The sequence below is a fragment of the Pseudomonas sp. CP-1 genome (assembly GCF_021213715.1).
GTDB lineage: Bacteria > Pseudomonadota > Gammaproteobacteria > Pseudomonadales > Pseudomonadaceae > Pseudomonas > Pseudomonas aeruginosa.
The window spans coordinates 57,026-155,310 of record NZ_JAJQKY010000014.1 but is presented as its reverse complement, the minus strand read 5'-3'; the positions used below and the strand labels follow the sequence as shown (position 1 = coordinate 155,310).

At 67.7% G+C, this 98,285-nt stretch carries 96 protein-coding genes and 1 pseudogene (1 of these 97 cut by a window edge); 54 read left to right on the top strand and 43 right to left on the bottom strand.

Annotated features, from left to right (window positions below; genetic code table 11):
- Window positions 1-234, bottom strand: a pseudogene (locus LT948_RS24270) (hypothetical protein); the annotation flags it as partial.
- A gap of 638 nt (window positions 235-872) precedes the next feature.
- On the opposite strand from LT948_RS24270, the gene LT948_RS24265 reads away from it, so the two are divergent.
- Both LT948_RS24265 and LT948_RS24260 read left to right on the top strand, forming a co-directional pair.
- Window positions 873-1,583: an AzlC family ABC transporter permease gene (locus LT948_RS24265; protein WP_003162262.1), complete on the top strand. Its 711-nt coding sequence runs from the start codon at window positions 873-875 to the stop codon at window positions 1,581-1,583.
- Window positions 1,568-1,882: an AzlD domain-containing protein gene (locus LT948_RS24260; protein WP_016263543.1), complete on the top strand. Its 315-nt coding sequence runs from the start codon at window positions 1,568-1,570 to the stop codon at window positions 1,880-1,882. Before LT948_RS24265 ends, LT948_RS24260 begins: the two co-directional genes overlap by 16 nt.
- Before the next feature lie 234 nt (window positions 1,883-2,116).
- Here the strand turns inward: LT948_RS24260 and LT948_RS24255 are convergent, their stop codons facing one another.
- The gene (locus LT948_RS24255) at window positions 2,117-2,638 is read right to left on the bottom strand and encodes a class I SAM-dependent methyltransferase (protein WP_031670850.1); all 522 of its coding nucleotides are present in this window, start codon (window positions 2,636-2,638) and stop codon (window positions 2,117-2,119) included.
- A 734-nt stretch (window positions 2,639-3,372) separates the two neighbouring features.
- On the opposite strand from LT948_RS24255, the gene LT948_RS24250 reads away from it, so the two are divergent.
- On the top strand, window positions 3,373-5,031 hold the full coding sequence (locus LT948_RS24250; RefSeq protein ID WP_209364736.1) for a thiamine pyrophosphate-binding protein: 1,659 nt from the start codon (window positions 3,373-3,375) through the stop codon (window positions 5,029-5,031).
- A gap of 7 nt (window positions 5,032-5,038) precedes the next feature.
- On the opposite strand, the gene LT948_RS24245 is transcribed toward LT948_RS24250, so the two are convergent.
- The 3 genes from LT948_RS24245 to LT948_RS24235 form a co-directional block, all read right to left on the bottom strand.
- A complete protein-coding gene (locus LT948_RS24245; protein WP_003100350.1) occupies window positions 5,039-5,713 on the bottom strand; it encodes a class I SAM-dependent methyltransferase in 675 nt (224 codons plus the stop codon).
- Window positions 5,713-6,621, bottom strand: a complete 909-nt coding sequence (locus tag LT948_RS24240) for a siderophore-interacting protein (RefSeq protein ID WP_003139694.1) — start codon at window positions 6,619-6,621, stop codon at window positions 5,713-5,715. The genes LT948_RS24245 and LT948_RS24240 overlap by 1 nt, the downstream gene beginning before the upstream one ends.
- 134 nt (window positions 6,622-6,755) lie before the next feature.
- On the bottom strand, window positions 6,756-8,180 hold the full coding sequence (locus LT948_RS24235) for an aminotransferase-like domain-containing protein (protein WP_003100354.1): 1,425 nt from the start codon (window positions 8,178-8,180) through the stop codon (window positions 6,756-6,758).
- A 179-nt stretch (window positions 8,181-8,359) separates the two neighbouring features.
- On the opposite strand from LT948_RS24235, the gene LT948_RS24230 reads away from it, so the two are divergent.
- The gene (locus LT948_RS24230; protein WP_003100355.1) at window positions 8,360-8,614 is read left to right on the top strand and encodes a DUF1127 domain-containing protein; all 255 of its coding nucleotides are present in this window, start codon (window positions 8,360-8,362) and stop codon (window positions 8,612-8,614) included.
- Window positions 8,611-8,868: a hypothetical protein gene (locus LT948_RS24225; protein ID WP_003128788.1), complete on the top strand. Its 258-nt coding sequence runs from the start codon at window positions 8,611-8,613 to the stop codon at window positions 8,866-8,868. The genes LT948_RS24230 and LT948_RS24225 overlap by 4 nt, the downstream gene beginning before the upstream one ends.
- A gap of 74 nt (window positions 8,869-8,942) precedes the next feature.
- Here LT948_RS24225 and LT948_RS24220 read toward each other — a convergent pair whose 3' ends face one another.
- A complete protein-coding gene (locus tag LT948_RS24220; protein ID WP_003118549.1) occupies window positions 8,943-9,242 on the bottom strand; it encodes a winged helix-turn-helix domain-containing protein in 300 nt (99 codons plus the stop codon).
- Between the two features lie 23 nt (window positions 9,243-9,265).
- Window positions 9,266-9,739 (bottom strand): Lrp/AsnC family transcriptional regulator, encoded by a 474-nt coding sequence (locus tag LT948_RS24215; RefSeq protein WP_003088649.1) that lies wholly within the window; start codon window positions 9,737-9,739, stop codon window positions 9,266-9,268.
- Between the two features lie 132 nt (window positions 9,740-9,871).
- On the opposite strand from LT948_RS24215, the gene LT948_RS24210 reads away from it, so the two are divergent.
- Complete coding sequence (locus tag LT948_RS24210; protein WP_003088646.1) at window positions 9,872-10,264, top strand: hypothetical protein; 393 nt, start codon at window positions 9,872-9,874, stop codon at window positions 10,262-10,264.
- Between the two features lie 152 nt (window positions 10,265-10,416).
- The gene (locus LT948_RS24205) at window positions 10,417-11,418 is read left to right on the top strand and encodes a bile acid:sodium symporter family protein (protein ID WP_003128792.1); all 1,002 of its coding nucleotides are present in this window, start codon (window positions 10,417-10,419) and stop codon (window positions 11,416-11,418) included.
- Window positions 11,419-11,472: 54 nt separating this feature from the next.
- On the opposite strand, the gene gorA is transcribed toward LT948_RS24205, so the two are convergent.
- The gene (gorA, locus tag LT948_RS24200) at window positions 11,473-12,828 is read right to left on the bottom strand and encodes a glutathione-disulfide reductase (protein ID WP_003128794.1); all 1,356 of its coding nucleotides are present in this window, start codon (window positions 12,826-12,828) and stop codon (window positions 11,473-11,475) included.
- Between the two features lie 144 nt (window positions 12,829-12,972).
- On the opposite strand from gorA, the gene LT948_RS24195 reads away from it, so the two are divergent.
- Window positions 12,973-13,395, top strand: a complete 423-nt coding sequence (locus LT948_RS24195) for a VOC family protein (RefSeq protein WP_003100368.1) — start codon at window positions 12,973-12,975, stop codon at window positions 13,393-13,395.
- 178 nt (window positions 13,396-13,573) lie between these two features.
- Here the strand turns inward: LT948_RS24195 and galU are convergent, their stop codons facing one another.
- Entirely contained in the window at window positions 13,574-14,413 is an 840-nt protein-coding gene (gene galU / locus LT948_RS24190; RefSeq protein ID WP_003088639.1) for a UTP--glucose-1-phosphate uridylyltransferase GalU, read from the bottom strand.
- Between the two features lie 47 nt (window positions 14,414-14,460).
- A complete protein-coding gene (locus tag LT948_RS24185; protein ID WP_003088636.1) occupies window positions 14,461-15,822 on the bottom strand; it encodes a UDP-glucose 6-dehydrogenase in 1,362 nt (453 codons plus the stop codon).
- A gap of 151 nt (window positions 15,823-15,973) precedes the next feature.
- On the opposite strand from LT948_RS24185, the gene LT948_RS24180 reads away from it, so the two are divergent.
- On the top strand, window positions 15,974-16,198 hold the full coding sequence (locus LT948_RS24180) for a DUF3203 family protein (RefSeq protein ID WP_003088627.1): 225 nt from the start codon (window positions 15,974-15,976) through the stop codon (window positions 16,196-16,198).
- A 5-nt stretch (window positions 16,199-16,203) separates the two neighbouring features.
- On the opposite strand, the gene mexZ is transcribed toward LT948_RS24180, so the two are convergent.
- Window positions 16,204-16,836 carry an efflux pump transcriptional repressor MexZ gene (mexZ, locus tag LT948_RS24175; protein ID WP_003121711.1) on the bottom strand — a complete coding sequence of 211 codons (633 nt, stop codon included), beginning with the start codon at window positions 16,834-16,836 and terminating at the stop codon, window positions 16,204-16,206.
- 164 nt (window positions 16,837-17,000) lie between these two features.
- Between mexZ and mexX the strand changes: the two genes are divergently transcribed.
- Genes mexX through LT948_RS24160 form a run of 3 tightly spaced genes read left to right on the top strand, consistent with a single transcriptional unit; the run spans window position 17,001 to window position 21,562 of the window.
- Window positions 17,001-18,191 carry a multidrug efflux RND transporter periplasmic adaptor subunit MexX gene (gene mexX, locus LT948_RS24170; protein ID WP_003088624.1) on the top strand — a complete coding sequence of 397 codons (1,191 nt, stop codon included), beginning with the start codon at window positions 17,001-17,003 and terminating at the stop codon, window positions 18,189-18,191.
- Between the two features lie 15 nt (window positions 18,192-18,206).
- Window positions 18,207-21,344 carry a multidrug efflux RND transporter permease subunit MexY gene (gene mexY / locus LT948_RS24165; protein ID WP_023103818.1) on the top strand — a complete coding sequence of 1,046 codons (3,138 nt, stop codon included), beginning with the start codon at window positions 18,207-18,209 and terminating at the stop codon, window positions 21,342-21,344.
- Window positions 21,344-21,562, top strand: a complete 219-nt coding sequence (locus LT948_RS24160; protein WP_003110687.1) for a hypothetical protein — start codon at window positions 21,344-21,346, stop codon at window positions 21,560-21,562. Before mexY ends, LT948_RS24160 begins: the two co-directional genes overlap by 1 nt.
- A gap of 22 nt (window positions 21,563-21,584) precedes the next feature.
- Here LT948_RS24160 and LT948_RS24155 read toward each other — a convergent pair whose 3' ends face one another.
- Complete coding sequence (locus LT948_RS24155; RefSeq protein ID WP_003088602.1) at window positions 21,585-22,514, bottom strand: SdiA-regulated domain-containing protein; 930 nt, start codon at window positions 22,512-22,514, stop codon at window positions 21,585-21,587.
- A gap of 192 nt (window positions 22,515-22,706) precedes the next feature.
- On the opposite strand from LT948_RS24155, the gene liuR reads away from it, so the two are divergent.
- The 6 genes from liuR to liuE all read left to right on the top strand — a co-directional run bounded on the left by liuR (window position 22,707) and on the right by liuE (window position 29,751).
- Complete coding sequence (gene liuR, locus LT948_RS24150; protein ID WP_003088601.1) at window positions 22,707-23,111, top strand: liu genes transcriptional regulator LiuR; 405 nt, start codon at window positions 22,707-22,709, stop codon at window positions 23,109-23,111.
- 48 nt (window positions 23,112-23,159) lie between these two features.
- Window positions 23,160-24,323, top strand: a complete 1,164-nt coding sequence (liuA, locus tag LT948_RS24145; protein ID WP_003088600.1) for an isovaleryl-CoA dehydrogenase — start codon at window positions 23,160-23,162, stop codon at window positions 24,321-24,323.
- Between the two features lie 122 nt (window positions 24,324-24,445).
- Window positions 24,446-26,053 carry a methylcrotonyl-CoA carboxylase subunit beta gene (gene liuB / locus LT948_RS24140; protein ID WP_033995574.1) on the top strand — a complete coding sequence of 536 codons (1,608 nt, stop codon included), beginning with the start codon at window positions 24,446-24,448 and terminating at the stop codon, window positions 26,051-26,053.
- 13 nt (window positions 26,054-26,066) lie between these two features.
- The gene (locus LT948_RS24135; RefSeq protein WP_003088598.1) at window positions 26,067-26,864 is read left to right on the top strand and encodes a gamma-carboxygeranoyl-CoA hydratase; all 798 of its coding nucleotides are present in this window, start codon (window positions 26,067-26,069) and stop codon (window positions 26,862-26,864) included.
- Window positions 26,861-28,828 (top strand): methylcrotonyl-CoA carboxylase subunit alpha, encoded by a 1,968-nt coding sequence (gene liuD / locus LT948_RS24130; RefSeq protein WP_003113506.1) that lies wholly within the window; start codon window positions 26,861-26,863, stop codon window positions 28,826-28,828. Before LT948_RS24135 ends, liuD begins: the two co-directional genes overlap by 4 nt.
- 20 nt (window positions 28,829-28,848) lie before the next feature.
- Window positions 28,849-29,751, top strand: a complete 903-nt coding sequence (liuE, locus tag LT948_RS24125) for a bifunctional 3-hydroxy-3-isohexenylglutaryl-CoA lyase/hydroxymethylglutaryl-CoA lyase (RefSeq protein ID WP_003088593.1) — start codon at window positions 28,849-28,851, stop codon at window positions 29,749-29,751.
- Between the two features lie 67 nt (window positions 29,752-29,818).
- On the opposite strand, the gene LT948_RS24120 is transcribed toward liuE, so the two are convergent.
- Window positions 29,819-30,622, bottom strand: a complete 804-nt coding sequence (locus LT948_RS24120) for an IclR family transcriptional regulator (RefSeq protein WP_033995576.1) — start codon at window positions 30,620-30,622, stop codon at window positions 29,819-29,821.
- 160 nt (window positions 30,623-30,782) lie between these two features.
- On the opposite strand from LT948_RS24120, the gene hmgA reads away from it, so the two are divergent.
- From hmgA to bdhA, 7 genes are all read left to right on the top strand, one after another.
- Window positions 30,783-32,081 (top strand): homogentisate 1,2-dioxygenase, encoded by a 1,299-nt coding sequence (gene hmgA, locus LT948_RS24115; RefSeq protein ID WP_003088587.1) that lies wholly within the window; start codon window positions 30,783-30,785, stop codon window positions 32,079-32,081.
- 4 nt (window positions 32,082-32,085) lie between these two features.
- Entirely contained in the window at window positions 32,086-33,384 is a 1,299-nt protein-coding gene (gene fahA, locus LT948_RS24110) for a fumarylacetoacetase (RefSeq protein ID WP_003111363.1), read from the top strand.
- The gene (maiA, locus tag LT948_RS24105; RefSeq protein WP_003128823.1) at window positions 33,381-34,019 is read left to right on the top strand and encodes a maleylacetoacetate isomerase; all 639 of its coding nucleotides are present in this window, start codon (window positions 33,381-33,383) and stop codon (window positions 34,017-34,019) included. Before fahA ends, maiA begins: the two co-directional genes overlap by 4 nt.
- Before the next feature lie 84 nt (window positions 34,020-34,103).
- Window positions 34,104-35,456 (top strand): MFS transporter, encoded by a 1,353-nt coding sequence (locus tag LT948_RS24100; RefSeq protein ID WP_003088580.1) that lies wholly within the window; start codon window positions 34,104-34,106, stop codon window positions 35,454-35,456.
- Between the two features lie 68 nt (window positions 35,457-35,524).
- Window positions 35,525-36,955: a sigma-54-dependent transcriptional regulator HbcR gene (gene hbcR / locus LT948_RS24095; RefSeq protein WP_003139728.1), complete on the top strand. Its 1,431-nt coding sequence runs from the start codon at window positions 35,525-35,527 to the stop codon at window positions 36,953-36,955.
- A 276-nt stretch (window positions 36,956-37,231) separates the two neighbouring features.
- Window positions 37,232-38,623 carry a GntP family permease gene (locus LT948_RS24090; RefSeq protein WP_003088575.1) on the top strand — a complete coding sequence of 464 codons (1,392 nt, stop codon included), beginning with the start codon at window positions 37,232-37,234 and terminating at the stop codon, window positions 38,621-38,623.
- Window positions 38,624-38,656: 33 nt separating this feature from the next.
- Window positions 38,657-39,427 carry a 3-hydroxybutyrate dehydrogenase gene (gene bdhA / locus LT948_RS24085; protein WP_023097704.1) on the top strand — a complete coding sequence of 257 codons (771 nt, stop codon included), beginning with the start codon at window positions 38,657-38,659 and terminating at the stop codon, window positions 39,425-39,427.
- A gap of 190 nt (window positions 39,428-39,617) precedes the next feature.
- Here the strand turns inward: bdhA and LT948_RS24080 are convergent, their stop codons facing one another.
- From LT948_RS24080 to LT948_RS24065, 4 genes are all read right to left on the bottom strand, one after another.
- Window positions 39,618-41,042: a short-chain fatty acid transporter gene (locus tag LT948_RS24080; RefSeq protein ID WP_003088572.1), complete on the bottom strand. Its 1,425-nt coding sequence runs from the start codon at window positions 41,040-41,042 to the stop codon at window positions 39,618-39,620.
- Window positions 41,043-41,254: 212 nt separating this feature from the next.
- The gene (locus LT948_RS24075; RefSeq protein ID WP_033995578.1) at window positions 41,255-42,436 is read right to left on the bottom strand and encodes an acetyl-CoA C-acetyltransferase; all 1,182 of its coding nucleotides are present in this window, start codon (window positions 42,434-42,436) and stop codon (window positions 41,255-41,257) included.
- A 149-nt stretch (window positions 42,437-42,585) separates the two neighbouring features.
- Complete coding sequence (locus LT948_RS24070) at window positions 42,586-43,242, bottom strand: CoA transferase subunit B (RefSeq protein ID WP_003088567.1); 657 nt, start codon at window positions 43,240-43,242, stop codon at window positions 42,586-42,588.
- A 34-nt stretch (window positions 43,243-43,276) separates the two neighbouring features.
- Window positions 43,277-43,975: a CoA transferase subunit A gene (locus LT948_RS24065; RefSeq protein ID WP_003088566.1), complete on the bottom strand. Its 699-nt coding sequence runs from the start codon at window positions 43,973-43,975 to the stop codon at window positions 43,277-43,279.
- 131 nt (window positions 43,976-44,106) lie between these two features.
- Between LT948_RS24065 and LT948_RS24060 the strand changes: the two genes are divergently transcribed.
- The 6 genes from LT948_RS24060 to LT948_RS24035 all read left to right on the top strand — a co-directional run bounded on the left by LT948_RS24060 (window position 44,107) and on the right by LT948_RS24035 (window position 49,654).
- Window positions 44,107-45,027 (top strand): LysR family transcriptional regulator, encoded by a 921-nt coding sequence (locus tag LT948_RS24060; protein ID WP_003120214.1) that lies wholly within the window; start codon window positions 44,107-44,109, stop codon window positions 45,025-45,027.
- A gap of 67 nt (window positions 45,028-45,094) precedes the next feature.
- Window positions 45,095-47,050: an acetoacetate--CoA ligase gene (locus tag LT948_RS24055; protein ID WP_023095752.1), complete on the top strand. Its 1,956-nt coding sequence runs from the start codon at window positions 45,095-45,097 to the stop codon at window positions 47,048-47,050.
- Between the two features lie 57 nt (window positions 47,051-47,107).
- A complete protein-coding gene (locus tag LT948_RS24050; RefSeq protein ID WP_023099661.1) occupies window positions 47,108-47,386 on the top strand; it encodes a peptidylprolyl isomerase in 279 nt (92 codons plus the stop codon).
- 18 nt (window positions 47,387-47,404) lie between these two features.
- On the top strand, window positions 47,405-47,761 hold the full coding sequence (locus LT948_RS24045; RefSeq protein WP_003111913.1) for an MmcQ/YjbR family DNA-binding protein: 357 nt from the start codon (window positions 47,405-47,407) through the stop codon (window positions 47,759-47,761).
- Entirely contained in the window at window positions 47,758-48,321 is a 564-nt protein-coding gene (locus LT948_RS24040) for a putative glycolipid-binding domain-containing protein (RefSeq protein WP_003088555.1), read from the top strand. Before LT948_RS24045 ends, LT948_RS24040 begins: the two co-directional genes overlap by 4 nt.
- A 124-nt stretch (window positions 48,322-48,445) precedes the next feature.
- A complete protein-coding gene (locus LT948_RS24035) occupies window positions 48,446-49,654 on the top strand; it encodes an MFS transporter (RefSeq protein ID WP_033995580.1) in 1,209 nt (402 codons plus the stop codon).
- Here LT948_RS24035 and LT948_RS24030 read toward each other — a convergent pair.
- The 9 genes from LT948_RS24030 to exaC all read right to left on the bottom strand — a co-directional run bounded on the left by LT948_RS24030 (window position 49,599) and on the right by exaC (window position 59,517).
- Window positions 49,599-51,383: a PAS domain-containing hybrid sensor histidine kinase/response regulator gene (locus LT948_RS24030; RefSeq protein WP_003139741.1), complete on the bottom strand. Its 1,785-nt coding sequence runs from the start codon at window positions 51,381-51,383 to the stop codon at window positions 49,599-49,601. The two genes, LT948_RS24035 and LT948_RS24030, sit on opposite strands and share 56 nt — an antisense overlap.
- Entirely contained in the window at window positions 51,367-52,530 is a 1,164-nt protein-coding gene (gene ercA / locus LT948_RS24025; protein WP_003088548.1) for an alcohol dehydrogenase-like regulatory protein ErcA, read from the bottom strand. The genes LT948_RS24030 and ercA overlap by 17 nt, the downstream gene beginning before the upstream one ends.
- Window positions 52,531-52,615: 85 nt before the next feature.
- Complete coding sequence (locus LT948_RS24020; RefSeq protein ID WP_033939484.1) at window positions 52,616-54,442, bottom strand: alpha/beta hydrolase family protein; 1,827 nt, start codon at window positions 54,440-54,442, stop codon at window positions 52,616-52,618.
- A gap of 4 nt (window positions 54,443-54,446) precedes the next feature.
- Entirely contained in the window at window positions 54,447-55,592 is a 1,146-nt protein-coding gene (gene pqqE / locus LT948_RS24015) for a pyrroloquinoline quinone biosynthesis protein PqqE (RefSeq protein WP_003119136.1), read from the bottom strand.
- Window positions 55,564-55,842, bottom strand: a complete 279-nt coding sequence (gene pqqD, locus LT948_RS24010; RefSeq protein ID WP_003088542.1) for a pyrroloquinoline quinone biosynthesis peptide chaperone PqqD — start codon at window positions 55,840-55,842, stop codon at window positions 55,564-55,566. The genes pqqE and pqqD overlap by 29 nt, the downstream gene beginning before the upstream one ends.
- Window positions 55,839-56,591: a pyrroloquinoline-quinone synthase PqqC gene (gene pqqC / locus LT948_RS24005; protein WP_003111679.1), complete on the bottom strand. Its 753-nt coding sequence runs from the start codon at window positions 56,589-56,591 to the stop codon at window positions 55,839-55,841. Before pqqC ends, pqqD begins: the two co-directional genes overlap by 4 nt.
- Before the next feature lie 9 nt (window positions 56,592-56,600).
- Entirely contained in the window at window positions 56,601-57,515 is a 915-nt protein-coding gene (gene pqqB / locus LT948_RS24000; protein WP_003113495.1) for a pyrroloquinoline quinone biosynthesis protein PqqB, read from the bottom strand.
- 52 nt (window positions 57,516-57,567) lie between these two features.
- Window positions 57,568-57,639, bottom strand: a complete 72-nt coding sequence (gene pqqA / locus LT948_RS23995; RefSeq protein ID WP_003106462.1) for a pyrroloquinoline quinone precursor peptide PqqA — start codon at window positions 57,637-57,639, stop codon at window positions 57,568-57,570.
- A gap of 357 nt (window positions 57,640-57,996) precedes the next feature.
- Entirely contained in the window at window positions 57,997-59,517 is a 1,521-nt protein-coding gene (exaC, locus tag LT948_RS23990) for an acetaldehyde dehydrogenase ExaC (RefSeq protein WP_232197124.1), read from the bottom strand.
- Between the two features lie 338 nt (window positions 59,518-59,855).
- On the opposite strand from exaC, the gene eatR reads away from it, so the two are divergent.
- From eatR to LT948_RS23970, 4 genes are all read left to right on the top strand, one after another.
- Window positions 59,856-61,787, top strand: a complete 1,932-nt coding sequence (gene eatR, locus LT948_RS23985; protein WP_009313360.1) for a sigma-54-dependent transcriptional regulator EatR — start codon at window positions 59,856-59,858, stop codon at window positions 61,785-61,787.
- A gap of 157 nt (window positions 61,788-61,944) precedes the next feature.
- On the top strand, window positions 61,945-63,300 hold the full coding sequence (gene mpl, locus LT948_RS23980) for a UDP-N-acetylmuramate:L-alanyl-gamma-D-glutamyl-meso-diaminopimelate ligase (protein WP_003093229.1): 1,356 nt from the start codon (window positions 61,945-61,947) through the stop codon (window positions 63,298-63,300).
- Between the two features lie 8 nt (window positions 63,301-63,308).
- Entirely contained in the window at window positions 63,309-63,938 is a 630-nt protein-coding gene (ubiX, locus tag LT948_RS23975; RefSeq protein WP_003093227.1) for a flavin prenyltransferase UbiX, read from the top strand.
- Window positions 63,922-64,215 (top strand): YceK/YidQ family lipoprotein, encoded by a 294-nt coding sequence (locus LT948_RS23970; protein ID WP_023094415.1) that lies wholly within the window; start codon window positions 63,922-63,924, stop codon window positions 64,213-64,215. Before ubiX ends, LT948_RS23970 begins: the two co-directional genes overlap by 17 nt.
- Window positions 64,216-64,234: 19 nt before the next feature.
- Here LT948_RS23970 and LT948_RS23965 read toward each other — a convergent pair whose 3' ends face one another.
- From LT948_RS23965 to LT948_RS23955, 3 genes are all read right to left on the bottom strand, one after another.
- Window positions 64,235-64,876, bottom strand: coding sequence for an oxidoreductase (locus LT948_RS23965; protein WP_003093223.1), 642 nt, complete (start codon window positions 64,874-64,876; stop codon window positions 64,235-64,237).
- Window positions 64,877-64,922: 46 nt separating this feature from the next.
- Window positions 64,923-66,662, bottom strand: a complete 1,740-nt coding sequence (locus LT948_RS23960) for a C13 family peptidase (protein WP_003118249.1) — start codon at window positions 66,660-66,662, stop codon at window positions 64,923-64,925.
- A 188-nt stretch (window positions 66,663-66,850) separates the two neighbouring features.
- Window positions 66,851-67,306 carry a MaoC family dehydratase gene (locus LT948_RS23955; protein WP_003093220.1) on the bottom strand — a complete coding sequence of 152 codons (456 nt, stop codon included), beginning with the start codon at window positions 67,304-67,306 and terminating at the stop codon, window positions 66,851-66,853.
- A 193-nt stretch (window positions 67,307-67,499) separates the two neighbouring features.
- Here LT948_RS23955 and LT948_RS23950 point away from each other — a divergent pair, with 193 nt between their 5' ends.
- Genes LT948_RS23950 through LT948_RS23940 form a run of 3 tightly spaced genes read left to right on the top strand, consistent with a single transcriptional unit; the run spans window position 67,500 to window position 69,185 of the window.
- A complete protein-coding gene (locus LT948_RS23950) occupies window positions 67,500-67,862 on the top strand; it encodes a CidA/LrgA family protein (protein ID WP_003100294.1) in 363 nt (120 codons plus the stop codon).
- Window positions 67,862-68,572, top strand: a complete 711-nt coding sequence (locus LT948_RS23945; RefSeq protein ID WP_003093214.1) for an LrgB family protein — start codon at window positions 67,862-67,864, stop codon at window positions 68,570-68,572. The genes LT948_RS23950 and LT948_RS23945 overlap by 1 nt, the downstream gene beginning before the upstream one ends.
- 19 nt (window positions 68,573-68,591) lie before the next feature.
- Window positions 68,592-69,185, top strand: a complete 594-nt coding sequence (locus tag LT948_RS23940) for an LON peptidase substrate-binding domain-containing protein (protein WP_003093212.1) — start codon at window positions 68,592-68,594, stop codon at window positions 69,183-69,185.
- Window positions 69,186-69,195: 10 nt separating this feature from the next.
- Here LT948_RS23940 and LT948_RS23935 read toward each other — a convergent pair whose 3' ends face one another.
- Window positions 69,196-70,509 carry a bifunctional DedA family/phosphatase PAP2 family protein gene (locus tag LT948_RS23935; protein WP_009313361.1) on the bottom strand — a complete coding sequence of 438 codons (1,314 nt, stop codon included), beginning with the start codon at window positions 70,507-70,509 and terminating at the stop codon, window positions 69,196-69,198.
- A complete protein-coding gene (locus LT948_RS23930) occupies window positions 70,506-71,225 on the bottom strand; it encodes a DNA-3-methyladenine glycosylase (RefSeq protein ID WP_003110373.1) in 720 nt (239 codons plus the stop codon). The genes LT948_RS23935 and LT948_RS23930 overlap by 4 nt, the downstream gene beginning before the upstream one ends.
- Window positions 71,226-71,288: 63 nt before the next feature.
- Between LT948_RS23930 and LT948_RS23925 the strand changes: the two genes are divergently transcribed.
- Window positions 71,289-72,146, top strand: a complete 858-nt coding sequence (locus LT948_RS23925; protein ID WP_003132493.1) for a class I SAM-dependent methyltransferase — start codon at window positions 71,289-71,291, stop codon at window positions 72,144-72,146.
- A 7-nt stretch (window positions 72,147-72,153) separates the two neighbouring features.
- On the opposite strand, the gene LT948_RS23920 is transcribed toward LT948_RS23925, so the two are convergent.
- Window positions 72,154-73,377, bottom strand: coding sequence for an alpha/beta fold hydrolase (locus LT948_RS23920; RefSeq protein ID WP_003132495.1), 1,224 nt, complete (start codon window positions 73,375-73,377; stop codon window positions 72,154-72,156).
- A gap of 297 nt (window positions 73,378-73,674) precedes the next feature.
- Between LT948_RS23920 and LT948_RS23915 the strand changes: the two genes are divergently transcribed.
- The 12 genes from LT948_RS23915 to lipA all read left to right on the top strand — a co-directional run bounded on the left by LT948_RS23915 (window position 73,675) and on the right by lipA (window position 84,790).
- Window positions 73,675-74,940 (top strand): glutamate-5-semialdehyde dehydrogenase, encoded by a 1,266-nt coding sequence (locus tag LT948_RS23915; protein ID WP_003132497.1) that lies wholly within the window; start codon window positions 73,675-73,677, stop codon window positions 74,938-74,940.
- Window positions 74,940-75,584 carry a nicotinate-nucleotide adenylyltransferase gene (gene nadD / locus LT948_RS23910; protein ID WP_003110376.1) on the top strand — a complete coding sequence of 215 codons (645 nt, stop codon included), beginning with the start codon at window positions 74,940-74,942 and terminating at the stop codon, window positions 75,582-75,584. Before LT948_RS23915 ends, nadD begins: the two co-directional genes overlap by 1 nt.
- Before the next feature lie 22 nt (window positions 75,585-75,606).
- Window positions 75,607-75,963: a ribosome silencing factor gene (gene rsfS / locus LT948_RS23905; protein ID WP_003100305.1), complete on the top strand. Its 357-nt coding sequence runs from the start codon at window positions 75,607-75,609 to the stop codon at window positions 75,961-75,963.
- A gap of 7 nt (window positions 75,964-75,970) precedes the next feature.
- Entirely contained in the window at window positions 75,971-76,438 is a 468-nt protein-coding gene (gene rlmH / locus LT948_RS23900) for a 23S rRNA (pseudouridine(1915)-N(3))-methyltransferase RlmH (protein WP_003093193.1), read from the top strand.
- 12 nt (window positions 76,439-76,450) lie between these two features.
- Window positions 76,451-78,391 (top strand): penicillin-binding protein 2, encoded by a 1,941-nt coding sequence (gene mrdA / locus LT948_RS23895; protein ID WP_003093191.1) that lies wholly within the window; start codon window positions 76,451-76,453, stop codon window positions 78,389-78,391.
- A gap of 31 nt (window positions 78,392-78,422) precedes the next feature.
- A complete protein-coding gene (rodA, locus tag LT948_RS23890) occupies window positions 78,423-79,526 on the top strand; it encodes a rod shape-determining protein RodA (RefSeq protein ID WP_003114090.1) in 1,104 nt (367 codons plus the stop codon).
- Between the two features lie 8 nt (window positions 79,527-79,534).
- Window positions 79,535-80,557 carry a lytic murein transglycosylase B gene (mltB, locus tag LT948_RS23885; protein ID WP_003132500.1) on the top strand — a complete coding sequence of 341 codons (1,023 nt, stop codon included), beginning with the start codon at window positions 79,535-79,537 and terminating at the stop codon, window positions 80,555-80,557.
- Window positions 80,554-81,579 carry a septal ring lytic transglycosylase RlpA gene (gene rlpA, locus LT948_RS23880; protein ID WP_003093184.1) on the top strand — a complete coding sequence of 342 codons (1,026 nt, stop codon included), beginning with the start codon at window positions 80,554-80,556 and terminating at the stop codon, window positions 81,577-81,579. Before mltB ends, rlpA begins: the two co-directional genes overlap by 4 nt.
- Before the next feature lie 65 nt (window positions 81,580-81,644).
- Window positions 81,645-82,805 (top strand): D-alanyl-D-alanine carboxypeptidase family protein, encoded by a 1,161-nt coding sequence (locus tag LT948_RS23875; protein WP_003093182.1) that lies wholly within the window; start codon window positions 81,645-81,647, stop codon window positions 82,803-82,805.
- Window positions 82,806-82,875: 70 nt separating this feature from the next.
- Complete coding sequence (locus LT948_RS23870) at window positions 82,876-83,157, top strand: DUF493 domain-containing protein (protein WP_003100311.1); 282 nt, start codon at window positions 82,876-82,878, stop codon at window positions 83,155-83,157.
- On the top strand, window positions 83,157-83,810 hold the full coding sequence (gene lipB, locus LT948_RS23865) for a lipoyl(octanoyl) transferase LipB (RefSeq protein ID WP_003093177.1): 654 nt from the start codon (window positions 83,157-83,159) through the stop codon (window positions 83,808-83,810). Before LT948_RS23870 ends, lipB begins: the two co-directional genes overlap by 1 nt.
- Complete coding sequence (lipA, locus tag LT948_RS23860; RefSeq protein ID WP_003119196.1) at window positions 83,807-84,790, top strand: lipoyl synthase; 984 nt, start codon at window positions 83,807-83,809, stop codon at window positions 84,788-84,790. Before lipB ends, lipA begins: the two co-directional genes overlap by 4 nt.
- A 145-nt stretch (window positions 84,791-84,935) precedes the next feature.
- Here lipA and LT948_RS23855 read toward each other — a convergent pair whose 3' ends face one another.
- Window positions 84,936-85,829: a LysR family transcriptional regulator gene (locus LT948_RS23855; RefSeq protein ID WP_003132503.1), complete on the bottom strand. Its 894-nt coding sequence runs from the start codon at window positions 85,827-85,829 to the stop codon at window positions 84,936-84,938.
- Between the two features lie 107 nt (window positions 85,830-85,936).
- Between LT948_RS23855 and LT948_RS23850 the strand changes: the two genes are divergently transcribed.
- Entirely contained in the window at window positions 85,937-86,827 is an 891-nt protein-coding gene (locus LT948_RS23850) for an alpha/beta fold hydrolase (protein ID WP_003132505.1), read from the top strand.
- 109 nt (window positions 86,828-86,936) lie between these two features.
- Here the strand turns inward: LT948_RS23850 and LT948_RS23845 are convergent, their stop codons facing one another.
- The 6 genes from LT948_RS23845 to leuS form a co-directional block, all read right to left on the bottom strand.
- Window positions 86,937-88,283 (bottom strand): lytic murein transglycosylase, encoded by a 1,347-nt coding sequence (locus tag LT948_RS23845; RefSeq protein ID WP_003132508.1) that lies wholly within the window; start codon window positions 88,281-88,283, stop codon window positions 86,937-86,939.
- The gene (locus LT948_RS23840; RefSeq protein ID WP_021265261.1) at window positions 88,276-88,680 is read right to left on the bottom strand and encodes a hypothetical protein; all 405 of its coding nucleotides are present in this window, start codon (window positions 88,678-88,680) and stop codon (window positions 88,276-88,278) included. The genes LT948_RS23845 and LT948_RS23840 overlap by 8 nt, the downstream gene beginning before the upstream one ends.
- 178 nt (window positions 88,681-88,858) lie before the next feature.
- Complete coding sequence (gene arfA, locus LT948_RS23835) at window positions 88,859-89,011, bottom strand: alternative ribosome-rescue factor A (protein ID WP_003093169.1); 153 nt, start codon at window positions 89,009-89,011, stop codon at window positions 88,859-88,861.
- A 91-nt stretch (window positions 89,012-89,102) separates the two neighbouring features.
- Complete coding sequence (gene holA / locus LT948_RS23830; RefSeq protein WP_003132512.1) at window positions 89,103-90,140, bottom strand: DNA polymerase III subunit delta; 1,038 nt, start codon at window positions 90,138-90,140, stop codon at window positions 89,103-89,105.
- 37 nt (window positions 90,141-90,177) lie between these two features.
- The gene (locus LT948_RS23825; RefSeq protein ID WP_003110380.1) at window positions 90,178-90,801 is read right to left on the bottom strand and encodes an LPS-assembly lipoprotein LptE; all 624 of its coding nucleotides are present in this window, start codon (window positions 90,799-90,801) and stop codon (window positions 90,178-90,180) included.
- A 66-nt stretch (window positions 90,802-90,867) separates the two neighbouring features.
- Window positions 90,868-93,489 carry a leucine--tRNA ligase gene (gene leuS, locus LT948_RS23820; protein ID WP_003110381.1) on the bottom strand — a complete coding sequence of 874 codons (2,622 nt, stop codon included), beginning with the start codon at window positions 93,487-93,489 and terminating at the stop codon, window positions 90,868-90,870.
- Between the two features lie 170 nt (window positions 93,490-93,659).
- On the opposite strand from leuS, the gene LT948_RS23815 reads away from it, so the two are divergent.
- Together LT948_RS23815 and LT948_RS23810 are read left to right on the top strand one after the other, a co-directional pair.
- Entirely contained in the window at window positions 93,660-94,091 is a 432-nt protein-coding gene (locus LT948_RS23815; protein ID WP_003137702.1) for a hypothetical protein, read from the top strand.
- A 72-nt stretch (window positions 94,092-94,163) separates the two neighbouring features.
- Window positions 94,164-94,925 (top strand): YdcF family protein, encoded by a 762-nt coding sequence (locus LT948_RS23810; protein WP_003093163.1) that lies wholly within the window; start codon window positions 94,164-94,166, stop codon window positions 94,923-94,925.
- A 49-nt stretch (window positions 94,926-94,974) separates the two neighbouring features.
- On the opposite strand, the gene lnt is transcribed toward LT948_RS23810, so the two are convergent.
- From lnt to LT948_RS23790, 4 genes are all read right to left on the bottom strand, one after another.
- A complete protein-coding gene (gene lnt, locus LT948_RS23805) occupies window positions 94,975-96,510 on the bottom strand; it encodes an apolipoprotein N-acyltransferase (protein WP_003119200.1) in 1,536 nt (511 codons plus the stop codon).
- A gap of 185 nt (window positions 96,511-96,695) precedes the next feature.
- The gene (locus tag LT948_RS23800; RefSeq protein ID WP_003093161.1) at window positions 96,696-97,535 is read right to left on the bottom strand and encodes an HlyC/CorC family transporter; all 840 of its coding nucleotides are present in this window, start codon (window positions 97,533-97,535) and stop codon (window positions 96,696-96,698) included.
- The gene (gene ybeY / locus LT948_RS23795) at window positions 97,532-98,014 is read right to left on the bottom strand and encodes an rRNA maturation RNase YbeY (protein ID WP_003093160.1); all 483 of its coding nucleotides are present in this window, start codon (window positions 98,012-98,014) and stop codon (window positions 97,532-97,534) included. Before ybeY ends, LT948_RS23800 begins: the two co-directional genes overlap by 4 nt.
- Window positions 98,004-98,285: the final stretch of a PhoH family protein gene (locus LT948_RS23790; protein ID WP_016253013.1), read on the bottom strand. Its footprint extends 741 nt past the window's final position; the window shows 282 of its 1,023 coding nt (coding positions 742-1,023); its start codon lies beyond the right edge, outside the window; it ends in the stop codon at window positions 98,004-98,006. The genes ybeY and LT948_RS23790 overlap by 11 nt, the downstream gene beginning before the upstream one ends.

The window sequence follows — 98,285 nt, the reverse complement described above, 5'->3', positions numbered from 1 at the left end:
CTCTACGGTGGAGCCGGTGATATCGAGGGCGAACAGGGAAGCGGGAAGGTTGATACCTTTTTCGAAGACTTTGGGCAGACTGTTGCGTTCGATTCGCTTGCCGCGAACCACGCCATTCATGTCTGAAATCAGAAGGTCGACGAACTGGACCTCGGGATGTTCCTGAAGGAACAGGCTCGGCTCAGTGAGCTGAACGGCACGCANGATTCGCTTGCCGCGAACCACGCCATTCATGTCTGAAATCAGAAGGTCGACGAACTGGACCTCGGGATGTTCCTGAAGGAACAGGCTCGGCTCAGTGAGCTGAACGGCACGCAGGGGTACCGACATGATGCAACACCTTTTTTGTTAAAAATTTCAATCATGCGGGGGCTGGAGCCAGAGTCAATCGGAAAGCCAATTTGTTGTCAATAGCCCTCTCGTCGCCCTCGCGGACGGCGAAATGGCCGTAGACAGGGCCTTCCAGAGCATCGCGAAAGCGGCCAAAGCCAGGCCAGGCAAGGTGTTCAACCTGGTGCAGCAGATATTTTACAGGCTCCGTTGTACGAAAAATTGAACAAGGCTAAGCTGTGCCAACCCTACAACAGCAATAAACCGGGTGTTCCATGTCCTACCAGCCGTCCCTCGGCGCCAAGTTCCGCGGCCACAAGATCGGTCAGCATCCGCGTTAGCTCTTCTCTCCCTCGATTCTTCGCAGCGCCCTCGAGCGGCCCTCGCTCGTCCGCCGCCTGCCCTGCCCGTCCTCCTTATATAAGGAAGGACACCGGCCGCTTTCGCCTGCGTGGATAACGGATACGAAGAGCAAGATCGTTCAAGCCAGCCCGATGCGCCTGCTGGCATGCTGGACCGACGTTCACCACCGCCATGCCCCCATGACTGCCCACGACCTGCCCCGCCAAGCCTTTCTCCGCGGCGCCGTCGCCATCCTCCCATTGTCCCTGGCCGTCGCGCCCTGGGGGCTGCTGGCGGGATCGATGGCCATCGAAGCCAACCTCACCCCGGCCGAGGGCCAGGGCCTGTCCGCCATCGTCTTCGCCGGCGCCGCCCAGTTGGTGGCGATCGGCATGCTCAAGGGCGGTGCCGGGTTCTTTTCGATCATCTTCACCACCCTCCTCCTGACCTCGCAGCACCTGCTCTACGGCATGAGCTTGCGGCCGGTCCTGTCGCCTCTGCCGGGACGCTGGCGGATCGGCCTGGGCTTCCTGCTCACCGACGAGTTCTTCGCCCTCGCCAGTCAGCACGACCGGCGCAACTTCAACCGCTGGTACGCCCTCGGCGTCGGTCTGACCTTCTATATCGCCTGGAACCTGTTCACCCTCGCCGGCATCCTGCTTGGCCGCAGCATTCCCGGTCTCGAACACCTGGGCCTGGATTTCTCCATCGCCGCCACCTTCATCGCCCTGGTCGCGCCGCTGGTGCGCAACGTACCGACGCTGGTCTGCGTGGCCACCTCGCTGTTCTGCTCGGTGCTGTTCAGCCACTGGCAATGGAGTTCGGCGCTGGTCCTCGCCGGCCTCGCCGGGATGGCCGCCGGTTTCATCTGCAACAAGCTGTATCGGGAGGCGCCATGGTCTGGGCAGTGATCTTCGGGATGGGCGCGATCGTCTTCCTCAACCGCTACCTGTTCCTCGAACCGCGCCTGCCGATCCGTCTCGGCAGCAACCTGCGGCAGTTCCTCGGTTTCGCCGTGCCGGGAATGCTCACGGCGATCTGCGGCCCCATCGTGTTCATGCCCGAGGGCCGCATCGACCTCAGCTACGACAATCCCTACCTGGTCAGCGGCGCAGTCACCGTGGCGCTGGTGCTCTATACCCGTAATACTCTGGCGAGCATGCTGCTGGGCATGGCGTTCTTCTTCCTGTTCAAGTGGTGGCTGATTTGATCGATGTCAGTCGCTGACGGCATGACCTCTGCATGCAGCCCCTTGCAGGGTTCATACAAACTCGCGGCGGGCGGCTATATGGCCCACCAGATGCTCCGGAGCAGCCGCTATCCGGCTGACAGCCAGGCTACTATCGATGCAGTACCTGATAGCAACCATCTCCCTTCTATCTAGCCTGGATAAACACGCGTAAACCTGGCGCCCGCCCAGGCAAAGCAATTGACGGGGAGCACTTTAGAAAATCACCCGAAAATAATGACGATAGTCACAGTGACCGCCATCCTCCCGCTCGACGGCTTTCACCTTGAACTGCTTTGCCCCCAGCAACTCCAAGACACGAACCAGTTGATCATGGCTGAATATCTGTGTATGCCCGATTGCTGGAACTCCGCGAGAGTCAGTCACCAACAGTAGCTCACCGCCCGTCCTCAACCTGCCCACACAGTCAATCAGGAACTGGATCCAGTCGGCCGTATGGTCAAGCACATTTGAGCAAACGACGAAATCGAAAGCACTCTCTATATCGGCAACACCATCCCTTATATAACAAGAAGAACCTCTTTCCCCGAGAATCGAGAATGGAAGGTTCTCTGCATACAGCCCCATCAATGAGTCCTGGGCAGTCACTGTCACGCCTTCGACCTTCTCGAAAAAGCCGATCGGCCCACTGCCTACTTCCAATACCTTACCTTCAAAACCTTCGTAGCGATAATGCGAGGAGCCGTACGTGAACCCCATCTTCCCAAGAAACCACATTGCATCCTTATGCCGGGCCTCTTGTAGTTCCTCGACAGACAGATGGCGATAGGGCCATTTATCCTTCCAGAAAGAAAGCTCGTACTCCTGGGAATGTAACCACTGCTCCGGATCTGCAGACGCAACGCTACGTACGTCAGGAGCAGTTTCAACCCTACGGGACACCGACGAGAATTCGCCTGCACCACTGCCACGCTCTTCGATACACACTAGAGGAGTGCCATTCGCACGACGGCGCTCCCAGAAACCGGATAAAAATTTCACCCTAAAAACCTCCCTGCTCATTGGTACCCTTGCCCATCGGACTAAAAGACAAAAAGCCGAAACTTACCAACGACCAAACAACAACTCGTCCTCTATCTCAGCGCCCCAGCAAAAATCTTCCCCTCAGGAAGCCGCCAAACAGCACTGCTCGAGGAAAAACTAACAAAGAAAATTTATAAATAATGTAAGAACAATCCTTTTTGCTAGAGGAAATAGTTACATAGACATAATTGAGGAGAAGATGGAGAAACGAGCGGAAAACCGCGCTCTCCGATCCGCCTAGAGGAGACCCGTTGCGATGACGCTCCAGTCCCCTTCTCGTCCAGATGAAGCGCTGAAAGGGGCCTCCCCCGGAACGAAGAACGAGGGTTCATGCGCCACGGGAATGAACTCGCGAAGAAAGGTCGCTTGGCGCTGGCGCGCTTTGGGCCGAAGATCGGGGCAACCACAACGTGCGCAGCGAGGCCCTCATGTCCGACTCCCTTCCCCAGCGCAACGGCGGGCAAATCCTGGTAGAGGCATTGCGGCGCAATGCCGTCGATACCGTCTACTGCATCCCCGGGGAAAGCTACCTGCCGGTGCTCGACGCGCTGTACGACGCCGACGGCATCCGCACCATCGTCACCCGCCACGAGGGTGCCGCCTCGAACATGGCCGATGCCTACGGCAAGCTGACCGGCCGACCAGGCATCTGCTTCGTCACCCGCGGCCCCGGTGCCACCCATGCGGCGAATGGCGTGCACACGGCGCAGCAGGACTCGACGCCGATGATCCTGTTCGTCGGCCAGGTGGAAAGCGCCTTCAAGGGCCGCGAGGCGTTCCAGGAAGTCGACTACGTGCAGATGTTCTCGGGACTGGCGAAGTGGGCCGTGGAAATCGACCGTATCGAACGCATCCCGGAGCTCGTCGGCCGCGCCTTCAGCGTCGCCACCTCGGGCCGACCGGGGCCGGTCGTGGTCGCCCTGCCCGAGGAAATCCTCTTCGGTTCCGCGCAGGTCGCCGATGCGCCGGAGCCAAGGGTGCTTCCGGGGCGGCCGGGCGCCACGGCGATGGCGGAACTGCGCGAACTGCTGGCGAACGCCAGGCGCCCCCTGCTGGTACTTGGCGGCAGCGGCTGGGACAGTGCCGCCAGGAAACGGCTAGGCGCCTTCGTCGAGGCCAATGGCCTGCCGGTGGCCACCTCGTTCCGTCGCCAGGACCTGTTCGACAACCGTGACCCGCACTACGCCGGACAACTGGGCTTCGGCGCGGCGCCGGCGCTATTGGAGCGGCTGCGCCAGGCCGACCTGCTGCTGGTGGTCGGGGCGCGCCTGGGCGAAACGCCGAGCGCTGGCTACAGCCTGGTGCGTAGTCCGGCCCCCACGCAGACGCTGATCCACGTGCATCCGGACAGCGCGGAACTGAACCGCGTCTACCTGGCGCGACTGCCGATCCAGGCCACCCCGTGTGCCTTCGCCGAGGCCCTGGCCGACCTCGCGCCGTTGCCCTCGAGCACTTGGCAGGACTGGCGCGAAGCCGCCCATGCCGACTACCTGGCCTACTCGACCCCGGCCGCGAGCGACCCCGCCATCCAGGGCGTCGACCTGGCGTCCGTGGTCGCGTACCTCAGCGAAAACCTGCCGGACGACGCGGTGATCGCCAACGGTGCCGGCAACTATGCCGTCTGGGTGCATCGCTTCTACCGCTATCGCCAGGCCCGCACGCAGTTGGCGCCGACCAACGGCGCCATGGGCTACGGCCTGCCCGCCGCGATCGCCGCCAGCCTGCGCGATCCGCAGCGCAGCGTGGTGTGCTTCGCCGGCGACGGCTGTTTCATGATGTATCCGCAGGAGCTGGCGACCGCCGCGCAGTTCGGCGCGACGCCGGTGGTGATCGTGGTCAACAACGGCATGCTCGGCACCATCCGCATGCATCAGGAACGCGAATATCCCGGGCGGGTATCCGCCACCCGCCTGGACAACCCCGACTTCGTCGCCCTGGCGCGAGCCTTCGGCGCCCACGCCGAACGAGTGGAGTGCAGCGCCGACTTCCCCGCCGCGTTCCGGCGCGCCCGCGAAAGCGGACGCCCGGCGCTGCTGGAGCTGCTGACCGACCCACGCCAGATCACGCCGCAGGCGCGCCTCGCCTGAGGCATCCTCAGCCGGCGCGGAAGGCGATCCAGGCCTGGTAGCCCACGGCCTGGAAATAGCGGCTGGGCAGGACGAAGCCGGTGTCTTCCAGCAGTTCGCCGAGGCGCTGCTCGGACAACGGATCGAAATCCTCGCGCAAGCGTTGCAGCATGCCGTCGCTGTCCTCCGGGGAAAGCCCGGCCAAGCGGCAGGCCTCGGCCTGCACCGGGCGTTCGAAGGCGTCCCGGGCTTCCATCAGGTTGGCCAGCAGCAACGGCGCCGCTGGCGCCAGACGCTCGGCGACCGCCTCGAGGAAGCGCCGCTTGGCCTGGTCGCCGCGCAGGAAATGCAGCACCAGCAGGACCAGCGCCGCATCGCAAGGCGGCGCAGGCGGTAGCCCGGCGACGTCGCCGCAGTGCAGCTCGATCCGCTCCAGCAGGCCGAGCCTGGCGCAGCGCTGGCGGGCCAGGGCGAGCATGTCGGCCGACAGGTCCGCCGCGACGAAACGCCAGCCTGGACGCAACCCGGCCAGCTCCGCCAGTTCGCCGCCGGCGCCGCAGCCGACGCTGAGCAGGCGCGCCCGTTCCGGCAGACGGGCCAGCAACTGCGCGCGACTGAGCAGGTGCAGCAACTCGTAGCCCGGCAACAGGCGGCCGATCCGCGTCTCGTAGCCGTCCGCCTGTTTCCCGACGAAGCGGCCCATCAGTCGAACACCTTGCCCAGGCGCCAATAGCCCATCAGGGTCAGATGACGCTTGTCGATACCGCGCTCCTGCACCAGGTAGCGCCGGATCGCCATCACCGCCGCCGACTCGCCGGCGACCCAGGCGTAGAAACTGCCGCTCTCGGGGCTCGCCAGTTCCCAGAGGATCTCCTCGTCGATATCGATGTCCTCCAGTTCCTGGGCCGCACCACCCGCCACCTCGCGCTCCGGCAGCCGCGCCTGGCGCGCCGCCTCGATCATCCGCTCGCCGTTGCGCGAATGGATGCCGGCCTGGTGGCGCGGCAGCCAGTGCAGGCGCGCACCGGGAATCGCCGGCAGGTCGAGGATATCGGCTTCTCCCGGCACTTCGAGAAAGGCCTCGACCACCGGCGGCTCGGCTTCGCCGGCCAGCTCCTCGAGAATTCCCGCCACCGCGGGCAAGGCGGTTTCGTCGGCGATCAGCAGGATATGGCGGACGCCAGCCGGCGGCTTCCATTCGTAGCCGCCGGGGTCATCGCCGTATTGCCGGTTGGGCGCGGCCAGTTGCAGGCGGTCGCCGATCCGCGCGTGGGTCGCCCAGGCCGAGGCCGGGCCGTTCTCGCCGTGGAGGACGAACTCCACGTCGACCTCCTCCTGCTCGGCGCGCAGCGCACGGATGGTGTAGGTACGCATCGGCGGCCGGCGAGCCGGCTCGACGCTGCGATAGGCCTGGTACCACTCGCTGCCACCGGGCAGGCTGGGCGGCTGGCCGCTGGCATCGGGGAAGAAGATCTTGATCCGCTGGTCGGCGGCCAGGGTCTTCATCTCGGCGACCTCCGGGCCGCCGAAGACGAAGCGGGTCAGCGCCGGGCTGAGTTGCTCGCGGCGCTTGAGTTCGACATTGAACAGACGATAGGCGGGTTGCGACATGACGATGGTCTCCTGGTGACCGGCGCCCAGCGGCGCCGGCGGATGCATGCATCAGGCAACTCTAGCAAACAATGCGAATGATTAGCATTTGCTATTTGTGCAATCGTCGACTGCGTCGAAAGCACGACTGCCGCTCAGGCCTCGCAAGGCTCCAGCAGCTCGCAAGCGCTCTCCCCTACTCGCCTGACCGCCTGCTCGATGGCCGGGGTCGGCAACGCCGCGTAGTTCATCCGCAGGCAGTTCCGGTACTTGCCGGAAGCGGAGAAGATGCAGCCCACCGCGACTTGTACACCGCGGTTGCGCAAGGCCTTGTCCAGGCGCAGGGTGTCGAACGCCTCGTCCAGTTCGACCCAGAGCAGGAAACCGCCCTGGGGCCGGCTGGCGCGGGTGCCCTCCGGGAAATAGCGCGCCACCCAGTCGATCATCAGATCGCGTCCGCGCTGGTACTGGGCGCGCATGCGCCGCAAGTGCGGCTCGTAGTGGCCGTTGCCGATGAATTCGGCGATCGCCAGTTGCGGTTGCAGGGCGCTGGCGCCGGTACTGATGTACTTCATGTGCAGCACGCGGTCGGCGTAGCGCCCGGGTACCATCCAGCCGATCCGCAGGCCCGGCGCCAGGACCTTGGAGAACGACCCGCAGAGCAGCACCCGGCCATCGTCGTCGTACGACTTGATGGTGCGCGGGCGCGGATAGGTGTAGGCCAGGTCGCCGTAGACATCGTCCTCGATGATCGCCACGTCGTAGCGCTGGGCCAGGGCCAGCAGCGCCCGCTTGCGCGACTCGGGCATGATGTAGCCGAGCGGGTTGTTGCAGTTCGGGGTCACCTGGATGGCCTTGATCGGCCACTGTTCCAGCGCCAGTTCGAGGGCTTCCAGGCTGATGCCGTTGACCGGATCGGTGGGGATCTCCAGGGCCTTCATGCCGAGGCCTTTCAGCGATTGCATGGCGCCATGGAAGCTCGGCGACTCCACCGCGACGATATCGCCCGGTTCGCACACCGCGCGGATGCTCACCGACAGGGCCTCGTGGCAGCCGGTGGTGATCACCACGTCGCTGGCGGTGGCCCGACAGCCGGAGTCCACCAACAGGCGGGCGACTTCCTCGCGCAGCAACGGCGAGCCGTGGATCCCGTCGTAGGCCAGCGCACGGGCGTCGGCGTGGCGGTTGAGCCGGGCCAGGCTGCGGGTCAGCGGTTTCAGCGAAGGGCTGGAGATGTCCGGCATGCCGCGGCCGAGCTGGACCACGTCCGGCCGCGGTACCGTGCTGACCAGGGCCAGCACCTGCTCCCATTGCGAGATTTCCACCGGCCGCTGGGCCAGGCGGGCGATCGCCGGCAGCGGCGGCATCTGTCGCGCGACCGGGACGAAATAGCCGGACTTCGGCCGCGGCTCGGCCAGCCCGCGATCTTCCAGCAGCCTGTATGCCTGTTGCACGGTGCTCAGGCTGACGCCGTGCTCGATGCTCATGGCCCGCACCGAGGGCAGCCGGTCGCCCGGACGGTAGAGGCCCTGTTCGATGCGCGAACCGAGGGTCTCGGCGAGTTGCAGATAAAGGGTCATGAGCGGGACTCCAGGGTGAGCGAAAGCGGGACCGGTACAGATGGTGGCGAAATCCACCATTCAGGCCGGGGAGCGCTTGATCTGTATGCAGTCAACCCACCTTTTCTGGACCTGTACGGAACAGCGCGCGATGGCCATTCTATCTCCGTCGTCCAGCCGATCAATATGGAGTACGCAGCATGACGCGACTCAGTGCGAAATCCGAGCGCCGCCAACGCCTCGATGGCCCCTTCCCACTCGCCGCGATGGACAACCTGGCGCAGGCCCTGCGTCGCGGCTATCGCCTGGCCCGGCAACGCCAGTTGACCCGGCGCGCGCTGCTGGACCTGGAAGCGGCGGAACTGAAGGATATCGGCCTGAGCGCCGAGCAGGCCCGCGAGGAAGCCTCGCTGGCGTTCTGGCAGGCGGGAAAATCCGGCGGGAGGAAGGCATGATCCGCTGTCGCAACTGTGGCGAACGCCCAGCCAGCGAAGGGCATATCTGTATGGTCTGCAAGCGCCGATCCGACATCGACCCATACAAGGCGCTGATCGCCATGGCCCTGCTGGTCTACTGCGGCGTCAGCCTGGCGGCCTACCTCAAGCCGCATATGCCGTCACCGCCGCCTACCGCCGGCAGCAGCGTCCAGCCCGCCGAGGAGCTGGCCCAGCGCGCCCGCCAGGCCACCCTGGAACAGCGCGGCATCTGAAGAACGCATGCTCGGGAGGGGAGGCAGTTTGAGCCCCTCCTTCTTTTATATGCATATGGCCGCCAGCGCGTGGCTCATTCCGCCGGATACTCCAGCGCCGCCGCGATTCGCCGATGCTGCTCGACCACCCACTCCCGCCGTACCGCCCCCCAGTCGCGGATGACATAGCCGCCCTGGTGGTTGCGCGCACCCTCCCGCTGCTCGAACTCGCAGACGATGTCCAGTTCCTCCAGCGCGGCGATGGTGTCCTGTGCGGTACGCCGGGGCATGCCGGTGGCGGCCATGATCTCCGGCACGCTGGCGGTGCCGCTGTCGATCAGGTAGGCGACGTAGAGGCGGCGGTAGAAGCTGGACTTGGTCTTGCTGATGGTCATGAGCAGGCGTTCTCCGGGAAGGCTCAGGGAGCGAGCAGGGGCAAGGTAGTGGTGGATTTGATTTCCGACAAGGCGACGATGGAGTTCACTTCCTGGATGCCCGGCACCGCCGACAGCTTCTCGAAGAAAAAGCGTTCGTAGGATTCGATATCGCGGGTGACGATACGCAGCATGAAGTCCACCGCGCCCATCAGTACGTGGCACTCCAGCACCTCGGGAAACTGGTGCATCGCCTCGGCGAAGTCGGTGAGGTTCTTGCGCCCATGGGCGTTGAGCTTGATCTGGGCGAATACCTGGGTATTCAGGCCGATCTTCTTGCGGTCGAGCAGGGTCACCTGCTTGCGGATCACCCCCTCCTCCTTCAGGCGTTGGATGCGCCGCCAGCAGGGCGATTGGGAAAGTCCGATGCGCTCGGCGATCTCGGCGGTGGAAAGCGAGGATTCCTCCTGCAGCAAAGCGAGAATACGCTGATCGTACATATCCAGTGGAATGGACATAAATATTCCCTACAAAGAAAAATATAGGGATCAAGTATGCACGGATAGCGCAAAATCACGCAAAAACAGGAGAAAAAATCCGGCACGCCTCTGGGAGAATTTCTCTCGTCGAAACACTGCCTGGAGCGTCACATGTCAACCCTCGCCCCCCTTTTCCTGGCCAAACACCCTGACGGCGAAGAACGCCAGGTGATCCGCCCGAACGTCTGGGAAACCTCCTGCGCAGATACCGAGACCCTGTCGATCTTCCATATCGAGGGCATGGCCGACCCGGACCTGCTGTGCCGGGTGCTCAACCTGTTCGCCGTGCAGTCCTTCACCCCGGAGCGGGTTCGTGCCGACCGCGAGGACCACAAGATCCGCCTGCTGCTGACCTTCCCCGGCCTCAGCCAGCACCGCGCCAGCGTGATCGCGGAGAAACTGCGCTCGCTGGTCACCGTGCTCGCCGTCCGCCTGGAGTTCTCTCCCCATGCCGGCAAGGTCCGTCCCAGCGTCAGCGAGCCGCTGCTGGCCAGCGTCGTCTGAGCCCCTCGGGGCGGCGCGGCGGCCGCCCTGTCCACTCAGCGTCATCGGCTGGCCTTCTGGCGTTAGCCGGTCGCCCAGCCCATGGCTACAGTGCAGGTTCGCCAGGCAGCCAGAAGACTGCCGTGTGTTCCCCGATCCTGCAGAGCGTGCCCATGTCCCGACCGCGTTTCCTTCCGGATAACTTCACCCTGGCGCTGATCGCCACCGTCCTTCTCGCCACTTTCCTGCCCTGCAGCGGCCAGACCGCCGTGGTCTTCGAATGGGTGACCAACATCGGCATCGGCCTGCTGTTCTTCCTCCACGGCGCCAAGCTGTCGCGCCAGGCGATCGTCGCCGGCATGACCCACTGGCGCCTGCACCTGCTGGTGTTCGCCTGCACCTTCGTGATGTTCCCGCTGCTCGGCCTGGCGCTGAAACCGGCGCTGTCGCCGATGGTCACCCCGGAGCTGTACCTCGGCATCCTGTTCCTCTGCGCCCTGCCGGCCACGGTGCAATCCTCCATCGCCTTCACCTCGCTGGCGCGCGGCAACGTGCCGGCAGCGGTATGCAGCGCTTCCGTGTCGAGCCTGCTCGGCGTATTCCTCACCCCGCTGCTGGTCAAGCTGCTGCTCGGCGCCGAAGGCGAGACCGGCAACGCGCTGGACGCCATCGGCAAGATCACCCTGCAACTGCTGGTACCCTTCATCGCCGGCCAGGTCCTGCGGCGCTGGATCGGCGCCTGGGTGGAGCGCAACAAGCCGGTGCTACGCTATGTCGACCAGGGCTCGATCCTGCTGGTGGTCTACACCGCCTTCAGCGCCGCGGTGATCCAGGGCCTGTGGCACGAAGTACCCTGGCTGGCGCTGCTCGGCCTGACGGTCGCCTGCTGCGTGATCCTCGCCCTGGCCCTGGTGCTGACCACGGTGCTGGCGCGACGCCTGGGCTTCAGCAAGGAAGACGAGATCACCATCGTCTTCTGCGGTTCGAAGAAGAGCCTGGCCACCGGCGTGCCCATGGCCAAGGTGCTGTTCGCCACCAGTGCGGTGGGACCGATGGTGTTGCCGCTGATGCTGTTCCACCAGATCCAGCTGATGGTCTGCGCGGTGCTCGCGCAACGCTACGCCAGGCGCCGCGACGACGCAGCGGCGGCGCTGGCCGAGGCCCCCTCGCGCTGAGCGCGAAAATGAAAGAAGCCGGCCCTGGGGCCGGCTTCTTCGTTCAGACGCGGCTCAGCGCGTCGGCGTGCGCAGGGTGACGAACTCTTCCGCCGCGGTCGGGTGGATGCCGATGGTCTCGTCGAACGCCTGCTTGGTCGCCCCGGCCTTCATCGCCACCGCGATACCCTGGAGGATCTCGCCGGCCTCGGCGCCGACCATGTGGCAGCCCAGCACCCTGTCGTCGTGGGCATCCACGACCAGCTTCATCAGGGTCTTTTCCTGGTCGTCGGTAAGGGTCAGCTTCATCGGCCGGAAGCGGCTCTCGAAGATCTTCACCTTGTGCCCGGCGCTCAGCGCCTCCTCCTCGGTCAGGCCGACGGTGCCGATGTTGGGCAGGCTGAACACCGCGGTGGGAATCAACTTGTAGTCCACCGGACGGTACTCCTCCGGCTTGAACAGCCGCCGCGCCACCGCCATGCCCTCGGCCAGCGCCACGGGGGTCAACTGGACGCGACCGATCACGTCGCCCAGGGCGAGGATCGACGGCTCGCTGGTCTGGTAATGCTCGTCGACCGCGATGAAGCCCTTGTCGGTCAGCTTCACTCCGGTGTTTTCCAGGCCAAGGTCATCCAGCATCGGCCGCCGCCCGGTGGCATAGAACACGCAGTCCGCCTCCAGCACCCGGCCGTCCTTGAGGGTCGCGGCCAGGCTGCCATCGGCCTGTTTGTCGATACGGGCGATGTCGCTGTTGAACTGCAGGTCCAGGCCCTTCTTGCCCAATTCGTCGCGCAGGTGTTCGCGGACGCTGCGGTCGAAGCCGCGCAGGAACAGGTCGCGACGGTAGAGCAAGGTGGTCTCGGCGCCGAGCCCGTTGAAGATCGAGGCGAACTCGACGGCGATGTAGCCGCCGCCGACCACCAGCACGCGGCGCGGCAGGCGCTCGAGGAAGAACGCTTCGTTGGAGGTGATCGCGTGTTCCTTGCCGGGAATGTCCGGCACCTGCGGCCAGCCACCGGTGGCGACGAGAATGTGCTTGGCGCTGAAGCGCTGGCCGTCCACCTCGACGTTGTGCGCATCGAGCAGACGTGCGTGACCTTCGAGCAAGGTCACCCCGCTGTTCACCAGCAGGTTGCGGTAGATCCCGTTGAGCCGCTGGATCTCGCGGTTCTTGTTGCCGATCAGGGTCGCCCAATCAAACTGCGCCTCGCCGGCGCTCCAGCCATAGGCCCGGGCCTGCTCGAAGTCCTCGCTGAAATGCGCGCCATAGACCAGCAGCTTCTTCGGCACGCAGCCGACGTTGACGCAGGTGCCACCCAGGTAGCGACTCTCCGCCACCGCGACACGGGCACCGAAGCCGGCGGCGAAGCGGGCGGCGCGTACGCCCCCTGAGCCGGCGCCGATGACGAACAGATCGAAATCGAAAGACATGTTCCTACTCCTGGATCAGATGCGTTCCAGCATAACCCATTCACCAGCGTCGGCTCCCGCCGGATCGACGCAGAAACCTGTCGAAACGGCTCAGCGCATGGCCTGGCAGGCGATGGGCTATGCTTGTCCGTGGAGGTAAGCGCGATGTCCCCCACCCTCACCCACCTGGCGCTGCACGTCCCCGACCTCGACGCCTGCATCGCCTTCTACGAAACCTTCTGCGGCATGCGGGTGATCCACCGGCGCCCCGGCAAAGGCTCGCAGATCGTCTGGATGGCCGAACCCGGCCAGGAACAACGCTTCATCTTCGTCATCATGCCCGGCGGCCAGCCGCGCAACCTGGCCAGCGACGATTACAGTCATTTCGGCTTCGCCCTCTCCAGCCGCGCCGCGGTAGACGATCTGGCGCGCCGCGCCGAGGCCGCCGGCTGCCTGGTCTGGGCGCCGCGCGACGAGCCCTATCCGGTCGGCTACTACTGCGGCCTGCGCGACCCGGCGGGCAACTACGTGGAGTTCAGCTACGGCCAGCCGCTGGGCCCGGGTTCCGAGGCGCTGCCGATTCCCTGACCGGGCGCGGAGGCGCCGCGTGGCCCAGGCCAGGCTAGCGGGGTTATTCGCCCGACGCCAACAACGCCACGCCCGCCGACAGCTCAGGTAGGGCGGATACCCCATGGCCGTTCGCCCCATACGAAAAACGCCGCGCCCCCATCGGGGACGCGGCGTTTTTCATCGGGAACGGCGAGGCTCAGTGAGCCTTGCCGGTCTTGTAGAGGTTTTCGTAGCAGAAGTTGGTCGCCTCGATGTAGCCCTCGGCGCTGCCGCAGTCGAAACGCTTGCCCTTGAACTTGTAGGCCAGCACGCAGCCGTCCTGGGCCTGCTTCATCAGGGCATCGGTGATCTGGATCTCGCCGCCCTTGCCCGGTTCGGTCTGCTCGATCAGGTCGAAGATGTCCGGGGTCAGGATGTAGCGGCCGATGATCGCCAGGTTCGACGGCGCCTCTTCCGGCTTCGGCTTCTCGACCATGGTGTTCACCCGGAAGATATCGTCGCGGATCATCTCGCCGGCGATCACGCCGTACTTGTTGGTCTCTTCCGGCGGCACTTCCTGGATCGCCACGATGGAGCAGCGGAACTGGTTGTACAGCTTGACCATCTGCTTCAGCACGCTGTCGCCTTCGAGGTTCAGGCACAGGTCGTCGGCCAGGACCACGGCGAACGGCTCGTCGCCGATCAGCGGACGACCGGTGAGGATGGCGTGGCCGAGGCCCTTCATCTCCACCTGGCGGGTGTAGGCGAAGGTGCACTCGTCGATCAGCCGACGGATGCCGACCAGGTACTTTTCCTTGTCGGTGTTGCGGATCTGGTGTTCCAGCTCGTAGCTGATGTCGAAGTGGTCTTCCAGCGAACGCTTGCCGCGGCCGGTGACGATGCCGATCTCGGAAAGGCCGGCTTCCAGCGCCTCCTCCACCGCGTACTGGATCAGCGGCTTGTTCACCACCGGCAGCATTTCCTTGGGCATGGCCTTGGTGGCCGGGAGGAAACGGGTGCCGTAACCGGCGGCCGGGAAAAGACATTTCTTGATCATGAGAATCCTTCGACATGGACGAAGTATGCGGATGGCGCGCAGTCTAATCAGGCTGCGCTCGCCTTACAATGCCCGGCCCTTGGACGTCCTATGCCCTGGTAGATGAAGCCCAGTTCCGCCATCCGCGCCGGTGCGTAGAGATTCCGACCGTCGACCAACAGGGGAGTTCGCATGGATCCACGGATTTTCTGGAAGTCCGGCTGGCGGAACTGTTTCCACTCGGTCACCAGCACCAGGGCATCGGCGCCCTCGACGGCGGCGTAGGGCGAGTCGTGGAGCGTCAACTGGGCGCACGCCAGCGCGTCCGGATAGCGTGCCGCGACCCCGGCGTTGGCCACCGGGTCATGGGCCCTGACCCGCACCCCGTGGCGCAGCAGTGCCTCCAGCAGGACCAGGCTCGGCGCCTCGCGCAGGTCGTCGGTACCCGGCTTGAAGGCCAGCCCCCAGAGCGCCACCGTGCGCCCTTGCCAGCGTCCCTGGAACAGCTCGCCGAGGGTCTCGAAGAGCAGTTCCTTCTGCCGCGCGTTGCGCGCTTCCACCGCACGCAGTATCTGGCTGTCGAAGCCCTGTTGCTCGGCGCTGCGGATCAGCGCGCGGACGTCCTTGGGAAAGCACGAGCCGCCGTAGCCGCAGCCGGCGTAGATGAAATGGGTGCCGATGCGCTTGTCGCTGCCCATGCCACGGCGCACGTCCTCGATGTCGACGCCGGTGAGGGCGCACAGCCCGGCCATCTCGTTCATGAAGGAAATCTTGGTGGCGAGGAAGGCATTGGCCGCGTACTTGCTGAACTCGGCCTCGCGGCGCCCCATCAGCAGGACCCGTTCGTGATTGCGCAGGAACGGCGCGTAGAGCTGGCGCAGGGTTTCCCCGGCCTGCGCCTCGGCGCTGCCGATGATGACCCGGTCCGGGCGCCTGAAGTCGTCCACCGCCGAGCCTTCCTTGAGGAACTCCGGATTGCTCGCCACCGCCACCCGGAAGCGCTTGCGCCGGCGCGCCAGGCCCAGGCGGATGATCTCTTCGACCCGTTCGGCGGTGCCCACCGGCACGGTCGACTTGTTGACCACGATGCAGGCCTGGCGCAGTTGCGCGCCAAGTTGCTCGGCGACCGCCATCACGTGGCTGAGGTCGGCCGAGCCGTCCTCGCCGCACGGCGTGCCGACGGCGATGAACACCACCTCGGCGTCGGCCAGGCCTTCCGCCAGGCTGGCGGTGAAGGTCAGGCGGGCGGCGTCCAGCTGATCGCGCAGGATGCTTTCCAGGCCCGGCTCGTAGATCGGCATCTCGCCGCGTCTCAGCCGCGCGACCCGCTCGCGGTCGCGCTCCACGCAGCGCACCTGGTTGCCCATCTCGGCGAAACAGGCCGCCGTCACCAGTCCCACATAGCCCGCACCAATCACGCATAGCCGCATGGCGTCGTCCTCCGCTGGCCTCGCCTTCTCTGCGGACGATTGCAGCCAAGCGCGGTGGCAGGCGCGTGACGCTGGCGTGAAGCTACCGTGACAGAACCCGCGCGGATGCCCGGGGTCCACCCAAGGTAGGCGGAGAAAACGGGAGGTTCCCATGTCCATCGAAATCGATTCGGAACAAGGCATCTGCAGCGTGGAGATCGAAGGCAGCCGGCATCGCGCGCCGGTCGACAGCCTGCGCATCGGTACCGACGCCGAGGCGCGCCTGTCGGTGCTCTACATCGATGGCAAGCGCCTGCACATCAGCGAGGAGGACGCCCAGCGGCTGGTGGTCGCCGGCGCCGAGGACCAGCGCAGGCACCTGATGGCGGACGATTGACGCCCTCAGGCGTCCGCCAGCAAGAGGTAGGGAGAACTGCGCAGGCTATCGAGGCCGGCGCGGAACATGCGTTCGGCGCGGTTCCAGGGATCGTCGCGCAAGCGCTCGGTCCAGGCCAGGGTGCCGCAGATGCCGTCCCACAGCGATTGCAGATAGATGCTGGCCAGCTCGACGTCCAGCCGCGCCGGCAGTTCGCCGCGCTCCACCGCCCGGCGGATCTGCCGTCGGCCGAAGCGTTGCCCCTGCTTCTCGAGCAGCTCGCGGCGGCGCAACAGCGGCTCGTTCTCGTCGCTGCGTTCGCACTTTAGGTAGAGGATCTCCAGCACCCGCTGCACCGAACCGGGCTCGCAGCACTGGCGGAGAAAGCCCATGCCGGCGCGCAGGAGGATATCCAGCGCCGGCACCCTAGCGTTTTCGTCGGGTACCTCGATCTGGCCGAAGGCGCGGTCGCACATCGCCAGGCAGACCTCGATCTTGTTCTTGTAGTGGCCGTAGACCGCACCGCGAGAAACCCCGGCGGCGTCCGCCAGGTCGGCCATGGCAGTAGTGCCCACGCCCTTTTCCAGGAAAACCCGCTCGGCGGCATCGAGTATGCCGTCGCGGGTTTTCTGGGATTCCTCTTTGGTTTTCCTGGCCACTGAACGTCCTCACAAGGGAAAGGCGCCGCAGATCATAAGGATATGTTACAGAAACGCCAATTAATTAATCACTCATGATTGATTATATGCTACTGTCGCGCCGCTCGTGAGTTGCGGTGCCCTTTCCCGGGCAAGCTCGCGAGTTCACGAATCGAGGGACACCCATGCACATCCAATGGACCGGCTCGCTGCGCGGGCTGCTGGCGGCCCTGGTCGCCCTATTCCTGCTGGGCTGCGAAGAAGCAGCGGACACCGGGAAGACTGCGGAGGCCCCCGCCGAGGTCGGCGTGATCGTCGCCAGGCCGGCGCCTATCGGCATCACCAGCGAGCTGCCCGGACGCCTGGAAGCGTACCGCCAGGCTGAAGTGCGGGCGCGCGTCGCCGGCATCGTCACCCGTCGCCTGTACGAGGAAGGCCAGGACGTCCGCGCCGGCACCGTGCTGTTCCAGATCGACCCTGCGCCCTTGAAGGCGGCCCTGGACATCAGCCGCGGCGCCCTGGCCCGGGCCGAGGCCAGCCACGCGGCGGCGGCCGACAAGCTCAAGCGCTACGCCGACCTGATCAAGGACCGCGCCATCAGCGAACGCGAGTACACCGAAGCGCAGACCGACGCGCGCCAGGCCCTGGCGCAGATCGCCTCGGCCAAGGCCGAACTGGAGCAGGCCCGCCTGCGCCTGGGCTACGCCACGGTCACCGCGCCGATCGACGGCCGCGCACGGCGTGCGCTGGTCACCGAAGGCGCGCTGGTCGGCGAGGACTCGCCGACACCGCTGACCCGCGTCGAGCAGATCGATCCGATCTACGTGAACTTCTCCCAGCCGGCCGGCGAAGTCGCCGCCATGCAGCGGGCGATCCGCGAAGGCCAGGTGAAGGGTGTCGCCGACAAGGACATCGCCGTGCGCCTGGTCCTGGCCGACGGCAGCGAGTACCCGCTGGCCGGCGAGCTGCTGTTCTCCGACCTGGCGGTCGACCCCGGCACCGACACCATCGCCATGCGTGCCCTGTTCCGCAATCCGCATCGCGAATTGCTGCCCGGCGGCTACGTGCAGGTGCGCTTGCAACGCGCGGTGAACCCGCAGGCGATCACCGTCCCGCGCGACGCGCTGATCCGTACCGCCCAGTCCGCCGTGGTCAAGGTGGTCAACCCACAGGGCGTGGTGGAAGACGTGGAGGTCCGCGCCGACACCCTGCAGGGCCGCGACTGGATCATCAGCCGCGGGCTCAAGGGCGGCGAGCGGGTGATCGTCGAGAACGCCGCCCAGCATGCCGCCGGCTCCAGCGTCCAGGCGGTGGTCCGCCAGCCGGCCAGCGCCGACGCCCCCTCACCGCTGGCCGCCTCGCCGGCGGGCCAGTGACGGAGAACGCTACGAATGGCTCGTTTCTTCATTGACCGGCCGGTCTTCGCCTGGGTGATCTCCCTGCTGATCGTGCTCGCCGGGGTCCTGGCGATCCGCTTCCTGCCGGTCGCCCAGTACCCGGACATCGCGCCGCCGGTGGTCAACGTCAGCGCCAGCTATCCCGGCGCCTCGGCCAAGGTGGTCGAGGAAGCGGTGACCGCGATCATCGAGCGCGAGATGAACGGCGCGCCCGGCCTGCTCTACACCAAGGCCACCAGCAGCACCGGCCAGGCTTCGCTGACCCTGACCTTCCGCCAGGGCGTGAACGCCGACCTCGCTGCGGTGGAAGTGCAGAACCGCCTGAAGATCGTCGAGTCGCGCCTGCCCGAGTCGGTGCGGCGCGACGGCATCTATGTGGAGAAGGCGGCGGACAGCATCCAACTGATCGTCACCCTTACCTCCTCCAGCGGCCGCTACGACGCCATGGAGCTGGGCGAGATCGCCTCGTCCAACGTGTTGCAGGCGCTGCGCCGGGTGGAGGGCGTGGGCAAGGTCGAGACCTGGGGCGCCGAGTACGCCATGCGCATCTGGCCCGACCCGGCCAAGCTGACCTCGATGAACCTCAGCGCCAGCGACCTGGTCAACGCCGTGCGCCGGCACAACGCCCGCCTCACCGTGGGCGACATCGGCAACCTCGGGGTCCCCGACTCGGCGCCGATCAGCGCCACGGTGAAGGTCGACGACACCCTGGTGACGCCCGAGCAGTTCGGCGAGATTCCGCTGCGCATCCGCGCCGACGGCGGCGCGATCCGCCTGCGCGACGTGGCCCGCGTCGAGTTCGGCCAGAGCGAGTACGGCTTCGTCTCGCGGGTCAACCAGATGACCGCCACCGGCCTGGCGGTGAAGATGGCGCCCGGCTCCAACGCGGTGGCCACCGCCAAGCGCATCCGCGCCACCCTCGACGAGCTGTCGCGCTACTTCCCGGAGGGCGTGAGCTACAACATCCCCTATGACACCTCGGCGTTCGTCGAGATCTCGATCAGGAAGGTGGTCAGCACCCTGCTCGAGGCGATGCTGCTGGTGTTCGCCGTGATGTACCTGTTCATGCAGAACTTCCGCGCCACCCTGATCCCGACGCTGGTGGTGCCGGTGGCCCTGCTGGGCACCTTCACGGTGATGCTCGGCCTGGGCTTCTCGATCAACGTGCTGACCATGTTCGGCATGGTCCTGGCGATCGGCATCCTGGTGGACGACGCGATCATCGTGGTGGAGAACGTCGAGCGGCTGATGGCCGAGGAAGGCCTGTCGCCGCACGACGCCACGGTCAAGGCGATGCGCCAGATCAGCGGTGCCATCGTCGGCATCACCGTGGTGCTGGTCTCGGTATTCGTGCCGATGGCGTTCTTCAGCGGCGCGGTGGGCAACATCTACCGCCAGTTCGCGGTGACCCTGGCGGTCTCCATCGGCTTCTCGGCGTTCCTCGCGCTGTCGCTGACCCCGGCCCTGTGCGCCACCCTGCTGCGCCCGATCGACGCCGACCACCATGAGAAGCGCGGCTTCTTCGGCTGGTTCAACCGCGCCTTCCTGCGCCTGACCGGACGCTACCGCAACGCGGTGGCCGGCATCCTCGCCCGGCCGATCCGCTGGATGCTGGTCTACGCCCTGGTCATCGGCGTGGTCGCCCTGCTCTTCGTGCGCCTGCCGCAGGCGTTCCTGCCGGAAGAGGACCAGGGCGACTTCATGATCATGGTGATGCAGCCCGAAGGTACGCCGATGGCGGAGACCATGGCCAACGTCGGCGACGTCGAGCGCTACCTGGCGGAGCACGAACCGGTGGCCTACGCCTATGCGGTCGGCGGCTTCAGCCTGTACGGCGACGGCACCAGCTCGGCGATGATCTTCGCCACCCTGAAGGACTGGTCGGAACGCCGGGAGGCCAGCCAGCACGTCGGCGCCATCGTCGAGCGCATCAACCAGCGCTTCGCCGGCCTGCCCAACCGTACGGTGTATGCGATGAACTCGCCGCCGCTGCCGGACCTGGGTTCCACCAGCGGCTTCGACTTCCGCCTGCAGGACCGTGGCGGGGTTGGCTACGAGGCCCTGGTCAAGGCCCGCGACCAGTTGCTGGCGCGCGCCGCCGAGGACCCGCGTCTGGCCAACGTGATGTTCGCCGGCCAGGGCGAGGCGCCGCAGATCCGCCTGGACATCGACCGACGCAAGGCGGAGACCCTCGGCGTGAGCATGGACGAGATCAACACCACCCTGGCGGTGATGTTCGGCTCGGACTACATCGGCGACTTCATGCACGGCAGCCAGGTGCGCAAGGTGGTGGTCCAGGCCGACGGCGCCAAGCGCCTGGGCATCGACGACATCGGCCGGCTTCACGTGCGCAACGAGCAGGGCGAGATGGTCCCGCTGGCGACGTTCGCCAAGGCCGCCTGGACCCTCGGCCCGCCGCAACTGACCCGCTACAACGGCTATCCCTCGTTCAACCTCGAGGGCCAGGCCGCGCCGGGCTACAGCAGCGGCGAAGCCATGCAGGCGATGGAGCAATTGATGCAGGGCCTGCCCGAGGGCATCGCCCATGAGTGGTCCGGCCAGTCCTTCGAAGAACGCCTGTCCGGCGCCCAGGCGCCGGCGCTGTTCGCCCTCTCGGTGCTGATCGTGTTCCTCGCCCTGGCCGCCCTCTACGAAAGCTGGTCGATCCCGCTGGCGGTGATCCTGGTGGTGCCGCTGGGCGTGCTCGGCGCACTGCTCGGGGTGAGCCTGCGCGGCCTGCCCAACGACATCTACTTCAAGGTCGGCCTGATCACCATCATCGGCCTCTCGGCGAAGAACGCCATCCTCATCATCGAGGTGGCCAAGGACCATTACCAGGAAGGCATGAGCCTGCTGCAGGCGACCCTGGAGGCCGCGCGCCTGCGCCTGCGACCGATCGTCATGACCTCGCTGGCGTTCGGTTTCGGCGTGGTCCCGCTGGCGCTCTCCAGCGGCGCCGGTTCCGGCGCCCAGGTCGCCATCGGCACCGGGGTGCTCGGCGGGATCGTCACCGCCACGGTACTCGCGGTGTTCCTGGTACCGCTGTTCTTCCTGGTGGTCGGGCGCCTGTTCCGGTTACGCAAGGCGCCGCGCACCGGCACCTCGCCCCGGATCCCGACGGAGCAAGCCTGATGCCCCTAGCGAAACTCTCGCTCCCCACCCTGGCACTGTGCGTCGGGCTGCTCGGCGCCTGCCCGCCGACGCCTCGGCAGCCGCGCGCGGCCCCCATCGTTCCGGCCAACGGCCCCGACCTTCGGGGCAAGCTGGACGACTGGCAACAGCAGTTCACCGACCCGCTGCTGCGACAGATGATCGGCTACGCGCCGGCGCTATCCGGCGCGCAAGCCTGAATTCCGCCGTCCTTTTCCCACCCTAGTCGGCCGCTGGCAGCGCTCGGCTGAAGCGGTAGAACAGGTTCGGCTCGCTGACCACGTACAGGCTGCCCCGGTCGTCCATCGCCAACCCTTCGGCCTGCGGCACGTCGTCCGTCAGGCCATGGTTGCCGCCACGCAGGGTCAGGCTGCCGAGCGGATCCCCGGCGCGATCCAGTTCGATGACCACCCGCGACTCGTCGGAAAGCACCAGCAGGTGATCGCTGGCCTTGTCGTAGTAGAGGCTCGACAGATCGGTGAGGAACAACCCGCGATCGCGCTGCGGGTCGCCGCCGACGCTCAGGTCGAGCGCCTCGCCGCGGTCGTTGAAGAAGCCGTTTACCTCGATGATGCCCACCGGCGCCTTTTCCCGGGCCACGAACAGGCGCTCGCGCAGCGGGTCGTAGGCCAACCCCTCGAAGCCCTTGTTGCGCTTGTTTGCACTGCCCAGGGAGAACTTCCGGGCGTTGCGCGGATCGTCGATGTCGATCACCCGGGTGTCGGCGTCGACATGGATCTCTACCAGGCGTTGGCGACGCTCCTCGGCGACCACGTAGACGCCGGGCCGGATGTACTCGATAGCCTCCGGATCCTGGAAACCGCGCAGGGGGATGCGTCGCAGCAATTCGCCGTCCAGCGACAGCTCGAGGAAATGCGGGTCCTGGTTGGTCACGCTGACCAGGCTGCGCCGGCTGGGGTCGAAGGACAGCGCCGAGACGTTGGACTCCGCGCCCAGCACGCGGGCTTCGATATCGACCCGATAGTCGGCCAGGCGCAGGGCGTTCTCGCGCGCAACATCGCCGCCGTAGCGCTGCTCCAGCTTGAACCAGATGCGCTCGAACGCGCGCTGCTGCTGACCCGCCACCAGCAGCGCAAGCAACGCGGCGAGCAGGCAAGCCAGCAGCGTCCTGTAGGTCATCAGCCGACTCATCGTTACGACTCCTCCGAGAAACACAGTGTTCGGCGAAGCAGAACAGAGCCATCCGTGCCCTTTCATGAGGCGCCGATTAAATATTTCTGACAAGTATCTTTCACGGCTGTCATTTTTCCCCCGTTCCAGGCGTTGACAGGATTTCGGTGCAGCTTTACGTTAACGTAAAGGTAAACAAGCAGGTGCCTGCGCATGTCCACCACCTACACCATCTCCGATCTCGCCCGCGAACTGGACATCACCACCCGCGCCATCCGCTTCTACGAGGAGCAAGGCCTGCTCTCCCCCGAGCGACGCGGCCAGGAACGCATCTATTCGCCGCGCGACAAGGTCAGCCTGAAGCTGATCCTGCGCGGCAAGCGCATCGGTTTTTCCCTCGCCGAATGCCGCGAGCTGATCGAGCTCTACGACCCGGACCCGAGCAGCGGCAACCAGAAGCAGTTGAACACCATGCTGGAGAAGATCGCCGAGCGCCGCGCCCAGCTGGAACAACAGTTGCTGGACATCGAACAGATGCAGCTGGAACTGGATACTGCCGAGGAGCGCTGTCGAGCGGCGCTGATCAAAAGCTATAACAAACAAACAGTTGCAACATAAACCTAATTCGAAGCTTTAAACCGGACAAGCACAATTACAGGTGAAAGCATGACCTATCCCAGCCTCAACTTCGCCCTCGGCGAAACCATCGACATGCTCCGCGACCAGGTCCGCGGCTTCGTCACCGCCGAACTACAGCCGCGCGCCGCGCAGATCGACCAGGACAACCAGTTCCCCATGGACATGTGGCGCAAGTTCGGCGAGATGGGCCTGCTCGGCATCACCGTCGACGAGGAGTACGGCGGTTCGGCGCTGGGCTACCTGGCCCACGCCGTGGTCATGGAAGAGATCAGCCGGGCCTCGGCCTCGGTGGCGCTCTCCTATGGCGCGCATTCCAACCTCTGCGTCAACCAGATCAAGCGCAACGGCAACGCCGAACAGAAGGCCCGCTACCTGCCGGCCCTGGTGTCCGGCGAACACATCGGTGCGCTGGCGATGAGCGAACCCAACGCCGGTTCCGACGTGGTCTCGATGAAGCTGCGCGCGGACCGGGTCGGCGACCGCTTCGTTCTCAACGGCAGCAAGATGTGGATCACCAACGGTCCCGACGCCCATACCTATGTGATCTACGCCAAGACCGACGCGGACAAGGGCGCGCACGGGATCACCGCGTTCATCGTCGAACGCGACTGGAAAGGCTTCAGCCGCGGGCCGAAGCTGGACAAACTGGGCATGCGCGGCTCGAACACCTGCGAACTGATCTTCCAGGACGTCGAGGTGCCCGAGGAGAACGTCCTCGGCGCGGTCAACGGCGGGGTCAAGGTACTGATGAGCGGCCTCGACTACGAGCGCGTGGTGCTTTCCGGCGGCCCGGTGGGAATCATGCAGGCGTGCATGGACGTGGTGGTGCCGTACATCCATGACCGCCGCCAGTTCGGCCAGAGCATCGGCGAATTCCAGCTGGTCCAGGGCAAGGTGGCCGACATGTACACCGCCCTCAACGCCAGCCGCGCCTACCTGTACGCCGTGGCCGCCGCCTGCGACCGCGGCGAGACGACCCGCAAGGACGCCGCCGGGGTGATCCTCTACAGCGCCGAGCGCGCCACCCAGATGGCCCTGGACGCGATCCAGATCCTCGGCGGCAACGGCTACATCAACGAGTTTCCCACCGGCCGCCTGTTGCGCGACGCCAAGCTCTACGAGATCGGCGCCGGCACCAGCGAGATCCGCCGCATGCTGATCGGCCGCGAGCTGTTCAACGAAACCCGCTGAAGCCTCGCTCTTCCCGGCCCTTTTCCGCCAGGGAGAGGGCATTCCATTGCATCGACAGGCGCATCGCCAGGTCGGGAGCGGGCGCCAACCGCTTCCGCCCACCTCGACACGGAGCCACCGCCATGGCCATCCTGCACACCCAGATCAATCCACGCTCCGCCGAGTTCGCGGCCAACGCCGCGACCATGCTGGAACAGGTCAACGCCCTGCGCACCCTCCTCGGCCGCATCCACGAAGGCGGCGGTAGCGCCGCCCAGGCCCGGCACAGCGCGCGCGGCAAGCTGCTGGTGCGCGAACGCATCAACCGCCTGCTCGACCCCGGCTCGCCGTTCCTCGAGCTTTCCGCCCTCGCCGCCCACGAAGTCTACGGCGAAGAGGTCGCCGCCTCCGGCATCGTCGCCGGGATCGGCCGGGTCGAAGGGGTGGAATGCATGATCGTCGGCAACGATGCCACGGTGAAGGGCGGCACCTACTATCCGCTGACCGTGAAGAAGCACCTGCGGGCCCAGGCCATCGCCCTGGAGAACCGCCTGCCATGCATCTACCTGGTGGACTCTGGCGGCGCCAACCTGCCGCGCCAGGACGAGGTGTTCCCCGACCGCGAGCACTTCGGCCGGATCTTCTTCAACCAGGCCAACATGAGTGCCCGCGGCATCCCGCAGATCGCCGTGGTCATGGGCTCCTGCACCGCCGGCGGGGCCTACGTGCCGGCGATGTCCGACGAAACCGTGATGGTGCGCGAACAGGCCACCATCTTCCTCGCCGGGCCGCCGCTGGTGAAGGCCGCTACCGGCGAGGTGGTCAGCGCCGAGGAACTTGGCGGCGCCGACGTGCACTGCAAGGTCTCAGGGGTCGCCGACCACTATGCCGAGGACGATGACCATGCCCTGGCCATCGCCCGCCGCTGCGTCGCCAACCTCAACTGGCGCAAGCAGGGCCAGCTGCAATGCCGTGCACCGCGCGCGCCGCTGTACCCCGCCGAGGAGCTGTACGGGGTGATTCCCGCCGACAGCAAGCAGCCCTACGACGTGCGCGAAGTGATCGCACGGCTGGTGGACGGCTCCGAGTTCGACGAATTCAAGGCGCTGTTCGGCACCACCCTGGTCTGCGGCTTCGCCCACCTGCACGGCTATCCGATCGCCATCCTGGCCAACAACGGGATCCTCTTCGCCGAGGCCGCGCAGAAAGGCGCGCACTTCATCGAGTTGGCCTGCCAGCGTGGCATCCCGCTGCTGTTCCTGCAGAACATCACCGGTTTCATGGTCGGCCAGAAGTACGAGGCTGGCGGCATCGCCAAGCACGGCGCCAAGCTGGTGACCGCGGTGGCCTGCGCGCGGGTGCCGAAGTTCACCGTGCTGATCGGCGGCAGCTTCGGCGCCGGCAACTACGGCATGTGCGGACGCGCCTACGACCCGCGCTTCCTGTGGATGTGGCCGAACGCGAGGATCGGCGTGATGGGCGGCGAACAGGCCGCCGGGGTGCTCGCCCAGGTCAAGCGCGAGCAGGCCGAGCGCGCCGGCCAGCAGCTCGGCGTCGAAGAGGAGGCGAAGATCAAGGCGCCGATCCTCGAGCAGTACGAGCACCAGGGCCATCCCTACTACTCCAGCGCGCGACTGTGGGACGACGGCGTGATCGATCCGGCGCAGACCCGCGAGGTGCTCGCCCTGGCGCTTTCCGCCGCCCTCAACGCCCCCATCGAGCCGACCGCCTTCGGCGTGTTCCGCATGTGACGAGCAGACCAGCATGAGCGAATTCCAGACCATCCAGCTTGAGATCGACCCGCGCGGCGTAGCCACCCTGTGGCTAGACCGGGCGGAAAAGAACAACGCCTTCAATGCCGTCGTGATCGACGAACTGTTGCAGGCCATCGATCGCGTCGGCAGCGACCCGCAGGTCCGCCTGCTGGTGCTGCGCGGCCGTGGCCGGCACTTCTGCGGCGGTGCCGACCTGGCCTGGATGCAGCAGTCGGTGGACCTCGACTACCAGGGCAACCTGGCCGACGCCCAGCGCATCGCCGAACTCATGACCCATCTCTACAACCTGCCCAAGCCGACCCTGGCGGTGGTCCAGGGCGCGGTGTTCGGCGGCGGGGTCGGCCTGGTCAGTTGCTGCGATATGGCCATCGGCAGCGACGACGCGACCTTCTGCCTGTCCGAGGTACGCATCGGCCTGATCCCGGCGACCATCGCCCCGTTCGTGGTCAAAGCCATCGGCCAGCGCGCCGCGCGGCGCTATTCGCTGACCGCCGAGCGCTTCGACGGACGCCGCGCCAGCGAACTGGGCCTGCTCAGCGAAAGCTGTCCCGCCGCCGAACTGGAAAGCCAGGCCGAGGCCTGGATCGCCAACCTGCTGCAAAACAGCCCGCGCGCCCTGGTCGCCTGCAAGGCGCTCTACCATGAGGTCGAGGCCGCCGAGCTGAGCCCGGCGCTGCGCCGCTACACCGAGGCGGCCATCGCCCGCATCCGCATCAGCCCGGAAGGCCAGGAAGGCCTGCGCGCCTTCCTGGAGAAACGCACGCCCGCCTGGAGAAACGACGCATGAACCCGGACTACCGCAGCATCCAGCGCCTCCTGGTCGCCAACCGCGGCGAGATCGCCTGCCGGGTGATGCGCAGCGCGCGCGCCCTCGGCATCGGCAGCGTCGCCGTGCACAGCGACATCGACCGCCACGCCCGCCACGTCGCCGAAGCCGACATCGCCGTCGACCTGGGCGGCGCCAAGCCCGCCGACAGCTACCTGCGCGGCGACAGGATCATCGCCGCTGCCCTCGCCAGCGGCGCCCAGGCGATCCACCCCGGCTACGGCTTCCTCTCGGAGAACGCCGACTTCGCCCGCGCCTGCGAGGAAGCCGGCCTGCTCTTCCTCGGACCGCCGGCGGCGGCCATCGACGCCATGGGCAGCAAGTCGGCCGCCAAGGCGCTGATGGAAGAAGCCGGCGTGCCGCTGGTGCCCGGCTATCACGGCGAAGCCCAGGACCTCGAGACTTTCCGCCGGGAAGCCGGGCGCATCGGCTACCCGGTGCTGCTCAAGGCCGCCGCTGGCGGCGGCGGCAAGGGCATGAAGGTGGTGGAGCGCGAGGCCGAGCTGGCCGAGGCCCTTTCCTCCGCCCAGCGCGAGGCCAAGGCCGCCTTCGGCGACGCGCGTATGCTGGTGGAGAAATACCTGCTGAAGCCGCGCCACGTGGAGATCCAGGTATTCGCCGACCGCCATGGCCACTGCCTGTACCTCAACGAACGCGACTGTTCGATCCAGCGCCGCCACCAGAAGGTCGTCGAGGAAGCCCCCGCCCCCGGTCTCGGCGCGGAACTGCGCCGGGCCATGGGCGAGGCCGCGGTACGCGCGGCGCAGGCGATCGGCTACGTCGGCGCCGGTACCGTCGAATTCCTCCTCGACGAACGCGGCCAGTTCTTCTTCATGGAAATGAACACCCGCCTGCAGGTGGAACACCCGGTCACCGAGGCCATCACCGGCCTCGACCTGGTCGCCTGGCAGATCCGCGTCGCTCGCGGCGAGGCGCTACCGCTGACGCAGGAACAGGTACCGCTGAACGGCCACGCCATCGAAGTACGGCTCTATGCGGAAGACCCCGAGGGCGACTTCCTCCCCGCCAGCGGCCGCCTGATGCTATACCGCGAAGCGGCCGCCGGCCCCGGCCGGCGGGTCGACAGCGGGGTACGCGAAGGCGACGAGGTCTCGCCGTTCTACGACCCGATGCTGGCCAAGCTGATCGCCTGGGGCGAAACCCGCGAGGAAGCCCGCCAGCGCCTGCTGGCGATGCTGGCGGAAACCTCGGTCGGCGGCCTGCGCACCAACCTGGCGTTCCTCCGCCGCATCCTCGGCCATCCGGCGTTCGCCGCCGCCGAACTGGACACCGGGTTCATCGCGCGCCACCAAGACGACCTGCTGCCGGCGCCGCAAGCGCTGCCGGAGCATTTCTGGCAAGCCGCCGCCGAAGCCTGGCTGCAGAGCGAACCGGGCCACCGTCGCGACGACGACCCGCATTCGCCGTGGAGCCGCAACGACGGCTGGCGCAGCGCCCTGGCGCGGGAGTCCGACCTGATGCTGCGCTGCCGCGACGAACGCCGCTGCGTCCGCCTGCGCCACGCCAGCCCCAGCCAGTATCGCCTCGACGGCGACGACCTGGTCAGCCGGGTGGACGGTGTCACCCGTCGCTCGGCGGCGTTGCGCCGCGGACGCCAATTGTTCCTCGAATGGGAGGGCGAACTGCTGGCCATCGAAGCCGTCGACCCGATCGCCGAGGCCGAGGCCGCCCATGCCCACCAGGGCGGTTTGAGCGCGCCGATGAACGGCAGTATCGTGCGGGTCCTGGTCGAGCCCGGCCAGACGGTCGAAGCCGGCGCCACCCTGGTGGTGCTGGAGGCGATGAAGATGGAACACAGCATCCGCGCGCCCCACGCCGGGGTAGTGAAGGCGCTGTATTGCAGCGAGGGCGAACTGGTCGAGGAAGGCACGCCGCTGGTGGAGCTGGACGAGAACCAGGCCTGACAGCCAAGACGAGGAACAGCATGAACCTGCCGAAGAAGGTCCGCCTGGTGGAGGTCGGTCCGCGCGACGGACTGCAGAACGAGAAACAGCCGATCGAGGTGGCCGACAAGATCCGCCTGGTCGATGACCTGAGCGCCGCCGGCCTGGACTACATCGAAGTGGGCAGCTTCGTCTCGCCCAAGTGGGTGCCGCAGATGGCCGGCTCGGCCGAGGTGTTCGCCGGCATCCGCCAGCGTCCCGGCGTGACCTACGCGGCGCTGGCGCCGAACCTGAAAGGCTTCGAGGCGGCGCTGGAGTCGGGGGTGAAGGAAGTGGCGGTGTTCGCCGCCGCGTCGGAAGCCTTCTCCCAGCGCAACATCAACTGCTCGATCAAGGACAGCCTGGAGCGCTTCGTGCCGGTGCTGGAGGCGGCGCGCCAGCACCAGGTGCGGGTGCGCGGCTACATTTCCTGCGTGCTCGGCTGTCCCTACGACGGCGATGTCGATCCGCGCCAGGTCGCCTGGGTCGCCCGCGAACTGCAGCAGATGGGCTGCTACGAGGTGTCCCTGGGCGACACCATCGGCGTCGGCACCGCCGGCGCCACCCGCCGGCTGATCGAGGCGGTGGCCAGCGAGGTTCCCCGCGAACGCCTCGCCGGGCACTTCCACGACACCTACGGGCAGGCCCTGGCGAACATCTACGCCAGCCTGCTGGAAGGCATCGCGGTATTCGACAGCTCGGTGGCCGGCCTCGGCGGTTGTCCCTACGCCAAGGGCGCCACCGGCAACGTCGCCAGCGAAGACGTGCTCTACCTGCTGAACGGCCTGGAGATCCATACCGGGGTCGACATGCACGCCCTGGTCGACGCCGGCCAGCGCATCTGCGCGGTGCTCGGCAAGAGCAACGGGTCGCGAGCGGCGAAGGCGTTGCTGGCCAAGGCCTGAGAAGCGGCGGATAACCGCGAGCGGTTATCCGCCCTACCCGACATCACCCCCAGGCTCGAACACTGCGTCATCTACCCTGGGTGCCGTCATACCCCATCCGCCAACTGATAGCCCGAGTCGTCGCAAGCAGCCGTTCCGCCGCCGGCCCCTGCTCCTCGGCCTGGAAGATGCTCGCCGGGCCGACCACCGTGAGCACCGCCGCCACCCGCCCGCGGGCGTCGAACACCGGTGCCGAGAGCGCCTCCACCCCAGGCATCAGCAGCCCATGGATCGCATGCAGGCCGCGCGCGCGGATGCCCTCCAGGAGCACCGCGTAGGCCGCCGGGTCGGCCAGCGGATGGTCGGCGCGCCCGGCCAACTCTTCCTCGCGCAGCTCGGCCACCTCGCGTTCCGGCAGGAACGCGGCGAACACCAGGCCGGTGGACGAACCGAGCAGCGGCAGCACCGAGCCGACCTGGGTGACCACCGTCACCGCGCGCACCGCCTGTTCCACCTGTACCACGGTGGCGCCACGGTTGCCCCAGACGGCGAGGAAGCAGGTCTCGTTGAGCACGTCGCGCAGCTCGGCCAGCGGCGCGGCGGCGCTCTTCAGCACGTCCATGCTGTCCAGCGCCGCCAGGCCGACGCGCAACGCCTCGCGCCCCAGCGAGTAATGGTTGGTGGAGGCGTCCTGGACCGCGAAGCCGCTGGCGATCAACGCCTGCAGGTAGCGATGGACCTTGCTCGCCGGCATCCCCACATGCTCCGCCAGGCGCGACAGCGAGGTCGCCGGGGAGAGTTCGGCGAGGGCCTTGAGGATATCGGTACCGACTTCGGCGGAGCGGACCTTCTGCTTGCCGGAGGGTTCGGCGGGACTGCTGTTCTTTTCCATGGACGCGGGTTCCTGCGGGCGGGGCCGACGTTATAGCTTGACGCTGCCTTCCACTCAAATTACGTTATGCGTAATTGAATTACGATAAAAATAACGCAGCCAGCGTGCCAGGTCCCCGGCGGATCGGCGGCAAGCTGCCCCCACTCCCCGGAGGCCTCAGATGAACCTCGACTCCACTGCCCTCGCCTATCAATCGGGCTTCGGCAACGAATTCAGCAGCGAAGCGCTCCCCGGCGCCCTGCCGGTCGGCCAGAACTCCCCGCAGAAAGCGCCCTACGGCCTGTACGCCGAGCTGCTCTCCGGCACCGCCTTCACCATGGCTCGCAGCGAGGCCCGGCGCACCTGGCTGTACCGCATCACGCCGTCGGCCAAGCATCCGCCGTTCCGCCGCCTGGAACGACAGATCGCCGGTGCCGAACTGGATGCGCCGACTCCCAACCGCCTGCGCTGGGACCCGCTGGCACTGCCCGAGCAGCCCACCGACTTCCTCGACGGCCTGCTGCGCATGGCCGCCAACGCGCCCGGCGACAAGCCCGCCGGCGTGAGCATCTACCAGTACCTGGCCAACCGCTCGATGGAGCGTTGCTTCTACGACGCCGACGGCGAACTGCTGCTGGTCCCGCAGTTGGGCCGCCTGCGCCTGTGCACCGAACTCGGCGCGCTGCAGGTCGAACCGCTGGAGATCGCGGTGATCCCGCGCGGGATGAAGTTCCGCGTCGAGCTGCTCGACGGCGAGGCACGCGGCTATATCGCCGAGAACCACGGCGCGCCGCTGCGCCTGCCCGACCTCGGCCCGATCGGCAGCAATGGCCTGGCCAATCCGCGCGACTTCCTGGCCCCGGTGGCGCGCTACGAAGACAGCCGCCAGCCGCTGCAACTGGTGCAGAAATACCTCGGCGAGCTGTGGGCCTGCGAGCTTGACCACTCGCCGCTGGACGTGGTCGCCTGGCACGGCAACAACGTGCCCTACAAGTACGACCTGCGCCGCTTCAACACCATCGGCACGGTCAGCTTCGACCACCCGGACCCGTCGATCTTCACCGTGCTGACCTCCCCCACCAGCGTCCATGGCCTGGCCAACATCGACTTCGTGATCTTCCCGCCGCGCTGGATGGTGGCCGAGAACACCTTCCGTCCGCCATGGTTCCACCGCAACCTGATGAACGAGTTCATGGGCCTGATCCAGGGCGCCTATGACGCCAAGGCCGGCGGCTTCGTGCCCGGCGGCGCCTCGCTGCACAGTTGCATGAGCGCCCACGGCCCGGACGCGGAAAGCTGCGACAAGGCCATCGCCGCCGACCTCAAGCCGCACAGGATCGACCAGACCATGGCCTTCATGTTCGAGACCAGCCAGGTCCTCCGGCCGAGCCGTGCCGCCCTCGAGACGCCGGCCCTGCAGAATGACTACGATGCCTGCTGGGCGTCGCTCGTATCCACCTTCAACCCGCAACGGAGATAACCCCATGAACCAGCCAACCCCCACTCGTAGCTGGGTCGCCTCCGCCAATGGGCATGCCGACTTTCCCCTGCAAAACCTGCCGCTGGGCATCTTCAGCCGTGCCGGCCTGAGCCCGCGTTGCGGCGTGGCCATCGGCGACTCGATCCTCGACCTGGACGCGGCGCTGGCCGCCGGCCTGTTCGAGGGGGCCGCCGGCGAAGCCGCCGAAGCCACCCGCGGCGGCGCGCTGAACGCCTTCTTCGCCCTCGGCAAACCGGCCCGCGTGGCGCTGCGCCAGCGCCTGCTGGAGCTGCTCGGCGAAGGCGCCGCGGAGCGCCCGGAGCTGCTCCATGCGGCCGCCGAGTGCCAAATGCACCTACCGGCCAGGATCGGCGACTACACCGACTTCTACGTCGGCATCCGCCATGCCGAGAACGTCGGCAAGCTGTTCCGCCCGGACAACCCGCTGCTGCCCAACTACAAGCACGTGCCCATCGGCTACCACGGCCGCGCCTCGACCGTGCGCGTCTCCGGCAGCGAAGTGCGCCGGCCCAACGGCCAGACCCTGCCGGCCGGCGCCAGCGAGCCGGTGTTCGGTCCCTGTGCGCGTCTGGACTACGAACTGGAGCTAGGCATCTGGATCGGCCAGGGCAACGCCCTCGGCGAAGCCATCCCGGTTTCCCGCGCCGCCGAGCACATCGCCGGCTTCTGTCTGCTCAACGACTGGTCGGCGCGCGACATCCAGGCCTGGGAATACCAGCCGCTCGGCCCGTTCCTGTCGAAGAGCTTCATCACCAGCGTTTCGCCCTGGGTGGTCACCGCCGAAGCCCTGGAGCCGTTCCGCCGCGCCCAGCCAGCGCGCCCCGAAGGCGACCCGCGGCCGCTGCCGTATCTTTACGACGACAACGACCAGGCCCACGGCGCCTTCGACATCGAGCTGGAGGTCCTGCTGCTCACCGAGGGCCTGCGCGAGAAAGGCCTGCCGCCGCAGCGCCTGACCCTGAGCAACAGCCTGAGCATGTACTGGACGGTGGCGCAGATGGTCGCCCACCACAGCGTCAATGGCTGCCAGTTGCAGCCCGGCGACCTGTTCGGCTCCGGCACCCTGTCCGGCGCCGAGCCCGGCCAGTTCGGCTCGCTGCTGGAGATCACCGCTGGCGGCAAGCAGCCGGTGCAACTGGCCTCCGGCGAGACCCGGCGCTTCCTCGAGGACGGCGACGAGGTCATCCTCCGCGCCCGCTGCAAGCGCGAGGGACACGTCTCGATCGGTTTCGGCGAATGTCGCGGCAAAGTGCTCGCGGCCCATCCGGGGGCGCGCGGATGAAGCTCTATACCTACTACCGTTCCACCTCCTCCTACCGGGTGCGCATCGCCCTGGCGCTGAAGGGGCTGGACTACCAGTCGCTGCCGGTCAACCTGGTCCGCGACGGCGGCGAACACCGCCAACCCGCCTACCTGGCGCTCAACCCGCAGGGCCGCGTACCGGCCCTGCAGGTCGACGAGGGCGAGCTGCTGATCCAGTCGCCGGCGATCATCGAGTACCTCGAGGAGCGCTACCCGCACCCCGCCCTGCTCTCCAGCGATCCGCTGCGCCGCGCCCACGAGCGCGGAGTCGCGGCGCTGGTCGGCTGCGACATCCACCCGTTGCACAACGCCAGCGTGCTCAACCTGCTGCGCCAGTGGGGACACGACGAAGAGCAGGTCCGGCAGTGGATCGGCCACTGGGTCGGCCAGGGTCTCGCCGCCGTCGAGCAACTGATCGGCGACCAGGGTTGGTGCTTCGGCGACCGGCCAGGCCTGGCCGACGTCTACCTGGTCCCGCAGCTCTACGCCGCCGAGCGCTTCGGCGTGGCGCTGGACGCCTGGCCACGGATCCGCCGGGTCGCCGACCTGGCCGCCGCCCATCCGGCGTTCCGCCAGGCCCATCCGGCCAACCAGCCGGACACCCCGGCCGCCTGAGGGACCGCAGAGTCCCGCTCCTGAAGATAAAGGGGGGCGTCCGCCGGACGCCCCATCACCAATAAGAACCTCAGGTACCTTGCGATGCACAACCAGATCGCCAGCTTTCGCGCGGCGCTCGACGCGCGCCCCGTGTCCCGCTACCAGTGGCTGTTGCTGCTGCTCCTCGCCCTGTTGCTGGTCACCGATGGCTACGATGCCCAGGTGCTCGGCTACGTGGTGCCGACCCTGGCCCAGGAATGGGGCCTGGACAAGGCCGCGTTCGGCCCGGTGTTCAGCGCCAACCTGTTCGGCCTGACCGTCGGTTCGCTGCTGGTGACGCCGCTGGCGGACCGCTTCGGCATCCGCCGGGTGCTGCTCTGCTGCGTGCTGATCTACGCCAGCCTGACCGTCCTGATGGTCTTCGCCGGTTCCCTGGAAAGCCTGATGCTGGCGCGCTTCGTCTGCGGCATCGGAATGGGCGGGGCGATGCCCAGCGCCATGGCGCTGATGGCCGAGTATTCGCCACCGCGCCTGCGTACCCTGATGGTCACCCTGGCGGCCTGCGGTTTCTCCTTCGGCGGCGCCGCCGGCGGTTTCGTCGCCGCCGCCTTCATGGACGGCTTCGGCTGGCAGGCGGTGTTCCTCGCCGGCGGCGTCACCCCGTTGCTGCTGTTCCCCTTCCTCCTCCTGTTCCTGCCGGAGTCGCTGCCGCGCCTGCTCCGCGACGCACCGCCCTATGCCCGCCTACGCCAGCTCAGCGAGCGCATGGCGCCGGGCTGGCAGCCGCCGCCGGCACAGGCCGACGCCGAGCCGGCGGCGAGCCTGACCGTGCTGGAGCTGTTCCGCCACGGTTACGCGCGGCCGACCCTGCTGCTCTGGGCGACCTTCTTCGTCAGCCTGATCCTGCTCTACTTCATGGTCAGCTGGCTGCCCTCGCTGCTCCAGGAAAGCGGCCTGACACGCAATGCGGCGAACCTGGCGACCTCGATGTTCCTCTTCGCCGGCACCCTCGGCGCGATGCTCCTGGCCTGGCTCGCCGACCGCCTGCGCAGCAAGGTCCGCCTGCTGGCGGCGATTCTCGCCGGCGCCGCGCTGTTCACCCTGCTCCTCGGCCTCAACCACGACCAGCCGCGCTGGCTGCTGGCGTTCGTCTTCGCCGCCGGCTTCTGCATCATCGGCGGGCAGTTGACCCTGAACGCCTTCGCCAGCAACTTCTACCCGGCCCAGGTACGCGCCACCGGCACCGGCTGGGCGCTGGGCGTGGGCCGCTTCGGTTCGATCCTCGGCCCACTGTTCGGCAGCCTGCTGCTGGGCATGCACATATCCGTGGAGAACATCTTCATGCTTGCGGCGATTCCCGCCGGGCTCGCCGCGCTACTGATCCTCCAGGTCCGCTCGCCCGCCGCCCAGGCGCAGCGGGAAAGCGCCGCCGCGCTGGCCGTCGAGGAATCCTGAGCCTTCACCGCGAGCGGCTTCCCGGCTACAGTGGCGGCCCGTTTCGCCGTCCGCCGCAGGAGCCGCCGATGAACGACGCCGACAGCCTCCAGGATTACCAACGCGTACGCCAGCAGGCGATCCGTTCGCTGTTCGAGATCGTCGAAGGCTCCAGCGAAGGCACGGTGATCGTCGACCGCGAGGCCCGCATCGTCTGGATCAACCAGCGCTACGCCCAGCGTTTCGGCCTCGCCGACCCGGCGCAGGCTATCGGCCGGCCCTGCGAAAGCGTGATCCCCGGTAGCCTGCTGCGCGAGGTGGTACGCAGCGGCAAGCCGATCCTGCTGGACATGATGGACAGCGCGAAGGACCCGCTGGTGGTGATGCGCCTGCCGATCCACGACGACGCCGGCGAGGTGATCGGCGCCATCGGCTTCGCCCTGCTCGACGAACTGCGTTCGCTGTCGCCGCTGGTGACCCGCTACCTGAGCATGCAGCGCGAACTGGCCTCGACCCGCTCGCAATTGCAGGCGCGCCAGGCCAAGTACAGCTTCAGCCACTTCGTCGGCACCAGTCCGGCCAGCCTGGAAGTCAAGCGCCGCGCCCGTCGTGGCGCGGCCAGCGAAGCGCCGGTGCTGTTGCTCGGCGAGACCGGCACCGGCAAGGAACTGCTCGCCCACGCCATCCACAGCGCTTCGCCGCGGGCGCACAAGGCCTTCGTCAGCGTGAACGCCGCGGCGATCCCGGAAAGCCTGCTGGAGGCCGAATTCTTCGGTACCGCCCCGGGGGCCTTCACCGGTGCCGAGCGCAAGGGCCGGCCAGGCAAGTTGCAGGTGGCCCAGGGCGGCACGTTGTTCCTCGACGAGATCGGCGACATGCCGCTGGCCTTGCAAGGCAAGCTGTTGCGCGTGCTACAGGAGAAAGAGTTCGAAGCGGTGGGTTCCAACGAAGTGATCCGCAGCGACATCCGCCTGGTCGCCGCCACTTCCATCGACCTGCAGCAGGCGATGCGCGAAGGCCGTTTCCGCGCTGACCTCTACTACCGGCTGAACGTCCTGCCGATCGAGATCCCACCGTTGCGCCAGCGCCTGGACGACCTCCCGGCGCTCTGCGAGTCGATCCTCGACAGCCTCGACCACGGGCGTCTCCACGAACTCGGCGGCGACGCCCTGGCGCTGCTCGCCCGGCATGCCTGGCCGGGCAACGTCCGCGAACTGCGCAACGTGCTGGAACGCGCGCTGCTGCTGGCCGACCAACCGTTGCTGGACGCCGCCGCCCTCGGCGCGGCGCTGGGCCCCCTGCAACCGCTGCCGGAGCTGCCTCGAGCGGCGGACGACAGGCCGGTCGGGGATTTCCAACAGGCCCGCGAAGCCTTCGAGCGCGACCTGATCGGACGGGCCCTGGCGCAGAGTGCCGGCAATGTGGTGGAAGCGGCGAAACGCCTGGGCCTGGGTCGCTCGACCCTGTACAAGAAGATCGTGGCGCTGGGCATGCGTCTCGATAACGGGACCCATCTCTAAATAGAGACGAACTGAGACCTGCATAGCCACGGAACTTTCGCTCGATTACGTCTCCATTTTGAGACAACGCTATTCCCCACGCTCCCCTTCGTCTCGCCGCAGCCCGCGAAAACCGCGACTCTGGGGCCTGGCACGGTTATCGCAACGTGCCTTTCCGACGGCCCTGCCCCGTTCCAGGCCGTCACGCCGGTGCCCGCACCGTTCGACAACAAGAAACAGGCCCGGAGCGCCTTCCCCATGCGAAGCGCGCCCCGCAGCGCCGTGGAGATATGCCCGATGAGCGTGATCATCGCCCTTGCCGCCCTGGGCCTGCTGATGCTGGCCGCCTACCGGGGCTACAGCGTCATCCTGTTCGCCCCCCTCGCCGCCCTCGGCGCCGTCCTGCTCACCGATCCCAGCGCGGTCGCGCCGACCTTCACCGGGGTGTTCATGGAGAAGATGGTCGGTTTCATCAAGCTTTACTTCCCGGTTTTCCTGCTTGGCGCGGTGTTCGGCAAGCTGATCGAGCTGGCCGGCTTCTCCCGCTCCATCGTCGCGGCGGCGATCCGCCTGCTCGGCACCCGCCAGGCGATGCTGGTGATCGTACTGGTCTGCGCGCTGCTCACCTACGGCGGCGTCTCGCTGTTCGTGGTGGTGTTCGCGGTCTACCCGTTCGCCGCGGAGATGTTCCGCCAGAGCGACATCCCCAAGCGGTTGATTCCGGCGACCATCGCCCTCGGCGCGTTTTCCTTCACCATGGACGCGCTGCCCGGCACCCCGCAGATCCAGAACATCATCCCCTCGACCTTCTTCGGCACCCACGCCTGGGCCGCGCCCTGGCTCGGCACCCTCGGCGCGCTGTTCGTCTTCGCCGTGGGCATGCTCTACCTGCGACGCCAGGCGAACAAGGCGCGGCGCAACGGCGAAGGCTACGGCAGCGACCTGCGCAACGAGCCGGAGACCGCCGATGACCTGCGCCTGCCGAATCCCTGGCTGGCGCTCTCGCCGCTGGTGCTGGTCGGGGTCGCCAACCTGCTGTTCACCCACTGGATCCCGCAATGGTACGGCCAGGTCCATACCCTGCAACTGGCCGGCATGGCCACGCCGTTGCAGACCGAGGTCGGCAAGCTCACCGCGATCTGGGCAGTGCAGGCGGCCCTGCTGCTGGGCATCCTGCTGGTGCTGGCGAGCGGCTTCGCGGCGATCCGCAGCCGCCTCGCCGAAGGCACCCGCAGCGCGGTGGCCGGCTCGCTGCTGGCGGCGATGAACACCGCCTCGGAATACGGCTTCGGTGCGGTGATCGCCTCGCTGCCGGGCTTCCTGGTGCTGGCCGACGCGCTCAAGAGCATTCCCAATCCGCTGGTCAACGAAGCGATCACCGTCACCCTGCTGGCCGGCATCACCGGTTCCGCGTCGGGCGGCATGAGCATCGCCCTGGCGGCGATGTCCGATACCTTCATCGCCGCCGCCAACGCCGCGCAGATCCCCCTGGAAGTCCTCCACCGGGTCGCCGCCATGGCCAGCGGCGGGATGGATACCCTGCCGCACAACGGCGCGGTGATCACCCTCCTGGCGGTCACCGGCCTGACCCATCGGGAGGCGTACAAGGACATTTTCGGCATTACCCTGATCAAGACCCTGGCGGTGTTCTTCGTCATCGGACTGTTCTACGCCACCGGCCTGGTCTGATCCGCCCTTTTTTCATCCAGCGGGAGAAACAGCATGACCCTGAAAGGCAAGACCGCCCTGGTCACCGGTTCCACCAGCGGCATCGGCCTGGGCATCGCCCTGAGCCTGGCCGAGGCCGGCGCCGACCTGCTCCTCAACGGCTTCGGCGAGGTCGACGCGGCGCTGGCGCAGGTCCGCGCCCACGGCGTGCGCGCAGAGCACCACCCGGCCGACCTCTCCAGCCCGGAGCAGATCGGCGAACTGATGGCCTTCGCCGAGCGGACCTTCGGCGGCGTCGACATCCTCGTCAACAACGCCGGCATCCAGTACGTGGCGCCGGTACAGGAATTCCCCATGGAACGCTGGGACGCGATCATCGCGATCAACCTGTCCTCGGTGTTCCATACCACCCGCCTGGCCCTGCCGGGCATGCTCGCGCGCGGCTGGGGGCGGATCGTCAACATCGCCTCGACCCACGGCCTGGTCGCCTCGGCCGGGAAGAGCGCCTACGTCGCCGCCAAGCATGGCGTGCTCGGCCTGACCAAGAGCGTGGCGCTGGAAACGGCGCGCACGCCGGTGACCTGCAACGCCATCTGCCCCGGCTGGGTGCTGACCCCGCTGGTGCAGAAGCAGATCGACGCGCGCATCGCCGAGGGCGTCTCGCCCGAACAGGCGGAACACGACCTGCTGGCGGAAAAACAACCCTCGCTGGCCTTCGTCACCCCCGAGCAACTCGGCGGGCTGACGCTGTTCCTCTGCAGCGAAGCCGCCGACCAGGTGCGCGGCGCGGCCTGGAACATGGATGGCGGCTGGGTGGCGCAGTAGCCGGGGCGGCCAGCCTCTCCCCAGCCCCTCTCCCTGAAGGGAGAGGGAACCATCCGGAGTTCGCCCGCCCCATTGCGTAGGGCGGATAACGCCACAGGCGTTATCCGCCGATACCTCGTTTCCCGGCGCGGCTACCCTCTCCCCACCCTTCTCCCTGAAGGGAGAGGAAGTTATCGGGGGTGGCGATGCGCTACGGCATCACCGGCGGGATGTACGCCAGGGTGCTGCCCAGGGCCCAGAGCAGCACCAGCACCAGCGGGATATGCACCAGCAACTGGACGAACGAGAAGCCGATCAGGTCGCGCGCCTTCAGCCCCAGCACGCCGAGCAACGGCAGCATGTAGAACGGGTTGATCAGGTTCGGCAGCGCTTCGGCGGCGTTGTAGATCTGCACCGCCCAGCCGAGGTGGTATTGCAGCTCGTTGGCTACCTGCATCACGTACGGCGCCTCGATGATCCACTTGCCGCCGCCGGAGGGAATGAAGAAGCCCAGCACCGCCGAGTACACGCCCATCAGCAGCGCGTAGGTGTCGTGGGAGGCGATCTGTACGAAGAAGGTCGAGATATGGTGGGCCAGGGTCTCGCCGTCGCTGCCGTTGACCGTGGTCATGATCGCCGCGATCGAGCCGTACAGCGGGAACTGGATCAGCACCCCGGTGGTGGTCGGCACCGCGCGCGCCACCGCGTCGAGGAAGCTGCGCGGGCGCCAGTGCAGCAACGCGCCGAGCATCAGGAACAGCAGGTTATAGGTGTTCAACCCGGAGATCGCCAGGATCGCCGGCTTGGTCGAGAACTCGTGGACCAGCCAGCCACCGGCCAGCAGTACCAGCAGGATGATCAGCAACGGGCTGTGCTCCAGCCACTCGCCGGGCCGGGTCGGCGCCAGCCTGGCCGGAGCGGTGAAGCTCACGTCGACCCCGCAATCCTTGGCGTCGCGGGCGCTGGCGGCGCTCGGCGCGGTCATGTAGGCGATCACCAGCGAGACCAGGATCAGCGCCAGCAGCATGACCCCGGACTGCCAGAGGAAGATGGTCTCGGTGAACGGGATCACCCCGGTGATCGCCAGGATCGACGGTGGCAGGCTGGCCGGGTTGGCCTGCAACTGCGCGGCCGACGACGACAGGCCCAGCGCCCACACCGCGCCCAGCCCGAGGTAGGCCGCGGCGCCGGCGGCGCGGTAGTCCATGCGCAGGTCGCTGCGGCGCGCCAGGGCGCGTACCAGCAGGCCGCCGAAGACCAGGCTGAGGCCCCAGTTGAGCAGCGAGGCGAGCATCGACACCAGCGCCACCCAGCAGACCGCCGAGCGGCCATTCTTCGGCACCCGCGCGAGCAGGTCGATGAGACGCGAGGCGGGGCCTGAACTGGCCACCACATAGCCGCCGATGACCACGAAGGCCATCTGCATGGTGAACGGGATCAGGCTCCAGAAACCGTCGCCGAAGGCTTTCGCCGTGGCGGTCGGTCCGGCGCCCATGGCCAGCGCGGCCAGGCTGACGATGAGGATGGCCAGGGCGGCGAACACCCAGGAGTCGGGAAACCAGCGCTCGGCCCAGTTCGAGCAACGCATGGCGAAGCGCGCGGAGCGGCTTTCTTGGATGGGAAGGATAGCGGTCATCGCGGATTCTCTCGGTTTTATTGTTATTCGGCGACTACGGGGCCGCCTGTGTGTGCTACGGCTCCCTGGGCACCCGGCCGTCCCGAGGGGCGGAACGGTACGGGGCCGGTCGGACGGTCAAGGCCGTCCGCCGCTCGTTCCCTGGACACGAGCGCGCCATGCCCCCGCGAAAGGACATGGCGCGATCACGCCGCGAGCGGCAGGTCGATGGATCAGTCGCGGGCCAGGGTCAGGGCGACGCCCTGCCCGCCGCCGATGCACAGGGTGGCGAGACCCTTCTTCGCGTCGCGACGGATCATCTCGTACAGCAGGGTCACCAGCACCCGGCAGCCGGACGCGCCGATCGGGTGGCCAAGGGCGATGGCGCCACCGTTGACGTTGACCCTGGCGGCATCCCAGCCCAGCTCCCGGCCCACCGCCAGGGACTGCGCGGAGAAGGCCTCGTTGGCCTCGATCAGGTCCAGTTGCTCCAGGCTCCAGCCGGCCTTGTCGAGCGCGCGACGGGTGGCGGAGACCGGGCCGATGCCCATGATCGCCGGGTCGACCCCGGCGCTGGCGTAGCTGGCGATCCGCGCCAGCACCGGCAGGCCCAGGGCCTTGGCCTTGGCTGCGCTCATCAGCAATACCGCGGCGGCGCCGTCGTTGAGGCTGGAGGCGTTGCCGGCGGTGACGCTGCCGTCCTTCCTGAAGGCCGGCTTGAGCTTGGCCAGGGCCTCGACGGTGGTGCCGGCGCGCGGCTGCTCGTCGGTGTCGAAGCTCAGCGGCTCGCCCTTGCGCTGCGGGACCTGGATCGGCGTGATCTCGTCGCGGAAGCGCCCGCCCTCGATGGCGGCGATGGCCTTCTGCTGCGAAGCGGCGGCGAAGGCGTCCTGCTCCTCGCGGGTCAGGCCGTACTTCTCCGCCAGGTTCTCGGCGGTGATGCCCATGTGGTAGTCGTTGAAGGCGTCCCACAGGCCGTCCTCGATCATGCTGTCGACCAGCTTCGCATGGCCCATGCGCAGGCCGGTGCGGGCGCCGGGCATGACGTAGGGCGCCAGGCTCATGTTCTCCTGGCCGCCGGCGACGATCACCTCGGCGTCGCCGCAGCGGATCGCCTGGGCGCCCAGGTGCAGGGCCTTGAGGCCGGAGCCGCAGACCTTGTTCAGGGTCATGGCCGGCACGCCGACCGGCAGGCCGGCCTTGATCGCCGCCTGGCGCGCCGGGTTCTGCCCGGACCCGGCGGTGAGCACCTGGCCGAGGATCACTTCGTCGACCTGGCCGGCATCGAGACCGGTCTGTTCGAGCAGGCGGCGGATCACCGCGGCGCCCAGCTCGGGGGCGGGAATGCCGGCCAGCGAGCCCTGGAAGCTGCCGACGGCGGTACGGGTAGCGGCGACGATGACGACGTCTTGCATGGATGGTTCTCCTGGATTCGCCCGTGGCCGGGCCGAATCGCTGCGGGTGGACGTAGGCGGTGCGACAGCCTCCTATCCTACGCCCTCTGGAAAGGACGGTCCGCGCGGCCGGCGCCTTGCGTGGAGGCGCCGGCCGCGCGGGCCGCGATTCAGAAACTCATTTCCGGCACGTGCTCGGGGACGATCAGCTTGCCGGCGGTCTTCGCCACGATCTCCTCGACGCTGACCCCGGGGGCGCGCTCGCGGAGGATGAAAGCGCCGTCCTCGATCTCCAGGTAGGCCAGGTCGGTGAGCACCTTGCGAATGCAGCCGCAACCGGTCAGCGGCAGGGTGCAGTACGGCAGCAGCTTGGACTCGCCGTCCTTGGAGGCGTGGGTCATGGTGACGATGATGTTCTCGGCGCCGGCCACCAGGTCCATGGCGCCGCCCATGCCCTTGACCAGCTTGCCGGGGATCATCCAGGAGGCGATGTTGCCGCGCACGTCCACCTCGAAGGCACCGAGCACGGTGAGGTCGACGTGGCCGCCACGGATCATGGCGAAGGACTGCGCCGAGTCGAAGATCGACGCGCCGACGCGGGCGGTCACGGTCTGCTTGCCGGCGTTGATCATGTCGGCGTCGACTTCCGCCTCGCTGGGAAACGCGCCCATGCCGAGCAGGCCGTTCTCCGACTGGAGCATGACGTCGATGCCCTCCGGCACGTAGTTGGCCACCAGGGTCGGGATGCCGATGCCGAGGTTGACGTAGTAGCCGTCCTTCAATTCGCGCGCCACGCGCTGCGCCATCTGTTCGCGGGTAAGTGCCATCTGGGGAAACCTCTTGTCGTTGTAGCGGCCGCCGTCAGGCGCGCAGCGTGCGTTTCTCGATGCGTTTCTCGAAGCGACCCTGGATGATCCGGTCGACGTAGATGCCGGGGGTGTGGATCTGCGTCGGGTCCAGTTCGCCGGGCTCGACGATCTCCTCCACCTCGACCACCGTGATGCGCCCGGCGGTGGCGACCAGCGGATTGAAGTTCTGCGCGGTGTGGCGATAGACGACGTTGCCGAAATGGTCGGCCTTCCAGCCCTTGACGATGGCGAAGTCGCCGGTGATGGCCGGCTCGAGGATGTAGTGGCGGCCATTGAACTCGCGCGCCTCCTTGCCCTCGGCGACCGGGGTGCCGTAGCCGGTGGCGGTGAAGAAGGCCGGGATGCCGGCGCCGCCGGCGCGGATCTTCTCGGCCAGCGAGCCTTGCGGGGTCAGTTCGACTTCCAGCTCGCCACTGAGCAGTTGTTGCTCGAACAGGGCGTTCTCGCCGACGTAGGAGGCGATCATCTTGCGGATCTGCCGGTCTTCCAGCAGCACGCCGAGGCCGAAACCGTCGACGCCGCAGTTGTTCGAGACCACCGTGAGGTCCCTGACCCCGCGCCGGCGGATTTCCGCGATCAGGTTCTCGGGAATCCCGCAGAGGCCGAAGCCCCCGGCGAGGACGGTCATGCCGTCGGTCAGGCCTTCGAGGGCCTCTTCGTAACTGCCTACTCGCTTGTCGAGTCCGCTCATGCTGCTGTGCCTCTTCCGGCTCTTGTGATTGTGCGTGCGGCAGTCTGACTGCCGGGTCGCACAGAGCTTCTCCGCTGCGGACTGATTTGTTAAGTTTGTTTTTCCAATCCATTGATGAGAAAAACAAATAAATGACCGTCAAGCAGTTGCGCGCCTTCCTCGCCGTGGCGCAGAGCCTCAGCTTCGCCCAGGCCGGCGAACGCCTGCACCTCTCCCAGCCGGCCCTGAGCCTGGCGATCAAGAGCCTGGAGGAAAGCCTCGGCGGTCCGCTGCTGGAACGTACCACCCGCAGCGTCAGCCTCACCCCCGAGGGCGAGACCCTGCTGCCGCTGGCGCTGCGCCTGCTGGCCGACTGGGACAATACCGAGGAATTGCTGCGCCAGCACTTCACCCTGCAACTGGGCAAGGTCTCCATCGCCGCCATGCCCTCCTTCGCCGGCAACCTGCTGCCGCTGGTCTTGAAGACCTTTCGCGAACGCCACCCGCGGGTCAACGTGGCGGTGCACGACGTGATCAACGAGCAGGTGCTGGAGATGGTCCGCAACCGACGCGTCGAGCTGGGCATCGCCTTCGAGCCGGAGTCCCTGGAAAACCTCGAGTTCACCCCGTTCTACAGCGACCGCTTCGTCGCCGTGGTGCCGGCCGGCTCGCCGCTGTCCGGGCAGGAGCGGGTCAGTTGGCGCGAACTGCTCGGCGAGCCCTTCATTACCCTGCAACGCCCCTCGGCGGTGCGCCTGCTCCTGGAAGAAAGCGTGGCCGCCGAGCACGGCCGCTTGCCGGTGGCGTTCGAGAGCCACCAACTGGTCACGGTCGGGCGGATGGTCGCCCAGGGACTCGGTGTCAGCGCCGTGCCGACCCTGTGCATCCAGCAGATGCAGGAACTCGGCGCGCGCTGCCTGCCGCTCTACGCGCCGCAGGTGCAGCGACGGGTCGGCCTGCTGCGGCTGAGCGAGCACAAGCTGTCCACCGCCGCCCAGGCCCTCAGCGACGTGCTGCTGCATGGCACCGACTGGCGCTCGCTGGCGCTGCCGCAGGACCAGTCCACGGAGTGAGGCAGGCAGCGGCGGGTCCGGTTATGCTTCCTGCATGTCCCGGAACAACAACAAGGACGGACACGCCATGCCCGCACCGCTCTGGAGCCCTTCCGCCGAACGCATCGCCGCCAGTCGCATGGAGGCCTTCCGGCGCTTCGTCAACCAGCGCCATGCCCTCGGTCTGGCCGACTACCCGGCGCTGCATGCCTGGAGCGTGGAGCGGCGCGAGGCGTTCTGGCAGGCCATCGTCGACTTCTTCGAGGTGCGCTTCCAGCAACCGCCGCGTGCGGTCCTCGAGGAAGGCACGCAGATGCCCTCGGCGCGCTGGTTTCCCGGCGCCACGCTGAATTTCGCCGAACACCTGCTGCGCCGCCGCGATGATGCCCCGGCGCTGATCGCGGTGAGCGAAGACGGTCGCCGCGAGGTGCTCAGCCACGCCGAACTGGCCCGTCACGTGGCGGGCCTGCAGAAGCGCCTCGCCGCCCTGGGCATAGGCCCCGGCGACCGGGTCGCCGCGCTGATGCCGAACACCTGGCAGACCGTGGTCGGCATGCTCGCCACCGCCAGCCTCGGCGCCACCTGGTCGAGCTGCTCGCCGGATTTCGGCACCCAGGGCGTGATCGACCGCTTCGGCCAGATCGAACCGCGGGTGCTGATCGCCTGCGCCGGCTACCGCTACGCCGGCAAGTCGCTGGACCTGACCGCCAAGCTCAACGAGGTGCTCGCCGGCCTGCCCGGCCTGGAGCAACTGCTGGTGGTGCCCTACGACCGTCCGCAGGCGCAGCCGCAGGACTACCGCTGCCAGGCGCGGGTCGCGCTGTGGGACGGGTTCTACCAGGCCGAGGGCGAGCCGGTCTTCACCCCGGTGCCCTTCGAGCAGCCGCTGTACATCCTCTATTCGTCGGGCACCACCGGAGTCCCCAAGTGCATCGTCCATGCCACCGGCGGCGTGCTCCTGCAACATCTCAAGGAGCACGGCCTGCACACCGACCTGGGCGACGGCGACCGGCTGTTCTACTACACCACCTGCGGCTGGATGATGTGGAACTGGCTGGCCTCCGGCCTGGCGGTGGGCGCCAGCCTGGTGCTCTATGACGGCTCGCCGTTCCACCCCGGCCCCGAGCGCCTGCTGGACCTCGTCGACGCCGAGGACATCGCCGTGTTCGGCGCCAGCGCCAAGTACCTGGCGGCGCTCGAGAAGGCCGGCGTGCGCCCGCGCCACAGCCACCGCCTGGACAGCCTGAGGACACTGCTCTCCACCGGTTCGCCGCTGGCCCACGAAAGCTTCGACTACGTCTACCGCGAGCTGAAGAGCGACCTCTGCCTGTCGTCGATCTCCGGCGGCACCGACATCGTTTCCTGCTTCGCCATCGGCAACCCGGTGCTGCCGGTGTGGCGCGGCGAACTGCAATGCAAGGCGCTGGGCATGGCCGTGGAAATCTGGGACGACGACGGCCGCCGCCTCGCCAGCGGCAAGGGCGAGCTGGTCTGCACCCGGCATTTCCCGTCGATCCCGCTGGGCTTCTGGAACGACCCGGATGGCACCAGGTTCCACGACGCCTACTTCGCCAGCTTTCCCGGCGTCTGGGCCCATGGCGACTACGCCGAGGAAACCGCCCACGGCGGGCTGGTCATCCACGGCCGCTCCGACGCGGTGCTCAATCCCGGCGGCGTGCGCATCGGCACCGCGGAAATCTACCGCCAGGTGGAAAAGGTCGAGGAAGTCCTCGAGTCCATCGCCATCGGCCAGGACTGGCAGGGCGATGTGCGTGTGCTGCTGTTCGTCCGCCTGCGCGACGGCGTGCGACTCGACGAGCCGCTGCGCGAACGCATCCGCCAGACCATCCGCGCCAACGCCACGCCGCGCCACGTACCGGCGAAGATCATCCAGGTCGCCGATATCCCGCGCACCCTGAGCGGCAAGATCGTCGAGCTTGCGGTGCGCAACGTGATCCACGGCCGCCCGGTGAAGAACACCGACGCCCTGGCCAATCCGCAGGCGCTGGAGCTTTATCGCGACCTCGCCGAACTGCGCGACTGAAGCCGCGGCGAGCCTGGGCTAGAATGCGCGTTCCGTGCTACCGCAAAAGGTAATCCCATGCCCGTCGCCATGGCCCGCCACATCCTGGTCAAGACCGAAGCCGAGGCCGCCCAACTGAAGCAGCGCCTGGCCAGGGGCGAGGACTTCGCCACACTGGCGAAGAAGCATTCGACCTGCCCGTCCGGCAAGCGCGGCGGCGACCTCGGCGAGGTGCGTCCGGGGCAGATGGTCAGGTCCATCGACAATGCCATCTTCAGGAAACCCGTGGGCGTGCTCCAGGGTCCGCTGAAGAGCCAGTTCGGCTACCATCTCCTGGAAGTGTATTTCCGCGACTGAACCGCCACCGGAGCGTCCATGACCGCCGACCAGATCGCCGCCTTCTGCCTGCAACTGCCCGGCGCCCGGGAAGACCTCAAGTGGGGTTCGAACCGGGTGTTCTCGGTGGCCGGCAACAAGATGTTCGCCATCCTCGACTTCGTCGACAAGGACGGCGGCCTGGCCTTCAAGGTCGGCAGCGAGCTGTTCCTCGGCTATGTCGACCGCCCCGGCATCCGTCCGGCGCCCTACCTGGCGCGCGCGCACTGGATCGTCATGGCCCGCCCCTACCCGATGAAGGCGGCGGAGTTGCGCGAGGCCCTGGTCCGTTCCCATCAACTGGTGGTGGCGCGCCTGCCCAAGCGCCAGCGCCTCGGCCTGGTACTCGACGCATGAGTCGCGACCGTCTGTACACCTGGGCCGGCCTGTGGCGCTCGCCGTCGTCCAGCTGGGAGGCCCTGCGCCTGGAGGACGACCAGGCGGAAAGCCAGTTGCGCGCGCCGGACGAACGCAGCGGCCTGCCCTACCAATTGGACTACCGGCTGCGCTGGGACGCCGACTGGCATCTGCGTGAGGCGGTGTTCCACGTCGAAAGCGAAACCGGGGTGCGCAAGCTGCACCTGCTCGCCGATGGCCGCGGCCACTGGCAGGACGGCGACGGCGAAGCGCTACCGGCATTCGACGGTTGCCTGGACATCGATATTTGGCCAAGCCCCTTCACCAACACCTTCCCGATCCGCCGCCTGGGCCTGGCCGATGGCCAGCGCGCGGAAATCCGCGCGCTCTACATCGAGGCCCCGGCCCTGGAGCCGCGTAGCATGCGCCAGGCATACACCCGCCTGGACGCCAGCCACTACCTCTACGAGAACCTCGAAGGCAGCGCGTTCAAGGCGGTACTGCTGGTGGACGAACAGGGCCTGGTGATCGACTACCCGGGTCTCTTCCAGCGTCTCTGAACGCGCTAGCGCCGGGCTCCGCGCGTCGCCGATAGCCCGGCGAATCCGTTAGCCTGCTTTCATTCGTCATCCGCAACGGTCATCATGGCGGACCGCGACAACCCACTGCGACCGCGTTTCCCACATGTCCATCGATATCCGCCCCACCCCGCCGGCGCAGGACAGCGCCCGGCAGAACGTCACCCTGCAGATCGTCTCGGTGGTGATGTTCACCTTCATCGGCTACCTGACCATCGGCATCCCGCTGGCGGTGCTGCCCGGCTACGTGCACGACGACCTCGGCTACGGCTCGGTGCTGGCCGGCCTGGTGATCAGCCTGCAGTACCTCGCCACCCTGCTCGCCCGGCCCTACGCCGGGCGCGTCATCGACGGGCTCGGGCCGAAGCGCGCGGTGCTCTACGGCATGGCCGGCAGCGCCGCGAGCGGGCTGTTCATGCTGCTCTCGGTGGCGATCCAGGGCTGGCCGGCGCTGAGCCTGGCCAGCCTGCTGGTCGGCCGCCTGGTACTCGGCGCGGCGGAAAGCCTGGTCGGCTCGGCGGCGATCGGCTGGGGCATCGGCCGGGTCGGCGCGCCGCACACCGCCAAGGTGATTTCCTGGAACGGCATCGCCAGCTACGGCGCCATCGCCCTCGGGGCGCCGCTAGGGGTGCTGCTGGTGCAGTGGCTGGGGCTGTGGAGCATGGGCGCGTCCATCGTCCTGCTCGGGGCGCTCGGCTTCGCCCTGGCCTGGCCGAAGTTGCCGGCGCCGCTGGTGCACGGCGAGCGACTGCCGTTCCACCATGTGCTCGGCCGGGTCACCCCGCACGGTATGGGCCTGGCGCTGGGGGCGATCGGCTTCGGCACCATCGCCACCTTCATCACCCTTTACTACGCCAGCCGTGGCTGGGCCAACGCAGTGCTCTGCCTGAGTGCCTTCGGCGGTTGCTTCATCGGCGCCCGGCTGTTGTTCGCCAATAGCATCAACCGGCTCGGCGGCTTCCGCGTGGCGATCATCTGCCTCGGCGTCGAAAGCCTCGGCCTGCTGTTGCTGTGGAGCGCGCCGAATCCCTGGGTCGGCCTGGCCGGCGCGGCCCTCACCGGCTTCGGCTTCTCCCTGGTGTTCCCGGCGTTCGGCGTGGAAGCGGTGAACCTGGTACCGGCTTCCAACCGTGGCGCGGCGCTGGGCGCCTACTCGCTGTTCGTCGACCTGTCGCTGGGCATCACCGGGCCGCTGGTGGGCTTCGTCGCCAACCTGTTCGGCTTCCGCTCGATGTTCCTCTTCGCCTGCCTGGCCTCGCTCAGCGGGCTGGCCCTGGCCATTGCGCTGCACCGACGCAGCCGCCGGCCGGGCTAGGACCTGCACCTTCTCCGGCGCCGCGGGGAGCGCCCTGGGCCTCGCCGAGCAAGGCGCTTAGCGCCGCGCGCAACTTGCCGGGCTTCAGCGGCTTGTTGAGCAGCGGCACGCCCAGGCGGGCCAGCGCGCGGCGGCAATCGTCGCTGCGGTCGGCGGTGATCATCACCGCGGCGATCTCCGCGCCGTAGTCCTCGCGCAAGGCGCCCAGCAACTGGCAACCGGTAGCGCCGTGGTCCAGGTGGTAGTCGACCAGGATCGCATCCGGCGCGCGGCCATCGAGCGCCTTGCGCGCGCCTTCCAGGTCGGTGGCGGTAAGCACCTCGCAGCCCCACTGGCCGAGCAGCGCGGACATGCTGAAGAGAATCTCGGTCTCGTTGTCCACCACCAGCAGCCGCCGTCCCGGCAGCGGATCGCCGGCCGAAAGCCGCGCAGTCGCCTCGCCGGGCACTGGCCGCGCTGGCTTGCGGACCAGCGGCACCTCGATGGCGAACAGCGAGCCTCGGCCGGGAGTCGAATGCACCTCGATGCGGTAGCCGAGGATGCCGGCGATACGGTCGACGATGGCCAACCCGAGCCCGACGCCACGGCGCTCGGAAGCGCGCCCGGCGTCCAGTTGGTTGAACTCGAGGAAGATCGCCTGCAACTGGTCGGCGGGGATGCCCCGGCCAGTGTCCCATACCTCCAGGCGTACCTTGCCGCCACGCCGGCGCGCGCCCAGCAGCACGCTGCCGCGCTCGGTGTAGCGGCAGGCGTTGCTGAGCAAGTTGCGCAGGATCCGCGACAGCAGGCGCGCGTCGGTGCGCACTGCCAGTCGTGGGATCCGCGCACGCAGGGCCAGGCCGGCGGCACGCGCGACTTCCTCGAACTCCGAGGCCAGCGGAGCGAGCAGTTCGTCGAGGGAATAGTCGTCCAGGTCCGGACGGATCGCGCTCTGGTCGAGCCGGGCGATTTCCAGCAGGTCGGTGAGCAAGGTCTCGGCGCCTTCCAGGGCCAGGTGGGTGCGCTCCACCAGTTGCAGTTCGGCGGCCGGCAGGCCCCGCTCACGCAGGGTGTCGACCAGCAGCCGCGCCGCGTTGAGCGGTTGCAGCAGGTCGTGGCTGGCGGCGGCGAGGTACTTGTCCTTGCTGTGGTTGGCGGCTTCGGCGGCGTCGCGCGCCTGGCGCAACTGGCGGTTGAGCTCTTCCAGCTCGTGGGTGCGCTCGGCTACCCGCCGCTCCAGCTCCTCGTTCATGGTCTGCAGGCGCTGCTGGGCCTGGACCCGCTCGGTGATGTCGGCGACAAAACCTTCGACCAATTCTTCCTCGTCGTGCCTGAGCAGCAGGTTCATCAATACCTCGATGTGACTGCCGTCCCTGCGCCAGAGGCGCGTCTCGTAGCCGAACAGGCCGCCGCGCTCGCGCAGCAGCGCGCGGATCCGTCGCATCTCGGCCTCGCCGCCGACGAACAGTTGCCCGGCCATGTCCTCCAGCGACCAGAGCACCTGTTGCGGATCGTCGTAGCCGAGCATCTGCGCCAGCGCCGGATTGGCGGCGCGCAGCCCCTGGCCGAGGCTGGCCTGGAAGATGCCGTGCACCGCGTGCTCGAACAGCCATTTGTAGCGGTTGCGCTCGGCCTCCAGCTCCTCCAGGCGCGCCAGCAGCTCCGGGTAGTGGCTCTTGCGCGCGGAGTGGCTGCCCAGGCCGAGCAACCCGGCCAGGGCCTCCTGCTGCTGCTCAGAGGGCCTCGCCATAGACCACCTCGACATCGCGCTGGCTCGACTCGCGCGGGTTGGTAAGGATGCACGGGTCCTGCATCGCGTGGCGCGAGAGGAAAGGAATGTCGGAGCTGCCGACCCCGTGCAGGGCGAGGCTCTCGTGGAAACCCACGGCGTGCTTGAAGGCGATCAGGTGGTCCACCAGGCGCTGGCGGACCTGCCCCTGGGTCAGACCGCGGCAATCGATGCCGAAGGTCTCGGCGATCACCTTGAAGCGTTCCGGCGCGGCGCTGTAGTTGAACGCCACCACGTGTTCGACCAGCGCCGCGTTGCACAGGCCGTGGGGCAGGTCGAGATAGCCGCCGAGGCTGTGCGACATGGCATGCACCGCGCCGAGGATGGCGTTGGAGAAGGCCAGCCCGGCCTGCATGCTCCCGAGCATGATCTTCTCGCGCAGGGCGATGTCGCCGGGGTTGGCGATCATCTGTACCAGATTGCCATCGATCAGGCGCATCGCTTCCAGCGCGTGGGGATCGGTCAGCGGCCCGTGGCCGGTGGAGACGAACGCCTCGATGGCGTGTACCAGTGCATCGATGCCGGTACAGGCCGAAAGGAAGGGATCCATGGTCAACGTGGTTTCCGGGTCGATCAGCGAGACGTCAGGCACAACCGCCTTGCTCACCACGGAGAACTTCATGCGCTCGTCCTGGTTGGAAATGATCACGAACTGCGAGACGTCCGCCGAAGTCCCGGCGGTGGTCGGGATCAGGATCAGCGGCGGACTCGGCACCCGCAGCCGGTCGACGCCTTCGAACTCGAGGATGCTGCGGCCATGGGCGGCGACGATGCCGATGCCCTTGGCGCAATCCATCGGGCTGCCGCCGCCCACCGCGACGATCACGTTGCAGCCCTCGCTGCGATAGAACTCGGCGCCGAGCATCACCTCGTCGACCCGGGGGTTGGGCGAAACGTCGGTATACAGACAATAGTCGATGCCCTGCCCCTCCAGGCTTGCCTGGATATCGGCGACCCAGCCGGCGGCGAGCACGCCGGGGTCGGAGACCAGCAGGACCTTGCGCGCACCGAAGGTCTTCACGTAGTTGGCGACGCTGTGCCGGCAGCCGGCGCCGAAGATGATCTCGGGCGAGACGAATTTACGCAGTTGGCTGAGGTCGTGGCTCATCTGACAGACCATTCTTATTGTTATCGGACATTGCCGGCAGCCTACTGCATTCGTCGGTTATTGCAATGCGACCTTGGCGGCCCTTTCAATCCTCCAGCAGGCCCAGGTAGAAGCGCCATTCCGCCAGCAGCGCATGGGCGCGATTGGCCGGCTGGCGGAAACCGTGGCGCTCCTGCGGATAGCGGTGGCACTCCACGCGCACGCCGCTGCGCCGCAGGCCGGCGACCATCGCCTCGGTCTGCTCCGGCACCACCACCGCGTCGAGCCCGCCCTGGAAGAACACTACCGGCGCGCGGATACGCCCGACCTGAAGCACCGGGCTGCGCACCAGGTAGCGACGGCGCTGGCGCAGCGGGTCGCCAATCAGCCAGTCGAGGTAGTCACCCTCGAACTTGTGGGTGCAACGCGCCAGTGCCAACGGATCGCTGACCCCATAGAGACTGGCGCCGCCGCGCAGGCCATCGAGGCAAGCCAGGGCGCGCAACGCGCTGTAGCCTCCGGCGCTGGCGCCACGGACGAAGACCCGGGCGCGGTCGATCCGTCCCTCCGCGTCCAGCCGCGCCAGCGCGGCCTCGATATCGCGCAACTCCAGGCGCCCCCACTGGCCGCGCAAGCGCTGCCGATAGGCGCGGCCGTAGCCGCTGCTGCCCCGGTAGTTCAGCGCCGCCACGGCGAAACCGCGCTGGGTCCAGAATTGCAGGCCGGCATCGAACGCCGGCGAATGCATCGAGGTCGGTCCGCCATGCAGCCACACCAGCAGCGGCGCTGGTCGTCGGGGATCGACGCGGCGGCGGGCATTGCGCGGCGGATAGAAGAAACCGTGGCCGTTTTCGCCGTTGCCCAGCCCATAGACGAAGGCCTGCGGATGCGACAGGTCATCCTCCGCCAGCGGTCGCTCGCCGCCACGCAGCACCTCGACGCGCAGGTCGTCGCGGTGGATCGCCAGCAGCGCCGGCAGGCGTCCGGCCGCCGCCGCGATGCAGTAGAACGCCCGGGCATCCGCGGCCAGTCCGGCGAACCGGTTCCAGTCCGCGGCCAGGCGCCGCTCGCTGCCGTCCGCTTCGCGCAGGAACAGTTGCCCGCCGCCGACCTCGACGCGACTGAGCAGCAGCCTTCCCTCTCCCAGCGGCAGGTAGCTGCAAGCGCCCAGTTGCCAGGGCGCGCCAGCGTGGTCGGCATCGGCGAAGCGGCCGGCCAACGCGACCTCGGCGCAGGGACGCCACCAGCCGTCGCGGTCGCTCAGCCAGTGAAGGCGGCCGGCGGGATCGAAGCGTGGTTGCTGGATCGACTCGCCGCCTCCGGCTCCGGCCAGGCAGCGCGTACGCCCATTCTCCGCCAGGCCCAGGCGGGTCTCGGTCCAGGGCTGGTGCGGACGGTCCCATTCGATCCAGGCCAGCCGCCGCCCCTGGCCGGCGGCACGCGGCGCGGCGTAGAAATCGGCGCCCTCGACCAGCACCCGGCGCGCGCCATCGGCGTCCAGGCGCACGATGCGATGCACGACCCCGGTCGGCCCATGGCTCTCTTCCACCGCCAGCAGGGCATCCCAGGCATCGACGTAGGCCAGGTCGCCGTAGCGACACTGCGCCCCGCCGCCCAGCACTTGGGCTGCGCGGCCCGCTCGCCAGCGGCGTACCTGCTGGTCGGTTTCGTCGACCCAGGCCAGCCCGTCGAGCGTCACGCAGCAGGCGCCGCCGCCGTACTCGTAGACCCGGCTGCGCACCGAGCCGTCCGGCGCGGTGGGCTCCTCCAGCACGCCGTCGCGCCACAGGTACAGGCGCGAGCGCGCGCTGGCCGGATCGAATTCCACCCAGGCCAGCCCGCCATGGGCCGCCTTCAGCTCGCTGAAATCGCGCCCGGCGGCTACCGCGCGCTCGGCGCTCCAGTCGCTCGGCCAGTCGCCGTAGTCGACCATTGCCTCAGGCCTTGCAGATCAGGCGTGACGCGCGCTGGTTGCGCCAGGTCAGCGCGTCCAGGCCAAGCGGCGCCTCCTCGGCCTGGCGACGGGCCGCGAGGATCAGGTCGTGCCGTGCCGACTTGGCGCAGACCGGGTCGGTGGCGTCGGCATCGCCGGTGAGGAGGAACGCCTGGCAGCGGCAGCCGCCGTGGTCCCTCTCCTTCTCCTCGCAGGAACGGCAGGGTTCGGGCATCCAGGCGTCGCCGCGGTAACGGTTGAAGCCGAACGATTCGTACCAGATGTGGCGCAGGCTGTGCTCGCGCACGTTGGGAAACTGCACCGGCAATTGCCGCGCGCTGTGACACGGCAGCGCGGTGCCGTCGGGGGTGATGTCGAGGAATACGCTGGCCCAGCCGCCCATGCAGGCCTTCGGCCGTTCCTCGTAGTAGTCGGGGGTGACGAAGATCAGCTTGCACGGATTGCCTTCGGCGGCCAGCCGTTGGCGGTATTCGGCGGTGATCCGCTCGGCGCGCTCCAGTTGGGCGCGGGTCGGCAGCAGCCCGGCACGGTTCAGCGCGGCCCAGCCGTAGAACTGGCAAGTGGCGAGTTCGACGTAATCGGCTTCCAGCTCGATGCACAGCTGGATGATCCGCTCGATGTTGTCGATGTTGTGCCGGTGGGTGACGAAGTTGAGCACCATCGGATAGCCGTGCGCCTTCACCGCGCGGGCCATCGCCAGTTTCTGGGCGAAGGCCTTGCGTGAGCCGGCGAGCAGGTTGTTCACTTCTTCGTCGGCGGCCTGGAAGCTGATCTGCACGTGGTCCAGCCCGGCCTCGGCGAAGCGCGCCAGGCGTGCCTCGTCGAGGCCGATGCCGGAGGTGATCAGGTTGGTGTAGAAGCCCAGGCCGCGCCCTGCCTCGATCAGTTCGGCGAGGTCCTGGCGCAGCAGCGGCTCGCCGCCGGAGAAACCGAGCTGTGCGGCGCCCAGCTCGCGAGCCTGGCGGAACACCTCGATCCATTCCGCGGTACTCAGCTCGGCGCCCTCGCGGGCGAATTCCAGCGGGTTCGAGCAGTACGGGCACTGCAACGGACAGCGATAGGTCAGCTCGGCCAGCAGCCAGAGCGGCGGCCCCACGCTTTCACTGCAGCTCGATCCAGAATTGCGCATGGGCCACCTCGAGGAACGCCAGGATGTCTTCGTCTATGCCGGGGACTTCGGGGAAACGCTCGCGCAGCGCCGCGACGATGGCCGCCACGTCGCGGCGGCCATCGACCAGCTTGAGGATTTCCCCGGCGCTGTCGTTGAGCTTGACCATGCCTTCGGGGTAGAGCAGCACATGGCAGTCCTGGGCCGGTTCGAACTGGAAGCGGAAGCCCCGGCGCAGCATCGGCACGCTGTCGAGCGACGGCAGGCTCATGATGCCAGCCCCCGATGCCAGACCCGCTCGCGGGTCACCGTGTGGTACGGCGGGCGTTCGAGTTCGTAGGCCATGCTCATCGCGTCGAGCATGCTCCACAACACGTCCAGCTTGAATTGCAGGATATCCAGCATGCGTTCCTGTGCCTCGCGGGTCCGATAGTGCTCCAGGGTGATCCGCAGGCCGTGCTCGACGTCGCGCCGGGCCTGGGCCAGGCGACTGCGGAAATACTCGTAGCCGGCCGCCTCGATCCACGGATAGTGGCGCGGCCAGCTGTCCAGCCGCGACTGGTGGATCTGCGGGGCGAAGAGTTCGGTCAGCGAACTGCTCGCCGCCTCCTGCCAACTGGCGCGACGGGCGAAGTTGACGTAGGCGTCGACGGCGAAGCGCACGCCGGGCAGCACCCGCTCCTCGGACAGCACCTGCTCGCGCTCCAGGCCCACCGCTTCCGCCAGACGCAGCCAGGCCTCGATGCCGCCCGCCTCGCCGGGGGCGCCGTCGTGGTCGAGGATACGCTGGATCCACTCGCGGCGGACCTCGCGGTCGGGACAGTTGGCCAGGATCGCCGCGTCCTTCAGCGGGATGTTGACCTGGTAGTAGAAACGGTTCGCCACCCAGCCCTGGATCTGTTCGCGACTGGCACGGCCCTCGTACATCGCGACATGGAACGGATGGTGGATATGGTAGTAGCGTCCCTTGTCGCGCAGCGCCCGTTCGAATTCGGCGCGATCCATGGCGGCACGGCTCATGTTGGCCCCCTACAGCTGGATGTGCATGCCATCCCAGGCCACTTCGATGCCACTGGCATCCAGCTCGGCGCGTTCGGCCGAAGCGGTGTCGAGGATGGGATTGGTGTTGTTGATGTGGATGAGTACCTTGCGCGCGGCCGGCACCTTCGCCAGCACCTCGAGCATGCCGCCCGGCCCGCTCTGCGCCAGGTGCCCCATCTGCCGGCCGAGCTTGTCGCCGACCTCGCAGACCAGCATCTCGTCGTCGCGCCAGAGCGTACCGTCCACCAGCAGGCAGTCGGCGCGGCGCATCCATTCGAGCAGCGCCTCGTCCACCTCGCCGAGGCCCGGTGCATAGAACAGCGCACCGGCGCTATCGAGGTCCTCGACGAACAGGCCGATGTTGTCGCCCGGATGCGGATCGCCGCGATGCGGGGAATACGGCGGCGCGCTACTGCGCAGGGGGATCGCGGTGAAGCGCAGGCGCGGACAGGCCGGGATGGCGAAAGGCTCGCCATCGAGGGCGATCGGCCGGTGGCGCAGGCCGCCGTTCCAGTGGGAAAGCATGGGGAACAGCGGGAAGCCTTCGCTGAGGTCCTGGTGGACCATCTGCGTGCACCAGACTTCGTGCGGGCAGCCTTCGCGCAGGCTGAGCAGGCCGGTGGTGTGGTCGATCTGGCTGTCGAGCAGGACGATCGCGCCGATCGCCGTATCGCGCGGCCGACGCGCCGGCTGGAGGGCCGGGAAGGCGGCGATCTGGGCACGGATGTCGGGCGAGGCGTTGCAGAGGATCCAGCGCTCGCCGTCGTCGGACAGGGCGATGGAGGATTGCGTGCGTGGCTGGGCCGCTACGCTGCCGTCGCGGACCCCGCGACAGTTGCGGCAGTTGCAGTTCCACTGGGGGAAGCCGCCGCCGGCGGCCGAACCGAGAATACGGATGTGCATGGGTCTGCCCCGCGGGCTGGAGGGAGGCCCCGGAAGACCGGGGCCGAACGGATCAGCGGTTGGCGAAGTAGAGGGTCACTTCGAAACCGAGACGCAGGTCGGTGAAGCTGGGCTTGGTCCACATGGGGTCGATCCTCTCTGGTGGGGCCGGGCGATTCCGGCAGGTCGAGTTAAACATCAGCGGGGCTCGCTCCGAATGAGACTTTCGAAGGAGTTCTCCCCCTGATTTGGTAGGGACTGCCTGTTCCGCCCAAGGTTCGCCGGGAGATCGCCGTTGCGCCCCCCTGGTTCGCCCTGGTGCAGGGCAGAAGCCTAGTCCATGCCGGGGCGGCGGCGAGGCGAAAAAAAAGACGCGGCCAGGGCCGCGTCGCGCCAGAACCCGCCATGGGGAAAGCCGCGTCGGGACGCGGGACGAGCGCATCCGCAGGTGCCTTGGCGGAAAGGCCGCGGGTCGGAGCGATCCGCGGCGGCTGAGGACCGCTCAGAAGAAGCCCAGCGGGTCGATGTCGTAGCTCACCAGCAGGTTCTTGGTCTGCTGGTAGTGGTCAAGCATCATCTTGTGCGTCTCGCGACCGACGCCGGACTTCTTGTAGCCGCCGAACGCGGCGTGGGCCGGGTACAGGTGGTAGCAGTTGGTCCACACGCGACCGGCCTTGATCCCGCGGCCCATGCGGTAGGCGCGGTTGATGTCACGGGTCCAGAGACCGGCGCCGAGGCCGTACTCGGTGTCGTTGGCGATGGCCAGGGCCTCGGCTTCGTCCTTGAAGGTGGTGACGCCGACCACCGGGCCGAAGATTTCCTCCTGGAACACGCGCATCTTGTTGTGTCCCTTGAGCAGGGTCGGCTGGATGTAGTAGCCGCTGGCCAGGTTGCCTTCGAGCTTCTCGACGCTGCCGCCGGCGAGCAGCTCGGCGCCGACCTGCTGGGCGATGTCGAGGTAGGAGAGGATCTTCTCGTCCTGCTGCTGGGAAGCCGGGTCGCCGACCATGGTCTCGTTGTCCAGCGGGTCGCCGCGCTTGATCGCCCTGACCTTTTTCAGCACCTCTTCCATGAACGCCGGGGAGATCGACTCCTGGACCAGCGCGCGGGACGGGCAGGTGCACACCTCACCCTGGTTGAAGAAGGCCAGCACCAGACCCTCGGCGGCCTTCTCGATGAACGCCGGCTCGGCCTGCATGATGTCTTCGAAATAGATGTTCGGGCTCTTGCCGCCCAGCTCGACGGTGGAGGGAATGATGTTCTCCGCCGCGCACTTGAGGATGTGCGAGCCGACCGGGGTGGAACCGGTGAAGGCGATCTTGGCGATGCGCTTGCTGGTGGCCAGGGCCTCGCCGGCCTCCCTGCCGAAGCCCTGGACGACATTGAGCACGCCCGGCGGCAGCAGGTCGCCGATGAGTTCCAGCAGCACGCAGATGCCCAGCGGGGTCTGCTCGGCCGGCTTGAGCACCACGCAGTTGCCGGCGGCCAGCGCCGGGGCCAGCTTCCAGGCGGCCATCAGCAGTGGGAAGTTCCACGGGATGATCTGCCCGACCACGCCCAAGGGCTCGTGGATGTGGTAGGCCACGGTGCTGTCGTTGATCTCGGCGGCGGAGCCTTCCTGGGCGCGGATGCAGCCGGCGAAGTAGCGGAAGTGGTCGGCGGCCAGGGGGATGTCGGCGTTGAGGGTCTCGCGCACGGCCTTGCCGTTGTCCCAGGTCTCGGTGACGGCGAGCAGTTCCAGGTTCTGCTCGATGCGGTCGGCGATCTTCAGCAGGATGTTCGAACGCTCCTGCACCGAGGTGCGGCCCCAGGCGTCGGCGGCGGCGTGGGCGGCGTCGAGGGCCTTGTCGATGTCCTCGGCGGTGGAACGGGGGAACTCGGCGATCGGCTGGCCGTTCACCGGCGAGGTGTTGGTGAAGTACTGGCCCTTGACCGGAGGCACGAACTCGCCGCCGATGTAGTTGCCGTAGCGGGCCTTGAAGGAAACGATGGCGCCTTCGCTACCGGGATGAGCGTAACGCATGATGGTATCTCCTGGCTCTTGTGCTTATTAGGGGAGGACGCGCTGTCGCGCTTGTCGTAAGCCTGGAGCAAGGGCCGGGCCAGAGTGGCGAAAGGCCCGAAGTAGAGCGTCCTGGAGGTTTCGCAGGGGGGCTTGCGAACGCTCCCTGTCACGCGGGCGGGACGCTCGTGAGTGACACTCTGTACCGTTTTCGGCGCAGCGCATGACTCATCGGTCAGTCCGTCGTTGCATTGCGCCCCGGCCTGTTGGATGCTGCACCGATAGCCGTCCGGAGACTCGCGGACCGATCCACCGCGCCCAGGCAAGAGACGGCCCGTCCCTCGCGGAGAACCATAACAATGCCTGCCAGTTCCATGAGCCGCCACGCGCGGCAAGTGCTGACCGTCGCCCAGGGCAAGATCCCGCCGGGCGGCCCTGCGACCGATCCGTCCATCGCCCGCTCCTGGCTGCGCTGCCTGGAACAGCACCATCTCGATCCCGGCCAGCCGATGGCGCCGATGGTGCTGGAGCACGCGCGCATGCTCGAACGCCGCGAGCGCCTGCAACAGGTGCTGGAGATCGCCGATGGCGAGATGCACAGCCTCTACCAGCAGCTTTCCGGCAACGACCACGCGGTACTACTCACCGATGCCCGCGGGGTGATCCTCAATTGCGTCAACGCCGACGCCCAGCGCCAGACCTTCGAACACGCCGGCCTCTGGCTCGGCGCCGACTGGAGCGAGCCCTGCGAAGGCACCAACGGCATCGGCACCTGCGTGGTCGAGCGGCAGGCCCTGACCATCCAGCAGGAAGAGCACTTCCGTAGCCGCCACACCGGCCTGACCTGCTCGGCGAGCCCGGTGTTCGATCCGCAGGGCGAGCTGATGGCGGTGCTCGACGTGTCTTCGGCGCGCCAGGAAGTCTCGCGGCAGAGCCAGTTCCACACCATGGCGCTGGTCAACCTGTCGGCGAAGATCATCGAGGGCTGCTATTTCCTCCGTCGCTTCGAGGGCTCCTGGCTGCTGCGCTTCCATGTCCAGGGCGACTATGTCGGCCTGTTCAGCGAAGGGCTGCTGGCCTTCGAGGAAGACGGGCGGATCCGCGCGGTGAACCAGAGCGCGCTGAACCTGCTCGGTTGTCCGCGCCAGCGCCTGCTCGGCCAGCCGGTGGAGACCTTCTTCGATTGCCGTCTCGACGACCTGCTCGGTCGCGCCTCGCCGCAACCCAGCGCCAGCTGGCCGCTGCGCACCCGCGAGGGACGGACCCTGTACGCCATGCTGCGCGGCGCGCCGCGGGCGATACCCCAGGGCCTGGCGGTGCCCCCGGCAGCGAAGCCGGCGCCTGCCGCGCCCGGCCTGTGCCTGGGCGACGCCGAGCTGGCCGCCGATTTCCGCCGGGCGCTGAAGGTCTACGCGCGCGACGTGCCGCTGCTGCTCAACGGCGAGACCGGTTCCGGCAAGGAGGCCTTCGCCAAGGCCGTGCACCTGGCCGGCCCGCGCGCGGAACAGGCGTTCGTCGCGCTGAACTGCGCGGCGATCCCGGAAACCCTGATCGAGAGCGAACTGTTCGGTTATCGCGGCGGCAGCTTCACCGGCGCGCGCAAGGAGGGCATGCGCGGCAAGTTGCAGCAGGCTGACGGCGGCACCCTGTTCCTCGACGAGATCGGCGACATGCCGCTGGCCTTGCAGACCCGCCTGCTGCGGGTGCTGGAAGAGCGCCGGGTAGTACCGCTGGGCGGCGAGCCGGAGGATGTCGACGTGCGCCTGATCAGCGCTACCCACCGCGACCTGGCCGAGCTGGTCGCCGATGGACGCTTCCGCGAGGATCTCTACTACCGCCTCAATGGCATGGTCGTGAGCCTGCCGCCGCTGCGCGAGCGCAGCGACCGCGAGGAGCTGCTGGACTACCTGCTGGCCGAGGAAGCCAGGGGCCAGCGCATCCAGCTCGACGGCGAGGTTCGCCAGGGCCTGCTGGCCTACCGCTGGCCGGGCAACGTCCGGCAGATGCGCACGGTGCTACGGACCCTGGTGGCACTCTGCGAGGACGGCCGGGTCGGCCTGCGCGACCTGCCCGCGGATATCCGCCAGGCCCTGGCGGTGCTGCCGCCCGCCGCAGCGGCGCCCGCCCCGGCCGCGGGCAACAGCCTGGACGACGCCGAGCGAGCCGCGTTGCTGGCGGCGCTGGATGGCCAGCGCTGGCACGTGAGCCGGGTGGCCGAGCAACTGGGGATCAGCCGCAACACCCTGTATCGCAAGCTGCGCCGGCACGGCCTGGTGCGCGGTCAGGCCTGACGGGCGGGACGGCTCCAGGCGGGCCGCCGCGAGGCCGGCGGGAACCCCGCCGACGCCGCGTCGTCTGATGCCGCGACGCCGGGCGGCCGGCGCCTCCGCTGTGCTAATCTGCCGCCCATTCACAGCGCCTTCGACGGCTTGATCTGCAGGAGTCTGCATGCACATCCACGTACTCGGCATCTGCGGGACCTTCATGGGCTCGCTGGCCGTGCTGGCCAAGGAACTGGGCCACCGGGTGACCGGTTCCGACGCCAACGTCTACCCCCCCATGAGCACCCAGCTGCAAGCCCAGGGCATCGAGCTGATGCAGGGCTACGATCCGGCCCACCTGGAGCCGGCGCCGGACCTGGTAGTGATCGGCAACGCCCTGTCGCGCGGCAATCCGGCGGTGGAGCATGTCCTGAACAAGGGCCTGCCCTACGTTTCCGGCCCGCAGTGGCTGGCCGACCACGTGCTGCAAGGACGCTGGGTGCTGGCGGTGGCCGGTACCCACGGCAAGACCACCACCACCAGCATGCTCGCCTGGGTTCTGGAGCACGCCGGCATGAGCCCGGGCTTCCTGATCGGCGGGGTGCCGCAGAACTTCGGGGTTTCGGCGCGCCTGGGCGGTACGCCGTTCTTCGTGGTCGAGGCCGACGAGTACGACAGCGCCTTCTTCGACAAGCGCTCGAAGTTCGTCCATTACCGCCCGCGCACGGCGATCCTGAACAACCTGGAATTCGACCACGCGGATATCTTCCCCGACCTCGCGGCCATCGAGCGGCAGTTCCACCATCTGGTGCGCACTGTGCCGGGCGAGGGCCTGATCATTCGCCCGAGCGCCGAGAAAGCCCTGGAGCGCGTACTCGGGATGGGCTGCTGGACCCCGGTGCAGACCACCGGCGAAGGCGGCCAGTGGCAGGCGCGCCTGCTCGCCGAGGACGGCTCGCGCTTCGAGGTGCTGTTCGACGGCATCGTCCAGGGCGAGGTGGACTGGCCGCTGACCGGCCTGCACAACGTCGCCAACGCCCTCGCCAGCCTGGCGGCGGCGCGCCATGTCGGCGTGATGCCCAGCCAGGGCGCGGCGGCGCTCAGCGAGTTCCGCAACGTCAAGCGGCGCATGGAGAAGGTCGCGGAGGTCCGGGGCGTGACCCTCTACGACGACTTCGCCCACCATCCGACCGCCATCGCCACCACCCTCGACGGCCTGCGCAAGCAGGTTGGCGCCGATACCCAGGTGATCGCCATCGTCGAGCCGCGTTCCAACTCGATGAAGCTCGGCGCTCATCGCGACGGCCTGCCGGACAGCGTGCGCCAGGCCGACCAGGTGCTCTGGTACGCGCCGCCGAACCTGGGCTGGGACCTGGCCGCCACCGCCGCGCAATGCGCGATACCGTCGCAGGTCTGCGATACCCTGGAGGCGATCATAGAGCAGGTGCGCCAGCAGGCCAGGCCCGGCGCGCAAGTGGTGATCATGAGCAACGGCGGCTTCGGCGGCTTGCACGGCAAGCTGGCCGCGGCGCTGGCCGAGTGAGGGGCGCGATGAGCGGTCCGGAACGCATTACCCTGGCGATGACCGGCGCCTCAGGCGCCCAGTACGGCCTGCGCTTGCTCGATTGCCTGGTGCAGGAAGAGCGCGAGGTGCACTTCCTGATCTCCAAGGCCGCGCAACTGGTGATGGCCACCGAGACCGACGTGGCCCTGCCGGCCAAGCCGCAGGCGATGCAGGCCTTCCTCACCGAATATTGCGGTGCCGCCGCCGGACAGATCCGCGTGTTCGGCCAGAACGACTGGATGGCGCCGCCGGCCTCCGGCTCCAGCGCGCCCAATGCCATGGTGATCTGCCCGTGTTCCACCGGCACCCTGTCGGCGGTCGCCACGGGGGCCTGCAACAACCTCATCGAGCGCGCCGCCGATGTCGCCCTGAAGGAGCGCCGGCCGCTGGTGCTGGTGCCGCGCGAGGCGCCGTTCTCCAGTATCCACCTGGAAAACATGCTCAAGCTGTCCAACCTCGGCGCGGTGATCCTGCCGGCGGCGCCGGGCTTCTACCACCAGCCGCAATCGGTGGAGGACCTGGTGGACTTCGTCGTCGCGCGAATCCTCAACACCCTGGGGATTCCCCAGGACATGCTGCCGCGCTGGGGGGAACAGCACCTTGTCAGCGACGAGTAGGGTGCTGCTACTGGTCCTGGCGGTGCAGTTAGGCGGTTGCGCCACCGTGCGCACCCTGGATGCGGCCAAGCCAGGGGCGCCGGTGGTCTACGCCGGCACCCGGCTGGACTGGTACAGCCTGCACGGCGGCTGCTGCCCAATGGAACGCTTCGGCGCGGAGGCGCCGGCCCATCCGGGGCTCGACCTGCCGGGCAGCGCGCTGCTGGACACCCTGTTGCTGCCGTTCTCGCTGGCCACCGCCATCGGCCTCAACCTCGGCGTCAGCGGCGGCATGTAGGGCGGGACCCGCCCGCGGCTCATTTCCCCAGCTTGCGCAGTTCGTCGGACTCGACGATGCGCACGCCCTTGCCTTCCTCCAGCGCCAGGCGCCAGAGCGCGCGGGCCAGGTCGCAGGCCTCGATGCCGTGGTACTTGCCGGGAAGGATGCGGGCGATCGGCGCGGCGAGGATCTCGGCCAGGCGGAATTCCTCGCGCGGGCCGAACAGCAGCGATGGCCGGGCGATGGTCAGCTGTGGCCAGCCCTGTTCCTGCAGGGCCTGCTCCAGTTCGCCCTTGACCCGGTTGTAGAAGATCGACGACTTGGCGTCGGCGCCCAGGGCGCTGACCACCAGGTAATGCCGGGCGCCCATCTCCAGCGCGCGCTTGCCCACCGCCAGCGGCAGGTCGAAATCGACCGCGCGGAAGGCCTCCTCCGAGCCGGCTTCCTTGATCGTGGTGCCGAGGCAGCAGAAGGCGGTATCGATGCTGCCGTTGAGTTGCGGCAGCAGCTCGGCCAGCGGGCCGACCGGGTTGTCCAGCCGCGGATGCTCGGCCAGCGCCTTGCGGGCAGGGGCGATGACCTTGGCCAGGGTCGGCTCGCTCAATATCCGATCCAACAGGTGCTCGCCGGTAAGACCGGTCGCGCCGGCGAGCAGAACGCGCTTGGGCGTCGAGTGCATGTGTGTTTCTCCCCTTCCACACCAATGAGCGTAGTGCGCGGCGTATCTATTTGCCCGCCGCGCCCTCGCCGGTTTTTCCTTCCCGGGACGCGAGCGCGCGCTCGGCTTGCTGCCCCCGCAGCGTCCGCCAGTGCGCGAGCACGCGTTCCGGTAACCAGGCTTGCGGTTCCGAAGCTTCGAAACCTTCCTCCTTCTCCCTTTGACGCACTTCCTCTTTCGCCAGTTCGAACGCTTTGGACAGATCGTCGGTGCGGTTCAGCGCATTGGCCAGCAAGGCGCGGCCGAAATAGGTGAAGTCGGCGTCGTCGGAACAGCCGAACGAGACCCGGTCGGCACGCGCGGCGGTCAGGATCAGGGTACGTTCGTCTTTCAGCGGCGGGATGAAGCCCCCGCTGTAGCAGGCCGATACCACCAGCACCTTGTCGCGCTGGCGCAGCGGCGCGAGCAGTTCGGCCAGTTCCGCGGCCGGCAGGTCGCCGAGGTTCAGGCCGGGCATGTCCAGGGCCAACTGGTGGTCGCTGGAGCCGTGGCTGGTCAGGTAGATGAAGACCAGGTCTTCCGGCCCGCTGCGTTCGGCCAGGGTGCGCACGGCGCGGGACAGGCTTTCCCGGGTAGCCAGCGGGCGGTCGCCGAAGTGGTCGCGGTGGTTGACCAGGCGAATCACGCCACGAGCGGCGAAACGCTGGCCGAGCAGGTCGCCGGCGTAATCGGCCTCGCGCAGGAACACGCCCTGGCGGCCATCGCCGCCCAGGCTCAGGGCATAGAGTTCGCTGGCCGGCGTCGAGGCCGGGATCTTGCGCAGTTCTTCGTCGAGCAGGCGACCCTGGGCCAACAGGCCGATTTCCAGGGTGTCGGGCAGGGCCTTGCCGGCGGCGTCGCGGATGCGCTTGCCGTCGGCCCAGAGTCCCTGCTCACGGCTGCCGTCGGCGCGGTCCAGGGTGCCTTGGCCGGCATAGGCGCCGGCGGCGAAGCCGCCTTCGTAGCGGGTGCCGTCCAGTTGTTCGAGCAGGCCCTGGCCATGGAAGCGCCAGAACTGGAAACCGCCGCGGTAGCGGCTGCCGTCGGCGCCGAGAAGCTCGCCGGGGCCGTTCAGCGCGCCTTCGCTGAAGCGGCCGATCCAGACATCGCCGCTGGCGCTTTCGTAGCGCCCCTGGCCATGGAACTGGTTGTCCTTGAACTGGCCGACGTAGCGGTCGCCATCGGGCCCGCTCCAGCGCCCCTTGCCGTTCAGTTGCCCGTCGCGGAAGGTACCGGCGTACTGGTTGCCCTGGCTGTCGCTGAAGCTGCCTTCACCTTCCAGGCGACCCTGGCGGAAGCTGCCCTGGTAGCGGCTGCCATCGCTGCCGTCCAGCGTGCCCTGGCCGCTGTACAGGCCCTTGCGGAAACCGCCGCGGTAGCGAGTGCCCTGTTGTTCCAGGCTGCCTTCGCCATCGAACAGGCCCTGGCGGAAGCCGCCCTGGTAGACACTGCCATCGGCCATCGCCAGGCGTCCCTGACCGTCGAACAGGCCGGCCGCGAAGCCACCGCTGTAGCGGCTGCCGTCGGCACCTTGCCAGGTGCCATGGCCGTGCAGCAGGCCATGCTCGAAGCGGCCGGCGTACCAGGCGCCGTTGTCGTAGTCCAGCCGGCCCTGGCCTTCCAGGCGCCCGTCCACCAGCTCGCCGCGATAGCGCGCGCCGTCCGGCAGGCGCGCATCGGCCGGGAGCAGCGGTTCGCCCTCGCCGCAGGCGGCGAGCAGGATGACCAGGGCGGAGCAGAGCGAGAGAGACCTGGCGGGGCGAAGCATGCGGCGTTCCCGATGAGTGGTTCGGTCCGAGGGTGGAGGGGAGACAGTGTGGCGGAAAAATCGTTGCCTGGCAGTAGGGTATTTCCCTGCCGGCCTAGAGCGCCCCCGCGAGCGGGGGCTTTTGGAGGGGGAGAGGGGCGCGAAGGCGCCTGGCCGTCAAGCGAACGGCAACGCTCGCTGGGGCGGGCTCAGACGAAGCAGAGGCTGAGGGTCTCGGCGATGTAGGCGGGTTTCTCCTGGCCTTCGATCTCCAGGGTGGCGCGCGCCTTGATCAGCCACTGGCCGGGATTCTTCTCGTTGACGTCGAGCAGGGTCAGGCCCAGGCGGACCCGCGAGCCGACCCGCACCGGCTGGATGAAGCGCACCGTATCGAGGCCGTAGTTGACCGCCATCTTCAGTCCTTCGGGAAGCACCAGCAGGCCTTCCATCAGCTTCGGGATCAGCGACAGGGACAGGAAACCGTGGGCGATGGTGCCGCCGAAGGGCGTCTTCGCCGCTTTCTCCGGATCGACGTGGATGAACTGGTGGTCGCCAGTGCATTCGGCGAACTGGTCGACCCGCTCCTGGTCGATGGTGAGCCATTCGGAATGGCCGAGATCCTTGCCGACATAGTCCTTGAGCGCTGCTACGGGTACGAATGGCATAAGTCCTCCGGGAGGATGGCTGTTGTTCTCATGGTGCAGGAAGATCAGCACGCGTTGGCGACCGGGTCAAGAAACCATCGGCCTGGCGAATATCGCGTCATGCGGTGCCGCGACTGCGACTGATGGATAGGCGAGGAGCGTGCCAATGTCCCGGCGGGCTGGGCATAATGGTCGGCCCTTGCTGGAGGTGCCCATGTTGCTTCGTGGTCTGACCTGGCTGGTGCTGTTCCAGTTGCTCGGCACAGGTCTGAACGTTCTGTTGTTGCCCATGCTGCCCGGTCCGATCATCGGCCTGGTGCTGCTGTTCGGTTATTTCCTGGCGCGTGGCGAGGTCGGCAAGCCGGTCAACGAGGCGGCCGGCTCGTTGCTGCGCTACCTGCCGCTGCTGCTGGTGCCGGCGGCGGTCGGGGTGATGGCCTATGCGCGGGAGATCGCCGCCGACTTCTGGGCCATCGTCGGCGCGCTGGTACTGTCGCTGGTGCTGTCGTTCCTGTTCGCCGGCTGGATGATGCAGAAGCTCATCGATCGCCAGCAACGTCGCCGGGAGGAGTCCTGATGGCCTGGCAGGCCGCCCTCGAGGCGGTGATCCACCATCCGCTGTTCGGCGTCGGCGTGACCCTGGGCGCCTACCAGTTGGCCCTGGCCGCCTATGAACGGACCCGCTGGGTGTTCCTGCAGCCGGTGCTGGTGTCGATGCTGGTGGTGATCGGCGTACTGCTGCTTTGCGGCATCGACTACGACGAATACAGTGCCAGCGCCAAGGTCCTGACCATTCTCCTCGGCCCCGCCACGGTGGCCCTGGCGGTGCCGCTGTTCCTCAACCTGCGGCGTATCCGCCAATTGTTCTGGCCGACCCTGCTGACCCTGGTGGTCGCCGGTACGCTGGCGACGGTGCTGGGCATCGCATTCGGCTGGCTGTTCGGTGCCGAGCCGCGGATGCTGATGAGCATGGCGCCGAAGTCGGTGACCTCGCCGATCGCCATGCTGGTGGCCAGCCAGATCGGCGGCGTGGCGGCGCTGGCCGCCGTGTTCGTACTGATCACCGGGGTGCTCGGGGCGATCCTCGGGCCGGAGCTGCTGCGCGCCATCGGCGTCCGGCACCCCGCCGCGCAGGGCATGGCGCTGGGCATGACGGCCCACGCGGTGGGCACTTCGCGGGCCTTGCAGGAAGGCGAGGAGTGCGGCGCCTTCGCCGCCCTGGCGATGAGCCTGATGGGCGTTGCCACCGCAGTGCTGCTACCGTTGGCGGTAGCGCTGGTTGCCTGACGATGCCCGAGGAGTCGCGATGAAGTTGCCGTTGTTTCCCCTCAACGCCGTGCTGTTCCCCGGTTGCCGCCTGGACCTGCAGATCTTCGAGGCGCGCTACCTGGACATGATCAGCCGCTGCATGAAGCAGGGCACCGGTTTCGGCGTGGTGACCATCGGCGAAGGGCGGGAGGTCGGCGAAGCGCCGAGCCGCCTGGCGATGGTCGGCTGCGAGGCCTCGGTCCGCGACTGGCAGCAGCGCCCGAACGGCCTGCTGGGCATCCGCGTGGAGGGCGGTCGGCGTTTCCAGGTGCTGTCGGTGGAGGTCCAGGCCGACCAGCTCAGCGTTGGCGAGATCGAGTGGTTCGAAGACCTGCCGGAGCAACCCCTGACCTACGAACACAACGATCTCGCCGCGTTGCTCAGCGTGCTGGCCGAGCATCCGATGGTGGCCGCGCTGGAGATGGGCGGCGAGCCCGGCGGCCAGCAGGACCTGGCCAACCAGTTGGCCTACCTGCTGCCGTTCGATACCGAACGCAAGCTCGAACTGCTCGCCCTGCCCGACGCGCAGATGCAACTGGCGCGGATCCAGGTGCTGCTGGAGCACCTGCAGGGCGAGTTGGGTATCGACTGAGCGCCAACCCTCACAGCGGCCGGTAGCGCGCAATGGCTTCCGGCAGGGCCCAGCCGGCGGCGATCGCCAGGGTCGCCACGCAGACCGGCAACAGCAGCCACCAGACCCGTTGCGGCAGCGCCGGCAGCGACTCGCGGCGCTGGCTCAGCCACAGGCTGGCGGCGCAGACCGTAGTGGCGAGCAGGGCGCCGGCGACGATGTCCGACGGCCAGTGCACGCCAAGGTAGACCCGCGACAGGGCGATGCTCAGCGACGGGATCACCGCCAGCAGTACCCAGGTCAGGCGCCAGCGCGGCGGTTGCTGGCGGCTGGCGAGGACGCCCAGGGTGAGGAAGAAGGCGAAGGACGCCGAGCTGTGCCCGCTGGGGAAGCTGAAGCTGCTCAGCGGTTCGGCCAGCACTTCCGGGCGGGCGCGGGCGAACAGGGTCTTCAGGGTCTGGTTGGCCAGCGCGGTACCCACCAGGGTGCCGATGGCGAAGATGGCCGGACGCCATTGCCGGGTCAGCAGGAGGATACCGCCGAGCAGCGCGCCGGCGATGAACTGGGTGCGGAAATCGCCGAGCCGGGTGACCACCACCATCACCGGGTTCAGGTCGGCGTTGCGGTGCTCCTGGACCAGCGTCATCAGGCCCTGGTCGAGGTCCTGGAGGTACGGCCAGGCGACGGTCATCGCCAGCAGCAGGACCAGGCTCAGCGCGGCCGCCACAGCGGTTGCCCAGCGTTTGCGTCGCAGGCTGGCCTGGACTACCACGCCGACCAGCACCGCCAGGCAGGCCGCGACGATCCCGGCTTCGCTCCAGAAGCCTTCCGGCAACGGCAGGCGCAGGGCTGCGCCGGTGGCCCAGCCGGGCAACAGGTAGGCGACCGCCCAGCCGGCGGCGGCAATCAGCGAAACGCCGAGAAAACGGCCGAACGGCATGTCGAGCATGCCGGCGACCATCGGCAGCATCGGCCGCAGGGCGCCGATGAAGCGGCCGACCAGCAGGCTGGCGATACCGTAGCGCTCGAAGTACACCTCGGCGGCGGTGATCCACTGCGGATGGCTGCGCAGGCCGGGTAGGCGGCGGATGTTCTGGTGGAAGCGGCGGCCGATCCAGTACGAGCTGAGGTCGCCCAGCACCCCGCCGGCGTAGGCCAGCAGCAGGGTTTCGCCGAGGCTGAGGGCGCCGCTGCCAGCGATCACCGCGACGCCGAACAGCAGCACCACGCCGGGCAGGACGATGCCGACGATGGCCGCGCATTCGAGGAAGGCGATGAGGAAGATGGCCAGCCCCAGCCACTCGGGGTTGGCGGCCATCCAGGCGTTGAAGCTGTCGAGACTCATTGCAGGTGCGGGTCCTGGTGTCCGAGTAGATGATAGTCGCGCCCGGCGACCTGGCCGCGGCGCAGTGGGTTGCGGGTGCAGAAGGCGGCGAAGGCGGCATCGACGAAACGGTACGGCAGGTGTTCGTCGCGCCCCTTCGGAATGCCCAGCCGAGCGGCCTGGATCACCTGGCTGGGGCGCTCGCCGACATCGTCGACGAACAGTCGCTGCGGATCGAAGCGCTGTGCGTCCCACTCCGGCACCTTCAGCCCCATGGCCTTGCACAGCAGGGTCTGGCCGGCGCACAGGCGGCCGATCTCGCGGGGCCGGCCCTGGCTGTCCGGGTTCAGGCTCTGCATCCGCTCCAGCGCCGCGTGGTCGCTGATGCGATCCAGCCAGGGATGGCCGGACTTGATCAGCACCGCATTGCCCGGCCCGCCGGCGCTGAAGTTCAGCGAGTCGCCGCCGCGCGCGTAATACATATAGATGTGCCCGCCGTCGAGGAACAGTGCCTTGCGCTTCTCGGTGTAGCCGAGCGAGGCGTGGCTGCCTTTCTCCTCCAGGTAGTAGGCCTCGGTCTCGATGATTCGCGCCGCCAGCCAGAGATTGCCCTGGCGATGGCGGATCACCTTGCCCAGCAGCTCGCGGGCGACCAGCAACGCATCGCGGTCGAAGAAGGTGTCGGGGAGTGGCCGGGCGTCGGGCCAGGGCAAACTAAGGATGGGATCGCGGGACATGGGATTGTCGCTGGGACCATGGCAGTCATAGGCTGGCGAATGATAACAACAAGAGCCTGAATCATGGTTGAACGAGAGCGTGTCGACAGTGCCCACATCACGCCCAGCGCCCATTACACTGGCTACGTCTGGTTCCGCCATCGACTCGCCGAACCGGCCTTCGCCACCGTCTTCGGCCGCTGGGTACACGGCTTCGTCGCGCCGATCAACTGGGGCGCGCAGCTCGGTTTCGGGCTGAACATCGAGGATTTCCTGTTACAAAGACACCTCATGATCGACGCGCGCCTGACCCAGGCCGTCGAACGCGAGGGAGTGGTCCAGGTGGTGGAAATGGCCTGCGGGCTCTCGCCGCGCGGGCGACGCTTCCGGCAACGCTATCCACAGTTGCGCTACCTGGAGGCCGACCTGCCGCCGATGGCCGCGCGCAAGGCGGCGCTGCTTCGCGATCAGGGTTGGCTGGGTCCGGAGCACGCGGTGGCGGCTGTGGATATCCTCGCCGAGGACGGCGAGCGCAGCCTCGCCGCGCTGTTCGCCGGGCTCGACCGCGAGCGCCCGCTGGTGGTGATCACCGAGGGGCTGGTGAACTATTTCCAGCGCCCGGTGATCGAGGCCTTCTGGAGTCGCCTGGCGACCGAACTTAAACGCTTTCCCCAGGGCACTTACCTGACCGACCTCTATCCCGATCTCCGCGAGCACCCGCGCTACCGGCAGATCCGCTGGGGAGTGGGGATCATCGGGCGGCTGACGCGGGGAAGCTATCCGTTGCACTACCGCAATGCCGCGGAAATCGAGGCGGCCTTCGCCCGCTGCGGCTTTGCCTCCACCCTGGTGCTCGACCCGCAGCGCGAAGGCGCCGCCCTGGGCTTGCCGCAGGGACGCCTGCCGAGCCTGGTGCGGGTGATCGAAAGCCGCACGGCATAGCCGCCTTTCAGGCGACCTCCGCTCGCTGCCAGGCGGCGAGGAGGTCGGCCAGTCCGGCGCTGGCCGCCGGATCGGAGTGCGGGAAGATGAAGGCGAAGCCGCCGGCGGTCGAACGCAGGGGCAGGATGTCCAAGTCCGCCAGGCCGTCGTAGCACAACCGCCAGCCGCGTTGCGGGCGGGATTCGGGCAGCTCGGCGTGCAGCCGCCCGCCGAAATAGCCGAGTTCCACCAGTTCCGCCGCATAGACGCCGAGCTGCGGATGTTCCAGCCGAGCGTGCCCCTGGGCTGGCCGATGGCGGACCTCGAAGCGTCGCTCCAGGCCGAGCAGGCGCGTGCGCGGGATCCGCGTGCTGCCCTCGGCGCGCTCCGGCAGCGCCTCGCCGCGCAGGAACGGGCCGTAGAGCCGGGCGCAGGCCTCGCGTCGTTCGAACTGGGCAAGATGGTCGGCGTCGTGGATCAGGGCGAACTCGGCGTTCCCGCAGGCATGGGCGAACACCGCATGTTCCCAGGGCTGGGTGAAATGGTCGTACTCGCCGGCGAGTACCAGGGTCGGGCAGGTCGGGTGCCGCTCGAAGCCGCCGAAGGCCAGCAGGCGCCGGCTATTCTGCCGGTAGCGTTCGATCTCCGCCACGGTCAGGCGTTGCAACTGGCGCAGCATGGCCTTGCGAAATACCGGGGAGACGCCGGTACGTTCCAGCTGTAGCGGGTTGATCAGGCCGGTCAGTACGCCGTGGGCGAAGGCGCTCTGGTCGCCCTCGTCGAGCCGGGCCAGCGCTTCTTCCAGCAGCAGCCGCGCACCGGGGCGGCCGAATGCGGTGATGCCGGCCAGTAGCAGGCGCGCGCAGCGGCGCGGATGGCGGGCGGCGAACAGCGCGGCCAGGGCCGAGCCGTAGGACAGGCCGATGGGCATCAACGGCGGCAGGCCGAGCCGTTCGGCGAAGGCCGCGATCAGGTCGGCGAGGTCTTCCAGGCTCAGTTCCGCCGCCAGTTGCAGGTTGCCGCCCTGGCTCGGCAGGTCGAGCAGGATCACCGGGTGCTCGGCGAGCAGTTCGCTGACCTCGCCGGCGAACGAGCGGAAGCTCTGGAAGGCGCCGCCCAGCAGGAGCACCGGCGGGCGCGGGTCGTCGGCGCGGGCGGCGAAGGCCTGGTAGCGCAGTTGCCAGCCGTCTAGAAAGAGGATATCCGGTTCGCTGCTCAGCGACTGCGCGCTGTAGTCGGTACGGTAGCGCATGGCGAGGCCCCGCGGTGTGTGCGTCGTTATTGTTGTTCTGCCGAGCGGGTGCCGGTGGGTGGCAGCGGCCAGGCTCGCTTCGAAGGTAAACAGAGGTAGCAATTTTGTTTACCTATCCTTCGGCCGGCGCCTGCGCCCGGGTGTCACCGTCTCGCGCACAGGCCCAGGCGCAGCGGGGCCGCCGCGTTACCGCCGGGGGCCGCAGAACGCACTGTCTACCGACCGGCTGTTGCGGCTGGGCGCGCCGGGGCTGGCTCGCTATAATCGCGCATTTCCCTGACGCCAGATGCCGAGACCATGACCGAGTCCGTCCTCGACTATATGAGCCGCCTGGGCCGCGATGCCCGCGCCGCCTCGCGGTTGCTCGCGCGCGCCGCCACCGCGCAGAAGAACCGCGCCCTGCTGGCCGCGGCCGATGCGCTGGACGCCGCCCGCGCGGAGTTGTCCCACGCCAACGAGCAGGACCTCGCCGCCGGCCGGGCCAATGGCCTGGAGCCGGCGATGCTGGACCGCCTGGCGCTGACCCCGGCGCGCATCGACGACATGATCGAGGGCCTGCGCCAGGTCGCCACGCTGCCCGACCCGATCGGCGAGATCCGCGACATGCGCTACGTGCCCTCGGGCATCCAGATCGGCAAGATGCGCGTGCCGCTGGGCGTGGTCGGGATCATCTACGAGTCGCGGCCGAACGTGACCATCGACGCCGCCAGCCTGTGCCTGAAGTCCGGCAACGCGACCATCCTGCGCGGCGGCTCCGAGGCGATCCACTCCAACCAGGCGATCGCCCGCTGCATCCAGCAGGGCCTGGCCGAGGCCGGCCTGCCGGCCGCCGCCGTGCAGGTGGTGGAAACCACCGACCGCGCCGCGGTCGGCGCGCTGATCAGCATGCCCGAATACGTCGACGTGATCGTCCCGCGCGGCGGCAAGAGCCTGATCGAGCGCATCAGCCGCGAGGCCAAGGTGCCGGTGATCAAGCACCTGGACGGCATCTGCCACGTCTACATCGATGTCGCCGCCGACCTGGACAAGGCGATTCGCGTCGCCGACAACGCCAAGACCCAGCGCTACGCGCCGTGTAATACCATGGAGACGCTGCTGGTGCATGCCGGTATCGCCGAGCGGGCGCTGCCGCCGCTGGCCACGATCTACCGCGAGAAGGGCGTGGAACTGCGCGGCGACGCCGCGACCCGCGCGCTGCTCGGCGCAGACGTGCTGGAGGCTACCGAGGAGGACTGGCGTACCGAGTACAACGCGCCGATCCTGTCGATCCGCATCGTCGACGGGCTGGACGCGGCGATCGAGCACATCAACACCTACGGCTCGCAGCACACCGACGCGATCATTACCGAGAACTTCAGCGATGCGCGGCGTTTCCTCGCCGAAGTGGATTCCGCTTCGGTGATGGTCAACGCCTCGACCCGCTTCGCCGACGGCTTCGAGTACGGCCTCGGCGCCGAGATCGGGATTTCCACCGATAAGCTGCACGCCCGCGGCCCGGTCGGCCTGGAAGGCCTGACCAGCGAGAAGTACGTCGTCTTCGGCGACGGTCACGTGCGCACCTGATGGGCAAACGTATCGGCCTGTTCGGCGGCACTTTCGACCCCGTGCATATCGGACATATGCGCAGCGCCGTGGAAATGGCCGAGCAGTTCGCCCTCGACGAACTGCGCCTGCTGCCCAATGCGCGGCCGCCGCACCGGGAAACCCCGCAGGTGTCGGCCGCGCAGCGGTTGGCGATGGTCGAGCGGGCGGTGGCGGGAGTCGAGCGATTGACGGTCGATCCCCGCGAACTGAAGCGCGACAAGCCGTCCTACACCATCGACACCCTGGAGTCGGTGCGGGCGGAGTTGGCGGCCGACGACCAGTTGTTCATGCTGATCGGCTGGGATGCCTTCTGCGGCTTGCCGACGTGGCACCGCTGGGAGGCGTTGCTGGATCACTGCCACATCGTCGTGTTGCAGCGTCCGGATGCCGACAGCGAGCCGCCGGAGTCGCTGCGCGACCTGCTGGCGGCGCGGAGCGTGGCCGACCCGCAGGCCCTGAAAGGGCCGGGCGGGCAGATCACCTTCGTCTGGCAGACGCCGCTGGCGGTGTCCGCCACCCAGATCCGTGCGCTGCTGGGTGCCGGGCGCTCCGTGCGTTTCCTGGTGCCGGACGCAGTATTGAACTACATCGAGGCGCACCACCTGTATCGTGCGCCACACTGATAAAGAAACAGAGACCGACTCAATGCAAACCGAACAACTCGTCCAAGTGGCCATCGATGCCCTGGAAGATCTCAAGGCCCAGGACATCGTGACCCTCGATGTGCGGGACAAGACCAGCGTCACCGACTACATGGTGATCGCCTGCGGCAGTTCCAGCCGCCAGGTCAAGTCGCTGGCCGACAACGTCCTGACCAAGGCCAAGGAAAACGGCGTCAAGCCCCTGGGCAGCGAAGGCCTGGAGTCCGGCGAATGGGCGCTGCTCGACCTGGGCGACGTGGTGGTCCACGTGATGCTCCCGGCGACCCGCCAGTTCTACGACCTGGAGCGCCTGTGGCAGGGCGCCGAGCAGAGCCGCGCCCAGCACCAGCCGGAAGAGTGACGCCGGCATGCGGTTGCGCCTGATCGCGGTTGGCTCGCGCATGCCTCGCTGGGTCGAGGAAGGCTGGCAGGAATACGTCAAGCGCCTGCCGGCCGAGCTGTCCCTCGAACTGGTGGAGATCCCGCTCAACACCCGCGGCAAGAACGCCGACGTGGCGCGCCTGATCCGTCAGGAAGGCGAGGCCATGCTGGCGCGCGTGCAGCCGGGGGAACGGGTGGTGACCCTGGAGGTCGAAGGTCGGCCCTGGAGCACCGAGCAACTGGCTCGCGAACTGGATCGCTGGCGTCTCGACGCACGCACCGTGAATCTCATGGTCGGCGGCCCGGAAGGGCTGGCGCCGGAGGTCTGCGCGCGCAGCGAGCAGCGCTGGTCGCTGTCGCCGTTGACGCTGCCGCACCCGTTGGTGCGGATCCTGGTCGGCGAGCAGATCTACCGGGCCTGGACCGTATTGTCCGGGCACCCCTACCACAAATAGTCCCCAGTCCCGATGCCGCAGCCGATCCACCTGAAAGACCACGAGAAAGACGCCCGCCTGGTGCGTCGGCGCGTCATCGTCGGGGCGGTGGCGGTGGTCTTGCTGACCCTGGTGCTGGTGGCGCGCATGTACCACCTGCAGGTGACCCAGTACGAGTACCATTCGACGCTGTCGGAGAACAACCGGGTCCATGTGCAGCCGATCCCGCCGACCCGCGGGATCATCTTCGACCGCAACGGCGTGATCATCGCCGACAACCGGCCGAGCTTCAGCCTGACCATCACCCGCGAACGCACCGAGGACCTGCAGAAGACCCTCGACACGCTGGTGGAGATCCTCGGCCTGACCGAGGACGACCGGGCCATCTTCGAGAAGCGCATGAAGCAGGGGCGGCGTCCGTTCGAGCCGGTTCCCATCATGTTCGAACTCAACGAGGAACAGATCGCCCGCATCGCGGTGAACCAGTTCCGCCTGCCGGGCGTCGACGTGGCGACCCAGTTCGTCCGCCACTACCCGCTGAAGGAGCACTTCGCCCATTCGGTCGGGTACGTCGGGCGGATCAACGAGCAGGAACTGAAGAACCTCGACCCGATCAACTACAGCGGCACCCACCATATCGGCAAGACCGGCATCGAGCGCTTCTACGAGAGCGAGTTGCACGGCACCGTTGGCTACGAGGAAGTCGAGACCAACGCCCGCGGGCGGGTGCTGCGGGTGCTCAAGCGCACCGACCCGATTCCCGGCAAGGACATCGTCCTGAGCATCGATAGCCGCCTGCAGGAGGCCGCCGAGAACGCCCTGGCCGGGCGGCGGGGCGCCATCGTGGCGATCCAGCCGTCCACCGGCGACGTGCTGGCGATGGTCAGCCAGCCGAGCTACGACCCCAACCTGTTCGTCACCGGCATCAGCTTCAAGGCCTATGCCGAGCTGCGCGACTCCATCGACCGGCCGCTGTACAACCGCGTCCTGCGCGGGCTCTATCCGCCGGGCTCGACGGTGAAGCCGGCGGTGGCACTGGCCGGCCTCGACGCCGGGGTGGTCACGCCGACCTCGCGGGTCTTCGACCCCGGCTACTACCAGTTGCCCAACTACGACCACAAGTACCGTAACTGGAACCGCTACGGCGATGGCTGGGTGAGCCTGGAGTCGGCGATCTACCGGTCCAACGACACCTATTTCTACGACCTCGCGCACAAGCTGGGGATCGACCGCCTGCACGCCTTCATGAGCCGCTTCGGCTTCGGCCAGAAAGTCGCCCTGGACATGTTCGGCGAAGCCGACGGGCTGATGCCCTCGCGCGAATGGAAGCGCAAGACCCGCCGCCAGGTCTGGTACCCGGGGGAGACCCTGATCCTCGGCATCGGCCAGGGCTACATGCAGGCGACGCCGATCCAACTGGCGCAGATGACCGCGCTACTGGCCAACAAGGGCCACTGGATCCGCCCGCACCTGGCCAAGACCATCGACGGCCAGCCGCCGGTCGACCCCGACCCGATGCCCGACATCGTGCTGCGCGACCCGGCCAACTGGGACCGCGTCGACTACGGCATGCAGCAGGTGGTGCATGGCGCCCGCGGCACGGCGCGCAAGGTTGGCGCCACCTCGGCCTACCTGATCGCCGGCAAGAGCGGTACCGCCCAGGTGGTGGCGATCAAGCAGAACGAGCGCTACGACCGCTCCAAGCTGCTCGAGCGGCACCGCGACCACGCCCTGTTCGTCGGCTTCGCGCCGGCCAACAACCCGCAGATCGCGGTGGCGGTGATGGTGGAGAACGGCGAGTCCGGCTCCGGCGTCGCCGCCCCGGTGGTCAAGCAGGTGATGGACGCCTGGCTGCTCGACGAGCACGGCAAGCTCAAGGCCGAATACGCGGAACCCGTCGCGCCGCTCGCGGCGGCGGTGGCCAAGCCCGAACCCACGGCAGCCGAGCCGGAGGCGCCCGCCCTTGAACAGTAACTTCGACCGCACCCTGTCCAACGAAGACGTGATGCGCCGGCGCGCCAGCCTGTTGCAGCGCCTGCACATCGACGGGATTCTCCTGCTGCTGTTGCTGATCCTCGGCGCCACCGGCCTGTTCGTCCTCTATTCGGCGAGCGGCAAGAGCTGGGACATGCTGATGAAGCAGGCCACCTCGTTCGGCCTGGGACTGGGCATGATGGTGGTCATCGCCCAGATCGAGCCGCGCTTCATGGCCCGCTGGGTGCCGCTGGGCTACCTGGTGGGGGTCGCGCTGCTGGTGGTGGTCGACGTGATCGGCCACGACGCCAAGGGGGCGACGCGCTGGATCAACATCCCCGGGGTGATCCGCTTCCAGCCCTCGGAGTTCATGAAGCTGCTGATGCCGATGACGGTGGCCTGGTACCTGTCCAAGCGCAACCTGCCGCCGGGGCTCAAGCACATGGTGATCAGCCTGGCGATCATCATCACCCCGTTCGTGCTGATCCTGAAACAGCCCGACCTCGGCACCGCCATGCTGATCCTCGCTTCCGGCGGCTTCGTGCTGTTCGTCGGCGGCCTGCGCTGGCGCTGGATCGTCGGCGCGGTGTCGGCGGCGGTGCCGATCGCAGTGGCGATGTGGTTCTTCATCATGCACGACTACCAGAAACAGCGGGTGCTGACCTTCCTCGACCCGGAAAGCGACCCGCTGGGCACCGGCTGGAACATCATCCAGTCTAAGGCGGCCATCGGTTCCGGCGGGGTATTCGGCAAGGGCTGGCTGCTGGGCACCCAGTCGCACCTGGATTTTTTGCCGGAAAGCCACACCGACTTTATCATTGCGGTCCTCGGCGAGGAGTTCGGCCTGGTCGGCGTCTGCCTGCTGCTGGTGCTCTACCTGCTGCTGATCAGTCGTGGCCTGGTGATCACCGCCCAGGCGCAGACGCTCTACGGCAAACTGCTGGCCGGTGGCATCACCATGACGTTTTTCGTTTATGTCTTCGTGAATATCGGTATGGTGAGCGGGTTGTTGCCGGTGGTGGGGGTACCGCTGCCTTTCATTAGTTATGGCGGAACTTCGCTGGTTACCCTGTTGTCAGGGTTCGGGGTTCTGATGTCGATCCATACCCATCGGAAGTGGATCGCCCAGGTTTGAGACCAAGAGTGAAGAACGCAATGCAAGTACTGCGTACATGGGCGGCCAGGGGCGTCCAATGGGTCGGCGTAGCCGGCGTCATTGGCCTGTCCGGGGCGGCCCAGGCGGGGGACTACGACGGCTCGCCGCAAGTGGCCGAGTTCGTCAGCGAAATGACCCGCGACTACGGCTTCGCCGGAGAGCAGCTGATGGGGCTGTTCCGCGACGTGAACCGCAAGCAGTCGATCCTCGATGCGATCTCGCGCCCGGCCGAGCGGGTCAAGCAGTGGAAGGAATACCGGCCGATCTTCATCAGCGACGCGCGCATCAGTCGTGGTGTCGACTTCTGGAACAAGCATGCCGAAGACCTGGCGCGGGCAGAGAAGGAATACGGCGTGCCGGCCGAGATCATCGTCTCGATCATCGGCGTGGAAACCTTCTTCGGCCGCAACACCGGCAGCTACCGGGTGATGGACGCGCTGTCCACCCTCGGCTTCGACTACCCGCCGCGGGCCGACTTCTTCCGCAAGGAGTTGCGCGAGTTCCTCCTGCTCGCCCGCGAACAGCAGGTCGACCCGCTCAGCCTGACCGGCTCCTACGCCGGCGCCATGGGCCTGCCGCAATTCATGCCGAGCAGCTTCCGCGCCTACGCGGTGGACTTCGACGGCGATGGCCACATCAATATCTGGAGCGACCCGACCGACGCCATCGGTAGCGTCGCCAGCTACTTCAAGCAGCACGGCTGGGTCACCGGCGAGCCGGTGGTCTCGGTGGCCGAGATCAACGACGAGAGCGCCGAGAGCGCGGTGACCAGGGGCGTCGACCCGACCATGAGCCTGGGCGAGCTGCGTGCCCGCGGCTGGCGCACCCACGATGCGCTGCGCGACGACCAGAAGGTCACGGCGATGCGTTTCGTCGGCGACAAGGGCATCGAGTATTGGGTCGGTTTGCCGAACTTCTACGTGATCACCCGCTATAATCGCAGCGCCATGTATGCCATGGCGGTTTATCAGCTGGCGGGCGAGATTGCCCGCGCGCGAGGTGCCCATTGAGCAAGCGTGTCCGCTCCTCCCTGATCCTGCCCGCCGTCTGCGGCCTCGGGCTGGCGGCCGTGCTGTTGAGCAGTTGCTCCAGCAAGGCGCCCCAGCAGCCGGCCAGGCAGGCGGGCATTTCCGGGCCGGGCGACTATTCCCGTCCGCATCGCGACGGCGCCCCCTGGTGGGACGTCGACGTGTCGCGGATCCCCGATGCGGTGCCGATGCCGCACAACGGTTCGGTGAAGGCCAATCCCTACACCGTGCTGGGCAAGACCTACTACCCGATGAACGATGCGCGGGCCTACCGGATGGTCGGCACCGCGTCCTGGTACGGCACCAAGTTCCACGGCCAGGCCACCGCCAACGGCGAGACCTACGACCTCTACGGCATGACCGCCGCGCACAAGACCCTGCCGTTGCCGAGCTACGTGCGGGTGACCAACCTGGACAACGGCAAGAGCGTGATCGTCCGCGTCAACGACCGCGGCCCGTTCTATTCCGACCGGGTCATCGACCTGTCCTTCGCCGCGGCGAAGAAGCTCGGCTATGCCGAGACCGGCACCGCGCGGGTCAAGGTCGAAGGCATCGACCCGGTGCAGTGGTGGGCCCAGCGCGGCCGGCCGGCACCGATGGTCCTGGCGCAGCCCAAGCAGGCGGTGGCCCAGGCCCCCGCTGCGACGCAAACTCAGGCGGTGGCGATGGCCCAGCCGATCGAGACCTACACCCCGCCGCCGGCGCAGCACGCGGCCGCCGTGCTGCCGGTGCAGATCGACTCAAAAAAAAACGCTTCATTACCAGCCGATGGCCTGTATCTCCAGGTGGGCGCCTTCGCCAACCCGGATGCAGCGGAGCTGCTGAAGGCCAAGCTGAGCGGCGTGACGGCTGCGCCGGTGTTTATCAGCTCGGTCGTACGCAACCAGCAGATTCTGCACCGGGTGCGGCTGGGACCGATCGGTTCGGCGGACGAGGTTAGCCGCACCCAGGACAGCATCCGCGTGGCCAACCTTGGCCAGCCGACGCTGGTACGCCCCGACTGAGCGCCTACTCACGCAGGGAATTCCCGCAAGGGATTGTTTGACCATTGGTAGAACCAGAGAGACGGATGAACATCACCACTATCGCGAAACGCTTGTCACTGCTTGTCCTGTTCATCGCCCCTACGGCTGGCTGGGCTGCTGAATCCATGGTTCCGGCGCCGCCGCAACTGGCCGCCAAGTCGTACGTCCTGATGGACGGAGAGAGCGGCCAGGTTCTGGTCGAGAACAACGGCGACCAGCGCCTGCCGCCGGCCAGCCTGACCAAACTGATGACCGCCTACATCGCCACCAAGGAGATCGAGGCCGGCCGCATCGGCGAGAACGACCTGGTCACCGTCAGCGAACATGCCTGGCGCACCGGCGGTTCGCGGATGTTCATCAAGGTCGGCAGCCAGGTATCGGTGAGCGACCTGCTGCATGGCATCATCATCCAGTCCGGCAACGACGCCAGCGTCGCCCTGGCCGAGCATATCGCCGGCAGCGAAGACGCCTTCGCCGACATGATGAACACCACCGCGCAGAAGCTGGGCCTGACCAACTCCCACTTCATGGACGCCACCGGCCTGCCCAACCCGGACCACTATTCCTCCGCCCGCGACATGGCGGTGCTGGCCCGCGCGATCATCTACGGCGAGCCGAGCCACTACGCGATCTACGCGCAGAAGGAATTCCTCTGGAACAACATCAAGCAGCCGAACCGCAACCTGCTGCTGTGGCGCGACAAGACCGTCGACGGCCTGAAGACCGGCCACACCGACGAAGCCGGCTACTGCCTGGTGGCTTCCGCGGTACGCGACGGCCAGCGCATGATCGCGGTGGTGTTCGGCACCAACAGCGAGCAGGCCCGCGCCGCCGAGACCCAGAAGCTGCTGACCTATGGCTTCCGCTTCTTCGAAAGCCGCAACTTCTACAAGAAGGGCACCGAGCTGACCAAGGGCCTGGTCTGGAAGGGTTCCGAGCATGAAGTGAAAGCCGGCCTCGCCGAAGACCTGACCATGACCCTGCCGCGCGGCCAGATGCAGAAGCTGCAGGCCAGCATGGTCCTGGAGCCGCAGCTGATGGCGCCGATCCAGCAGGGCCAGGTGATCGGCAAGGTGGAAGTGAAGCTGGACGACAAGGTCATCCGCAGCGCCGACCTGGTCGCCCTCAACGCCGTCGAGGAGGGTGGTTTCTTCCGCCGCCTGTGGGATAGCATCCGCCTGTTCTTCTACGGTTTGTTCAACTGACCGACCGGCGCCCGCCCGCTCACGAGGCCAGCGGGCGCCCGTCCCCGCGGACCACGGGTCCGCCGCCGCCATGACCGATACCCCTGACGTTCAACCCCCGAAAATCGAATTCCCCTGCGAGCGCTATCCGATCAAGGTGATCGGCGACGCCGGCGAAGGTTTCTCCGACCTGGTCGTGGAAATCATCCAGCGCCACGCGCCGGATCTCGACGTCGAGACCCTGGTGGTCCGCGACAGCAGCAAGGGGCGCTTCCTCTCGGTGCAGGTGCTGATCACCGCCACCGATGTCGACCAACTGCAAGCCATCCATAACGACCTGCGCGCGACCGGACGCGTGCACATGGTGCTCTGATGGGACTCGAGCTGGGCTTCCGTGAGCTCGGCGAGGTTCCCTACGAACCGACCTGGCATGCCATGCAGCGCTTCGTTGCCGAACGCGACAAATCGGTAATGGACGAAGCCTGGCTGTTGCAGCACCCTGCGGTCTTCACCCAGGGGCAGGCCGGCAAGGCGGAGCATGTGCTGTTCCCCGGCGACATCCCGGTGATCCAGGTGGATCGCGGCGGCCAGGTGACCTACCACGGCCCCGGCCAGTTGGTCACCTACCTGCTGCTCGATGTCCGCCGCCTGGGACTGGGCGTGCGCGAGCTGGTCAGCCGGATCGAGCAGAGCCTGATCGGCCTGCTGGCGTCCTATGACGTGCAGGCCGTGGCCAAGCCGGACGCGCCGGGTGTCTACGTCGACGGGGCGAAGATCGCCTCCCTCGGCCTGCGCATCCGTAACGGCTGTTCCTTCCATGGCCTGGCGCTGAACCTGGACATGGACCTGCGACCGTTCCAACGAATCAATCCCTGCGGCTACGCCGGGATGCCCATGACCCAACTGCGCGACCTGGTTGGGCCGGTGGATTTTGCCGAGGTGTGTACCCGATTGCGCGCTGAGCTCGTCTCACGCCTTGGCTACGCTGAACAGAAGACCCTTACGGGCGGGATCGAACTGACATGAGCACTGTTGTGGAGAAGTCCGGAGAAGCCAAGCCGGGCAAGGTGGAAGTCGGCGTGAAGCTGCGCGGCGCGGAAAAGGTCGCGCGGATTCCGGTGAAGATCATTCCCACCGAGGAACTGCCGAAGAAACCCGACTGGATCCGCGTGCGCATCCCGGTTTCCCCCGAGGTCGACCGCATCAAGCAACTGCTGCGCAAGCACAAGCTGCACAGCGTCTGCGAAGAGGCGTCCTGCCCGAACCTGGGCGAGTGCTTCTCCGGCGGCACCGCGACCTTCATGATCATGGGTGACATCTGCACCCGGCGCTGCCCGTTCTGCGACGTCGGCCATGGCCGGCCGAAGCCGCTGGACGTCGACGAGCCGACCAACCTGGCCATCGCCATCGCCGACCTGCGGCTGAAGTACGTGGTGATCACCTCGGTGGACCGCGACGACCTGCGCGACGGCGGTGCCCAGCACTTCGCCGACTGCCTGCGCGAGATCCGCAAGCTGTCGCCGGGGATCCAGCTGGAAACCCTGGTGCCCGACTATCGCGGTCGCATGGACATCGCCCTGGAGATCACCGCCAACGAGCCGCCGGACGTGTTCAACCATAACCTGGAGACGGTGCCGCGCCTGTACCGCTCCTCGCGGCCGGGCTCGGACTTCGAGTGGTCGCTGGACCTGCTGCAGAAGTTCAAGCAGATGGTTCCGCACGTACCGACCAAGTCCGGGCTGATGCTTGGCCTGGGCGAGACCGACGATGAGGTCATCGAGGTCATGCAGCGGATGCGCGAGCACGACATCGACATGCTGACCCTTGGCCAGTACCTGCAGCCGTCGCGCAACCACCTGCCGGTGCAGCGCTTCGTGCATCCGGATACCTTCGCCTGGTTCGCCGAGGAAGGCGAGAAGATGGGCTTCAAGAACGTCGCGTCCGGTCCGCTGGTGCGTTCGTCCTACCATGCCGACCAGCAGGCGCACGGCAACAAGATCGGCTGATCGACGCCGCGCCAATGCCTTCCGACGCCGCGTCCCTGCACAGGGACGCGGCGTTTTTCATTGGGCAGCCACGAAGCCTCTTCGGACGTAGGACGAACAACCGCTTGCGGTTATCCGCCGGCGCGTAGGTGAGTACCGTTTGCTCTCATCCCTGTGCGGTAACGAAGCGACTGCGCTGGCCGAGCTGCCGCACCGCCTCGATCAGTGCCTCGGCCGCCAGGCTGGGTTGGCGCGAGAAGGCGTAGAAACGCGCCTCCGGCAGCGTCGGAAAACCCTGTTCCGGGCCCAGTTCGCGCAGCCCCTCGCGCATCTGGCTGCGCGCCACCACCGTCACGGCGAAACCGGCCAGCGCGGCGGACAGGCAGCCGGCCATGCTGGCGCTCTCGAACACCAGGCGCCAGGGACGCGCAGCGGCGCCGAGGGCTGTAATCGCCGCTTCGCGGTAGACGCAGGGTTCGGGGAACAGCGCCAGCGGCAGCGGTTCGCCCACGGGCAGCTCGATCGCGGTCGCCGCGGCCCAGACCAGCGGTTCCTCCCAGAGCAGTTCGCCGTCGTCTCCGACCCGCCGGCACTGCTTGCCGAACACCACGTCGGTGCGCCCCTGGGCCTGCTGGCGGAGCAGGTCGGTGGTGATACCGACCTTGAGTTCGATGGATGCTTCGGGGTGCCAGCGGCGAAAGCGTTGCAGGACGCGTGGCAGCCAGGCGCTGGCGAAGTCCTCCGAAGCGCCGATGCGCAGGCGGTCGCGGATCGGCGTGCCGTGCAGCCTGGCGCGGGCCTCGCGCTCCAGCTCGACGATGTTGCGGGCATAGGCGTAGAGCGTCTCGCCCGCCTGGGTCAGCTCCAGGCGGCGGGTGGTGCGGCTGAGCAGGCTGACGCCGGCTGTCTGTTCCAGGCGCTTGATATGCCCGCTGACCGCGGAGGGAGTGAGCGCGAGATTGTCCGCGGCGAGGGCGAAGCCGCCACTGTCGACCACTTCGAGAAAGGTACGCAACAACACGATATCCAGGGATTGGGAGGTGGGGACGGCAAGCTCCATGAGGTCTTCCATTCATCTCGTTTCATGAATAGTAGACGCTAACTATTCATGAATCACCCTTGGCAAGCGTCCTAGGATGTCCCTTCGCTTTCTCTTGGAGAGGTCCGATGAGCCGCTATGCCTTCGTTTCCACCGATGTCCTGGATATCGCCTACCTGGAGTGGAATCCGCAGGGGGCGCGCAGCGCCGTCTTGTTGCACGGTTGGCCGGACAGCCCGCATGCCTGGGAAGACCTGGCGGAGTCCCTGGCGGACGCCGGCTATCGGGTGCTGGCACCAGCCCTCCGGGGATTCGCCCCGACCCGCTTTCGCGATGCGTCTACTCCGCGCAGCGGGCAACTGGCGGCTCTGGCTTGCGATCTGCTGGCATTCGTCGACGGCCTGGCATTGCAGCGTCCCCTGCTGGTCGGCCATGACTGGGGTGCCCGCGCGGTGGCCAGTGCCTGCGGACTGCGCGAGGGCTTCGCCTCGCACCTGGTGATGCTCTCGGTGGGGTACGCCAGCAACGATCCGCAGCAAGTTCTTTCCCTGCCGCAGGCCCGTAGCTTCTGGTACCAGTGGTTCATGGCCACGCCACGCGGCGAGCGCGCGCTGCGCGAGGAGGGCGAGGCGTTCGCCCGGCAGATGTGGGACACCTGGTCGCCGCCGGGATGGTATGCCGAGCGCGATTTCCAGGAGGCCGCCCAGGCCTTCTCCGGGCCGGACTGGGTCGCCGTGGTGCTGCACTATTATCGGCATCGCTGGGGCTTCGTCGCGGGGGAGCCGCGCTACGGGGCGGCGGAACAGCGCTTGCTCCCGGCACCGCGCCTGGCGCTGCCGACCCTGGTGCTGCACGGCGGCGCGGATGCCTGCACCCACCCCGACGGCTCCCGCGGACGCGAGCACTACTTCAGCGGGCGTTACCAGCGGCTGGTGCTGGAGGGCGTCGGCCATTTTCCGCAGCGCGAGGCGGCCACCCAGGTGGCGGACGCTATCCTGCGGTTCTGCGCGGATGACTAGGTTCTGGACGCCGCAGCGGCGGATAACGCCCATGGCGTTATCCGCCCTACGAACCGGTGTGCCGCGAGCGGTCGCGGCGGACGTGGGGTCGTAAGCTCCGCCGGCGGCCCTATGGCGTCCGCAGGCGGTCGAGCAGCGCCGGGGTCGGATAGCCGTCCGCCGGCCAGCCGAACTCCTGCTGGCAGGCGCGGATCGCCTTGCGCGTATTGGCGCCGATGATGCCGTCCACCGCGCCCGGATCGTGTCCGCGGGCGGCCAGTTGCCGTTGCAGCTCGATGCGCTGCGAGCGGCTCAGCGGAACATCCTCCAGTGGCCAGGCGCCGACTATCCGGCCGCCGCCCTTGAAGCTGTCGGCGAGCAGGCCGACGGCCAGGGCATAGGCACTGGAGTTGTTGTACTTGAGGATGGCGCGGAAGTTGTGCAGCACCAGGAAGGCCGGGCCGCGGTGCCCGGCCGGCAGCAGCAGCGAGGCCTGTTCGCCGGAGAGCCCGGAGGGCAGGGGGCCGCCGTTGACGCCTTGTACGCCCATCCCTTGCCACTCGCCCAGGGGCTTGCGGATGGTGAGTTCCGCCAGGGAATAGTCGAAGCCTGCCGGCAGGCGGACTTCGAACCCCCAGGGTTGTCCGGCGATCCAGCCGGAGGCTTTCAGGTAGTTGGCGGTGGAGGCCAGGGCGTCGCCGGGCGAGCCCCAGATGTCACGCTTGCCGTCGCCGTCGAAGTCCACGGCATACTGGTTGTAGGTGGTCGGGATGAACTGGGTCTGGCCCATGGCGCCGGCCCAGGAGCCGATCATGAAGGAGGCCGGAACGTCGCCGTGCTGGAGGATCTTCAGGGCGGCGAGCAACTGGGCGTGGGCGAATTCCGGGCGGCGTCCTTCATAGGCGAGGGTCGCCAGGGAGCGGATCACGTTCTTGTTGCCCATGTGCGAACCGTAGTTGCTCTCCATGCCCCAGATCGCCACCACCGCATCCGCATCCACCGCATAGCGCGCGTCGACTTCGCCGAGGATGCGCGCGTGCTGCGCCAGGCGCGCCTGGCCCTGGCGAACGCGCAGCGGATCGAGGGCGCCTTCCAGGTATTTCCATACCGGCCGGGTGAATTCCGGCTGGCTGCGGTCGGCTTCGACCACGGCGGGATCGGGCTCGACCCCGGCGAAGGCGCGATCGAAGGTCTGCGCATCGATTCCACCGGCCAGCGCCTGTTGACGGAAGGCGTCGCGCCACTGTTCGAAGCTCTGCCCAGGCTGGGCCTCGCTCGGCGCGCCAGCGGACACCGAGGCGGCCGGGCCGGCGCCGGTGAAGGGCGCCTTGGTCTGCAGGGGAGCGGCAGGCTGGTTGTATTCGATTATCGGGTTCTTCTGCGCGCAGGCACTGGAGAGGCCAAGCCCCATGGCGACGACGGTGCTGCCCAGCAGCCCGCTCACCTTCAGCAGGGCGGATCGTTCGGGGTTACGCATTGCTCTCCTCAGCAGGGTCCTCGGGACGGGCCACCTTAGCACGCCGGCCAGGACGCGTCTGCCGTCGTTGGACGCGCCGGCGGGGCCCCGGGTTCGCCAATGCGGTTCCATCGGCGTGGTGGATATCTTTCGACATAGGTTCGGTCAGTGTCGGGCGGCCAATGGTTTCGTCCGTATCGCTCCGCCGCCTGTCGAAGCCTCGCGGCGCACCCGAGTCGGGATCGGCGACGGGTCGCGCGGCATGCTCGAGGCCTTCGACTTCTTCTTCCTGGCCTTCGTTCTGCGCGACATAGCTACCCGCTTCGGCGTCGGCATCGAACGCCCGAGCCTGGTTCGTGCGCTGCAATGGCCAGAGGGTTGCCAGTCGGCCGCGCGGGATGTCGAGGCCGCGGATCATGATGGAGGAACCATTGGCTTTTCGCCCACCCCGAGGGGGCCAGGGCTTGCGCGCCGACGATAGTGTGCCCATGGGCGGCAGGCTGGCGGTGGGGTTGGTCTTGTCGACGGGCTTCGGGCGGGGTAGGCGGGGCGCGTGGGTGAGGAGGGCGTTGCGGGAGGATGGACCAGCGGCTGTTTCAGGCCGCCATAACGAAAGAAGCCTCCCAGTTACGGGAGGCTTCGCGGCGGTAGCTGCCTTTGCCTTTCTTCGCCTGTTCCTGGCGGCTGCGGAACAGTGGCTGGGCGACCAGGGATTTGGCCTTGTTCGGCCGCTTGCTTTTCTTTGCCATGGCAGAGGTCCTCGAAGGTGATCGGGCTGGCGCTCGCCAGCGCGCGCATCATCTGCCTGTCGCCGCGGATTGTCCAGTGCCGGTTGCGCCTTCAGGCTGCCGGCAGGCCGAGGCGCTGGCCGGCGAGGGTCAGGGCGAGAAGCGAGAGACCGCTCCAGGGGCTGCCGGGTGCCTGTCCCTTGATCTGCGCGTCGATCAACTGGGCATCCCGCAGCATCTGGTTCCAGCGGCTGCTGGAGTGGCGTTGCAGGGCACGGGTCAGCAGCGGACGGCGCTTGTCCCAGACCGGCGGACGCGCCTGGGCGAAGGCTTTCTCCAGCGGGATGCCCTGGCCGTATTGTTGGGACAGGCCAGCCAGCAGGCGGATCTCGCGGGCCAGGCCCCAGAGGATCACCGGCGGCTCGATGCCTTCGCCGCGCAGTCCTTCCAGGATGCGCAGAGCGTGGGCCGCTTCACCGCCAAGGGCCGCGTCGATCAGGCCGAAGACATCGAAGCGTGCGCTGTCGGCGACCGCGGCCTGTACGGTGGCGGCGTCGATCTGGTTGCCCTCGGCGAGCAGCTTGAGCTTTTCGATTTCCTGGGCGGCGGCGAGCAGGTTGCCTTCCACGCGCGCGGCGATCAGCTCCAGGGCTTCGGGGCTGGCGGACAGGCCGGCCTGGGACAGGCGCTGGCGAATCCACTGCGGCAACTGGTGGACGTCGACCGGCCAGACCTGGATGAACTGCGCGGCGTTGCCATCGATCAGGGCCTTGGCCCACTTGGTCTTCTGCGTGCTGCCATCGAGCTTGGGCAGGCTGAGCAGGAGCACGGTGTCTTCCGGCGGCCGTTGCAGGTATTCCTGGAGAATCGCCGCGCCTTTGTCGCCGGGCTTGCCGGAGGGCAGGCGCAGTTCGATCAGGCGCTTCTCGGCGAACAGCGACAGGCTGGCGCCGGCCTCCAGCAGCAGGCCCCAATCGAAGTTGGCTTCGGCATTGAATACCTGGCGCTCGCCGAAGTCGCGCTCGCGGCAGGCCTGGCGAATGGCATCGCAGGCTTCCTGGCAGAGCAGCGGTTCATCGCCGCTGACGACATAGACGGGCGCCAGGGGGCCCTGGAGGTGCTTGGCGAGTTGCGCGGGAGTCAGCTTCATAGGAGAAGACGGGGCCGGCGAAACCGGCCCCGGGGCATCACGGGGTGGGGAACTCGATCGGCGACTGCTGCGGCTCGGCGGCGCGGCGCTGGCGCTCCGCCTCGTCGGCGGCGCGCAGGGCTTCGGCTTCCGCCTTGGCCTTGGCTTCTGCCTGGCGCTGGGCTTCGTCGAGTTGCGCCGGGGTCAGCGTCTGGAGGCGCATGGACAACTGCTGGATCAGGTCGCGCCGCATCTCGCTGCGCAGCTGCGCGGCTTCCTGGTCGGAACCGATCAGGTTGTTTTCGTCGTGCACGTAGACCTTCTGCACCTGTACCTGGTTGCTCATCAGGACCAGGTCGTTGGCGCCGACGATCTCGTAGTTGATCGTGTTGGTCAGCTCGAACTCCGCGCCGCGCGCGGAACCGGTGTAGCTGACGGTGCGCTGCTGGTTGTCCTCGCGGACCAGCACCAGGTGGTAGGGCGCGTTGCTGGTGACCTTCACGCCGCTGTTTTCCAGGGTTTCCTTCAGTTCGCGCACGGTCGGGCCGTAGGCGTTGCGCGCGGACACGTCGATTTCCTTGAGCGCGAATTGCGCATCGCCCAGGCCGCGCAGTTGGAAGCCGCAGGCGGCCAGCAGGGTGGTCATACCGATCAGCGCGGCGCTGGTCAGGATACGTTTCATCAAGCTTCCCTCACTCCTGTTGATCAGCGCCCCCGGATGGCCGGGGGCGTCCAATGGAATCGCGTATCAGTTGGCGACGATGTTGACCAGTTTGCCCGGTACCACGATGACCTTGCGGATGCTCAGGCCTTCGGTGAAACGCAGCACGTTCTCGTTGGCGCGCGCGGCGGCCTCGACATCCTCGCGGCTGGCGCTGGCGGCCACGTCGATGTGCCCGCGCAGCTTGCCGTTGACCTGCACCACCAGTTGCAGGGTGTCCTGCACCAGTGCGCTCTCGTCGACGCTCGGCCAGCGCGCATCGATCACCGCTTCGGCATGGCCGAGCTGGCCCCAGAGCACGTGGCAGATGTGCGGAGTGATGGGCGCCAGCAGCAGGACCACGGTTTCCAGGCCTTCCTGGATCAGGGCGCGGTCCTGGGCGTCCTGGTTCGGCGCCTTCTCCAGCACGTTCATCAGGGTCATCACCGCGGCGATGGCGGTGTTGAACTTGTGGTGCTGGCCGACATCCTGGCTGGCCTGCCTGATCGCCAGGTGGATGGCGCGGCGGACCTGCTTCTGCGCGTCGTTCAGGGCGGCGACGTCCAGCGCGCCGGGGAGGCCGGCGCTGACATGGGCGTGAGCCAGGCGCCAGACGCGGCGGAGGAAGCGGTTGGCGCCCTCGACGCCGGCGTCCGACCACTCCAGGCTCATGTCCGGCGGCGAGGCGAACATCATGAACAGGCGGCAGGTATCGGCACCGTACTGGTCGATCATCGATTGCGGGTCGACGCCGTTGTTCTTCGACTTCGACATCTTCTCGGTGCCGCCGATCTCGACCGGCTGGCCGTCGCTCTTCAGGCGTGCGCCGACGACCTTGGCCTTGGCGTCACGCTCGACCTCGACGTCGGCCGGGTTGAACCAGTCCTTGCCGCCGTTGGCGGTGGTCCGGTAGTAGGTATCGGCGACCACCATGCCCTGGGTCAGCAGGTTCTTGAACGGCTCGTCGCTGCCGACCAGGCCCTCGTCGCGCATCAGCTTGTGGAAGAAGCGCGCATAGAGCAGGTGCAGGATGGCGTGCTCGATGCCGCCGATGTACTGGTCGACCGGCAGCCAGTAGTCGGCCGCCTTCTTGTCCAGCATGCCGCCTTCGAACTGCGGGCAGGCGTAGCGGGCGAAATACCAGGACGACTCGACGAAGGTGTCCATGGTGTCGGTTTCGCGCTTGGCCGGCTGGCCGCATTTCGGGCAGCTGCATTCGTAGAATTCCGGCATCTTCGCCAGCGGCGAACCGGAGCCGTCCGGTACCACGTCTTCCGGCAGCACCACCGGCAACTGGTCGGCCGGCACCGGGACGTCGCCGCAAGCCTCGCAGTGGATGATCGGGATCGGGCAGCCCCAGTAGCGCTGGCGGCTGATGCCCCAGTCGCGCAGGCGGAACTGGGTGCGCGCCTGGCCCAGGCCCTTGGCCTCGAGGTCGGCGCCGATGGCGTCGAAGGCGGCCTGGTAGCCGAGGTTGTCGTACTTGCCGGAGTTGACGGTGAGCACGGACTCATCCTTGGCGCCGTACCACTCCTTCCAGACGCTGGACTCGAAGTCGTCGTCGCCCTCGACCTTGGCGATCACCTGGCGGATCGGCAGGCCGTACTTGTTGGCGAACTCGAAGTCGCGCTCGTCATGGCCGGGCACCGCCATCACCGCGCCTTCGCCGTAGTTCATCAGCACGTAGTTGGCGACCCATACCGGCAGCTTGTCGCCGGTCAGCGGGTGTTCGACGAACAGGGAAGTGGCCATGCCTTTCTTCTCCTGGGTGGCGATGTCGGCTTCGGCGACGCCGCCGCGCTTGCATTCGTCGATGAACGCCTGCAACTGCGGGTCGTTCTGCGCGGCCTGGGTGGCCAGCGGGTGTTCGGCGGCGACGGCGACGTAGGTGGCGCCCATCAGGGTGTCCGGACGGGTGGTGAACACCTTCAGTTGGCCGGCGTGGCCGATGGAGGCCTGGTCGTAGGGGAAGCCGATCTCCATCCCGCGCGACTTGCCGATCCAGTTGCGCTGCATGGTCTTCACCTGCTCCGGCCAGCCGGGCAGGTTGTCGAGGCTCTCCAGCAGTTCCTCGGCGTAGGCGGTGATCTTGAAGTAGTACATCGGGATCTCGCGCTTCTCGATCAGCGCGCCGGAGCGCCAGCCGCGCCCGTCGATCACCTGCTCGTTGGCGAGTACGGTCTGGTCGACCGGGTCCCAGTTGACCGTGCCGTTCTTGCGGTAGATCACCCCTTTTTCGAACAGGCGGGTGAACAGCCACTGCTCCCAGCGGTAGTAGTCCGGCTTGCAGGTGGTGACCTCGCGGCTCCAGTCGATCGCCAGGCCGAGGCTGTCCAGCTGCGACTTCATGTAGGCGATGTTGTCGTAGGTCCAGGCCGCCGGGGCGACGTTGTTCTTCATCGCGGCGTTTTCCGCCGGCATGCCGAACGCGTCCCAGCCCATCGGCTGCAGCACGTTGCGGCCCTGCATGCGGTGGTAGCGGCTGATCACGTCGCCGATGGTGTAGTTGCGCACGTGGCCCATGTGCAGCTTGCCGCTCGGATACGGGAACATCGACAGGCAGTAGAACTTCTCCTTGTCGGGTAGCTCCCTGACGAGGAAGGACTGGTGTTCTTTCCAGTAGTTCTGGGCCTGGGTTTCGATCTCGAGTGGCTGATATTGCTCGTGCATGGCGCTACTTAGACGTGACTGTTCGAAAGCCTCGTAGCATACATGACCCCCACTCCTGTCGATAGCCCGCGCCGTTTGTCGCCGGGGGCGGTTCAGCCGAACGGGAACGCTAAGCTTGCCCTATGGACGGTCGATGGCTGGCTGCCCAGTGGTACCTTCAGAGGTGTTCGATGGCTGAGCTGCAACGCGCGAGTGTGACGGGAGGTGGGCTGTACGAGAGGCTGCTGCAGCGTCTCGCCCTGGCTCTGGATGAAGCGGATACGGCCGAGCGCCTGCGTGACGAGCATCCCACGGAGCTTGAGTTGCGTGGTTTGAGCGAAGCGGAGATGGGGCTGATACGCGCCTATCTCGACCAGGACCTGCACTGGTTGCGCGGCTGGCATGCGGCCGCCGAGGAGCTGGCGCTGCTCGAGCGCCAGCCCGGCAGGACACCCCGGCCGCCCCGGCCGCAACCGCCGGCGCCCCGTCGGCACGTCTCGTTGAAACAGCGGCAACTGCTCTGTGCGCTCTGCGGTGCGCCGGTGCAGTGGAGCAAGGGGCATGGCGTGTTGCCGTGCGGCCATTGCGGCTCGCAACTGTTCCGTTCGGGCAACGACCGCTAGGGTCTCCTTCCCGGAAGTTTCGCCAGGCGTCGCGCAATCCTTTAGATTGCCTCTTCCGACAGGGAGGGGGCGATGCCGATCCGTTATTTCTTCAAGCAACTGCTGCTGCCGCCGGGCGGCCTGTTGCTGCTGCTGTTTTTCGCTTTCTGGTGGCGCACCAGCCGACCGCGGCTGGCGCGGCTGTGCGGTGTCTGCGGGTTCTTCGGTCTGTGGCTGATGAGCATGCCGCTCAGCGTGGAGTGGATGGGGCGCTGGCTCGAAAGCGAACCGGCCCTACTGGCGGAGGATCTGCCGGGCCTGGCGCAGCGCGCCGACGCCATCGTCATCCTCGGTGCCGGCCGGCAGACCAACGACCCGGCCTGGGGCGACGATGCGCCGAGCCTGCTGGCGGCCGAGCGGCTGCGCTATGCCGCGCGGCTGGCCAAGACCTCGGCGCTGCCGGTACTGATCAGCGGCGGGTTGCATTACGGACGCCCGCCCAGCGAGGCGGCGCTGATGGCCAATGCCCTGCTGCAGGACTTCGGCGTGCCGACGCGCTGGCAGGAAGGTCTCAGCCGTACCACCTGGGAAAACGCCACCCTGAGCGCCCCGCAGTTGCGCGAGGCCGGCGTGCGCCGGGTGGTGCTGGTGACCCAGGCCTGGCACATGCAGCGGGCACGCTGGAGCTTCGAGCGCCAGGGGTTCGAGGTGATCCCGGCGCCGGTCGGCTTCCTCGGCGGGGCCAACCTGCGGCCCTTCGGCGGCTGGCTGCCGGAAGCGCAGGCCTTCTGGCAGAGCGGCATGCTGCTGAACGAGGCGATCGGCCTGGTCGGCTATCGCCTGTTCTACCGCTGAGACGCCACCGGCGCCGCAGGGGCGCCGGTCTTTCCAGGAGGGGCTGGCTTCAGCCGAACAGGCGTCGCTCCTGCGGGCGCAACTGGCGGCCGAGCAGAGCCCATAGCAGCAGCACGCCGGCCAGCCCGGCCAGCGGCCAGACGCGGTATTGCAGATAGGGCGTCAGGCCCTGCATGGGAATCACCTCGCCGCGCAGGATGCCCTGCTGGAACTGCGGGATCTGCCGGACGATCCGGCCATAGGGATCGATCAGGCCGGTGACGCCGTTGTTGGTCGCGCGGATCATCCAGCGACCGCTTTCCAGGGCGCGCATCTGCGCCATCTGCAGGTGCTGCAACGGGCCTATGGAAGTGCCGAACCAGGTGTCGTTGCTCACTGTCAGCAACACCTGGCTCTGCGCCGCGAGCGCGGCAGCGAACTCCGGGTAGACCACTTCGTAGCAGATGTACGGGGCGATCTCGTAGCCCTTGGCCTTGAGCAGCGGCTGGTCGGCCGGGCCGCGAGCGAAGTCGGACATCGGCAGGTCGAAGAAGGCGATCAGGCCGCGCAGCAGGTCCTGCAGCGGCACGTACTCGCCGAACGGCACCAGCTTCTGCTTGAGGTAGGTGCCCGCGCCTTCGCCGACCACGGTGATGCCGTTGAAGTAGCGACTCTTGCCGTCGGCGAGACGTTCGCGCACCGGGACCCCGGTGATCAGCGCGGCGTTCTTCTCGTCGGCGACCTGGCCCATGGCGCCGAGGTAGCCGCTGGCCATGTCCTGGAGAATCGGCACCGCGGTTTCCGGCCAGACGATCAGGTCGACGTCCTGCTGCGGCAGGCTCAGGTCGCGGTAGAGGTCGAGTTGCGCGCGGACCTGATTCGGGTCCCATTTCAGCTCCTGGGCGATGTTGCCCTGGATCGCCACTACCCTCAGCGGTTCGCCGGCCGAATGGGTCCAGGCGTGGCCCTTGAGATAGAGGCCGGCCGCCCACGGGCCGAGCAGCAGGACCAGCCCCAGAAGCAGGCTGGCACCGTGCGGGAAGAGGCGCGGCAGGTTCACCAGCAGGGCCGCGCTGAGGGCGATGACGAAGGAGGACAGCCATACGCCGCCCACCGGTACCAGCCCGGCCAGCGGTCCCTGCAACTGGCTATAGCCGGCGTAGAGCCAGGGGAAACCGGTAAGGAACCAACTGCGGAACAGCTCCAGTGCCAGCCACAGGGCGGCGAACGCCAGGGCGTCGCCCAGCGGCGCGTTGTCGCGGCGCAGGCAGCGCGCCCACAGCCAGGCCGGCAGGGCGAAGAAGAAGGCGACGCCGGCGGTGAAGCCGAGCATGAGGAGGCTTGCCAGCGGCACCGAGGCGGCGCCGTAGTCATGGATACTGACGTAGATCCAGCTGGTGCCGGCGCCGAACGCGCCGAAACCGTACCACCAGCCGCGCCACAGGGCGGACTTGCCGGGAAGGCCGCGCAAGCCGAGATAGAGCAGGGCGATCGAGAGGATCGCCAGCGGCCAGTAGTCGAAGGGCGCCAGGGCCAGGGGTGTGAGCGCGCCTGCGGCGAGTGCCAGCAGGTGTCCGGGCCAGCCGGGACGAGAAATCCAACGCATCGAATGTCCTTAGAGCCTGTTCAATGTCCGACTGCGCAGACCGGGGCCGCCTTCGGCTGCCGGACGGCAACGTCCGCGGCGACAGGGGAGTCTGGCGCAAGGCGCAAGAGTAAAGGAGGGGCTGGCGAGACGCCAGAAGGACGGCGCGGGAAGATGCCCCCTCCGCCGCGGCGGAGGGGGCGCGCTCAGTTCTGCAGGGGAGACAGGCGCAGCAGATGGACGCGGCGGCTGTCGGCGTTGAGTACGCGGAAACGGAACTCGCCCAGCTCGACCACTTCGTTGCGCTTGGGCAGGTGGCCGAAGGCGCTCATCACCAGGCCGCCCACGGTATCGAATTCCTCGTCAGAGAATTCCGAGCCGAAGAAGTCGTTGAAGGCGTCCACGGGGGTCAGCGCCTTGACGATGAAATCGCCGCTGGGCAGCGGCTTGATGTAGCTGTCCTCCTCGACGTCGTGCTCGTCCTCGATATCACCGACGATCTGTTCCAGCACGTCCTCGATGGTCACCAGGCCGGCCACGCCGCCGTATTCGTCGATGACGATAGCCATGTGGTTGCGGTTGGCGCGGAATTCGCGGAGCAGCACGTTGAGGCGCTTGGATTCGGGGACGAAGGTAGCCGGACGCAGCAGTTCCTTGATGTCGAAGGGACGCTCGTCGTTGTGCAGGATCAGTGGCAGGAGGTCCTTGGCCAGCAGTACGCCCATGACGTCGTCGAGGCTTTCGCCGACCACCGGGTAGCGCGAGTGGGCGGCTTCGATGATGGCCGGAAGGAATTCCTTCGGCGTCTGGGTCGAGCGGATGCTCATCATCTGCGAGCGCGGCACCATGATGTCGCGCACCTGCAGGTCGGCGACCTGGATCGCCCCCTCGACGATGGACAGCGCCTCGCTGTCCAGCAGCTTGTTGTCGTGGGCATCGCGCAGCAGCTCGAGTAGCTCCTGGCGGTTTCTCGGCTCGTGGGCAAAAGCCTGGGTGATCTTGTCCAGCCAGGACTTGTGCCCGTTGCTCGATCGGTCTTCGCTCATTTTTCCTTGCTCGGTGGCTCTTCGTCGTCGCAGGCGTACGGATCGGGATGACCCAGTTCCGCCAGCAATTCACGTTCCAGTGTTTCCATTTCTTCCGCTTCGGCGTCGTCGATGTGGTCGTAGCCGAGCAGGTGCAGGCAGCCGTGGATCACCAGGTGGGCCCAGTGGGCCTGCAACGGCTTGCGCTGTTCCAGGGCTTCGCGGGCGACCACCGGGGCGCAGATCACCAGGTCGCCGAGCAGCGGGATATCGAGAAGCTCGTCCGGGACATCGGCGGGGAAGGACAGCACGTTGGTCGCGTAGTCCTTGTGCCGGTAGGTGCTGTTCAGTTCCAGGCCTTCGGCCTCGTCCACCAGGCGGATGGTCAGCTCCGACTCCGGACGCTGGCGCAGGGCCAGTTCGCACCAGGCGCGGAACTGCGCTTCGGAGGGCAGGTCCGGGGCGGCGCTAGCGACCTGCAGGTCGAGCTCAAGCGGCATCGTGACCGCCCTTGCCCGTTCCCTCGACCGGCCGCACCTGGCCTTGCTGGCGGCTCTCGTGACGCTCGTAGGCTTCGACGATACGCTGCACCAGCGGGTGGCGGACCACATCCTTGGGCTTGAAGTGGGTGAAGCTGATGCCGGGGACGTCCTGCAGGACCTCGATCACGTGCTTGAGGCCGGAGCGGGTGCCGCGGGGCAGGTCGACCTGGGTGACGTCGCCGGTGATCACCGCGGTGGAGCCGAAGCCGATCCGGGTGAGGAACATCTT

Excerpts from the sequence above, each read along its gene's own strand:
- LT948_RS24265 (WP_003162262.1), top strand. The coding sequence starts at position 873 with ATGACTGCCCACGACCTGCCCCGCCAAGCCTTTCTCCGCGGCGCCGTC.
- LT948_RS24260 (WP_016263543.1), top strand. The coding sequence starts at position 1,568 with ATGGTCTGGGCAGTGATCTTCGGGATGGGCGCGATCGTCTTCCTCAAC.
- LT948_RS24255 (WP_031670850.1), bottom strand. The coding sequence starts at position 2,638 with ATGTGGTTTCTTGGGAAGATGGGGTTCACGTACGGCTCCTCGCATTAT.
- LT948_RS24250 (WP_209364736.1), top strand. The coding sequence starts at position 3,373 with ATGTCCGACTCCCTTCCCCAGCGCAACGGCGGGCAAATCCTGGTAGAG.
- LT948_RS24245 (WP_003100350.1), bottom strand. The coding sequence starts at position 5,713 with ATGGGCCGCTTCGTCGGGAAACAGGCGGACGGCTACGAGACGCGGATC.
- LT948_RS24240 (WP_003139694.1), bottom strand. The coding sequence starts at position 6,621 with ATGTCGCAACCCGCCTATCGTCTGTTCAATGTCGAACTCAAGCGCCGC.
- LT948_RS24235 (WP_003100354.1), bottom strand. The coding sequence starts at position 8,180 with ATGACCCTTTATCTGCAACTCGCCGAGACCCTCGGTTCGCGCATCGAA.
- LT948_RS24230 (WP_003100355.1), top strand. The coding sequence starts at position 8,360 with ATGACGCGACTCAGTGCGAAATCCGAGCGCCGCCAACGCCTCGATGGC.
- LT948_RS24225 (WP_003128788.1), top strand. The coding sequence starts at position 8,611 with ATGATCCGCTGTCGCAACTGTGGCGAACGCCCAGCCAGCGAAGGGCAT.
- LT948_RS24220 (WP_003118549.1), bottom strand. The coding sequence starts at position 9,242 with ATGACCATCAGCAAGACCAAGTCCAGCTTCTACCGCCGCCTCTACGTC.
- LT948_RS24215 (WP_003088649.1), bottom strand. The coding sequence starts at position 9,739 with ATGTCCATTCCACTGGATATGTACGATCAGCGTATTCTCGCTTTGCTG.
- LT948_RS24210 (WP_003088646.1), top strand. The coding sequence starts at position 9,872 with ATGTCAACCCTCGCCCCCCTTTTCCTGGCCAAACACCCTGACGGCGAA.
- LT948_RS24205 (WP_003128792.1), top strand. The coding sequence starts at position 10,417 with ATGTCCCGACCGCGTTTCCTTCCGGATAACTTCACCCTGGCGCTGATC.
- gorA (WP_003128794.1), bottom strand. The coding sequence starts at position 12,828 with ATGTCTTTCGATTTCGATCTGTTCGTCATCGGCGCCGGCTCAGGGGGC.
- LT948_RS24195 (WP_003100368.1), top strand. The coding sequence starts at position 12,973 with ATGTCCCCCACCCTCACCCACCTGGCGCTGCACGTCCCCGACCTCGAC.
- galU (WP_003088639.1), bottom strand. The coding sequence starts at position 14,413 with ATGATCAAGAAATGTCTTTTCCCGGCCGCCGGTTACGGCACCCGTTTC.
- LT948_RS24185 (WP_003088636.1), bottom strand. The coding sequence starts at position 15,822 with ATGCGGCTATGCGTGATTGGTGCGGGCTATGTGGGACTGGTGACGGCG.
- LT948_RS24180 (WP_003088627.1), top strand. The coding sequence starts at position 15,974 with ATGTCCATCGAAATCGATTCGGAACAAGGCATCTGCAGCGTGGAGATC.
- mexX (WP_003088624.1), top strand. The coding sequence starts at position 17,001 with ATGCACATCCAATGGACCGGCTCGCTGCGCGGGCTGCTGGCGGCCCTG.
- mexY (WP_023103818.1), top strand. The coding sequence starts at position 18,207 with ATGGCTCGTTTCTTCATTGACCGGCCGGTCTTCGCCTGGGTGATCTCC.
- LT948_RS24160 (WP_003110687.1), top strand. The coding sequence starts at position 21,344 with ATGCCCCTAGCGAAACTCTCGCTCCCCACCCTGGCACTGTGCGTCGGG.
- LT948_RS24155 (WP_003088602.1), bottom strand. The coding sequence starts at position 22,514 with ATGAGTCGGCTGATGACCTACAGGACGCTGCTGGCTTGCCTGCTCGCC.
- liuR (WP_003088601.1), top strand. The coding sequence starts at position 22,707 with ATGTCCACCACCTACACCATCTCCGATCTCGCCCGCGAACTGGACATC.
- liuA (WP_003088600.1), top strand. The coding sequence starts at position 23,160 with ATGACCTATCCCAGCCTCAACTTCGCCCTCGGCGAAACCATCGACATG.
- liuB (WP_033995574.1), top strand. The coding sequence starts at position 24,446 with ATGGCCATCCTGCACACCCAGATCAATCCACGCTCCGCCGAGTTCGCG.
- LT948_RS24135 (WP_003088598.1), top strand. The coding sequence starts at position 26,067 with ATGAGCGAATTCCAGACCATCCAGCTTGAGATCGACCCGCGCGGCGTA.
- liuD (WP_003113506.1), top strand. The coding sequence starts at position 26,861 with ATGAACCCGGACTACCGCAGCATCCAGCGCCTCCTGGTCGCCAACCGC.
- liuE (WP_003088593.1), top strand. The coding sequence starts at position 28,849 with ATGAACCTGCCGAAGAAGGTCCGCCTGGTGGAGGTCGGTCCGCGCGAC.
- LT948_RS24120 (WP_033995576.1), bottom strand. The coding sequence starts at position 30,622 with ATGGAAAAGAACAGCAGTCCCGCCGAACCCTCCGGCAAGCAGAAGGTC.
- hmgA (WP_003088587.1), top strand. The coding sequence starts at position 30,783 with ATGAACCTCGACTCCACTGCCCTCGCCTATCAATCGGGCTTCGGCAAC.
- fahA (WP_003111363.1), top strand. The coding sequence starts at position 32,086 with ATGAACCAGCCAACCCCCACTCGTAGCTGGGTCGCCTCCGCCAATGGG.
- maiA (WP_003128823.1), top strand. The coding sequence starts at position 33,381 with ATGAAGCTCTATACCTACTACCGTTCCACCTCCTCCTACCGGGTGCGC.
- LT948_RS24100 (WP_003088580.1), top strand. The coding sequence starts at position 34,104 with ATGCACAACCAGATCGCCAGCTTTCGCGCGGCGCTCGACGCGCGCCCC.
- hbcR (WP_003139728.1), top strand. The coding sequence starts at position 35,525 with ATGAACGACGCCGACAGCCTCCAGGATTACCAACGCGTACGCCAGCAG.
- LT948_RS24090 (WP_003088575.1), top strand. The coding sequence starts at position 37,232 with ATGAGCGTGATCATCGCCCTTGCCGCCCTGGGCCTGCTGATGCTGGCC.
- bdhA (WP_023097704.1), top strand. The coding sequence starts at position 38,657 with ATGACCCTGAAAGGCAAGACCGCCCTGGTCACCGGTTCCACCAGCGGC.
- LT948_RS24080 (WP_003088572.1), bottom strand. The coding sequence starts at position 41,042 with ATGACCGCTATCCTTCCCATCCAAGAAAGCCGCTCCGCGCGCTTCGCC.
- LT948_RS24075 (WP_033995578.1), bottom strand. The coding sequence starts at position 42,436 with ATGCAAGACGTCGTCATCGTCGCCGCTACCCGTACCGCCGTCGGCAGC.
- LT948_RS24070 (WP_003088567.1), bottom strand. The coding sequence starts at position 43,242 with ATGGCACTTACCCGCGAACAGATGGCGCAGCGCGTGGCGCGCGAATTG.
- LT948_RS24065 (WP_003088566.1), bottom strand. The coding sequence starts at position 43,975 with ATGAGCGGACTCGACAAGCGAGTAGGCAGTTACGAAGAGGCCCTCGAA.
- LT948_RS24060 (WP_003120214.1), top strand. The coding sequence starts at position 44,107 with ATGACCGTCAAGCAGTTGCGCGCCTTCCTCGCCGTGGCGCAGAGCCTC.
- LT948_RS24055 (WP_023095752.1), top strand. The coding sequence starts at position 45,095 with ATGCCCGCACCGCTCTGGAGCCCTTCCGCCGAACGCATCGCCGCCAGT.
- LT948_RS24050 (WP_023099661.1), top strand. The coding sequence starts at position 47,108 with ATGCCCGTCGCCATGGCCCGCCACATCCTGGTCAAGACCGAAGCCGAG.
- LT948_RS24045 (WP_003111913.1), top strand. The coding sequence starts at position 47,405 with ATGACCGCCGACCAGATCGCCGCCTTCTGCCTGCAACTGCCCGGCGCC.
- LT948_RS24040 (WP_003088555.1), top strand. The coding sequence starts at position 47,758 with ATGAGTCGCGACCGTCTGTACACCTGGGCCGGCCTGTGGCGCTCGCCG.
- LT948_RS24035 (WP_033995580.1), top strand. The coding sequence starts at position 48,446 with ATGTCCATCGATATCCGCCCCACCCCGCCGGCGCAGGACAGCGCCCGG.
- LT948_RS24030 (WP_003139741.1), bottom strand. The coding sequence starts at position 51,383 with ATGGCGAGGCCCTCTGAGCAGCAGCAGGAGGCCCTGGCCGGGTTGCTC.
- ercA (WP_003088548.1), bottom strand. The coding sequence starts at position 52,530 with ATGAGCCACGACCTCAGCCAACTGCGTAAATTCGTCTCGCCCGAGATC.
- LT948_RS24020 (WP_033939484.1), bottom strand. The coding sequence starts at position 54,442 with ATGGTCGACTACGGCGACTGGCCGAGCGACTGGAGCGCCGAGCGCGCG.
- pqqE (WP_003119136.1), bottom strand. The coding sequence starts at position 55,592 with ATGCGCAATTCTGGATCGAGCTGCAGTGAAAGCGTGGGGCCGCCGCTC.
- pqqD (WP_003088542.1), bottom strand. The coding sequence starts at position 55,842 with ATGAGCCTGCCGTCGCTCGACAGCGTGCCGATGCTGCGCCGGGGCTTC.
- pqqC (WP_003111679.1), bottom strand. The coding sequence starts at position 56,591 with ATGAGCCGTGCCGCCATGGATCGCGCCGAATTCGAACGGGCGCTGCGC.
- pqqB (WP_003113495.1), bottom strand. The coding sequence starts at position 57,515 with ATGCACATCCGTATTCTCGGTTCGGCCGCCGGCGGCGGCTTCCCCCAG.
- exaC (WP_232197124.1), bottom strand. The coding sequence starts at position 59,517 with ATGCGTTACGCTCATCCCGGTAGCGAAGGCGCCATCGTTTCCTTCAAG.
- eatR (WP_009313360.1), top strand. The coding sequence starts at position 59,856 with ATGCCTGCCAGTTCCATGAGCCGCCACGCGCGGCAAGTGCTGACCGTC.
- mpl (WP_003093229.1), top strand. The coding sequence starts at position 61,945 with ATGCACATCCACGTACTCGGCATCTGCGGGACCTTCATGGGCTCGCTG.
- ubiX (WP_003093227.1), top strand. The coding sequence starts at position 63,309 with ATGAGCGGTCCGGAACGCATTACCCTGGCGATGACCGGCGCCTCAGGC.
- LT948_RS23965 (WP_003093223.1), bottom strand. The coding sequence starts at position 64,876 with ATGCACTCGACGCCCAAGCGCGTTCTGCTCGCCGGCGCGACCGGTCTT.
- LT948_RS23960 (WP_003118249.1), bottom strand. The coding sequence starts at position 66,662 with ATGCTTCGCCCCGCCAGGTCTCTCTCGCTCTGCTCCGCCCTGGTCATC.
- LT948_RS23955 (WP_003093220.1), bottom strand. The coding sequence starts at position 67,306 with ATGCCATTCGTACCCGTAGCAGCGCTCAAGGACTATGTCGGCAAGGAT.
- LT948_RS23950 (WP_003100294.1), top strand. The coding sequence starts at position 67,500 with ATGTTGCTTCGTGGTCTGACCTGGCTGGTGCTGTTCCAGTTGCTCGGC.
- LT948_RS23945 (WP_003093214.1), top strand. The coding sequence starts at position 67,862 with ATGGCCTGGCAGGCCGCCCTCGAGGCGGTGATCCACCATCCGCTGTTC.
- LT948_RS23940 (WP_003093212.1), top strand. The coding sequence starts at position 68,592 with ATGAAGTTGCCGTTGTTTCCCCTCAACGCCGTGCTGTTCCCCGGTTGC.
- LT948_RS23935 (WP_009313361.1), bottom strand. The coding sequence starts at position 70,509 with ATGAGTCTCGACAGCTTCAACGCCTGGATGGCCGCCAACCCCGAGTGG.
- LT948_RS23930 (WP_003110373.1), bottom strand. The coding sequence starts at position 71,225 with ATGTCCCGCGATCCCATCCTTAGTTTGCCCTGGCCCGACGCCCGGCCA.
- LT948_RS23925 (WP_003132493.1), top strand. The coding sequence starts at position 71,289 with ATGGTTGAACGAGAGCGTGTCGACAGTGCCCACATCACGCCCAGCGCC.
- LT948_RS23920 (WP_003132495.1), bottom strand. The coding sequence starts at position 73,377 with ATGCGCTACCGTACCGACTACAGCGCGCAGTCGCTGAGCAGCGAACCG.
- LT948_RS23915 (WP_003132497.1), top strand. The coding sequence starts at position 73,675 with ATGACCGAGTCCGTCCTCGACTATATGAGCCGCCTGGGCCGCGATGCC.
- nadD (WP_003110376.1), top strand. The coding sequence starts at position 74,940 with ATGGGCAAACGTATCGGCCTGTTCGGCGGCACTTTCGACCCCGTGCAT.
- rsfS (WP_003100305.1), top strand. The coding sequence starts at position 75,607 with ATGCAAACCGAACAACTCGTCCAAGTGGCCATCGATGCCCTGGAAGAT.
- rlmH (WP_003093193.1), top strand. The coding sequence starts at position 75,971 with ATGCGGTTGCGCCTGATCGCGGTTGGCTCGCGCATGCCTCGCTGGGTC.
- mrdA (WP_003093191.1), top strand. The coding sequence starts at position 76,451 with ATGCCGCAGCCGATCCACCTGAAAGACCACGAGAAAGACGCCCGCCTG.
- rodA (WP_003114090.1), top strand. The coding sequence starts at position 78,423 with ATGCGCCGGCGCGCCAGCCTGTTGCAGCGCCTGCACATCGACGGGATT.
- LT948_RS23875 (WP_003093182.1), top strand. The coding sequence starts at position 81,645 with ATGAACATCACCACTATCGCGAAACGCTTGTCACTGCTTGTCCTGTTC.
- LT948_RS23870 (WP_003100311.1), top strand. The coding sequence starts at position 82,876 with ATGACCGATACCCCTGACGTTCAACCCCCGAAAATCGAATTCCCCTGC.
- lipB (WP_003093177.1), top strand. The coding sequence starts at position 83,157 with ATGGGACTCGAGCTGGGCTTCCGTGAGCTCGGCGAGGTTCCCTACGAA.
- lipA (WP_003119196.1), top strand. The coding sequence starts at position 83,807 with ATGAGCACTGTTGTGGAGAAGTCCGGAGAAGCCAAGCCGGGCAAGGTG.
- LT948_RS23855 (WP_003132503.1), bottom strand. The coding sequence starts at position 85,829 with ATGGAGCTTGCCGTCCCCACCTCCCAATCCCTGGATATCGTGTTGTTG.
- LT948_RS23850 (WP_003132505.1), top strand. The coding sequence starts at position 85,937 with ATGAGCCGCTATGCCTTCGTTTCCACCGATGTCCTGGATATCGCCTAC.
- LT948_RS23845 (WP_003132508.1), bottom strand. The coding sequence starts at position 88,283 with ATGCGTAACCCCGAACGATCCGCCCTGCTGAAGGTGAGCGGGCTGCTG.
- LT948_RS23840 (WP_021265261.1), bottom strand. The coding sequence starts at position 88,680 with ATGATCCGCGGCCTCGACATCCCGCGCGGCCGACTGGCAACCCTCTGG.
- arfA (WP_003093169.1), bottom strand. The coding sequence starts at position 89,011 with ATGGCAAAGAAAAGCAAGCGGCCGAACAAGGCCAAATCCCTGGTCGCC.
- holA (WP_003132512.1), bottom strand. The coding sequence starts at position 90,140 with ATGAAGCTGACTCCCGCGCAACTCGCCAAGCACCTCCAGGGCCCCCTG.
- LT948_RS23825 (WP_003110380.1), bottom strand. The coding sequence starts at position 90,801 with ATGAAACGTATCCTGACCAGCGCCGCGCTGATCGGTATGACCACCCTG.
- leuS (WP_003110381.1), bottom strand. The coding sequence starts at position 93,489 with ATGCACGAGCAATATCAGCCACTCGAGATCGAAACCCAGGCCCAGAAC.
- LT948_RS23815 (WP_003137702.1), top strand. The coding sequence starts at position 93,660 with ATGGCTGAGCTGCAACGCGCGAGTGTGACGGGAGGTGGGCTGTACGAG.
- LT948_RS23810 (WP_003093163.1), top strand. The coding sequence starts at position 94,164 with ATGCCGATCCGTTATTTCTTCAAGCAACTGCTGCTGCCGCCGGGCGGC.
- lnt (WP_003119200.1), bottom strand. The coding sequence starts at position 96,510 with ATGCGTTGGATTTCTCGTCCCGGCTGGCCCGGACACCTGCTGGCACTC.
- LT948_RS23800 (WP_003093161.1), bottom strand. The coding sequence starts at position 97,535 with ATGAGCGAAGACCGATCGAGCAACGGGCACAAGTCCTGGCTGGACAAG.
- ybeY (WP_003093160.1), bottom strand. The coding sequence starts at position 98,014 with ATGCCGCTTGAGCTCGACCTGCAGGTCGCTAGCGCCGCCCCGGACCTG.